The organism is Escherichia sp. MOD1-EC6162 (genome assembly GCF_002965125.1).
Taxonomy (GTDB): domain Bacteria; phylum Pseudomonadota; class Gammaproteobacteria; order Enterobacterales; family Enterobacteriaceae; genus Escherichia; species Escherichia marmotae.
Map to the genome: position 1 here is coordinate 115,343 of NZ_PTSB01000006.1, position 93,473 is coordinate 208,815.

A 93,473-nucleotide genomic window follows, 5' to 3' on the forward strand; every position below is an offset into this window, starting at 1 on the left:
GCGATAGGCGAGTTTACAGAAATCAGGTTTTGTTTAAAGTCAGCTTCGTCATCACCTACGATGCGATAAGTCTGCTCTTCATCAGAATCCAGATTCAACACCGTTACGGTAGCACCAAAAATAACGCGACCATTGTTCGGCATTTTGGTGACATCGATTACCTGAGCGTTCGACAGCTTGGCTTCGATATCTTTAATACGGCCTTCGCAGAAGCCCTGCTGCTCACGAGCTGCGTGGTATTCGGCGTTCTCTTTCAGATCGCCATGTTCACGCGCTTCAGCAATAGCAGCAATGATTTCAGGACGGCGCACAGATTTCAGAAAATCCAGCTCTTCGCGTAATTTTTCAGCGCCGCGTAAGGTCATCGGAATAGCTTGCATTTGTTATACCTCTTGAATATTCCTGATGGGGCGAGTCTCCACCCACCCCGGCTGTTCGGTCAGCCCGGCATAACTCCTCACCAGGGCCAGAAGCAAAAAAATACCGACCCGGAAACAGGTCCCAGGTCAGCTACAATTCACATTTTGATGGTCATTTTACCCTGAAGTTCCCGAAGGGTCATCGTTTACTTTATAGGGTGTTGCGCCGTAGTATGACGGCTCGATTCCAGGTTGTTAGCGCGAGATTATGCGATTTTCCAGATTTATCATCGGATTGACCAGCGGTATAGCGTTCAGTGTTCAGGCCGCGAATGTTGATGAGTACATTACTCAACTCCCCGCAGGTGCCAACCTTGCCCTGATGGTGCAAAAAGTCGGCGCGTCTGCCCCCACTATTGATTACCACAGTCAGCAGATGGCGCTGCCCGCCAGTACGCAAAAAGTCATCACTGCGCTGGCGGCATTGATTCAACTCGGCCCCGACTTTCGTTTTACCACCACGTTGGAAACCAAAGGTAATGTGGAAAACGGTGTGCTTAAAGGCGACTTAGTGGCGCGATTTGGTGCCGATCCGACGCTAAAACGTCAGGATATTCGCAATATGGTAACAACCCTGAAAAAATCTGGCATCACGCAAATCAATGGCAACGTGCTTATAGATACCTCCATTTTTGCCAGTCACGATAAGGCTCCCGGCTGGCCTTGGAACGACATGACACAATGCTTTAGCGCTCCGCCAGCCGCCGCTATCGTTGACCGCAATTGCTTCTCTGTCTCGCTCTACAGCGCACAAAAGCCCGGTGATATGGCTTTTATTCGCGTGGCATCTTATTACCCCGTTACGATGTTCAGTCAGGTACGCACCCTCCCCCGTGGTTCTGCCGAAGCGCAATATTGCGAGCTGGATGTCGTGCCTGGTGACCTTAACCGCTTTACGCTAACTGGATGCCTGCCACAACGTTCTGAGCCTCTTCCATTGGCCTTTGCCGTACAGGATGGTGCCAGCTATGCTGGGGCGATTCTGAAAGATGAGCTTAAACAGGCAGGCATCACCTATACCGGCACACTGCTGCGCCAGACACAGGTTAATGAGCCGGGAACGGTGGTCGCCAGCAAACAGTCGGCCCCTTTGCATGATCTGCTTAAGATTATGCTGAAAAAATCGGACAACATGATCGCAGATACCGTCTTTCGAATGATTGGTCATGCGCGCTTTAATGTGCCTGGTACATGGCGAGCCGGCTCCGATGCCGTGCGCCAGATCCTGCGTCAGCAAGCCGGTGTCGATATTGGCAACACCATTATTGCCGATGGTTCAGGGCTTTCACGACATAACCTGATTGCGCCAGCCACCATGATGCAAGTGCTACAATACATTGCCCAGCATGATAACGAGCTTAACTTTATCTCCATGCTGCCGCTGGCAGGCTATGACGGCTCGTTACAGTACCGTGCCGGTCTGCATCAGGCGGGGGTAGATGGCAAAGTTTCGGCAAAAACTGGATCGTTACAAGGCGTGTATAACCTGGCGGGATTCATTACCACGGCAAGTGGGCAACGGATGGCATTTGTACAATATCTTTCTGGCTATGCGGTAGAACCGGCGGATCAACGTAATCGCCGCATTCCGTTGGTGCGCTTTGAAAGCCGCTTGTACAAAGATATTTATCAGAACAATTAGTTAAAAAGAAACCCCGGCGCAGTGCCGGGGTTTTGCTGATTAACGCTTGTAAATGAACTCAACGCCCTCTTCGTCGTCTTCGTCCCAGTCGTCATCCCAGTCTTCATCATCCTCTTCAGCAATCTCTTCAAGCTGCTGACGGTGATAATCATCCCACATGAATTCGACTTTCTCTGGCTGTTTCGCTTCTTCGGCCTGCACCACTGGGTTTTCGATGATAAAGGTCATCACATCCCAGCAGAGGTCTTTCACGCCCAGCCCGCTCGCTGCAGAGATCAGATAATATTTATCTTCCCAACCCAGCGCCTCAGCGATGGCTTTCGCTTTCTCTTCGGCTTCCGCTTTATCCAGCAGGTCAATCTTGTTGAAGACTAACCAGCGTGGTTTCGCCGCCAGATCCTGGCTGTATTTTTCCAGCTCGCTAATAATAATGCGCGCGTTCTCAACCGGATCGGTGCCGTCAATCGGATCGATATCGATAAGGTGCAGCAATACGCGGCAACGTTCCAGATGCTTCAGGAAGCGGATCCCCAGACCTGCACCTTCAGCAGCACCTTCAATCAGCCCCGGAATATCAGCAACAACGAAGCTCTTCTCATTGTCCATACGAACCACGCCAAGGCTTGGCACCAGAGTGGTAAACGGATAGTCCGCCACTTTCGGTTTAGCCGCAGATACTGCGCGGATAAAGGTCGATTTACCAGCGTTTGGCATCCCCAGCATCCCGACATCAGCCAGCAGCATCAGCTCCAGCAGCAGCTCACGCTTATCACCTGGTGTACCGTTGGTTTTCTGCCGGGGAGTACGGTTAACCGATGATTTGAAGCGGGTGTTGCCCAGGCCGTGCCAGCCGCCCTTAGCAACCAGCAGGCGCTGACCGTGTTTGGTCATATCGCCCATGGTTTCACCAGTGCCCTGATCGATAACACGCGTACCTACTGGCACTTTAATCGTCACGTCTTTACCACGCTTACCGGTACAGTCGCGGCTTGCACCGTTCTGGCCACGCTCTGCACGGAAAGATTTTTCAAAACGGTAATCGATAAGCGTGTTCAGGTTCTCGTCGGCTTCCATCCATACGTCGCCGCCGTCACCACCATCGCCGCCATCCGGGCCGCCTTTCGGAATATATTTTTCGCGGCGGAAGCTCACACAACCATTGCCGCCATCACCTGCAACGACCAGAATCGATGCTTCATCAACAAACTTCATTTTATTCTCCGTAAATCATTCGCCTGCGCGGGGTTGCGATACCACCGTTGTATGCTTACGTAATCCGCCCCAAATACGATGACCAATGGCGGAATACATCGCGCCCGCAACCACGACAAACGCACCGAGATAACCTAAAAGGTTTAACATCGGTCTGGCGAAGAAATCGGGCCAGGCCAGTGATAAAAGATCTGAAAAAAACAGCGTAAACAGTGGAGTAAGCGTGATGATCGCGCTCACCTGCGCTGCCTGCCAGCGTGCCATCGCTTCCGCCAGGGCGCCATATCCTACCAACGTATTCAGCCCGCAAAAAATTAAACATGCGAGTTGCCAGTTGCTAAGCTGCGCTATTACCCCTGGTTTCGCCAGTGGGAAGAGCGCCATTGTACATAAAGTGTACAGCAAAAACAGGATCTGCGGTGATGCCAACCGACGCAATAAAACCTTTTGCGCCACGCCATAACTCACCCAGACCGTTGCAGCACCGACACCAAAGATAACACCCCAGGTGTAATCGGTGAGCTTTGTAAAAATCTCAACCAGACTGGTGTTAAAGAACATCACCAGCCCACTCAGAAGCATCAATGCTCCCACTACCTGAGTGCTACGCATTTTCTCTTTCAGGATAAATACGCTGGCAACCATCATGCCAACCGGCGAGAGTTGCCCTATCACCTGCGAGGCGGTAGGACTCAAGTATTGCAAGGATGAGCTGAACAGGATGAAATTCCCAAACAGTCCGGCAGTCGCCACCGCCAGTAATATCAACCAACGTGGCTTACGAAACACGCGTAATGGCGGCAGCTTTTTCTTCACTGCAAGAATGGCACCAAGGCCAATACTCGCCATCAAGAAACGGTAAAACACGATTGTCGGAGGTTCCATCACCTCCAGCACCTGCTTCATTGCGATTGGCAACGCCCCCCAGCAAATTGCTGTGGTGAGCGCCAAAAGAATGCCAATGCCTGCCTGCTGCTTCATACCGTATTCCCTGCAAAACGCATTTGCGGATTAACGCCGCACGATGCGCATTTTTACCGGTTGTCGAATGTAAAAAGCCCCGCAACACGTTGCGGGGCTTTCATCCGTTACCGGGACGCGAAAAACTTATTCAGCTTCGATGCTGATAAACTTACGGTTTTTCGGGCCTTTAACTTCGAATTTCACTTTACCGTCTGCTTTAGCAAACAAAGTGTGGTCACGACCGCAACCTACGTTGGTGCCCGCGTGGAATTTAGTACCACGTTGACGAACGATGATGCTACCCGCCAGAACGGATTCGCCACCGAAACGCTTAACGCCCAAGCGTTTAGCTTCTGAATCGCGACCGTTACGTGTGGAGCCGCCAGCCTTTTTATGTGCCATTTGAAATCTCTCCTCAGGTCTTAGGCGCTGATGCCAGTAATTTTCACATCAGTGAACCACTGACGATGGCCCTGCTGCTTACGATAGTGTTTACGACGGCGAAACTTAACGATTTTAACTTTCTCGCCACGACCGTGAGCAACAACTTCAGCTTTGATTACGCCGCCATCAACGAAAGGAACGCCGATTTTGACTTCTTCACCGTTTGCGATCATCAGAACTTCTGCGAACTCAACAGTTTCGCCAGTTGCGATGTCCAGCTTTTCCAGGCGAACGGTCTGACCTTCGCTTACTCGGTGTTGTTTACCACCACTTTGGAAAACCGCGTACATATAAAACTCCGCTTCCGCGCACACCTTTTCAATGATTCAGAGCGCGCTATAAATATTCACAATAGGGCGCGAATATTACGCAAAACGCACGCCTTTGACAAGTGCTACAGTCAATACACGAAGAAAAAAAACACAACTTGTACGGTAACGTTTATCTGTGCCATTTTTTCAGTACAATCACCCTATATTCCTAACCATAAACCCTAAGTTGCCTTTGTTCACAGTAAGGTAATCGGGGCGAAAAGCCCGGCTTTTGCGATGAATTTAGAAAAAATCAATGAGTTAACCGCGCAAGATATGGCGGGTGTTAATGCGGCAATTCTCGAGCAGCTTAATTCCGAAGTCCAACTGATCAATCAGTTAGGCTATTACATCGTCAGCGGCGGGGGTAAACGCATTCGCCCGATGATTGCTGTACTGGCTGCACGAGCTGTTGGCTATGAGGGGAATGCGCATGTCACTATCGCCGCCCTGATCGAGTTTATCCACACGGCGACCCTGCTACACGACGACGTTGTGGATGAATCAGATATGCGCAGGGGTAAAGCTACCGCCAACGCCGCGTTTGGCAATGCTGCCAGCGTGTTGGTTGGTGATTTTATTTATACCCGCGCTTTCCAGATGATGACCAGCCTCGGCTCGCTCAAAGTGTTGGAAGTGATGTCCGAAGCGGTAAACGTCATCGCAGAAGGTGAAGTGCTGCAACTGATGAACGTTAACGACCCGGACATCACCGAAGAAAACTACATGCGCGTTATTTACAGCAAAACCGCGCGCCTGTTTGAGGCTGCTGCTCAGTGTTCCGGAATTCTGGCAGGTTGTACGCCAGAAGAAGAAAAAGGTCTGCAGGATTATGGTCGCTACCTCGGCACCGCTTTCCAGCTAATCGACGATTTGCTCGATTACAATGCCGACGGTGAACAGTTGGGTAAAAACGTCGGGGACGATCTGAACGAAGGTAAACCAACGTTACCGCTGCTGCATGCAATGCATCATGGCACACCGGAACAAGCGCAGATGATCCGTACCGCCATTGAGCAAGGCAACGGGCGTCATCTTCTGGAACCTGTTCTGGAAGCAATGAACGCTTGTGGTTCTCTCGAATGGACGCGTCAGCGTGCCGAGGAAGAAGCAGATAAAGCTATTGAAGCATTACAGGTACTCCCGGACACTCCGTGGCGAGAGGCATTAATCGGCCTCGCGCACATCGCTGTTCAACGCGATCGCTAATCCCTTCCCTGTATCCCGCGCATTGCGCGGGATAATTCCAGTAAGCTCCATAAAAATACTTATTCAGCGCAATACTCTCTGAATAATCAGGTCATTTTCTTTATATATTCTGAATCTTCACGCTATTTACATGAACTTTTTAGAGCAATTCGCCATCAGGAGTATAGTGATGCTCGACAGAACGCATGTTCTGAATGAAAGCGACTAACTTAAGGAGTGAGGAAAGATGGAGAATAATTTCATTGACTGGCATCCTGCCGACATCATTGCTGGTTTGCGGAAAAAAGGAACATCAATGGCTGCGGAGTCTCGCAGAAATGGTTTAAGTTCTTCGACGCTGGCAAATGCATTATCACGTCCCTGGCCGAAGGGAGAGATGATTATTGCGAAAGCATTAGGAACGGAACCTTGGGTAATCTGGCCATCACGCTATCACGATCCGCAGACACATGCGTTTATCGACAGAACACAGTTAATGCGCAGCTACACCAAACCGAAAAAATGAGTTGTCTGGCGGTAGCCCCGCGAACGGGGCTGCCAGCTTTCAGACGATTACTCGCCTTTCACACGCTCGATGTTCGCACCTAAGGCACGCAGTTTGTCTTCAATGCGTTCGTAGCCGCGATCGATGTGATAAATACGATCAACAACCGTAGTTCCTTCTGCAATACAACCAGCCAGCACCAGACTTGCTGAAGCACGCAGATCGGTCGCCATAACCTGTGCGCCGGAAAGTTTTTCGACACCGTGACAAATAACGGTATTGCTTTCAATCTCGGCATGCGCGCCCATACGGCTCAGTTCTGGCACGTGCATAAAGCGGTTTTCAAACACAGTTTCAGTGATGAATCCAGTCCCTTCTGCCACCAGGTTCAGCAACGTGAACTGGGCCTGCATATCGGTCGGAAACGCCGGATGCGGCGCGGTACGCACATTAACAGCCTTCGGACGTTTGCCATGCATATCCAGGCTAATCCAGTCCTCGCCCACTTCAATGTCCGCCCCGGCGTCACGCAACTTCGCCAGCACAGCATCGAGGGTATCTGGCTGGGCGTTACGGCAGATAATTTTACCGCGAGAGATCGCCGCAGCGACCAGGAACGTGCCGGTCTCAATACGATCCGGTAGCACGCGGTAGACGCCACCGCCTAAACGTTCCACACCTTCGATGACTATTCGATCAGTACCCTGACCGCTAATTTTCGCGCCCAGCGTAATGAGGAAGTTGGCGGTATCGACGATTTCCGGTTCACGCGCCGCGTTTTCGATAACGGTAGTGCCTTCTGCCAGAGTTGCGGCACACATGATGGTGACTGTTGCACCAACGCTGACTTTATCCATCACGATATGCGCGCCTTTCAGACGGCCATCGACGGAAGCCTTAACGTAACCTTCTTCCAGTTTGATGGTCGCGCCTAATTGCTCAAGGCCGGAAATATGTAAATCAACCGGGCGCGCACCAATTGTACAACCGCCAGGCAGCGAAACCTGTCCCTGACCGAAACGCGCTACCAGCGGCCCCAGCGCCCAAATAGAAGCGCGCATGGTTTTCACCAGCTCGTAAGGCGCGCAGAACACATTTACATCGCGGGCATCAATATGCACAGAGCCATTACGTTCCACTTTAGCACCAAGCTGACTCAGCAATTTCATTGACGTATCGACGTCTTTCAGTTTCGGAACGTTCTGGATCTCTACTGGCTCTTCCGCCAGTAGCGCGGCAAAAAGGATAGGCAGAGCAGCATTTTTAGCGCCGGAAATTGTGACTTCGCCCTGGAGCTTTGTTGGCCCCTGAACACGAAATTTATCCATTTAGTTTGTTCTCAGTTAACAATTCATATCTGCTACCGGCAAATCGCCCATAGCTCAAAAGCCGTTCAGTTTGCGATCGCGCGCCCACTCCGCAGGGGTATAAGCTTTGATCGACACAGCATGAATGCGGTTATCCGCAATATATTCCATCAGCGGACCATAAACCGTCTGCTGTTTTTTAACCCGGCTCATGCCGTCAAACATCTCACCCACGGCAATAACCTGAAAGTGGCTGCCATCGCCGGAAACGTGGACTTCCTGGAGGGAGAGAGCGTTCATCAGCACGCTCTGAATTTCATTATTTTCCATGGGATCTTCATTCATCAGTTAATAAGCCAGCGAAACATCTTAGAGCAAAGTTGCGCAGTCATAAATAAGCAAAAAGCCTTGCTGATGTATCAAACAAGGCTCAACTTGCAGGCAGATTTGCTGGACAGGCGGTTAACGCCTTATCCAGCCTGAAAAAATTTAACGAGGCAGGACATCAGACGGCAAATTATACAACTTTGCCAGGGTATAGACTTTATCGTTTACCCCCTGAAGCGTCACGCTGTGACCCTGCTTTTTCGCCAGATTGATAAGGTGGAGCAGCAACGCCAACCCACCTGTATCAACGCGGGACACGCGACTGAGATCGATGCAGGTAATTCCCTTCATCGCTTCTTCACGCACTTCCCAAAGCGGTAGCAGTACGTCTTGATCCAACTCTCCAGCTAATGCCAGAGTGTCACCCGTCTGCACCCAGCTCAGTGACTCACTCATTATTTTTTCTCTTCCAGAGTGATTTTCTGTTGAGAAATCGATTTCAGTTGCGCAGTCAGGCCGTCGATACCTTTGGTACGCAGCAGCGTTCCCCACTCGTTTTGTTTGGTGGTGATCATGCTGACGCCTTCGGCAATCATGTCGTAAGCCTGCCAGTTGCCAGTTTGGGAATTTTTGCGCCACTGGAAATCCAGACGTACCGGCGGGCGGCCATTCGGGTCAATAATGGTGACGCGAATAGGCACAATGGTTTTGTCGCCCAGCGGCTGTTCTGGCGCAATCTGGTAAGTCTGACCGTGATACATCGCCAGTGCCTGACCGTAAGCCTGCTTCAGGTACTCACGGAAAGCGGCAAAGTACGCGTCACGTTGGGCCGGAGTAGCACTCTTGTAATACTGACCCAGCACCAGTGCACCAGCGTATTTCACCTGCACATACGGCAGTAGCTCCTGATCAACAATAGTACGCAGATAATCCGGGTTAGCCCGAATTTGCGGTTGCTCATTCTTCAGGCGATCGAACGTTTTCTGCGCCGCCTCGTCCATCAGCTTATACGGATTGGTCTGGTCTGCCGCGGTTGCCGCACTCAACGGTGCAATCACCAGCAAAGCGACCATCATTAAACGTTTAAACATGCGTCGGTTCTCCTGAAATTATTTCGTTGTACCCACAGGTTCAGTGGTTTCATTATTACCTGGCGCAGTAGCTGGCGCATCGCCACTATTCTTATTGTCATCGCCTTTACTACCGTAAAGGAACTGACCAATGAGATCTTCCAGCACCATCGCAGACTTGGTGTCCTGAATTGTATCGCCATCCTTCAGGATAGCAGTACCCAGTTCGGGATCTTCAAAACCGACGTTTAACGCCAGATATTGCTCCCCAAGCAGACCGGAAGTACGAATGCTCAGCGAACTGGTGTCAGGAATGTGGTTATAACGTTGTTCAATTTCCAGCGTCACGCGTGGCAAATAGGTTTTTGGATCCAGCGTAATATCTGCCACCCGACCGACTACAACGCCACCAATACTAACCGGAGAGCGCGCTTTCAGACCGCCGATGTTATCGAACGTCGCATAGAGCGTGTAGGTTGGTTCAGTACGTATTGACGTCACGTTTGCCGCCTTCAGGCAAACAAACAGCGCCGCCAGCAGTGCTGCTAATAAAAAGATTCCCACCCAAATTTCATTTTTTTTCGTTTGCATGAACTCAATTCCCAAACATCAATGCGGTCAGCACAAAATCCAGCCCCAGAACAGCCAGAGACGAGTGGACAACGGTGCGAGTGGTTGCCCGGCTAATCCCGGCAGAAGTCGGGATAGCGTCGTAACCGTTAAACAACGAAATCCACGTCACCGTAATGGCGAACACCACGCTCTTAATCAGACAGTTGACCAAATCCATACGCCAGTCGACGGCGTTTTGCATTGCCGACCAGAAGAATCCGCTATCAATACCTTTCCAGCTAACGCCGACCAATGATCCGCCCCAGATCCCCACGGCGACGAAAATAATCGTCAGCAGCGGCAATGAAATAACCCCAGCCCAGAAACGTGGAGAAATAACCCGACGCAGCGGATCGACCGCCATCATCTCCATACTGGAGAGTTGTTCTGTGGCGCGCATCAAACCAATTTCAGCAGTTAACGCCGAACCGGCGCGTCCGGCAAACAGCAACGCGGCAACCACCGGCCCCAGTTCACGCAGCAGCGATAACGCCACCAGCATCCCCAGACTGGTTTCCGCACTATAGGTGGTCAGAACCAGATAACCTTGTAGACCCAGCACCATTCCGATGAATACGCCAGAAACCACAATAATCAGCATCGACAGGACGCCGACATTATAGAGCTGACGCACCAGCAGCGGCGCGTGTTTACGAAATTCCGGCTTGCCGACCAGCGCATTGAATAACATTAACCCGGCCCGCCCGAACGTTCTCAGGGTTTTAATCCCTTTATGTCCAAGCGACGCCAGCGCATTTAACAGCATGAGTGGCTTAACTCCCTGGTAAAAGATCAGCGTGATAATCGCCGGCAGGATAGCGGAACGGAACAGGCCCGTCAGCTATCCCGTCCAGAAACTGACGGACACGCGGATCGGGATTCTCCTGCAACGCCTGAGCGCTACCGTGAGCAACAATCTTTTTGTCCGCCAGAATCCAGGCGTGATCCGCAATACTTAAGACTTCCGGCACATCGTGAGAAACCACCACACAGGTGACGCCCAGCGCGCTGTTCAGCTCAGAAATCAGCTTCACCAGTACGCCCATAGTGATGGGATCTTGCCCAACAAACGGTTCATCAAACATGATGAGATCTGGCTCCAGGGCAATTGCGCGCGCCAGTGCGGCGCGACGAGCCATCCCGCCGGAAAGTTCAGAAGGCATAAGTTTAGCCGCTCCACGCAGCCCCACCGCTTCCAGCTTCATCATTACCGTACTATGCAACAATGGTGCGGGGAGCTGGGTGTGTTCGCGCAGTGGATAGGCAACGTTGTCAAATACGTTCATATCGGTGAACAACGCCCCGGACTGAAACAACATGCTCATGCGTTTACGCACCGTGTACAGGCGCGAACGAGACATCGCCGGAATATTCTCACCATCAAAAAGGATCTCACCGTGATCAGGTGCGATTTGCCCACCAATCAGTCGGAGTAGCGTCGTTTTACCGATGCCCGATGGCCCCATGATTGCCGTGATCTTCCCTCGCGGCACGGTCAGGGAAATATTATCGAAGATGCAGCGATTGCCACGCGTAAAACTGACATCGCGCATATCGACTAAATTCGCCACAGACTGCTCCATAATTCACCCTTCGTCTTGCGTTGATTTTTTAAGCATGACGCTCAATTTAACCTTGAACCCAACATATTTACAGAATATTACCCGCCGTGGTTAGCGAAAGCTGGCATTTGTTTTACTTTTTAGCCGCATAAAGTCAAAATTAAGAATCCATTACGGCTTTCTGAAAATCTTCAGCGGACCGGCGAGTATACCTGAAGAAAGGACGTTAGATGCTTTTAGCTACGGCACTGTTAATTGTTGGTTTACTTTTGGTCGTATACAGTGCCGACCGACTGGTATTTGCCGCTTCCATTCTTTGTCGCACTTTTGGCATTCCACCGCTGATCATTGGTATGACCGTAGTCAGTATTGGTACGTCACTTCCAGAGATTATTGTTTCACTTGCCGCGTCGCTGCACGAACAACGAGATTTAGCTGTCGGTACGGCGCTTGGCTCAAACATTATCAATATATTGCTGATCCTCGGTCTGACCGCGCTGGTACGCCCTTTTACCGTCCATTCTGATGTTCTGCGCCGTGAATTACCCTTAATGTTATTGGTCAGCGTTGTAGCCGGTTCCGTACTCTATGACGGACAACTTAGCCGCAGCGATGGTATCTTTCTCCTCTTTCTGGCTGTGCTATGGCTGCTGTTCATTGTTAAACTTGCACATCAGGCTGAACGTCAGGGAACTGACAGCCTGACCAGGGAGCAACTTGCAGAACTGCCGCGTGAAGGTGGTTTACCCGTTGCTTTTTTATGGCTCGGCATTGCACTGATCATCATGCCAGTAGCAACGCGGATGGTGATTGATAACGCTACCGTGCTGGCAAATTACTTTGCCATCAGCGAGTTGACTATTGGTCTGACGGCAATCGCTATCGGCACGAGTCTGCCAGAACTGGCAACCGCGATAGCCGGTGTACGCAAAGGTGAGAACGACATCGCCGTCGGTAATATCATCGGCGCGAATATTTTTAATATCGTCATCGTGCTGGGTCTACCGGCGCTGATTACCCCAGGGGAGATTAACCCACTGGCGTATAGCCGTGACTACAGCGTGATGTTGTTGGTAAGCATTATTTTTGCGTTGCTGTGCTGGCGGCGCTCCCCTCAACCTGGCCGTGGCGTAGGGGTATTATTAACAGGCGGATTTATCGTATGGCTGGCGATGTTGTACTGGTTATCGCCAATACTCGTTGAATAACTGGAAACGCATTATGTCGCACGTAGAGTTGCAACCGGGTTTTGACTTTCAGCAAGCAGGTAAAGAAGTCCTGGCGATTGAACGTGAATGCCTGGCGGAGCTTGATCAATACATCAATCAGAATTTCACACTCGCTTGTGAAAAGATGTTTTGGTGTAAAGGTAAAGTCGTAGTTATGGGGATGGGCAAATCGGGACACATCGGGCGCAAAATGGCAGCCACCTTTGCCAGCACCGGTACTCCGTCATTTTTCGTCCATCCTGGCGAAGCCGCGCATGGCGATTTAGGCATGGTTACGCCACAAGACGTGGTGATTGCTATCTCTAATTCGGGTGAATCCAGTGAAATCGCAGCATTGATTCCGGTGCTTAAGCGTCTTCACGTGCCGTTAATCTGCATTACCGGTCGCCCGGAGAGTAGCATGGCGCGTGCCGCTGACGTGCATCTGTGTGTTAAAGTAGCGAAAGAAGCCTGTCCGTTGGGGCTGGCACCGACCAGCAGCACCACCGCCACGCTGGTGATGGGCGATGCTCTCGCCGTCGCCCTGTTAAAAGCGCGCGGCTTTACCGCCGAAGATTTTGCGCTCTCACATCCCGGCGGCGCACTGGGTCGTAAACTTCTGCTGCGCGTAAGCGATATTATGCATACGGGTGATGAGATCCCGCATGTCAAAAAAACCGCCAGCCTGCGCGATGCATTACTGGAAATTACCCGCAAAAATCTTGGTATGACTGTCATTTGCGATGACAATATGATGATTGAAGGCATCTTTACCGACGGTGATTTACGCCGTGTCTTCGATATGGGTGTGGATGTCCGTCAATTAAGCATTGCCGATGTGATGACGCCGGGGGGAATCCGCGTGCGCCCTGGCATTCTGGCCGTTGAGGCACTGAACTTAATGCAGTCCCGCCATATCACCTCCGTAATGGTTGCCGATGGCGACCATTTACTCGGTGTGTTACATATGCATGATTTACTGCGTGCAGGCGTAGTGTAAAGATTCAAGGATAAACAACAATGAGCAAAGCAGGTACGTCGCTTGAGACCTGTTACGGCCCTGTCAGCGCCGACGTTATGGCAAAAGCGGAGAACATTCGTCTGCTAATTCTCGACGTCGATGGCGTGCTGTCAGATGGCCTGATTTATATGGGCAACAACGGCGAAGAACTTAAAGCGTTCAATGTTCGGGACGGTTATGGCATTCGTTGTGCGCTCACCTCTGATATTGAAGTCGCCATCATTACCGGGCGAAAGGCTAAACTGGTAGAAGATCGTTGTGCCACATTGGGAATTACCCATTTGTATCAGGGGCAGTCGAACAAACTTATCGCCTTTAGCGATCTGCTGGAAAAACTGGCGATCGCCCCGGAAAACGTGGCTTACGTTGGGGATGATCTCATCGACTGGCCAGTAATGGAAAAAGTAGGCTTAAGCGTGGCTGTGGCCGATGCACATCCGCTGTTGATTCCGCGCGCTGATTACGTGACGCGCATTGCTGGTGGTCGTGGCGCAGTTCGTGAAGTTTGCGACTTATTACTCCTGGCGCAGGGCAAACTGGATGAAGCCAAAGGGCAATCGATATGAGTAAAGCCAGACGTTGGGTTATCATTGTGTTATCACTGGCGGTTCTGGTGATGATCGGCATTAACATGACCGAGAAAGACGATACCGCCCAGGTGGTCGTCAACAACAATGATCCCACCTATAAAAGCGAGCATACGGACACGCTCGTCTATAACCCTGAAGGGGCGCTAAGCTATCGATTGATTGCTCAACACGTTGAATATTATTCCGATCAGGCCGTTTCGTGGTTTACGCAACCGGTACTTACCACGTTTGATAAGGATAAAATCCCGACATGGTCGGTAAAAGCGGATAAAGCCAAGCTGACTAATGATCGGATGCTCTATTTATATGGACACGTTGAAGTCAACGCACTCGTGCCGGACTCTCAACTTCGCAGAATCACGACGGATAACGCGCAGATCAATCTGGTGACGCAGGATGTTACCTCTGAAGACCTCGTCACGTTATACGGAACAACATTTAACTCCAGCGGTCTGAAAATGCGCGGCAACTTACGCAGCAAGAACGCCGAGCTGATTGAAAAGGTTAGAACATCCTATGAAATTCAAAACAAACAAACTCAGCCTTAATCTTGTGCTTGCCAGCTCACTTCTGGCCGCCAGTATTCCGGCATTTGCCGTTACCGGAGACACTGACCAGCCGATTCACATTGAGTCGGATCAGCAATCTCTTGATATGCAAGGCAACGTGGTCACCTTTACCGGTAATGTCATCGTTACCCAGGGCACCATCAAAATTAATGCCGATAAAGTGGTCGTTACTCGTCCGGGCGGCGAACAAGGTAAAGAAGTGATTGACGGCTACGGTAAACCGGCAACGTTCTATCAGATGCAGGACAACGGTAAACCAGTCGAAGGTCACGCTTCCCAGATGCATTACGAACTGGCGAAAGATTTTGTCATCCTGACCGGTAATGCTTATCTGCAGCAGGTCGATAGCAATATAACGGGCGATAAAATTACTTATCTGGTGAAAGAGCAGAAAATGCAGGCTTTCAGCGATAAAGGCAAGCGCGTAACCACCGTTCTGGTGCCGTCGCAGTTGCAGGACAAAAACAACAAAGGCCAGACCCCGGCGCAGAAGAAGGGTAATTAATTCGTTATGGCAACATTAACAGCAAAGAACCTTGCAAAAGCCTACAAGGGTCGCCGCGTGGTGGAAGACGTCAGCCTGACCGTTAACTCCGGGGAAATTGTCGGGCTGCTGGGGCCAAACGGTGCCGGTAAAACCACCACTTTCTATATGGTCGTCGGTATTGTGCCGCGCGATGCGGGCAACATCATTATTGATGATGACGATATCAGCCTGCTGCCGCTGCATGCACGCGCGCGTCGCGGTATCGGCTATCTGCCGCAGGAAGCTTCAATTTTCCGCCGTCTTAGCGTTTACGATAACCTGATGGCAGTACTGCAAATTCGTGACGATTTATCCGCTGAACAACGTGAAGATCGTGCGAACGAATTGATGGAAGAGTTTCACATTGAGCATCTGCGCGACAGCATGGGTCAATCGCTCTCCGGTGGTGAACGCCGTCGTGTAGAAATTGCCCGCGCGCTGGCTGCAAATCCGAAATTTATCCTGCTCGATGAACCGTTTGCCGGGGTTGACCCGATCTCAGTCATCGACATTAAACGCATCATTGAGCATTTACGCGACAGCGGCCTGGGTGTACTTATCACCGACCACAACGTGCGTGAAACGCTGGCTGTTTGTGAACGTGCTTATATCGTCAGTCAGGGACATTTAATCGCCCACGGCACGCCGACAGAAATCTTACAAGACGAACATGTTAAGCGTGTATACCTTGGGGAAGACTTCAGACTCTGATAGGGTAGAAGCTCGCGACGTTTTAGCAGGAGAGTACGATTCTGAACATGAAGCAAGGTTTGCAACTCAGGCTTAGCCAGCAACTGGCGATGACGCCTCAGCTACAACAGGCAATTCGTCTGTTGCAGTTGTCCACGCTGGAACTTCAACAGGAGCTGCAGCAGGCGCTGGAAAGTAATCCACTGCTTGAGCAAATCGACACTCATGATGAAATCGACACTCACGAAACGCCAGACAGCGAAACGTTAGACACTGCTGACGCGCTCGAACAAAAAGAGATGCCGGAAGAACTGCCGCTTGATGCCAGTTGGGATACCATCTACACCGCCGGTACGCCATCCGGCACCAGCGGTGACTACATCGACGACGAGCTACCGGTCTATCAGGGCGAAACGACGCAGACCTTGCAGGATTATCTGATGTGGCAGGTTGAGCTGACGCCATTTTCTGACACTGACCGCGCCATCGCCACCTCGATTGTCGATGCCGTTGATGACACGGGATATCTCACCGTTCCACTGGAAGATATTCTCGAAAGTATGGGCGATGAAGAGATCGACATCGATGAAGTTGAAGCTGTCCTCAAACGAATCCAACGCTTTGATCCGGTTGGCGTGGCAGCGAAAGATCTGCGTGACTGTCTGCTGATCCAACTCTCCCAATTCGACAAAACTACGCCGTGGCTGGAAGAGGCCAGACTCATCATTAGCGATCACCTCGATCTGCTGGCAAATCACGACTTCCGCACACTGATGCGCGTAACACGCCTGAAAGAAGATGTGCTGAAAGAAGCCGTCAACTTGATCCAGTCGCTCGATCCTCGCCCTGGTCAATCGATCCAGACCGGCGAACCGGAATATGTCATTCCAGATGTGTTGGTACGCAAGCATAACGGTCAATGGACGGTTGAACTCAACAGCGACAGCATTCCACGGCTACAAATTAACCAGCACTACGCCTCAATGTGTAATAACACACGCAATGATGGCGATAGCCAGTTTATCCGCAGCAATCTGCAGGATGCCAAATGGTTGATTAAGAGTCTGGAAAGCCGTAACGATACGCTACTGCGCGTGAGTCGCTGTATCGTTGAACAGCAGCAAGCCTTCTTTGAGCAAGGCGAAGAATATATGAAACCGATGGTACTGGCAGATATCGCTCAGGCTGTCGAAATGCATGAATCGACGATCTCTCGCGTGACCACGCAAAAGTACCTGCATAGTCCACGAGGCATTTTTGAACTGAAGTATTTTTTCTCCAGTCACGTCAATACCGAGGGCGGCGGCGAAGCCTCGTCCACGGCGATTCGCGCGCTGGTGAAAAAATTAATCGCGGCGGAAAACCCAGCGAAACCGTTGAGCGACAGCAAGTTAACTTCTTTGCTGTCGGAACAAGGTATCATGGTGGCACGCCGCACTGTTGCGAAGTACCGAGAGTCTTTATCCATTCCGCCGTCAAACCAGCGTAAACAGCTCGTTTGACCCAACCGATAAGGAAGACACTATGCAGCTCAACATTACCGGAAATAACGTCGAGATCACCGAGGCCCTGCGAGAATTTGTTACCTCAAAATTTGCCAAACTTGAGCAATATTTTGACCGAATCAACCAGGTCTATGTTGTTCTGAAAGTGGAGAAAGTCACCCATACCTCAGATGCAACACTGCATGTAAACGGTGGCGAAATTCATGCCAGCGCGGAAGGTCAGGACATGTACGCTGCCATTGATGGCTTAATCGATAAGTTGGCACGCCAACTGACCAAACATAAAGATAAATTGAAACAACACTAATTGTCCGGGCGATTAGCAAGTGCATGGTGGCCTGTTGTGTGGCACAACGGGCCATTTGTACGGTTAATGCTCCGAGCCTGTTCCACTGTTTGAGTGGACAGGCTCTTAGGTGAAATTATGATAAATAATGATACAACTCTACAGCTTAGCAGTGTTCTTAACAGGGAATGTACGCGAAGCCGCGTCCACTGCCAGAGCAAAAAACGCGCACTGGAAATCATCAGCGAACTGGCGGCGAAACAACTTAGCCTGCCGCCTCAGGTGGTTTTTGAAGCTATCCTGACGCGGGAAAAAATGGGCAGTACCGGTATTGGTAATGGTATTGCAATTCCGCATGGCAAACTGGAAGAAGATACTCTGCGTGCTGTTGGCGTTTTCGTTCAGCTCGAAACGCCTATCGCTTTTGATGCCATCGATAACCAACCGGTTGACTTGCTTTTTGCCCTGCTAGTACCGGCTGACCAAACCAAAACGCATCTGCATACTCTTTCGCTGGTGGCGAAACGTCTGGCGGACAAAACCATCTGCCGCCGTTTACGCGCAGCCCAAAGCGATGAAGAGCTGTATCAAATCATTACGGATACCGAAGGTACTCCGGATGAAGCGTAGTTATTCTGTAATGTCTCTTTTAGACGTTGTGAGGAGAAACAGTACATGGTACTGATGATCGTCAGTGGACGTTCGGGTTCAGGTAAATCTGTCGCCCTGCGTGCGCTGGAAGATATGGGTTTTTACTGCGTGGATAACCTTCCCGTGGTGTTGTTACCCGATCTGGCCCGTACCCTGGCCGATCGCGAGATTTCTGCCGCCGTCAGCATTGATGTTCGTAATATGCCGGAGTCGCCAGAAATATTCGAACAGGCGATGAGCAACCTGCCTGATGCTTTCTCACCGCAACTGCTGTTCCTGGATGCCGACCGTAACACGTTAATACGCCGTTACAGCGATACGCGCCGCCTGCACCCACTTTCCAGTAAAAATCTGTCGCTGGAGAGCGCTATCGACAAAGAAAGCGATCTGCTGGAGCCACTGCGTTCGCGGGCGGATTTGATTGTCGATACGTCAGAAATGTCCGTTCACGAGCTGGCGGAAATGCTGCGTACCCGTCTGCTGGGTAAACGCGAGCGTGAACTGACGATGGTCTTTGAGTCCTTCGGCTTCAAGCACGGCATTCCTATTGATGCGGATTATGTCTTTGACGTGCGTTTCCTGCCGAACCCGCACTGGGACCCGAAACTGCGTCCGATGACCGGCCTTGATAAACCTGTCGCTGCGTTCCTCGACCGTCACACAGAAGTACACAATTTCATCTACCAGACGCGCAGCTATCTTGAGCTATGGTTACCTATGCTGGAAACCAACAACCGTAGCTACCTGACGGTCGCCATTGGTTGTACTGGCGGGAAGCACCGTTCGGTGTATATTGCAGAACAACTGGCAGACTACTTCCGCTCACGCGGTAAAAACGTCCAGTCACGCCATCGCACGCTGGAAAAACGCAAACCATGACCGTCAAGCAAACTGTCGAAATCACTAACAAGCTGGGCATGCATGCCCGGCCTGCTATGAAACTCTTTGAATTAATGCAAGGTTTTGACGCTGAAGTGCTGTTACGTAATGACGAAGGCACCGAGGCTGAAGCCAACAGCGTTATTGCGCTCTTGATGCTGGACTCTGCCAAAGGACGACAGATTGAAGTCGAAGCGACAGGCCCACAGGAAGTCGAAGCGCTGGCTGCGGTTATTGCTCTCTTTAATTCCGGTTTCGATGAAGATTAATCTTCATCCCTCTGACATTTAAATTCCCCCTCCTCAGCCCTTCAGGGCAATAAGAAAAGCGCGTACTGAAATCGTCATCAATGAACGTCATTTGTACATTTCGTGCGCTTTTTCATACACACAAAACCTTAAGAAAACCTTAAAAAGCCTTGTTTAGGTTTCGTTTAAGTTAAGCCCCCATACTGGAGACTGTCAGAAAATATTTCCAGGAGATGGCATGATTCGCTTATCTGAACAAAGTCCCCTGGGCACCGGAAGACATCGGAAATGTTACGCGCATCCGGAAGATGCCCAACGCTGTATCAAGATTGTCTACCACCGTGGCGACGGTGGCGATAAAGAGATCCGCCGCGAGTTAAAGTACTATGCGCACCTTGGTCGTCGTTTGAAAGACTGGAGCGGTATTCCACGCTATCACGGTACAGTTGAGACTGATTGCGGAACCGGTTATGTCTACGATGTCATTGCCGATTTTGATGGCAAGCCGTCTATTACATTGACCGAATTTGCTAAACAATGCCGTTACGAAGAAGATATCGCGCAACTGCGCCAGTTACTGAAACACCTGAAGCGTTATTTGCAGGATAATCGCATCGTGACGATGTCGCTGAAGCCGCAGAATATCCTCTGCCACCGTATCAGCGAGTCAGAAATTATTCCCGTCGTCTGTGACAACATTGGTGAAAGCACGTGGATTCCGCTGGCGACCTGGTCGAAGTGGTGTTGTCAACGTAAGCAAAAGCGATTGTGGCAACGTTTTATCGCGCAACCCGCGCTAGCTGTTGCGCTGCAGAAAGAGACGCTATCTTGTGAGAACAAGAAACTCTCACTCACTTCGCACGAAGCTTAATATAGTTGGTGTTGTCGCATAAACGACTCACCGCCTAATTGATGCATTTGCCGCAAAATCCACGCCTGACGGCTACGCACGTAGCCTGATGGTGCAGAGACTTTGAAACGGAGTGGGTTGGGTAATACTGCAGCCAGTAACGCCGCTTCCGACTGGGTGAGTTTGCTGGCAGGTTTATGGAAATAACGTTGCGCTGCGGCTTCAACACCAAATACCCCTTCACCAAATTCGGCTACATTCAGGTAAACCGTCAGGATACGCTTTTTGCTCCAGACCGTTTCTATCCCCAATGTTAACCCGGCTTCCAGCCCTTTTCGTACCCAACTACGCCCATCCCATAAAAAGAGATTTTTGGCTGTCTGCTGTGAAATTGTTGATGCGCCGCGAACGCGGTTTTCATTGCGTTCATTGTGCGCCAGCGCTTTCTCAATAGAAGCCACATCAAAGCCCCAATGGTCGGGGAATTTCTGATCTTCTGCGGCAATCACCGCCAGCCCCATCCACGGCGAGATTTGATCCAGACTAACCCAATCAGAATGCGCCACGTAACGAAAGTTACCATGCAACCAGGCACTCACCTGACGCTCAGCCATTACCGCCGAGAACGGAACTGGCGCTATGCTAAACAACGCGATGCCCCCACCCCAGAACACGGCAAGGGCAACCACTAACCGCAGAAGAAAACGGCGGACGAAACCGAACGCCGTTAAGCGGCTTTTACTCATTCAGCCAGAACCAGCACGCGGGAAACCAGCTTATCAATGCCGCTCGCCGCTTCCGCAATGTTCTGCGCCAGCATATACGCTGGTGTAGTGACAATCTTATTGTCTTCATCAACAACGATATCATCGACCGGGCACGGCACATGCTCTGCGCCCATCTCTTCCAGCACTTCTGCGGTATCGATATCTGTGCCAATGGTCAAACGCAGCGGGACATCGAAAATTTTAGGCAGCATCGCCGGGGCAATGCACATAAAGCCAAGCGGTTTACCTGCCTGATGCATCGCTTGCGCCAGCGCCTTTAATTCACGGTCAACGGTGCATTCACTGCCAAGGCTGGCAAAATTGCTTAAATTTTTCGCCGCACCAAAACCACCAGGCACAATCAACGCATCCAGTTCGGCGGCATCGGCCTGAGCCAGAGGACGGATCTCACCACGCGTTATACGTGCTGCTTCAATCAACACATTGCGCGTTTCCGCCATCGGCTCGCCAGTTAAATGGTTGATAACATCAACCTGCTGCTTATCCGGCGCAAAGCAGACCGCCTGCGCACCGTTGCGTGAAATTGCTAATAACGTCAAAACCGCTTCATGGATTTCAGAACCGTCATAGACACCGCACCCGCTCAGAACTACGCCAATTTTCTTCATTGTGATCATCCTTTCGCAACTGACTGAAACACATTAATCTTTTTAATAAGAATGCTACGCATCACACATTTAACTGATTCATGTAACAAATCATTTAAGATTTGCTATCTTAACTGCGTGCGGCCTGAAAAACAGTGCTGCGCCCTTGTAACTCATCATAATAATTTACGGCGCAGCCAAGATTTCCCTGGTGTTGGCGCAGTATTCGCGCACCCCGGTCTAGCCGGGGTCATTTTTTAGCAGCTTTCGCAACCCACGCTTTCAGTACTTCTACGTCGTGACGCCACTCTTCTTTCATCTCTTCAATCCATTCACCAACATTATCTTCCCACGCAGGAAGATCGGGAGACTGGATCTGCTGACCAAGCTGCTGCAGATGGCGTAACCCCACTGACCCCGCCGCACCTTTAATTTTGTGACCTTCCTCGACGATGCCTTTTTTATCTTGCGCCGTCAGATTCGATTCCAACACGCTCACATAACCCGGCATCATTTTCTCAAACACCGCTAACCCGTCAGTGATCAGCTTCGGCCCTACAAGTTCGAGATACTGTTCCAGCATAGGAATATCAAGCAATGCTTCCGATTTACCGCTCTCTTCTGTCGTCATCGTGCTTTCCTCATCATCCTGGGTATCCCAGAATTTCTTGATCATCGCAGTTAGCGCCGGCACAGAAAGCGGCTTACTCAGCACATCATCCATTCCGGCATTGAGGTACTCTTGTTTATCTTTCAGCACATTGGCAGTTAAAGCCACCAGCGGCGGTAAATCTTCGCGCGGATAACGCTTCGTCAGTTCACGAGAGATATCCAGCCCGGTCATATCCGGTAACTGAATATCCAGCAACACCAGGTCGTATTCGCCAGGTTTAAACATCTCCAGCGCCGCCTTACCGGTCATCGCTACGTCGACAGTATTGCCGAGCTTTTCCAGCACCGAGCGTGCAACAATAACGTTCAGTTCAATATCTTCTACCAGCAGCACATTCAGCGCCGGTAAAGGCATATCATCTTCGTCAAACGCATCATCCACTTCTTCCGCCACCGACGGTGCATGGATCGTCAAAGTAAAGGTTGAACCTTTCCCTTGTTCGCTGGTGACGGTGATATCCCCCCCCATATTTTTCGCCAGCCGACGAGAAACCGCCAGACCAATACCGGTGCCGGTGGCAGGTTTACCGCCGTGGCTGTCTTTCACCTGGTAATACATAGCAAAAATTTTATCCAGTTCATCCTGCGGAATACCGATGCCAGAATCTTCCACTTCAAAATGCAACATGCCCCCTTCGTCATAACGCACACGAACGGTCACTTGCCCCTTCTGAGTGAATTTGACGGCGTTACTGATTAAGTTCCACAGGATCTGGCGTAAACGTGTGCCGTCGGTAATGATCTGATGCGGCAACGGCAGCGTCGGTTCCAGAATAAAACGCAGCCCTTTTTGCTGTGCCTGTAATGCGGAGAGGTTTTCCAGATCGGCAAGAAAGCTGGTGAAATCAACCGGCTGGTTATCAAGTTGAACTTTACGCCGCTCCATCTTATCCATGTCGATAATATCGTTGAAGATATTCCCCAATGTGACGGCGGAAACATGGATAGTTTTGAGATATTTTTCCTGCTCAGCGGTGAGTTCCGTATCCAGCAAGATACGACTTAATCCAACGATACCGTTCAGCGGCGTACGCAACTCATGGCTGATTGTCGAGATAAAAGTAGTTTTGTCGCGGCTGGCGCGTTCGAGCGCATCCTGATAACGCTTACGCTCGGTAATGTCGCGACCAAAGCCCATCAAACCGTGGCGTTTACCTACACGGTCGTAGTACGGCACTTTACGGATTTCAAAGCAGGCTTTGCGCCCGTCCGGATAATCCAGCCACTGTTCATAGGTCAGCGACACATTATGACGGAACACTTTCTCATCGGTTTCAATGACTTTTGCTGCGGCTTCCGGCGAGTAAACATCAGCAGGCTTCAGATGCACCAGTTGTTTTTCACTTTTCCCGGTCAGCAGCTCCATCGCGCGATTACAGCCGGAAAACTCTTTATCTTCGTTACGATAAAAAACCAGGTCGGGTGAAGCATCAAGGAAGGAACGTAAGAATGAGGATTGCTGTTCGAGCTGAATCTGCGTCTCTTCGCGCTCTTTGATTTCAATTTTCAACTGACCGAAGGTTTCCTGCAATTCAGCTTCTGCTTTTTCACGAACGGCAATTTCCTGATTAAGCTGGGTAATATTATCTTTCAGTTGTACGTTGAGGCTCAGATCGCGCTCGCGCATCTCCTCCAGCTTTTGCACCAGCCGGGACAGACGTTGCCGTGATTCTTCCAGTTGCTCCACCACTACCGAAAGAAAGTAAACCGCCCACGGTGTAATCAACAAACCAAAGAAGATGGAACGGATAACATCAATACTTTCAACTTCACCATGCAGCACCATGGTCACCGCCATTTGAACCACAATAGCGAGCACCACCAGCGCCAGCGCCAGTAGCATTGAGAAGCGCACCAGACCTAACTTCATCATCAGGTCAACATAGTACTGCGCCAACAAACGAATTTGCTTCATTTAAGGAATTCCTTCACGACAACCTGCCACAATAATACCCAATTCTGACAGTTACGCTGAAAATTGTGTGAGAAATGCGGAATTCCCCAGATTAACTACGAGGAAGGTGGCATCCACGGGCGTCCCAACGCCGATCCCTGCACGCCGTGTTCAGTAAGATAGCGATCCAGCTCGACCATTCCCGTCCAGCGATTTTCACACCACAGTGGGGCAAGTAGCGTCGGGCGACGGGCGCTGGCGGAAATACGATGATAGATAACTTCCGGTGGTGTATGGCGGATCATTTCTCCCGCTGTCAGCGTGTAATCGTCCAGTTCAATACCGTTCAAACGCCCCGCTTCCCATGCTTTCGCCATAATGCTGCCTTTCACGATATGCAGCGGATGCAGTTTTATGCCGTCAACACCGGTTTCCACCACCTGCTCCAGCGTTTGCAGACATTCAGTGCGTCCTTCACCCGGCAGGCCGACAATTAAGTGCGAGCACACTTTCAGCCCGCGTTCACGTGCCCGTTGCGTCGTGCGTTGATAACAGGCGAAATCATGGCCACGGTTAATACGGTGTAGCGTTTTGTCATGAGCGGTTTGCAGTCCCAGTTCCAGCCACACTTCATAACCCTGATCTTTATATTCGCAAAGCAGATCCAGCACAGCATCCGGTACGCAGTCCGGGCGGGTGCCAACACACAAACCGACAATATTGGCCTGACTCACCGCCTGCTGATACATAGAGCGCAGTACCTGAACTTCCGCAAAGGTGCTGGTATAAGCCTGAAAGTAAGCCAGATAGCGTTTCGCGCGATTAACTAAATTTGCCTGATGCGCCAGTTGTTCGGCAATAGAACGATGTTGCTGTTCTTCGTCGGCAAACGAGGCAACATTACAGAATGTGCAGCCACCGCGTCCGATGGTGCCATCACGATTCGGGCAGCTAAAACCACCGTGCAGCGTCAGTTTATGCACCTTTTGCCCGTAACGACGGGTAAGATCTCCACCAAACATATTGACTAATTTCTGTAACTGCATAATCTGATAGACCGCGCCTTGAAAAGAGGCCAAAGCCTGCCATTTTTAGCTCAATTCCGCGATGACCTGGATCAATCGCCCTGGCCTGCCTTTACCAACTGCATATTCAATCACAATTACTGAAATTTAATGCAATATCGTATTAATTACTTTTCCTTATCTTGCGTCGGATTTTTTTATCCGCTAATGGATTTTAAACAAAAACAGTAGTATGAAACGCCTTTATCTCTCAATGCAGTATAAAATGCTGGTTTAAGCGTCAGTTCAAGGCAGGATAAGGGTTAACACGCCTCTATAGTAGTCAGGAACTCAACGTTTTCCTTTTTCCCCCCACTTTAATTCAAAATAAGATATTTCATTTAATTTCAATAAATTAATGAATATTTTTGCGCTAAAGCACATTTCTATACCAATAAGCTTGCCATTTGACCTGTGTCGCCTTTACCGATAAGTTGGAAATCCGCTGGAAGCTTTCTGGATGAGCAGCCTGCTCATCATATTTATGCAGTAATTGAGATCCCCTCTTCACCGTATTAACCGATGCGAAAAGGACAAAAAAAGGGGGCGAATGCGAGGTAAGCGTATGAAACGCAAACCCCGTCGCCACGCTCTTTCTGTGCCCGTGCGTTACGGTTCGGAAGTGGGGTTCCCGCAGAGCCTGGGGGAGGTTCACGATATGTTGTACGATAAATCCCTTGAGAGGGACAACTGTGGTTTCGGCCTGATCGCCCACATAGAAGGCGAACCTAGCCACAAGGTAGTGCGTACGGCAATACACGCACTGGCCCGCATGCAGCACCGTGGCGCGATTCTCGCTGATGGTAAAACCGGCGACGGTTGCGGCTTGCTGTTACAAAAACCGGATCGCTTTTTTCGCATCGTTGCGCAAGAACGCGGCTGGCGTTTAGCGAAAAACTACGCCGTCGGGATGATCTTTCTGAATAAAGATCCCGAACTCGCCGCTGCCGCACGCCGCATCGTTGAAGAAGAGCTGCAACGCGAAACATTGTCGATTGTGGGCTGGCGTGATGTCCCCACCAACGAAGGCGTACTGGGTGAAATTGCCCTCTCCTCTCTGCCACGCATTGAGCAAATTTTCGTTAACGCTCCGGCTGGCTGGCGTCCGCGCGATATGGAACGCCGTCTGTTTATCGCCCGTCGCCGCATTGAGAAACGTCTCGAATCCGATAAAGACTTCTACATCTGTAGCCTGTCGAATCTGGTCAACATCTATAAAGGTCTGTGTATGCCGGCGGATTTGCCGCGCTTTTACCTGGATCTTGCGGATCTGCGTCTGGAATCAGCTATCTGCCTGTTCCATCAACGCTTCTCCACCAACACCGTGCCGCGCTGGCCACTGGCGCAGCCATTCCGTTACCTCGCACATAACGGTGAAATCAACACCATCACCGGTAACCGTCAGTGGGCGCGTGCCCGTACTTATAAATTCCAGACGCCGCTAATCCCCGATTTACACGACGCAGCACCGTTTGTGAACGAAACCGGCTCCGACTCCAGCTCGATGGATAACATGCTGGAACTGCTGCTGGCGGGCGGGATGGATATCATCCGCGCCATGCGTCTGTTAGTGCCACCTGCCTGGCAGAACAACCCGGATATGGACCCGGAACTGCGCGCGTTCTTCGACTTTAACTCCATGCATATGGAGCCGTGGGATGGCCCGGCGGGCATCGTGATGTCCGACGGTCGTTTCGCCGCCTGTAACCTCGACCGTAACGGTCTGCGTCCGGCACGCTACGTCATCACCAAAGATAAGTTGATCACCTGCGCCTCTGAAGTCGGCATCTGGGATTATCAGCCTGATGAAGTGGTGGAAAAAGGCCGCGTCGGGCCAGGTGAGCTGATGGTGATCGACACTCGCAGTGGGCGTATTCTGCACTCGGCGGAAACCGATGATGACCTGAAAAGCCGCCATCCGTACAAAGAGTGGATGGCGAAAAACGTCCGCCGTCTGGTGCCGTTTGAAGACTTGCCTGATGAAGAAGTGGGGAGTCGCGAACTGGACGACGACACGCTTGCCAGCTACCAGAAACAGTTTAACTACAGCGCGGAAGAGTTGGATTCCGTGATCCGCGTACTGGGCGAAAACGGCCAGGAAGCCGTCGGTTCGATGGGCGACGACACCCCATTCGCCGTGCTCTCCAGCCAGCCGCGTATTATTTACGACTACTTCCGTCAGCAATTTGCCCAGGTGACTAACCCGCCAATCGACCCCCTGCGTGAAGCGCATGTCATGTCGCTCGCCACCAGCATCGGTCGTGAAATGAACGTCTTCTGCGAAGCAGAAGGCCAGGCGCACCGCTTAAGCTTTAAATCGCCAATTCTGCTCTACTCCGATTTCAAACAGCTCACGACCATGAAAGAGGAGCACTATCGCGCAGATACGCTGGATATCACCTTTGACGTTAGCAAAACCACGCTTGAAGCGACGGTTAAAGAGCTGTGCGATAAAGCCGAAAAAATGGTACGTAGCGGCACCGTGCTACTGGTACTTTCAGACCGAAATATCGGTAAAGATCGCCTGCCGGTTCCGGCTCCGATGGCGGTTGGCGCGATCCAGACCCGTCTGGTCGATCAAAGCCTGCGTTGCGATGCCAACATCATCGTCGAAACCGCCAGCGCCCGCGATCCGCACCACTTCGCTGTGCTGCTGGGCTTCGGTGCAACCGCCATTTATCCGTACCTTGCCTATGAAACGCTGGGACGCTTAATCGACACCCATGCGATTGCCAAAGACTATCGTACCGTGATGCTGAACTACCGTAACGGCATCAACAAAGGCTTGTACAAAATCATGTCCAAAATGGGCATCTCCACCATCGCCTCTTACCGCTGCTCGAAACTGTTCGAAGCAGTCGGTCTGCACGATGACGTGGTGAGCCTGTGCTTCCAGGGCGCAGTCAGCCGCATTGGCGGCGCGAGCTTTGAAGATTTCCAGCAGGATCTGCTGAATCTTTCAAAACGTGCCTGGCTGGCGCGTAAACCCATCAGCCAGGGCGGCTTGTTAAAATACGTGCATGGCGGCGAATACCACGCCTACAACCCGGACGTCGTGCGCACACTGCAACAGGCAGTTCAGAGTGGCGAGTACAGCGACTATCAGGAATACGCGAAGCTGGTTAACGAGCGTCCGGCAACGACACTGCGCGATCTGCTGGCGATTACTCCGGGTGATGATGCGGTCAACATTGCTGATGTTGAACCAGTCAGTGAACTGTTTAAACGCTTCGATACCGCAGCGATGTCTATCGGCGCATTAAGCCCGGAAGCCCACGAAGCGCTGGCGGAAGCGATGAACAGCATCGGCGGTAACTCTAACTCCGGGGAAGGCGGTGAAGATCCGGCGCGTTACGGCACCAATAAAGTCTCACGTATCAAACAAGTCGCTTCTGGCCGCTTCGGCGTAACCCCGGCGTATCTGGTTAACGCCGACGTGATTCAGATTAAAGTCGCTCAGGGCGCGAAACCGGGCGAAGGTGGTCAGTTACCTGGCGATAAAGTCACGCCGTATATCGCCAAACTGCGCTACTCCGTGCCGGGCGTAACGCTGATCTCCCCGCCGCCGCACCACGATATCTACTCTATCGAGGATTTAGCGCAGCTTATTTTCGACCTGAAACAGGTTAACCCGAAAGCGATGATCTCCGTCAAACTGGTTTCTGAACCAGGCGTCGGAACTATCGCAACTGGCGTTGCGAAAGCGTATGCCGATTTAATCACCATCGCGGGCTATGACGGCGGCACCGGCGCAAGCCCGCTCTCCTCGGTGAAATACGCAGGCTGCCCGTGGGAGCTGGGTCTGGTGGAAACTCAGCAGGCACTGGTGGCTAACGGCCTGCGCCATAAAATTCGTTTGCAGGTTGATGGCGGCCTGAAAACAGGCGTTGATATCATCAAAGCGGCAATTCTCGGCGCGGAAAGCTTTGGCTTTGGCACCGGTCCGATGGTGGCGCTGGGTTGTAAATACCTGCGTATTTGCCACCTGAACAACTGCGCCACCGGCGTAGCAACTCAGGACGAAAAACTGCGTAAGAATCACTATCACGGCTTACCGTTCAAAGTGACTAACTACTTTGAGTTTATCGCCCGTGAAACCCGCGAGCTGATGGCGCAACTGGGTGTAACACGTCTGGTCGATCTGATTGGTCGTACCGACCTGCTCAAAGAGCTGGATGGTTTCACAGCAAAACAACAGAAACTGGAGCTGTCTCGCCTGCTGGAGACCGCCGAGCCACATCCGGGTAAAGCGCTCTATTGCACTGAGAAAAACCCACCGTTTGATAACGGCATACTCAACGCGCAGTTGCTGCAACAGGCGAAACCGTTTGTCGATGAGCGCCAGAGCAAAACCTTCTGGTTCGATATTCGCAACACCGACCGTTCCGTGGGCGCATCACTCTCTGGCTACATCGCGCAAACACACGGCGATCAGGGGCTGGCAGCCGATCCTATCAAAGCGTACTTCAACGGCACCGCGGGTCAGAGCTTCGGCGTGTGGAACGCAGGCGGCGTGGAGCTGTATCTGACTGGCGATGCTAACGACTATGTTGGTAAAGGCATGGCAGGCGGCTTAATCGCCATTCGTCCACCCGTGGGTTCGGCCTTCCGCAGCCATGAGGCGAGCATTATCGGCAACACCTGCCTGTATGGCGCGACCGGTGGTCGTCTGTATGCCGCAGGCCGTGCAGGAGAACGTTTCGGTGTGCGTAACTCTGGTGCTATCACTGTGGTAGAAGGCATTGGCGACAACGGTTGTGAATATATGACCGGCGGTATCGTCTGTATTCTGGGTAAAACCGGCGTTAACTTTGGCGCAGGCATGACCGGGGGCTTCGCTTACGTTCTCGACGAAAGTGATGATTTCCGCAAACGCGTTAACCCGGAACTGGTGGAAGTGTTAAGCGTTGACTCCCTGGCGATCCATGAAGAGCATCTGCGTGGTCTTATCACCGAGCATGTGCAACACACCGGTTCCCAGCGTGGTGAAGAGATCCTGGCTAACTGGTCAACCTTCGCCAGCAAATTCGCGCTGGTTAAACCGAAGTCCAGTGATGTAAAAGCACTGCTGGGTCACCGTAGTCGTAGTGCAGCAGAGTTGCGCGTGCAGGCGCAGTAAGGGGTAGCAACAATGAGTCAGAATGTTTATCAATTTATCGACCTGCAGCGCGTTGATCCGCCAAAGAAACCGCTGAAGATCCGCAAAATTGAGTTCGTCGAAATTTACGAGCCGTTTTCCGAAGGCCAGGCCAAAGCGCAGGCTGACCGCTGCCTGTCGTGTGGCAACCCATACTGCGAATGGAAATGCCCGGTACACAACTACATCCCGAACTGGCTGAAGCTCGCCAACGAGGGGCGGATTTTTGAAGCGGCAGAACTGTCGCATCAAACTAATACCCTGCCGGAAGTGTGTGGACGCGTCTGCCCACAGGATCGCCTGTGCGAAGGCTCCTGCACCCTGAATGATGAATTTGGCGCGGTGACCATCGGTAACATTGAACGCTATATCAATGATAAAGCGTTCGAAATGGGCTGGCGTCCGGATATGTCTGGCGTAAAACAGACCGGTAAAAAAGTGGCGATTATCGGCGCAGGTCCGGCGGGGCTGGCGTGTGCGGATGTGTTAACGCGCAACGGTGTGAAAGCTGTCGTCTTCGACCGTCATCCGGAAATCGGCGGTCTGCTGACCTTTGGCATTCCGGCCTTCAAGCTGGAAAAAGAGGTGATGACGCGCCGCCGTGAAATCTTCACCGGCATGGGCATTGAGTTCCAACTCAATACCGAAGTGGGTCGTGACGTACAACTGGACGATCTACTGAACGATTACGATGCAGTGTTCCTCGGTGTCGGGACCTATCAGTCAATGCGCGGTGGACTGGAAAACGAAGACGCCGACGGCGTGTACGCGGCGCTACCGTTCCTCATCGCCAACACCAAACAGTTAATGGGTTTTGGCGAAACCAACGAAGAACCGTTCGTCAGCATGGAAGGCAAACGCGTAGTGGTACTTGGCGGCGGCGACACCGCGATGGACTGCGTGCGCACTTCCGTGCGCCAGGGAGCGAAGCACGTCACCTGTGCCTATCGTCGTGATGAAGAGAACATGCCGGGTTCCCGTCGCGAAGTGAAAAACGCGCGGGAAGAAGGTGTGGAGTTCAAATTCAACGTCCAGCCGCTGGGTATTGAAGTGAATGGCAACGGCAAAGTCAGCGGCGTGAAAATGGTGCGTACCGAAATGGGCGAACCCGATGCTAAAGGCCGTCGCCGCGCGGAGATTGTCGCAGGCTCTGAACATATCATTCCGGCAGATGCGGTGATCATGGCGTTTGGTTTCCGTCCACACAGCATGGAATGGCTGGCACAACACAGCGTCGAACTGGATCCCCAGGGCCGCATTATCGCTCCAGAGCGAAGCGACAACGCCTTCCAGACCAGCAACCCGAAAATCTTCGCCGGTGGTGACATTGTGCGAGGTTCAGACCTAGTGGTAACGGCAATTGCCGAAGGCCGCAAAGCTGCTGACGGGATCATGAACTGGCTGGAAGTATAACAAAAACCTCTCACGGCTCTATCATCATCCGTTTTATCTGGCCGGTGATAGGGCTGAAGCCCTCCCCCGAAACATCTCTCTCCTGAAAATTACACTCTGTGTCTGAAAGTATTCCCCCCCCTGACAATAAATTTGAATATCTCACTTAATAAATGGAGTCGTAATAAATACAGTTGTAAAAAATCATTAATTAAACCTAATTAAAAAACATTATTATTGATAAAACAATTCACAGCGTGAATGTTATTCTCATTAATTTTTAATAAAATATTAATGCCAACATATTCAAAGTAGAAATAAATAGTATAGATTACATTAAAATGCAAAATAGCCGTTCGGTTTTTAAGCGAAAAAAGCATCTATCTCCCAACAATTAAGAATACCCTTACGACAAATTAAATTCACAACATGAATAACATATATTAAATCATTAATCAGGTACTAATCTGATAATCAACCACAAAAAAAGATTTACCATAATATTAAATAACGCCGTAGACTTTCCGCATTAATATTTACCTCGGGTAAATTATTTATGCGTGGGTTATTCAACAAAAAAGTCAGCAAACAATATTTTATTTAGACCCAAATACAAGAATAAATAATATATTTATTAATAGCCCCTATAAAAATTTAAAGCGCAAGCACGGCTCTCACGTTAACTGTTAACGGAAAACAGTGCTTATTCACATTTAAATTTAAGGACAAATAATGAAAAAGTTAGTAAAAGCTGCACTGGCAACGGCGATGGTTATGGGATTTTCATCTTATGCAAATGCGGTGGGCAGCAATACCGGCACAGTCAATTTTATCGGTACGATTGAAGACTCTCCGTGCTCCATTGTGGTGGGTGACGAACATCAGACCGTTAACCTCGGCCATATCGGTACAGGTTCTCTGACTGGTGGCAAATCCTCCACGGCTGTGCCGTTCAAAATCCGTATGGAACACTGCGTATTCACCACTGAAACCAAAATGTCCACGGTGTTCAGCGCAGCAGGTAACGAATCAACTGCCAACCCGGGCAACCTGGCTCTGATGGGGGCCAGCGGTGAAATGAAAGGGGCCAGCATTGTTATCGGAACCAGCAAAGGTGCAGCACTCAAACTGGGTACTGCGTCAGAAACCAAACTGCAGATGGATGGAAACACTCCAGCCAAAGGCCTGCCTAACCAGGAAGTCGATTTCAGCGCATGGGTGAAAGGCGACGCAACTGGCACAATTGATATTGGCGAATTCAATAGCCAGGTTAATTTCCAGATTAGCTACCTGTAATTTACCCGCTGTAATAAGTGCAATGCCCTGAACAAGGAATGTCAGGGCATTAATAAAAATTAAAAACACTCATTATTGTTATTATCAGGACGGTTTATCTGATGCAACACCATGCCCCTTTCCGCTTACGAATATTAAGTCTGGCAATCATGATGACGCTGACCGGTCTCTCCGGGAAAAGCAATGCAGAAGAGGCTGTTGAATTTAATACCCAATTTCTTGACGTAAAAGGTGGGACAAAAATTGATTTAGGGAAATTTTCCCATAAAGGTTATGTCCTTCCGGGAAATTACAACTTGCAGGTTGTCGTAAATAAATATCCTCTGGCAGAGGAGAATGACATTCATTGGTATCCTAAAGAGGATGACCCGAGTAACAGCTACCCTTGTCTTTCTCCCGATGTCATATCAAAGCTGGGACTAAAACCAGAATTAGTCGAAACATTACAATGGATTAAAGACGGCCAATGCCTGCAACCGGGCCAGATTGAAGGCATGGTAATACAGGCAAATTTAAGTCAGTCCCAGCTTGAGGTGACGATCCCCCAGGCCTGGCTGGAATATACCGACGCAGAATGGGATCCGCCCTCGCGCTGGGATGAAGGTATTCCCGGGTTGATATTCGATTACAACATGAATGCTCAGGTTCGCCATCAGCAGAATGATGGCGTCGATGAACATGACATCACGGCGAATGGTACTGTTGGCGGTAACCTGGGCGCATGGCGCTTACGTGCTGACTGGCAGGCCAGTTATCTGAATACCAGCGACAGTGAAGGGCAAGATCTGCGTGACTGGGAATGGAGCCGCTATTACGCATGGCGTGCATTACCCGGCCTTGGAGCAAAACTGACGCTCGGTGAAGACGCTCTTGCCTCGAATATCTTCGACACCTTTAACTACCTCGGTGCCAGCGTACAAACCGATGATCAAATGCTTCCGCCAAACCTGCGTGGCTATGCACCGGACATCTCTGGCGTCGCGCGTACCAATGCGAAAGTCACCGTAACGCAGCAAGGTCGCGTTATTTATGAGTCACAGGTTCCTGCTGGCCCGTTCCATATTCAGGATATCAACGAAGCGGTATCCGGCGATTTACATGTCCGCATTGAAGAGCAAAGCGGCCAGGTGCAGGAATATGACGTCAGTACCGCCTCCATTCCCTTTTTAACCCGCCAGGGCATGGTGCGTTACAAAGGCACGGTGGGGCGTCCACAGGACTGGAACCATCACGCTGAAGGTAACGCGTTTGCCGCTGGTGAAGCATCATGGGGCTTTGCCAATAGCTGGTCGCTGTACGGCGGTGCTGTGGGTGAAGAACATTATCAGGCCGTCGCCATTGGTATCGGCCGCGATATGGCGGTACTGGGAGCGCTCGCCCTTGACGTCACCCATTCACGAACTCAACTCCCGGAAGCGGGCGAATATGGACACGGTACTCTCCAGGGGAACTCCTATCGCATCAGCTACGCCAAAGATTTTGATCAGTTAAACAGCCGCTTTACCTTTGCCGGTTATCGGTTTTCCGAAGAAAACTACATGACGATGAGCGAATATCTCGATGCGCTGCATGATGACAACGTCCGTGCAGGCCACGATAAAGAGATGTACACCGTCAGCTATAGCCAGAATTTTAGCGACCCCGCGCTCAACGTTTACCTGACCTGGAACCGCCGGACATATTGGGACAGAGGAGACCAGAACAACTACAACCTCATGGTCTCTCACTATTTTGACATCGGTTCAATGAAGAATATGAGCCTCTCTCTGACCGCTTATCGCAGTGAATATGACAATGAATCCGACGATGGTGTCTATGTTTCACTGATGATCCCCTGGGGCAACGATAAGTCCATCAGCTACAACGGCATGTTTAGCGACGACGACAATTCCAGCCAGGTCAGTTATTACCAGCGCCTGAACGATCGCAGCAACTATCAATTAAGTCTGGGCCAGTCCGGCAATAACACCCGGGCTGAAGGGTTCTACAGCCATGAAGGGAGTTATGCGGACGTGGACGTCAGCGCAAACTATCAGGAAGGCGATTACACCTCTGCGGGTCTGACGATGCGTGGCGGCGCAACGTTAACCGCAAAAGGTGGGGCATTGCACCGCACGAATCTCTCTGGCGGCAGCCGTATTCTGGTCGATACCGGCGGCGTCGCTGATGTCCCCATCGGCGGTTACAACTCTCCGGTCTATTCCAATAGGTTCGGTAAGGCCGTTCTGACGGACGTCAATGACTATTACCGCAACCAAATTCGCATTGATATCAATCAATTGCCTGAAAATGCCGAGGCAACGCAGTCCACTGTGCAGGCCACACTTACCGAAGGTGCGATTGGCTATCGCGAATTTGGCGTCATCAGCGGTGAAAAAGCGATGGCCGTTCTGCGCATGGAAAATGGCGACTATCCCCCCTTTGGCGCGGAAGTTAAAAACAGCCACCAGCAGCAAATCGGGTTGGTTGATGACGACGGGCATGTCTATCTCGCTGGCGTAAAAGCGGGTGAAAACTTACAGGTTTACTGGTCAGGCGAAAAACAGTGTGACGTCTCATTGCCCGACCCGTTACCGAAAAACCTATTTAGTGGTTTGTTATTGCCGTGTCAGTTAGCCAACCCGGATAAACCGCGCCCTGCTATGGAGATAAAACCGATTATCCAGGAGCAGACACAGCGCATTACGCCATCGGCTAAACCAGAAGCATTATCAGACAACGCCTATTAATTATTCAGGAACAGGGAACATGGTAAATAACAACATTTACGCACCAGGGATGTGGAAGACGAATATTTCTTGTCTGAGCGCAATTCTCTTTTTTACCTCCTGCGCGCAGGCCGCCATTGCGCCAGACCGCACGCGTCTGGTTTATAAAGGCGGCGAGAAATCGATCAGCGTGACGCTCAAAAATGACAGCCAAACCCTGCCCTATTTAGCGCAGACGTGGGTTGAAAACGAAAAAGGCGAGAAAATCACCTCGCCACTGGCTGTTCTGCCGCCCGTGCAGCGTATAGAGGCGAAAACGGAAGGTCAGGTCAAAGTGCAGGGGATGCCTGACATTAGCACCTTAGCGCAGGATAAAGAGACGCTGTTTTACTTTAATGTGCGAGAAATTCCGCCGAAAAGCGATAAACCCAATTCGCTGCAAATTGCGCTGCAAACGCGGATCAAACTGTTCTATCGCCCCGCCGCGCTGGCCAAAAAGGTCGATCCTGAGCATCCCTGGCAACATCAGGTCACTCTGAGTCGCCAGGGAGATCATTACCTGGTCAAAAACCCAACCAGTTATTACGTCATTATCAGCTCCGCCAGCACACAGAAAGGCGGTCAGCCCATCACAGGCTTTGAACCGCTGGTGATGCCTCCTGCAACCAGCCAGGAGATGAAAGGCCGTGCGTCCGATCTGGGAAGCGCGCCGGTACTGACGTATGTCAACGACTACGGTGGACGACTGCCTCTCTATTTCCAGTGCAGCGGCGCAGAGTGCCATGTCGATGACGCCAGAAGCAGTAAAGGATAATTCGGAGGCTTAATGAGAAGGCGAAGCAGTGCCCCACTTTCACTGTCATTGAGCGCTCTGATGTTACTGAGTGCATCGGTATATGCAGGGAATAAAAGCGTAAAAATGACGTTACGTATCGCCGTCGACGCGCCGCCACCTTGCACCGTCACCGGCGGAACGGTGAACTTTAACGATGTGCTCACGACCAAAATCGACGGCACAAACTATACCCAAACGGTGGGTTACAGCCTGAATTGCGATAAGCGAATTGCGAATGCACTGAAAATGCAGTTGCAGGGTACGGTTGTCACCATCAACGGCGAGTCCGTACTGAAAACGAATGTGGATGGGCTGGGAATACGGGTCCGTACGGTGAATGAACATACCCTCCTCGAGCCAGGGAGCACATCCTGGTTCCATTTTAATTTTTCAGGCAGCGGCCCGGCGCTGGAAGCAACGCCAGTAAAAAATTCAGCGACAACGCTCAGTTCAGGCGACTTTACCGCAGGGGCGACACTGGTGGTGGATTATCAATGAAAACAATCGGATGCGCGATACTTTTAGCCGCATGCAGCCTGTGTCATGCCGATAATCTGACCTTTATTGGCCACCTGGTGACACCGCCTGTTTGCACCATCAGCAACAACGCCAGAATAGACGTCAATTTCCGTGATGTGATCATCACACGAATCGATGGCAACAATTACAGGCAGCCGCTGGAGTACAAAATTACCTGCGACTCAAGCGTCCGCGATAATTCGATGGCAATGACCCTGACGCTAACAGGAGATGTCGTGGACTTTGACGACGCCGCCATCAAAACCAATACCGACGGATTAGGGATCAAAATCTGGGAAAACAATCAGCCCTTTAAGCCCGGCAGCACCATTACTGTCGATGAGGCAAATTTGCCCGTTCTGGAAGCTGTCCCCGTAAAAAGCGTCAGCGCGAACCTCAGCGAACAGAACTTCGAGGCCTGGGCGACGCTACGCGTGGATTACCAATAACAGCAGGGAGCGAAATGATGAAACGAATAGTATCGATGCTGTCGCTGTGCGGGATGTTAGCGGCGTCGGCTCATGCGGCGAACAACGTCCACTTCACGGGTAACCTGCTGGCGGGTTCCTGTTCGCCGGTCATTGTCGGAACCACGATGGAAGAAATCATCTTTCCGCCCGCAGATGCAGCAGATTTACAGGCCAGCGGGCAGTCGGCGCGCGTGCCGGTGACGCTGAAACTGGCGAACTGTGAAAGCTCGCTACAAAACGTCAAGGTGACATTTTCCGGCACTGAAGACCCGCTGTTGGCGACGGGTTTCCTCGCGCTCGCCTCGGGCTCACGCGCCAGCGGGGTCGGTATTGGAATTGAAACAAGTAACGGAACCACCGTACCGATTAATAGCACTGCAGGGGTGACATTCCCGCTTACCGCCCCGAATACCACGCTCAATTTCAATGCCTGGCTTCAGGTTGAACCGGGCGTCACGATTGTACCAGGCGAGTTCTCCGCCAGTATGACCGCCACTTTTGAGTATTTCTGATATGAAAAAATTATCTTCGTTTTTACTCTTTTTGTTATTAGCGATTGGATTCGCGAATAGCTGTTTTGCTAAACCTAACCTCAAAGTCAAATTCAACACCCAAAAGCTATATTACGCCATGGATGACAGCAGCATTATCCGCCTGGAGCTCCATGTAAATATCCTGACGCCAAATGGCCTGTTTACAGGTACGATAAACAAAGCCCTGTTTCAAGGTTTGCCCTATCACCTGGACACCTGGAGCCTCGCCAATGGCCCTGGGCCTCTTCCACCGAATCCTACGATTACCATAACTGATTTTGATAATAGCAACGTCGATCAAGATCTTTGTGGCCCGATGCCGGATGGGTGGAACTGTGCCTGGTATGAACTTGAAGTGGAGACTGGTACAGACTCTTACGGCTGCCCATGGCTAGCCAATATCTGGGCGACATCAACAGGCGTACACGGTATCTATAACGGCCCTGTCTCCCATGGTTCCATCTGCCCCACCGTTCCCGTGGCGTCATTTGATATTTCCTGGAGTAAAGATCGCGTCCAGAATGACATGTTACTCAACATCGCCTCAACGGGGGGTGTCGTTCATGCCAACCTGCCGACCTATCTGATGGAAAGCGGCAAATTGTGTGACGGTAGTCTGAATGATACGCGTGGCAGCTACTGTCGCTATGTCAGCCAAATGACCCAACTCACAAGCCAGGGATGTACAAACGTCGAGGGTGGCAACAGTAACGTCACGGCGGTCGTCGCTGACAGTTCGCCGTACGACCAAACGCTGAGTAACATTGCGGTTGAAGTCAATACGGCGGGTACGGGGCAATTTACGACCGAGTGCTATTTCCAGTATCTGATGGAAGAGTTGTAGGCCGGGAATGTCGGGGTGTGATCGCGCTCCGCCCAAACCTGAGAAAGTAATAAGCCCGGTTCAGCCGGGCTAAAAGTATAGCGCTAAAGAATGTGGCGATTCACCTTCACCACCACCTTCTTAATCTCAGCAACGGACTCAACAATACACCCGGGCTTATGCGGTTCTCCCGGCATAAACACGGCGAACATCCCCGGTTTCATGATAATGGTTTGTTCATTCTCAATGGCGTTACAAAGCTGATAATCCTCTTCCACATGCAGCTCTTCGCACGCACGGGCGGAATCCGCGACACCGAAGTTAATCCGTTCTTCGCCACTCAGTAAAAGCTGAATATCAACATATTGCGTATGTAGTTCCGCTTTTTTACTCTCTGCGGGCTGAGTAGAAAATGTCATCACATTCATAAAGATATCATCGCCGCGCAGTTCATAACGACCTGGCGATTTCTCTTGTGGGCAGGCGGTTAACGCCAGCGTTAACGCATCCATCAATACCGGATGCAAACCGGCAGATGGTAATGACTGTACTTCACCCATCATCATAATTTTTCTCCCTGGGCCAACAACGCAGCCCCAAGTAAACCTGCATCGTGGCGGTAGTGCGCCGCCAGTAACTCAACATGAAATGCCGCTGGCTCCTGCGCCAGATACGTTTCCACCAGCGCCAGATACCCTTCAGCCAACCCGACGCTGCCACCGACCACCACGCACTGGCAATCGGTCGTAGCTTTAACATCGGCAATCAGTCTTGCCAGCGCATGTGCGGAGCGGTGAATCAGTTGCTGAGCATGTTCGTCGCCCTGACCGGCGCGCGTAAAAATGGTTTTCGCATTAGCCCCCGCCAGCTCACCCTGCGCCGCAGCCGCAATGCCACGACCGGAAGCAATCGCTTCCACACAGCCGACACGTCCACAACCGCAGACTGGACCATGAGGATCAGCCAGCGTATGTCCAATATGCCCCGCCAGGCCGCCTGAGCCAGTAAGCAGTTTGCCGTCGCTGACTACCCCACCGCCAACACCAGTGGAAACAGTGATAAACACCATGTCGGTAATATCCCTCTCCAGCGCCTGATACTCTGCCCACGCTGCGGCCTGTGCGTCGTTAATGGCAATCGTCGGCAAGTCGGTAAGCTGTTCCAGCGTTTTGACTAGCGGAAAGTGCAGCAATCCGCCGAGATTATGTGGATTTAGCGCCAGCAGGCTGCCGTTGCGGATTATCCCGGTTGAAGCGATGGCCACCTGCTGCGCATGAGCTTGCAACGGTACGACTAATGTGGCTAAGGCTTCACGCAATGCTTCCGGTGTCTGGCTGGCAGGCGTGGGGAGTTCACGGCGATCGCGGATCTGCCTGTCAGCACCAATCAGCGCGGCAGCAAGTTTAGTACCGCCGATATCAATCGCCAGTATGGTCATAGCACCGCCTTTTTCATCGCTGTGTTGTACCACTGGCAAATGTGCTCAAGACGCGTAATGGCTGAACCGACTGTCACCGCCCATGCGCCATGACGCATGGCATCTGCCGCCTGCGCTGGCGTGTTGTATCGCCCTTCGGCAATCACCCGACATCCGGCATCGCTCAACGTTTTCACCAGCGCCAGATCAGGCTCTTCCGGGGTTTCAGGCGTGGTATAGCCAGAAAGCGTCGTGCCAATAATCTCAGCACCCAGTTTTTGGCAAGCCAGGCCGTCTTCCGGCGTTGAGCAGTCGGTCATCGCCAGCAATCCGTGATGGTGAATACGTGCCAACAGTGTTTCAACAGGCACCGGACGCGGGCGATCGGTGCCATCAATCGCGATAATGTCCGCGCCCGCCTGTGCCAGCGCATCAACATCTTCAATGTAGGCGGTAATACGTACCGGCGAATCCTCCAGATCGCGTTTCACAATCCCGATAATCGGCACGCTCACTACCGCACGAGTGGCTTTCAGGTTTGCCACTCCTTCTATACGAATAGCAACCGCACCGGCCTGCTCTGCCGCTAATGCCATAGCTGCGACGATTTCGGGTTTATCGAGCGGGCTGTCAGGAACCGGCTGGCAGGAGACAATCAGGCCACCATTAGCGGCGATTTTTTGATCCAGTTGTGCAAGTAACGACATACTTCTTCCCTTCGCGAAAGGCCCGGTTCAGAACCGGGCTACAGGATTAACTTTTGGTTTTGACTAAATCATCTTTGGTGTTGCCAAACGGCACCGCACCGCTGAATGGTTTGCCGTCGATGGAGTCATGAGTACGCAATGCTTCCGGGCGCAACCAGCGCTGAACCCGGGAGGGCATATCCAGACCAATCAGCAGGATCACCACAAACGTCAGGCTGAACGAGAGCGATCCCAGAGCCGTCCCCAGGTCCAGGCGTTGAGCAATCAGCGCACCAATGATCGGTGCCAGTGCACCACCCAATGCACCAACGTTGTAGGTAAAGCCCAGTCCCGCCGCTCGCTGGTCGGTATCAAAATAACCGCCGATCAGTTTCGGCAAGATCCCGGAGATCCCCTGACCAAGCATTTGCTGGAAGAACAGTAACAGACCGAGTACCCAGACGTTTGCACCGCCAATCGCAAATACCGGAATAATCAGCAATTGCGAGGCCAGCAGGCTACAAACGTAGGCTTTGCGCGTTCCCAGCCAGTCACCGAGGAAGCCACCAACGCAGCAGCCAACTGCCGCACCAAAGCCACTAAAGAACAGGACATTGGCGACCGTATGTGGGTCATACGCCAAATCGGTTTTCAGATACGTCGGCAGCAGCGCCTGAATCGGCCATGAGTAAAGGAAAGCAAACAACACAACCACCATCAGCGTCACGCCCGTTGGCCAGCGCTTGCCCGTACTCTGAACCATAAAGCTAATAAAGATCGCAGCACATAACAGCCCGAGAACAGCGACGATTGCGGCATTTTGCAGGTTACCGGCAAAGCAGAACCACAGCGCAGTAGCCGCTGCCAGCGTCATCACAATATTGGCGATGCGATGTTCACCGCGATAAAGAATATCCACCATCGTGCGTACCGGCGCTTTACCTGCGTGCTTCTCTTTCCAGTCTTCCGCTTCCGGGATGTTTTTACGCAGCCAGAGAGCGAAGATGATGGGTAAAATGCCGATAAAGAACAGCGCACGCCAGCCCCAGACCGGAACCACCAGACTGTAAACCTGAGCGGCAACTACAGCCCCCACAGAGAAGCCTGAAATCAGAAAACCACTGGCTTTGTTGCGCAAGTGTTTTGGCCAGCTTTCAATCACATAAGTAGCGCTGGAGCCGTATTCACCCGCCATCCCCATACCGATCACCAGACGCGCGATAAACATAGTGATGTAGCCAGGCGCAAAGCCGCAAGCCAGTGTACCGGCAGAAAAGAGAACAATACTGGTGACCATTGCCAGTCGACGTCCGTAGCGGTCGCCCATAGCACCAAGCATCAGGCCGCCGAACCAGCGAGAGATGAAGGCTGCGGAGATCAGGCTTGCTGCCTGTACCGTCGTCAGCCCAAACTCACCCTGTACTTCGGTAAGTACCAGGGCAATTAAAACGAAATCAAAACCATCAAGCAGGTATCCCAACCAGGCAGCGGAAAATGCCCGCCATTGTGCGCGGTTGAGATGGCGATACCACGGGATATTCTGGATCGTTGTGCTCATTGTGAGTCTCCCGCGGTGGGCGATGCCCACACGCTTTGGTATGAAAGTTGTAGGGTACAGATGCGGTTATTTCCCCTCACCCGGTAGGGGCGGGTGAGGGAAAAGAACTCACCCGCGCTCTTGCATCAACTGCTGGGCCAGCGCCTTCAGTTCTGGCAGATATTTTTCATCCACCGGACCAAACGGTTTGCGACACAGCGGCACAGACACCACATCCATATAGTGCAGAACGGTTTTCAGACCGCGGAATACGCCCGTTTTAATCAGTAAATCAATGACTTTATTACATTCGGTTTGCAGTTTCTGCGCGGTCTGGATATCCCCTTCTTTCAGCGCCTTCACGATGCCTTGATAACGCCATCCCATAATGTTGTAAGTACTGCCAATACCACCGTCTGCGCCCGCCAGCAGGCCGGAGGCGAAGATTTCGTCGTAACCGTTATAGAGCACCAGATCCGGATGCTCGCGACGGATCTGTTCCATCTGATAGAGATCGCCAGAGGTCTGTTTCAACGCCCCTACGCCTGGCAGCGTAACCAGGGTGTTGATCTGATCCAGACTCAGTTTTACACCGCTCAGTGCCGGAATGTTGTACACCACCATCGGCAAACCATCCGCCGAATCAATGATTGCCCGGTAGTGATCGCAGTGTTCTTCAAAGCTGAAAGGATAGTAGAACGGCGTGACCGCAGAGACAGCATCAAAGCCATAACGTTTAGCAGATGCCGCAAGTTGCTGGCTTTCCGCAGTGCTGACGCAACCTACGTGAGCGATGAGTTTAATCTTGCCTTTTGCTTCTTCAGCGACAATCTCCAGTACCTGTTCACGCTCGGAAAGGCTCTGCACAAAGGCTTCACCGGTTGAACCACCTACGTACAGGCCGTCGATGCCCTGCTGAATATTGAACTGAACCAGGCGGCGCAGACTCGCTTTATCCAGTGCTTGTTGTTGGTCAAAAGGAGTCAGGAGTGCGGCCATTACGCCACGTAAATTCGTTGCCATAAATACCTCTGAAGTGATGCTTGCCTGTTAAAAACGATATACCTTTATACCTGTTATACCAGATCAAATAAGCAACACATCATACAGAACGCTTATAATGCGATCTGCTTCACTAAAGTGGCATTATTTCTTTTTGTTTGCGGTCTGCCCGAAGGCGTGCCAGGTGGCAGAGACGCTGTTGAGATGCGATTGCAATGCGCGATCGGCTTCGTCGGGATCGTGACGCCGGATCGCGTCAACGATCGCAATATGTTGCTGATAACTAACGTTGTTATGTTCGTGTAGCGCCTGGTCAGCTACTGTCGGACGAGCTGCGATCAGCCAGTCAAGCAGAGCAACGTGGATCGCCATAAAGATCGGGTTGCCAGGGATCTCCGCCAGTACGCGGTGGAAATCAACGTCTGAACGAATGAACGCAGCGTTGTTATCCAGAGATTGACTGTTGATTTCCAGTGCTTTTGCCAACAAATCGATTTGTTCATCGGTGGCATGTTCAGCCGCATAACGCACCAGGCTGGACTCAAAGAATAGACGTAGTTGTTCGAAATGGGCTATCCCACCAGGATGGGAAAGGAAATCTTTCGCCATACCGGATAGCTCACCAATGATGGTATCCGCGGAAGGACGCGAGACGCGAGCGCGTTCGCCGTTATTAATTTGTACCAAACCTTTGCGCTTTAACGCCGCCAGCGCTTCACGCACCGAAGGACGCCCAACGTTAAAGAACGCCATAAGTTCGCGTTCAGACGGCAGTTGCTCACCTTCGCCAAATTCGCGACGGCGGATCATCTGCTCCAGCTCTTCTTCCACCATTTCGGAGAGTTTTTTACGCGCCAGCGGACGACGACGCAAGTTACGACCGATAGTAGCCGGAGAATCTTCTGCTTGCGGATCAAATGCGTTCATAGGGCTCTTCTGGGAAAATATGTTGACGGATAATAGCGAAGTTATCGTAACACAGTATTAAAATCAGGCGAAAAGAAGGTAGATAGCAAAACAGGCCACATGGGCCTGTTTATCATTTATTTCACAACCCGCAATGCCGGGCGACCACCGCGGGGGGGCTGCGGAGGTTCATCGTCAGGATGATGGTCATCATCGTGATCTGGCTTATCGCCGTCAATGACCGACATAACGGTTTCATTATCTGCCGATGCTTCATCATCATTCATAATGCTGGCATCTTCGTCGTAGGCAGCTTCAGGCTCGAACATCGTTCCTGCGCCATTTTCGCGGGCGTAGATAGCCAGCACGGCAGCCAGCGGTACTGAAACCTGGCGCGGAATGCCACCAAAGCGCGCGTTAAAGCGCACTTCATCATTCGCCAGTTCCAGATTACCAACTGCACGCGGCGCAATATTGAGTACGATTTGCCCGTCACGCGCATATTCCATAGGAACCTGCACGCCAGGGAGCGTCACATCCACCACCAGGTGCGGCGTGAGCTGGTTATCCAGCAACCACTCATAGAATGCACGCAGCAGATAGGGACGACGTGGTGTTAGCTGTGACAAATCCATACAGATTAACTCCGGCCCAGACGCATTTCACGTTCTGCTTCAGTTAAAGAAGCAAGGAAAGAGTCACGCTCAAAGACACGAGTCATATAGCCTTTCAGCTCTTTCGCACCCGGGCCGCTGAACTCGATGCCCAGTTGCGGCAGACGCCACAGCAGCGGAGCAAGGTAGCAATCGACCAGGCTGAACTCATCGCTCAGGAAGTACGGTTTCTGACCGAAGACCGGCGCGATGGCCAGCAGTTCTTCGCGCAGTTGCTTACGTGCGGCATCCGCTTCAGAGGCTGAACCGTTGATGATGGTGTTCATCAGCGTGTACCAGTCTTTTTCGATGCGGTGCATGTACAGACGGCTTTCACCGCGAGCTACCGGGTAAACAGGCATCAGTGGCGGATGCGGGAAACGCTCATCCAGGTATTCCATAATGATGCGAGATTCCCACAGGGTCAGCTCACGATCCACCAGGGTCGGAACGCTCTGATTCGGGTTGAGGTCAATCAGATCCTGAGGCGGATTGTCCTTTTCCACGTGTTCGATCTCGAAACTTACACCTTTCTCAGCCAGCACAATGCGGACCTGATGGCTATAGATGTCAGTAGGACCGGAAAACAGCGTCATTACCGAACGTTTGTTGGCAGCGACAGCCATGAAAACCTCCAGGTATAGTCAGAATTTTTACTGCTACCAGCCACCAGGTGGCCGGTCAGAAGTTATGTTACCCAATGAGGAATTGCCTTCACTGTTCGAAAATCAAACAAAAAATGAGCAATACTCGACATTTGGGCAGAAAATTGGATGATAGTTTACCAGATTTTGCGACCTTTGTGGTAAGTCGATGCCGGAAATGGGGAAAAAGAGATGTTCCTTAGCCTGAAATGGTTGACTTAATCCCTTATCAGCGATGTTGTTTTTGCCTTTACCACCTGTTGGGTGGCAGTAAAAAGCACGTTTTCTGTTTTTACACAGATTCAGACTTAAGCTATAAAAAAACCCGCCGGAGCGGGTTTTTTCGCAAATTGTATTCTGCCGAAGCAGAAAGCAATTAACGTTTGGAGAACTGCGGACGACGACGTGCTTTACGCAGACCGACTTTCTTACGTTCAACCTGACGAGCGTCACGAGTAACGAAGCCAGCTTTACGCAGTTCAGAACGCAGGGACTCGTCGTACTCCATCAGAGCGCGGGTGATACCGTGACGGATCGCACCAGCCTGACCAGAGATACCACCACCTTTAACGGTGATGTACAGATCCAGTTTCTCAACCATGTCGACCAGTTCCAGCGGCTGACGAACTACCATGCGGGCAGTTTCACGACCGAAGTACTGTTCCAGAGAACGTTGGTTGATAACGATTTTGCCGTTGCCCGGTTTGATGAAAACGCGAGCTGCGGAACTTTTGCGGCGACCAGTGCCGTAGTATTGATTTTCAGCCATTGCCTATAATCCCGATTAGATGTCAAGAACTTGCGGTTGCTGTGCCGCGTGGTTGTGCTCGTTACCCGCGTAAACTTTCAGTTTACGGAACATAGCACGACCCAGCGGGCCTTTTGGCAACATGCCTTTAACCGCGATTTCAATCACACGCTCAGGACGGCGAGCAATCATCTCTTCAAAGGTCGCTTGTTTGATACCACCGATGTGACCGGTGTGGTGATAGTACACTTTGTCAGTACGCTTGTTGCCGGTTACAGCAACTTTGTCAGCGTTCAGAACGATGATGTAATCACCAGTATCTACGTGCGGAGTGTATTCCGCTTTATGCTTACCGCGCAGGCGCAGAGCCAGTTCGGAAGCCAGACGGCCCAGAGTTTTACCGGTCGCGTCAACAACATACCAGTCGCGTTTTACGGTTTCTGGTTTAGCTGTAAAAGTTTTCATTAAAAGCTTACCCAATAAATAGTTACACGTTGGTGAACACCCAAACGTCTTCAATTGTTGAGGTTCACACGACAAAGTCCGGCAAACCTACCCCTTCGAATAGCCTATGCCAGCACACAAAAAGTTTTGGGAAAAAAACTTTCTTGTAACGTGGGGTCGCAGGATTATAGAGAAGTCGGGGTCAAAGATCGACCCCTTTTTGTGATTTGTGGCAGGTTTTATCAGCAATGACGCGGTTGTTTGTACGCTGTCAGGATAAGACGTATGGCATAAATTACGCCAAATGCTCACGCGTCAAATACTCTTCGCTTTGCATTTCCTGCAAACGTGACAGACAGCGCTGAAACTCAAACTTTAGTCGCTCGCCCTGATAAATTTCGTACAAAGGGACTTCCGCGCTCACCACCAGCTTGACGTGGCGCTCGTAAAACTCATCCACCAGCGCAATAAAACGCCGCGCTTCGCTCTCCATCAACCGCGTCATGACAGGCACATCAAACAACATCACCGTGTGAAACAGACGTGAGAGCGCAATATAGTCATGCTGGCTACGGGCATCGACGCACAGCGTGGTAAATGACACCGCCAGTGTCTGGTTTTCTACGCCCATTGTCGCCAGCGGGCGATGATTGATTTCCAGTGTGGGGGATTGTTCTCGTTTTGCACCTGCCAGTGCCAGCCACAGCTTATCCATCTGTTCACGCGTTTCATCATTGAGCGGCGACAGCCACAGATGCGCCTGAGTGAGCGTGCGCAGCCGATAATCAACCCCGGCATCGACGTTCATCACATCACAATGCTGTTTAATGGCGTCGATAGCCGGAAGAAAACGCGCACGTTGTAAACCATTTCGATAAAGTTCATCCGGCGGAATATTTGACGTCGCCACCAGCGTTATACCGCGAGCAAACAACGCTTTCATCAGGCCGCCCAGCAGCATAGCATCGGTAATATCCGAGACAAAAAATTCGTCAAAACAGAGCACATCGGTTTCAGCTTTGAAACGATCAGCAATAATTTCCAGCGGATCGCTCTGCCCCTGCAATGTGGTTAATTCTTCATGCACACGCAGCATAAAACGGTGAAAGTGCAGGCGCTGTTTTCGCTCTCCCGGCAAACTTTGATAGAACAGATCCATCAACCAGGTTTTTCCACGCCCTACACCGCCCCACATATATAAGCCACGCACCGGCGCGTTGCTTGTATCTTCACGTTTACCCCACAGCTTACCGACCCGCGCCATTATCCCGCTCACCCTGGCGGCTGGCGGCGTGCTACTGATGAGTTCCTGATAAATGATTTCCAGGCGACTGACAGCCTCTTTTTGTACGTCGTCGGGTTGATGGCTGCCTTCATTGAGCGCCTTCAGGTATTGCGATGTCGGGGTAACGCTTTGCATGATGTTATTGTTATTCCTTGAATAATCGGTGTACCGTTGTTCACGGTTGACGAAAAAAAGGCCGTTCTACACTACGCGATATGCAGTCGGGATTCCACTTCTGTGGAATTAACGGTTATAGTGGCATAATCAGCCGCAGGCATGGAGCCTGAAGCCAACACCCTACGGAAACAAAAGACAACGGGAGATGTTCATGACCTGGGAATATGCGCTAATTGGGTTAGTCGTCGGCATCATTATTGGTGCTGTGGCCATGCGTTTTGGTAATCGCAAGTTACGCCAGCAACAGGCGTTACAGTACGAACTGGAAAAAAATAAAGCTGAACTGGACGAGTATCGCGAAGAGCTGGTTAACCACTTTGCCCGCAGTGCGGAATTGCTGGATACCATGGCGCACGACTATCGCCAGCTATATCAACACATGGCGAAAAGCTCCAGCAGCCTGCTACCGGAACTGTCCGCAGAGGCCAACCCGTTCCGCAATCGTCTGGCCGAGTCTGAAGCCAGCAACGATCAGGCTCCAGTGCAGATGCCGCGTGACTATTCTGAAGGCGCATCCGGTCTGCTGCGTACTGGCGCGAAGCGCGACTAATTTATTTTTCGGGCGCAGCCATTGCGCCCTCCTCTTCTCCCGCCTCCGACTATCATTTAATTTGATGTCTCATTGTTAGCCATCTGAAAATTCAATAACATCAAACTGTTTTGAATCTCTTTTTCTTATCATTCAGGTACGAGAGCAGGAATAAATGAAAAAACAAACCCAGCTGTTGAGTGCATTAGCGTTAAGTGTCGGGTTAACTCTCTCGGCGCCGTTTCAGGCCATCGCATCGATTCCCGCTCAGGTTGCCGGTCAAGCGCCACTGCCCAGTCTGGCCCCGATGCTGGAAAAAGTGCTTCCCGCGGTAGTAAGCGTTCGAGTCGAAGGAACCGCCAGCCAGGAGCAGAAAATTCCGGAAGAATTCAAAAAGTTTTTTGGTGATGATTTACCGGATCAACCAGCGCAACCCTTCGAAGGTTTAGGCTCTGGCGTCATTATCAATGCCAGTAAAGGTTATGTGCTGACCAACAACCATGTCATTAATCAGGCGCAGAAAATCAGTATTCAGCTCAATGACGGGCGTGAGTTTGATGCGAAGCTGATTGGCGGCGATGACCAGAGCGACATTGCCCTGCTGCAAATCCAGAATCCTGGCAAGTTAACGCAGATCGCCATTGCCGACTCCGATAAACTGCGCGTCGGTGATTTTGCCGTCGCGGTCGGTAACCCGTTTGGACTCGGGCAAACCGCTACCTCCGGGATTGTTTCCGCATTAGGTCGCAGCGGGTTGAATCTTGAAGGTCTGGAAAACTTTATCCAGACCGATGCCTCCATTAACCGTGGTAACTCCGGCGGTGCGCTGTTAAACCTTAACGGTGAATTAATTGGTATCAACACAGCAATCCTTGCTCCTGGCGGTGGTAGCGTCGGGATTGGTTTTGCCATTCCGAGTAATATGGCCCGCACCCTGGCACAGCAACTTATCGACTTCGGTGAAATCAAACGCGGCCTGTTAGGTATCAAAGGTACAGAGATGAGTGCCGATATCGCTAAAGCCTTCAACCTTGACGTACAACGCGGAGCATTTGTCAGCGAAGTGCTACCAGGTTCTGGCTCAGCAAAAGCGGGCGTGAAAGCGGGTGATATTATTACCAGCCTCAATGGCAAACCACTTAATAGCTTTGCCGAGTTGCGTTCGCGCATCGCGACCACCGAGCCGGGCACGAAAGTGAAGCTCGGTCTGCTGCGTAACGGCAAGCCGCTGGAAGTGGAAGTGACCCTCGATACCAGCACGTCATCATCCGCCAGTGCTGAGATGATCACACCAGCGCTGGAAGGCGCAACGTTGAGCGATGGTCAGCTAAAAGATGGCAGCAAAGGCATTAAGATCGATGAAGTAGTTAAGGGTAGCCCTGCCGCCCAGGCTGGTTTGCAAAAAGACGATGTGATCATTGGCGTAAACCGCGATCGGGTGAACTCAATTGCTGAAATGCGCAAAGTGCTGGCAACCAAACCGGCCATCATCGCCCTGCAGATTGTACGCGGCAATGAAAGCATCTACTTACTAATGCGTTAATGTCGCAAACCGGGCATCAGGCTGACGTGTGATGTCCGGTTAACTCGTGGTATGCTGCTGCCGTTCCCTTTATTAACGACGCCTCCATCATGTTTGTGAAGCTCTTACGTTCCGTTGCGATTGGATTAATTGTCGGCGCTATTCTGCTGGTTGCCATGCCTTCGCTGCGCAGCATTAACCCGCTTTCCACGCCGCAATTCGACAGTACCGATGAGACGCCTGCCAGCTATAATCTGGCGGTTCGCCGCGCTGCGCCAGCAGTAGTCAACGTCTATAACCGTGGTTTAAATACGACCTCACACAATCAGCTTGAGATCCGCACGCTGGGATCTGGTGTGATCATGGATCAACGCGGTTATATCATCACCAACAAACACGTGATCAACGACGCCGATCAGATCATCGTCGCCTTACAGGATGGTCGTGTTTTTGAAGCGTTACTGGTGGGATCTGACTCTCTGACCGATCTGGCAGTGCTTAAAATTAATGCCACTGGCGGTTTACCCACTATCCCAATTAATGCTCGTCGCGTACCGCACATTGGCGATGTGGTGCTGGCGATCGGTAACCCGTACAACCTCGGACAAACCATTACTCAGGGGATTATCAGCGCCACGGGTCGAATCGGCCTGAACCCAACCGGACGGCAAAACTTCCTGCAAACCGATGCCTCCATTAACCACGGTAACTCCGGCGGCGCGCTGGTTAACTCGCTGGGCGAATTGATGGGCATCAACACGCTGTCGTTTGATAAGAGTAACGATGGCGAAACGCCGGAAGGTATCGGCTTTGCAATTCCCTTCCAGTTAGCGACCAAAATTATGGATAAGTTGATCCGCGATGGTCGCGTGATCCGTGGCTACATTGGTATCGGTGGACGCGAGATTGCTCCTCTGCACGCCCAGGGTGGCGGCATCGATCAACTGCAAGGGATCGTGGTTAATGAAGTGTCACCTGATGGCCCGGCAGCTAACGCGGGTATCCAGGTCAACGATCTGATTATCTCTGTGGATAACAAACCGGCTATCTCTGCTCTGGAGACGATGGATCAGGTAGCAGAAATTCGCCCTGGTTCGGTGATCCCGGTTGTAGTGATGCGTGACGATAAGCAGTTAACGTTGCAGGTTACGATTCAGGAATATCCGGCGACCAATTAAGGCCGGAGTTAAGCACAAAAAACCGGAGACGTTGCTCCGGTTTTTTATTATCTACTAATCAATTATTTATTAACGAACTCTTCGCCCAGAGCGATATCTTTCTTCAGCGTATCGAGCATACCTTCCAGCGCGTTCTGTTCAAATGCACTCAGAGTGCCGATAGATTTACGCTCTTCCACGCCGTTTTTACCCAGCAGCAGCGGTTGAGAGAAGAAACGTGCGTACTGACCGTCACCTTCAACATAGGCACACTCTACTACGCCTTTTTCGCCCTGCAGCGCACGAACCAGAGACAGACCAAAACGTGCAGCCGCCTGGCCCATAGACAGAGTTGCAGACCCGCCACCGGCTTTCGCTTCAACCACTTCAGTACCCGCGTTCTGGATACGTTTGGTCAGATCAACCACTTCTTGCTCGGTAAAGCTGACGCCAGGAACCTGCGACAGCAACGGCAGAATGGTAACGCCAGAGTGACCGCCAATAACCGGCACTTCTACATCACCCGGTTGTTTGCCTTTCAGTTCCGCAACAAAGGTGTTGGAACGAATGATATCCAGCGTAGTGACGCCAAACAGCTTGTTTTTGTCATAAACACCGGCTTTTTTCAGCACTTCTGCAGCGATAGCCACAGTGGTATTAACCGGGTTAGTGATAATACCAATGCACGCTTTCGGGCAGGTTTTCGCGACTTGCTGTACCAGGTTTTTCACGATCCCAGCGTTAACGTTAAACAGGTCGGAACGATCCATACCCGGTTTACGCGCTACGCCAGCGGAAATAAGAACAACATCCGCACCTTCCAGCGCCGGAGTCGCATCTTCACCAGAAAAACCTTTGATTTTCACAGCAGTAGGGATATGGCTCAGATCGACGGCCACACCGGGAGTGACTGGAGCGATATCATACAGGGAGAGTTCTGAACCTGAAGGCAGTTGGGTTTTTAACAGTAATGCAAGCGCCTGGCCGATACCACCAGCAGCGCCGAGGACTGCGACTTTCATCCTAAACTCCTTATTATATTGATAAACTAAGATATGTTGCTCCGCTGCCGCGACCTTAATCCACAAATTCACAGTTTACAATGACCACTTCTCAAGAATGTGTAGTCACGCAAATTTGGCGTTTATGCATTTAATTGACGTAATCAGGGAGCTAACTTACGTAATTAACAGCCGCTTATGCATCAGAGCTACATTCCAACAGGTGGTGACAATATACCCTACCGTTCAGCCAAAACAATATCAATTTGATAACAATTAATTTACTTTTAAGCGAAATTTACGCGCCGTGACACAGGCATGTTTCTCAATAACGAAATTTGATAAAATCCCGCTCTTTCATAACATTATTTCAGCCTTCTCCAGGGCAGACTGTTTGCATAAAAATTCATCTGTATGCACAATAATGTTGTATCAACCACCATATCGGGTGACTTATGCGAAGCTCGGCTAAGCAAGAAGAATTAGTTAAAGCGTTTAAAGCGTTACTTAAAGAAGAGAAATTTAGCTCCCAGGGCGAAATCGTCGCCGCATTGCAGGAGCAAGGCTTTGACAATATTAATCAGTCTAAAGTCTCGCGGATGTTGACCAAGTTTGGTGCTGTACGTACCCGCAATGCCAAAATGGAAATGGTTTACTGCCTACCTGCTGAACTGGGCGTACCAACCACGTCCAGCCCGCTGAAAAATCTGGTGCTGGATATCGACTACAACGACGCTGTTGTGGTGATTCATACCAGCCCCGGCGCGGCACAGTTAATTGCGCGTCTGCTGGACTCTTTGGGCAAAGCAGAAGGTATTCTTGGCACCATTGCTGGTGATGACACCATCTTTACCACCCCTGCCAAAGGTTTCACCGTCAAAGACCTGTATGAAGCGATCTTAGAGCTGTTCGATCAGGAGCTTTAATCTCTTGCCCCGTCGCTTCTGGCGGCGGGGAAAATGTTGCAGTCCCCTGTCCCCCTTGTTTTCCCTGCCATTTATTTAACGAATAGTGCGTTTCTTGAGACAAAAAATTCACACATCGAATACATAAAGTAAAAAACGCACATTATGCAAAAAAAACATATCTTATTGAAATTAATGCCATTTACTATAAATCACCCTATTTTTAATTCCAATTTGTTATAAAGGTTAAAATTTTTAACAATTTACATTCAATAGAAACAGTTAGCGTGGTATTAATTAGCTCAATAATTAGTGTATACTTGATTTTGTGATATGGGTCACGAAACAAAGACCCAACTAAAAGATTATGTCGAGGTAAAAATCATGAAAATCAAAACCACTGTTGCTGCATTAAGCGTACTTTCTGTTCTCTCTTTCGGTGCATTCGCTGCCGATTCCATTGATGCTGCACAAGCACAAAATCGTGAAGCTATCGGTACTGTATCCGTAAGTGGCGTTGCCTCTTCACCGATGGATATGCGTGAAATGCTGAACAAAAAAGCGGAAGAGAAGGGCGCAACGGCCTACCAGATTACTGAAGCTCGTAGCGGTGATACCTGGCACGCCACGGCTGAACTGTACAAATAAACCCTCATCGTCTTGTCCGACGAGATTGCCTCCGGTTCGGAGGCTTTTTTTTGCGCTAATGGCGAACATTAAAACGCAAATGTCCTTCCAGCTCTTCTTCTGCCTCATCAAACAACAGTATTAACGCGCCAAAACGGCGACGCGTTTTCTCTCCCAGATGAACAAACTCAATCTCCAGCGGTAGTGGCAGGACATCGTTCATTAACACATCCCACAGAGAGTCGAGATCGCGTACCTTATCTTTCGCCAGACCAAAGGTTTGGCGAAAGTCGCGATAAAAGTCCTCCTGACTCTCAATCTCATCAAAATCAAAGCTATAGATATTCATCTGTTGCCACCATCACGTTTCGCGGCGAGTTCTGCCGATCATCGCTAAGTATAGCCATGAAAAAACCGACGCTTTTGGCGTCGGCTCAGATGATTGACAAAGTGCGCGTTGTTGATGTCGGATGCGGCGTGAACGCTTTATCCGGCCTACCAGGGTGTGCAAATTCAATATAATGCAATTTTGTAGGCCTGATAAGCGTAGTGCATCAGGCAATTTGGAGTATATCAGCAATATCAACTGACACCTTTTGCCGTCGGTTTTGACTTAACTATCGGTCAGCGCATGTTGATACTTATGGAGCATACTGGTAAGCCGATACACCGGTTCTGTAACCTGCGGCGGTGCTTGCCAGATGCGTAACTTTTCCTGGTAAATCTCCAGTTCTTCCAGCAACTGCCCGAAGTAACGACGGCGTTTGTCATCGCTACGGGCAGAAATAACGTGGTCCGCGGTACGTCGCATTTGTCGGTGGAATGCCGATAAATCATCGTTAACCGGGATCGGCGCATCGCGCAGGCGCTGGTGTGCGATAATCATCGTCAACGCCAGGCGAAATTTCGGTAAATCGCCGGGAAATTTATTCATCAGCAAAAACAACTGCTGATAAAGCGCCGGCAGATGGTTCTCTTTACGACGCGCAACATTGGTGGTCATTGCGGAAACAGCAGCAGAAACAAACTGATTAAGCAGTACGCGTCCGGTTCGATCACGCGATTTATCCCGCACTAAAAGAATGACAATAAACGCCAGCACACAGCCGACAATTTGCCCCAACGCGCTGTCGAGAAACTGGCTGAACTGAAAGGTCATCGGGTTATCCAGCACAATAATGTTAATGGTACTGGCTAACGCCCCCATCGATCCCAGCCGCCGTTTCTGCACTTCGATACCGAGGAAGAATCCCAGCACCGCCAGACTAAGGCAAAGCAGCAACATACTCTGTTGGGTATTGGGGATAATCACCAAAAAGTAGAGCAGCCCTAACGGCAGCGCCGCCAGCGTCCCGTAGATAAAGTCGATCGCTACCATGCGTGGATTAGGCAAACGCATTGCCAGCGAGGTCACTACTGCGATCATTACCATTGCACCACTGCCAGAGGTCCATCCGGTCCACAGCCAGAACAGCGTCCCCAGAATGCAGGAAAGTGTTGTGCGCCAGAAATTGACCATCGCATGATGACGCTCGGCTGACTCTACTTTTACTTCCGGCTCGCCTTGCAGGATCTCTTCTTCGGTCGCGTTGATTTTGATGTTGCTGATGACGCCTCGCTTGAGCAACTGATAGCGCGTTGCCGCCGCGACCCAGCTATAAATGGTGATGGGCGTTTCGCGCTCCCCGGTCCAGGCAATAACTCTCCGCAGGCGCTTTAGCTGCTTATGGACGTCCTGCGCAGTTTCTACCGGCGTGTCAAAAAATTCGCGGAAAGTATCTGTGATCAATTCCGGGCGCGAATTCTGAATCAGCCAGGTTTCGCAAGACTGAGTGATCAGCGTCAGCGACAGCGTATTGATCGCTTTTAAACGTCGATTGGCGCGTGCCCAGCGGGAAGATTCCATATTCAGGTTGCTGCGCATTCCTTGCAGCGCCGTGGTGCGTCGAACCAGGTCACCCCAGGCTTTATCGACGACTTCACCATCGCCATGTTTGATACACAGTTGCATTAACTGATATTGCGCCACCAGCAAACTTTCCAGTTCACGATCCACCTCTTGCTTAATCGATCGCGGAGAAAAGAGCAGATCCGCCACAATAGCGCACACAATACCCATGACGATTTCGCTGCAACGTTCAACAGCAAACTGCGGCGTAAGTAGCGGTTCCGGCTGAATGGTGATCACAATGATCAGCGCGGTGTAACCCGCCAGCCCCCACGCATAGGAGTTTTCTACTCGTACCAGCGAAGAAATCCAGGTACAAAAACCGGCCCAGATACAGCACACCAGAATCATCAACAATGGCGCGCGGATCATCGCAATAATGATCACCAACCCGGCAATACAGCCTATAAATGTGCCGATGATGCGCAAAAAGCCGCGATAGCGAATAGCGCCCGAGTACGGTTCTCCACCGGCTGCAAAGGCCGGACCTGCGGCAACAATCGCCGCTGTCAGTACCGCCCAGCGTGGCGTTTCAAGCTGAAAATGAAAACCAACAAACAGCGCCAGCACAATGGCGGTCGCCAGTTTTACCGCGAAGCGAATATGTTGGTTAGCAATGGAGAAAATACCCATCGTGATTAACCAAACTCGCGCAGGCGATGAGCCATTTTTCGGAAGAACGAATCCTGACTTTCGTCGCGATCTTGTTTACCCGTAACCACCACAGTGGCGGTAGTCCCGGCAGGCCAGATGTTATCTTGCTGGTTGTCGAGACGAATACGTACCGGAACACGCTGCGCCAGACGCACCCACTCCAGGTTAGAGTCGATAGTCGCCATACCTTTGTCATCACGCGTGCTGCTGGCGTTAGTGACTCCGGCAGCAACGCTATCGACCGTACCTTTCAGCACTTTATTGCTACCAAGCGGCGTGATCTCTGCGCGATATCCTGGATGTACACCTTCCAGTTTGGTTTCTTCCATATAGGCCAACACATAGAAGGAGTTCTGTTTCACCAGTGCAACGGCCGTTGATCCCCGCGTAATAAATTCACCGGTATAGACGTTGAGGTTGGTCACCCAGCCATCTGCTGGCGCGCGGATCACTGTGCGTTCAAGATCCAGTTTTGCCAGATCGCGGGTCGCCTGCGCTTTCGCTAACTGATGCAGGACCGTTTGCAGCACGTTGTTGGCCTGGTCGATCTCTTCGCGAGACATCGCCTGTATGCCGAGACGGTTACGACGTCCGGCCTCCTGGCGCTTTTCCTGTGCCAGCACCTGATAATAAGCAACGTCGGCTTGTGCTTCCTCGAGCGCCTTTTGATAGCGCGGCTGGTCGATGGTGAACAGTACCTGCCCTTTTTTCACCAACTGGTTATCATGAACATTCACTTGGGTAATGAGACCGGAGACATCCGGCGCAATTGCCACCACGTCGGCGCTAAAGCGCGCGTCACGCGTCCACGGAGATTCGGTGTAATAGACCCAGGCATTAAAAATTGCGATGAAGGCCAGAATGACTAATACGACCGTAATGGCCGTACGGGAGAATTTTCTTATTAGTGTTTTCACTTCAACCTCAAACGAACAGTCGCGATATCAAATAAAACAAACAGCAATAGAGCGCGGTGTTGAACAACGCCGGATGCCAGACAAAGTCGTAGATACCTGTTGGCACAAGTACCCGGCGCACTAGCCAAAAAATCGCCAGTGATAAAAGCAATTCGAAAAATATCGGTGGGAAGGACAGCCCAAACACCACGATAACGGGAAACAGACTCATGTTGACCTTGGTTGTATAGAGAGAGCAGGCGTCATTATTTTCAGCATCTGTCGCCGCAGAGAAGGGCATGGAAAGCCGGGCGAGAGCAACATTGCTGTAGATTAATATTTAATATATTAGCGTAACTGTTATGCTGTTATCTATATTATGTGATCTAAATCACTTTTAAGTCAGAGTGAATAATGGAACGACTAAAACGCATGTCGGTTTTTGCCAAAGTAGTTGAATTTGGCTCTTTTACCGCCGCCGCCAGGCAGTTACAGATGAGCGTATCATCCATCAGTCAGACGGTATCTAAACTGGAAGATGAGTTGCAGGTTAAGCTACTAAACCGCAGCACGCGTAGCATTGGCCTGACCGAAGCGGGTAAAATTTACTATCAAGGCTGTCGCCGGATGCTCCATGAAGTGCAGGATGTTCATGAGCAACTGTATGCTTTCAATAACACGCCCATCGGCACGCTACGTATTGGCTGTTCTTCAACTATGGCACAAAATGTTCTCGCGGGGCTGACGGCAAAAATGCTGAAAGAGTACCCGGGCTTAAGCGTAAATCTGGTCACGGGCATTCCTGCACCTGACCTGATTGCCGATGGCCTTGACGTGGTGATCCGCGTTGGCGCATTACAAGATTCCAGCCTGTTTTCCCGCCGCCTGGGCGCGATGCCAATGGTGGTGTGCGCCGCCAAAAGCTATCTCACACAGTATGGCGTACCGGAAAAACCAGCCGATTTAAGTAGTCATTCATGGCTTGAATACAGTGTGCGCCCGGACAATGAATTTGAACTGATCGCTCCGGAAGGGATCTCAACGCGCCTCATCCCACAAGGGCGATTTGTCACTAACGATCCGATGACGCTGGTTCGCTGGCTAACTGCTGGGGCGGGGATCGCCTACGTGCCGCTGATGTGGGTGATCAATGAGATCAATCGCGGGGACCTGGAGATCCTGCTGCCGCGTTACCAGTCAGATCCTCGCCCGGTTTATGCGCTATATACCGAAAAAGATAAGTTGCCGTTAAAGGTGCAGGTAGTGATCAACTCATTAACGGATTATTTTGTCGAGGTAGGAAAACTTTTTCAGGAGATGCACGGGCGTGGGAAAGAGAAGTAATTCCTTAGCGCAGGTCGAATAAGGCATTCACGCCGCATCCGGCAACCGATGCCTGATGCGACGCTTACCGTCCTGGACAGATTACGCTGTACCACCAACAGTCAGGTTATCGACTTTCAGCGTCGGCTGACCTACGCCAACCGGCAGGCTCTGCCCTTCTTTACCGCAGACACCCACGCCGTTATCCAGTTTCAGGTCGTTGCCCACCATCGAAATCTGCTGCATGGTTTCGATACCGGAACCAATCAACGTTGCGCCTTTCACCGGCTTCGTCACTTTACCGTTTTCAATCAGATACGCTTCTGAGGTGGAGAAGACAAATTTACCAGAGGTGATATCTACCTGACCGCCGCCAAAGTTCGGCGCATAGATACCATACTCAACGGATTCAATGATTTCCTGCGGTGTCGATTTACCCGGCAGCATGTAGGTGTTGGTCATACGCGGCATTGGCAGGTGAGCGTAAGATTCACGGCGACCATTGCCGGTCGGCGTCATACCCATTAAACGCGCATTGAGTTTATCCTGCATGTAACCTTTCAGGATCCCGTTCTCAATCAACACGTTGTATTGACCTGGTGTGCCTTCGTCATCAATCGCCACCGAACCACGGCGATCAACCATCGTACCGTCATCAACCACGGTACACAGTTCAGAAGCCACCAGCTCACCGAGCTGGCCACTAAAGACCGATGTACCACGGCGGTTGAAGTCGCCTTCCAGGCCGTGACCGACCGCTTCATGCAACAACACGCCCGGCCAGCCAGCGCCGAGAACAACCGGCATAGTCCCCGCAGGCGCGGCAACGGCGGAAAGATTGACCAGTGCCATACGCACTGCTTCTTTCGCCCATGCATCAGCGCGAACTTCACCATCGAGGTCAGCAAGGAAGAACTCATAACCGAAACGACCGCCGCCGCCGCTGGCACCACGTTCGCGTTTACCATCTTCTTCGACCAGAACGCTCACGGAAAGACGCACCAGAGGGCGGACATCCGCCGCCAGAGTTCCGTCAGTCGCCGCGACCAAAATTAATTCATAGACGCCGCTCAGGCTGGCAGTCACTTCCTGTACGCGCTTGTCCGCTTCGCGGGCAACTTTATCGACGCGGCGCAGGATATCCAGCTTCTCTTCGCGGCTCATGCTTTGCAGCGGATCAAGCGAGGTATACAGCGGGCTATGCTCTACCGCGCCCAGTGTTTGTACTTTGCCATCGCCACTATCACGGACGATGGTGCGCGCCGCTTGCGCGCTCTGCTCCAGCGCCAGCAGGCTGATTTGGTCTGCGTAAGCAAACCCGGTTTTTTCACCGCTGATTGCACGCACGCCAACACCCTGATCGATGTTGTAAGAACCATCTTTGATAATGCGGTCTTCTAAAACCCAGGACTCGTGATAGCTCGACTGAAAATAGAGATCGCCATAATCAAGGCGACGTTCGGCCAGTTGACCGAGGATCGCGAACAAGTCCTGATGTTTCAGGCCGTTCGCCGCTAGCAATTGTTCACTTACCAGGTTCAGACTCATCGTTTTTGCTACTCGTTAGTTACTGCGGTAGAGGATTTTTTACGGCTGCCGGGTGCGGCGTAAACGCCTTATCCGGCCTGCGGTTTGTTCCGGTTCGTTGGTTTTATGGCAACGATTATCTTATGAGATTGGGGCAATTACATGCCCTCGTCAAATCATTGCGCTTTTTCTTTACGCGGCTGACGCAACACTTCGTTGATTTGCGGAGCATCCAGCCGACCAGAAATGCGATAGCGCAAAATGGAGACCTTACTCCACAGCGGCCCCAGCACTTTACTGGCGGCAAACACTGCCGCGCCGACAATCGGGTTAACCGCAAAGGCCGCAGCCACGCCCACTGTCGCAGAAATCTCTGGCGCGACAACCGCTTCCATATTGAGATCGCGACGCACCAGATTTACCGATCCTTTCATGGCGATATCCGCTTCCAGGCCATCCACCAGCGTGTCGTCAGTGTGCATAACGCCGTCTTTAATCCACGCGGTGCTGCGAATGGAGTCAAAATAGAACCCTTCGCCAAAGGTATCCCTGAAATCAAAGCGCAGCTTACGCATCAGGGCATCAACACTCAATAAGCGCAGCAACTGTCCGGCATGTCCGGTGCTAATTTCGGTAATTTCACCTTTGCCCAGTTGTGTATGAATGATGCCGTTCAATGTCGCCTCGTCTGGCTGCCACGGCGATTTACGCCAGTGCAAATCGTAATCCACATTAAATGATGACTGGCGTATTGGCGTCGTAACACCAAAAAATTCTGCGGCAGCATCAATTTTCTGTCCGCGCAGTTTTCCTTTCAGCGATGTCCGTTGATTTCCGGGATTATTAACCCATTCACCATCAGCAGTGAGCCGCGAGAAACCGGTATCAATCAGCCCGTTGGTCAGGGTTAACGTATCGCCGGAAATGGTGATATCACTGTCGATGCGGCCGAATTTTTGCCCCCATAACCAACATTCTGCGCAACGTATTTGCGCATCCGGCCAGCCACGGAAGCTGATACGCTCCGTTGTCGGGAAAGGTGATGACGGCGTTGAATCACCACGAGTTTTTGCCACGCTCGGGTTGTAATAGAGATATTTGATATTCGCTAACCACGGTGCGTTATTACGCATCGCCAGCGTAGCGTTGATTTCACGCCCTTGCGCCTCGACCTGCGTACCATTTGCCATCGGTTGCGAAACAATGCTCAGGTTATTCCATTGCTGATTTCCCAGCGACAACATCGGTGTACGTAGCGTAATGTGCTGAGGGAAACTCGCTGCGCTGCCAACTTTTTCCGTTGCGCCTTTCTGGAACAAGGCCAGCCACTCGGCACCGTTCATCGGCGGCATATTGAGTTCAACACCACTTTGCTCCGGTAACGGAGGGAGCGTTTTGCTGTCTGCCGCCCAGATGGCGCGATCGAGCGTCAGCTTTTGACCGAGCAACCAGCGGCTATTGAAATGGTTATCCGCGCCAGCCTGTCCGGTTAATTCAAAGCTGTTGAGATTGCCGTTGACCTTAACGTTAATTGGCAACGGTTCGCCAGCAGGTTTGGCTAACGGTGAAGGTAAGTGACTGCTCACATTCTTCAGATCGCCGTTCAGTTCAACGTTATACGTTGCGCCAGCTTGATAAGGTAGCTCAATGCCCACTTTACCATCCCATGCCATACTGCCGCTTAACGCTTCATTCAGCGCTTCAGGCAGAACGCCAGTTTTCGCTGGTTGCCAGTTGCCGTTGAGATTCACCGCAACCTGGTAGGCTTTCGCCCCTTCTTTGGTGGAAAAATCCACGTTCAGTGGCTGGTTAAACCAGTTTGCGGTTAGTGATTCGCTTTGTAGATCGCCATTGATAAAGCTGAATTTGCCGCTCAAATTTTTCAGAGTGCTATCAAGCGGTTTGATAAACAGACTGTTGTTACGCAGCGTCACTTCGCCTTTCGCTGTAACCAGCTCGCCGTCCAGCGGGATATCGAGATGTAAGCGAGCATTCACATCGCCGTCGAGCTGGAGTTCTTGCAGGGTCGCCCCCAGCGAATCCTTCAGCGGCGTCTCATCAAAATAAGGGCCAACAGCTTTGCCCGGACCTTTTATGTCAGCATCAATCAGCAACTTTTCTTTCGAGTAGTCAGGGATCACTGCGGTGAGATTGCTGGCACGCACGCCACCCAGATTAACGCCATCGGTTTTCATCCATAAACCGTCGTTAATAAAGTCCAGTTCAATATCGAGATTAGTTAATGCTGGCCAGTCCGGCTGGAAAGCAAACTTCGCATTACGCAGCGGCACCAACACCTCAAACTGACCTTCGTTGTGTTTGTATGGAAAAAGATGCGGATTGCCGCCATAAACCAGCGTCGCGTTCTCCGCCTCACCACCCTGAATCGCCCCACTTAAGTAATCAACCAGGTCTTTACCCATCAGGTTTTCCGGGAAATAGCGCCAGGCTTGCGAACCATCATCGGTACTGATGCCAGCCAGAATGCCCAGCCAGGGTTCATCATTAGCCGGTTGCAGGTAACGGAAACCACCACGCGCATGGACGGCTTTGGCTTTGACATCAATATTGCGGCCATCGAGCTGAAAACCCTTATCGTTATTCAGCCAGCTTAAGGCCGCCTTGCCGTCGACAATTTCCAGCGGCGCACGAAATACCGTTTCGTAAGGCATTTTCGCCTGCTTCATGGAAGCGGTAAGCAAACCATTTTCTACGCTACCGGAAAGCGTCCCGGAGAAATGTTCCGCCCCCGGTAGTAATTTCCATTGCTTCCAGGCCAGATCGCTCCACGATGCCTGAAAGCGGGTCTTTTCTGCAGCCTGAAGCGGGATATCCAGTGCCAACGTGTTGATCTTGCCGCTCGGTTGCGTGGAACGCCAGATATCCCCCAAAGCAGGTGAAAGTTTCGCTGCCAACGGGCGTATGCCTTCCAGCCCAGCCAGTTCCAGATTGCTGGCGCGAATACGTAGTTCGTCACTGCGTTTATTATTTTTCCCACCAACGTCCTGTTCCGGTATCCAGGCCAGCGTCAATGCCCCGCTTGGCCAGGGTTTGCCGTCCATAGTGATACGAGTATCAGGAATAGAAAACTGCCAGCCCGGATTTTCACGCGTAATATGTGCGGTCAGATTATCCACCGACAGCGAATGCGCTTTCTTCTCACCCAACCAGCTTGCGCCGCCCTGTTTCAGCCAGACGTCGCCACCGGTCACATCGCCTTTGTCGATCGTCATCCAGCCTTCCAGCGAGAACTGCGCCGTTTCCAGCGCAATGTTGTCCTGCATCCATTTACCCAGCCACGGTTTCAGGTCGATATCATCAGCCTGTAGCCATACGCGACCGTTGCTTAACAACCCCTCGTCATCACGCAGATCCATCCGCACCTGCATCACGCCGTGCTGTCCGGTAAGGCTGGAGAGACTTACCTGGCCTTCCGCACGGTGCCGACGCGGATCGTTAAGCCAGGTAAGTTGCGGGATCGCCAGTTCAGCACGCTGGCCTGATGGCGTCAGAAAGCTGACTTCGCTATCGCGGAGATCGAAGTGATCGAACTGGCGTAGAAAAAGATCGCTGATGTGGCTGGCTTCCAGGCTGTCATTACCGCTGTCGCTGGAAATTGGTGTATTGGTGCGAAAGCGCAGTTGCCAGAAAGTGAGATCGCGAAACTGCCAGCGCATATGCAGCAGGCTCTGCCAGACATCCAGCGCCAGGGTGACGCGTTTAACCGAAAACTCACCGCCATCTTTTAGCTCTGCACGAATGTCGCGTGCTTCAAGCGTCGGACCAAAATTCTGCCAACTGGCAGAGAGTTGACTGGCAGCCACCGGCATTCCGGTAGCAGATTCTATTTTGTTGAGGATTTCCGGACGCCAGGCGTCGAGGTACGGTAAAGCAATACGCAGGCCGCTGACCAGCAGCGCAGCGATCACAACGAGCGCGGCTCCAGTAAGCAGTAAAATCCCCGGCAATCGCCTCACCCGTCACTCCTTGTCTGCTAAAAATGTGACTCAAAAACCCTTTGCCGGATGGCGACCCAGCATCTGTTTACATCATAACGACATCAAACTGCTCCTGGTTATAGAGCGGTTCAATTTGTACTTTAACCTGTTTGCCAACGAAAATTTCCACTTCCGCCAGTGAGTGCGACTCTTCGCCTTTCAAGGCTTCGGCTACTGCCGGAGAAGCATAGACCAGGAAACGGTCAGAGTCGTAAGCATGGTGCACACGAACGATTTCTCGCATGATTTCATAACATACGGTTTCCACCGTTTTCACCGTTCCGCGACCGTGGCAGGTTGGGCATTCATTACACAGTACGTGCTCAATACTTTCGCGGGTTCGCTTACGCGTCATCTCCACCAGTCCCAGTGCCGAGAAACCGTTAACGCTGGTTTTTACCCGGTCTTTGCTCAACGCCTGTTCCAGTGAATGAAGCACGCGACGACGGTGATCTTCATTATTCATGTCAATGAAATCAATGATGATAATCCCGCCCAGGTTACGCAACCGTAACTGGCGAGCAATAGCCTGCGTCGCTTCAATATTGGTATTGAAAATGGTGTCGTCCAGATTGCGATGACCGACAAACGCCCCGGTATTAATATCCACAGTAGTCATTGCTTCGGTCTGATCGATAATCAGATAGCCACCGGACTTCAGCTCAACTTTGCGCTCCAGCGCCCGCTGAATTTCATTTTCTACATCAAAGAGATCGAAAATCGGCTGGCGGCCCGTGTAATGCTCCAGCTTGCTGGTCATCTCAGGAATGTATTCCGAGGTAAACTCCAGCAATGCTTCGTAAGTCAGACGCGAGTCAACGCGAATACGGTCCAGTTCGGCATCAGCAAAATCACGCAGGACACGCTGTGCCAGCGCCAGTTCGCCATACAGTTGATAACGAGTCTGTGGGCGCTTTTTACGCTCCATCACTTTAGTCCACACGCGCTTCAAATAAGCGGCATCGGAAGCCAGTTCTGCTTCGCCAACACCTTCCGCTGCGGTACGGATGATAAACCCACCCTGCTCGTCACAATACTCTGCGACCACTTTTTTCAGGCGTTCACGTTCGGATTCACTTTCAATGCGTTGGGAAACCCCAACGTGGGATGCGCCAGGCATAAACACCAGATAGCGAGACGGCAGCGTGATATCCGTGGTCAGGCGCGCGCCTTTGGTGCCCAGAGGGTCTTTCACCACCTGTACCATCAGATCTTGCCCCTGGCGGACCAGTTCCGAAATGTCGCGTACCGTGAACTGCTTTTGTTCCTCGCCCGCCACACATTCGGTGTGCGGCATAATGTCAGAAGCGTGTAGAAACGCGGCTTTCTCCAGCCCAATATCTACAAAAGCCGCCTGCATACCCGGAAGTACACGACTTACACGACCCTTGTAGATATTGCCTACGATTCCGCGTCGCGCCTCACGTTCAATATGAATTTCCTGCAGAATGCCGCCATCAATATACGCCACTCGCGTTTCCGAAGGCGTTACGTTTACCAACAATTCAGCCGTCATGTTTATCCCTTTTCTCACGCAGTGCGTTAAAATTACTTAATAATTCATACGTTTCAACCAGCGGTAAGCCGACTACGGCGTGATAGCTGCCATTTATCTTCCTGACAAAACAACCACCCAGCCCCTGAATACCGTATGCACCTGCTTTATCTAACGGTTCACCGCTGGCGACATAGCCCGCGATGTCTTCACCTGTTAACATTCTGAAAGTCACATCGGTAACCACCAGGCAATCGAGAATGTGCTGGCTGTCGGCCAGCGCCACTGCTGTCATTACCTGATGGGTCTGTCCCGATAATTTGCGTAACATCTGCGCCGCATGTTCTGCGTCGCGCGGTTTCTCTAACACTTCTCCATTCAGGATCACGATAGTATCCGCCCCCAGCACAGGCAAATCCTGCGCTGCTTGCTCGACGCCCGCTTGCGCTTTTTCGCGCGCCAGACGCACAACATACTGCTGCGCGCTCTCCTGCGGATGACGCTGCTCCTCAATGCCCGTAACAATACGTTCGAAAGTGAGGCCAAGTTGCGCAAGTAACTCCTGACGACGTGGAGAACCGGAAGCTAAATACAGAGAAGTCATAGAAACCTTTATTGCACTGCAAACTGCTGACGGATTTTGCGCATCAGCAAGAAAATCCACGGCCAGAGCACACCATTGACTACACTACTCCAGAACACTTCGGGTCTGAAAGAGACGTTGATCACCAAAAACTCTGACCAGAAAACAATAATATCCACTACCAGCGAAAGCAACATGACGACCAGCGCCTGCTGCCATAATGCCAGGTTGCGGAAAAGCTGGAATTTCAGCGCTACCAGATAAGCAATGATACTCATCGACAACGCCCGTACACCGAGCGTAGAACCGCTGATCAGATCCAGTATGGCACCCATCACAAAACCTGTGCCCACATTTACGCGATGGGGCAAGGCCAGGATCCAATACAATAAAATGAGTAATACCCAGTTTGGCCGGAAAACGATGAGGTTATCCGGCCAGGGCATAATTTGTAGTAACAACGCGATGAGGAAAGAGAGCCAGATAACCCAGCGTCCCTGGCTACGATATCTCGCCACTATTGCCCTCCCGGCGCACGTGCAGGCGGTTGAGCACCACTTTGCGGCGGCGTAACCCCTTGTGGAGAGCGGTTAGTGGCAGTACCCGTTGCTGGTTGCTGCGGATCTGGCTGGGTAATTCCCGTTGCCGGTTCCGGAAGTTTTGGTCCCATTGCATCTGGCGAAGGCAACACCTGCGGCATCATTTGCATCAGGCGTTCATTAGCAACGCGATGCACTTCTTCCGGCGTCATTGGATTAGCGCCGTTACGATCCGCGCCCCACAGCAGCAACAGATAACGCAAACGTTGCAGACCCGCAGTCGGACGAGCCTGAATCACGGTATAAGCGCGCTGGGTATCGAGCTTCACGGAAGAGACGACCGCCACCGGATAACCTTCCGGGAAACGACCACCAAGACCAGATGTCACCAATACATCACCAACACGAATATCAGTATTCGCTGGCAGATGCTCAAGTTGTAAATCATCAGTACAACCGTTACCCGCTGCAATTACGCGGATATCGTTACGAAGTACCTGAATTGGCAGCGCATGGGTCGCGTCACAGATCAGCAGCACGCGGCTGGTCAGTTTTGCGACCGCTACCACCTGACCAACAACACCTTTATCGCTGATGACCGGCTGACCTTCATAAACCCCGTTAACGCTGCCTTTGTCGATAACAACCTGATCGCTGTACGGATCGTTAACCGTAGAGATAACCTGGGTCACCATCTTCTGCTCATCCTGACGCAGCGGAGAACCCAGCAGCTCGCGCAGACGCGCGTTCTCCTGTTTGTATTGTCCAAGCATCAGCAGCTCGCTGTTTTTCAACAGCAGTTCTTGACGTAACGCCCGGTTTTCAAGTTCTAGTTGATCGCGCGAGGCCAGCGTCTGCGATACGCCATCCAGCAATTCTCGAGGAGCATTAGAAATAAAGTAGAAAGGACTGACGGCGGTATCCATATAAGTACGGATTTGACTAAACGTCCCCAGGCGACTGTCGGCAATAATAACGCCGAGCGCCACCAGCACCGCCAGAATAAGGCGAATCTGTAGCGACGGGCCACGGCTAAAAATTGGCTTCATAAGTTATGCGTATTCTCGTATCAGATCAGGCAGGGTAAACAGACGCTACCCCTGCCTGCATCCGATTACTCTTCGCTGAACAGGTCGCCGCCGTGCATGTCGATCATTTCCAGCGCCTTGCCGCCACCACGCGCCACACAGGTCAGCGGGTCTTCAGCAACAACAACTGGAATGCCGGTTTCTTCCATTAACAAACGGTCAAGGTTACGCAGCAACGCACCACCGCCAGTGAGCACCATTCCGCGCTCGGAGATGTCGGAAGCGAGTTCCGGCGGACACTGTTCCAGCGCAACCATCACCGCGCTAACGATGCCGGTCAGCGGCTCTTGCAGCGCTTCAAGGATTTCGTTGGAGTTCAGCGTAAAGCCGCGTGGCACACCTTCTGCCAGGTTACGGCCACGAACTTCGATTTCACGGACTTCATCGCCCGGATAAGCAGAACCGATTTCGTGTTTGATACGTTCTGCGGTCGCTTCACCGATCAAAGAGCCATAGTTACGGCGAACGTAGTTGATGATCGCTTCGTCGAAGCGGTCACCACCGATACGTACAGAAGAGGAGTAAACCACGCCGTTCAGAGAAATAACGGCAACTTCAGTAGTACCGCCACCGATATCAACCACCATTGAACCGGTTGCTTCAGATACCGGCAAGCCTGCACCGATTGCTGCGGCCATCGGTTCTTCAATCAGGAAGACTTCGCGGGCACCTGCGCCCTGCGCGGATTCACGAATAGCACGGCGCTCAACCTGGGTAGCACCAACCGGCACACAAACCAGAACACGCGGGCTTGGACGCATAAAGCTGTTGCTGTGCACTTGTTTGATAAAGTGCTGGAGCATCTTTTCAGTCACAAAGAAGTCAGCGATAACGCCATCTTTCATTGGGCGAATGGCAGCGATATTGCCTGGCGTGCGGCCCAGCATCTGCTTCGCGTCATGACCTACTGCAGCTACGCTTTTCGGTGAACCGGCACGATCCTGACGAATGGCCACCACGGAAGGCTCATTCAATACGATGCCTTGTCCTTTTACATAAATAAGGGTATTCGCAGTACCCAGGTCAATGGACAAGTCATTGGAAAACATGCCACGAAATTTTTTCAACATACTAAGGGATAATCCTGAAAGCTGGGGCGGAAAAGAAAATCCGCTTACTTTACCAACCACACGCAGCAGCGACAAGGCGCAAAAATCATCTGCTGCGGTGAAAATTAGTGCAGTTTGTTTCCTTTGTTACAAATCTCTACCTGAGTCCAGAGAGGCTAAATGCATCAGTAGCATTCCTCGCCTGTTTGCAACTGCGTAAGGTCATTCATCTGCATATGTGCTGCAACAATCTGGCGAACAGACAAGCACGCTCCCGTGAAACGCAGCGCGCATTATTCTACGTGAAAACGGATCAAACGGCAGGTTAAACCGAGTATCTTTGTGAATATTTTTTCACGTTAGTATCAAGTGGCTGTGAGGACGCGAAAAAATCCCCCTGTCCACCTAAAACCCCGCGCTGAATCAGGGTCTGCCACTCGCTTCGCGAACGTACGCCCGTAGCGTAAACCTGAGTGTTGGTCCCGGAACACGCTTCTACCATGCTCTGAACCAACAATTGATTCTCTGTTCGCTTCTCAATGTTTCTTACCAGCCCCGGATGGAGCTTGAGTAATTCAACATTAAGTTCTTTGATCCAACGGGTACTTACCAGCGTCAATCCGGCCTGGTTGACGGCGACCCGAACCCCTAAAGCATTCACTAAACGAATAACAGGTTGCAAGCGACCGATATGTTGACCAACATCAGCCTCTGCAAGTTCAATAATTATGCGTTTTCGTTGCGATTTTTCACATTGCATCAACGTATCGCGTAGCCAACGCTGGAAACGTGGACGAATCAACGACTCAACGGTGACCTGAATCGCCAGATTTTCTTGCGGCCAATAGCGTAGCAGCGGGATGAGGCGACTGACTTGCAGGCGGTCATACTCTTCCGATAAGCCAAACTGCAACACCATCGGCATATATTCCGCCGAGCTGACCTCTTCATTACCATCAAAGATGCGGCACATCAGCTCGCGGTGATGAACCTGCCCCTCACGGGTAACCGCCGGTTTCTGATAAAGACGCGGGCCGCCGCGGCTAAGCATTTGCTCAATGAGCGTACGCCAACGAACGTTACCGCGCCCTTTTTCAGGTAACGAGTCATCGTAAATGGCCCAACTGTTGCCGCCCTGTAATCCGGCATTGCGCGTAGCGGATTCAGCATGTTCCATCACCTGTTCGGTATCCTGCCCACTACGCCAGGCACAGATGCCGATGTGAATCATATCATCACGATCGAGCATTTTATTACTCGGTAAGGTATCAACCGCCTTGATCAATTGCCCGGCAATGCTCTCCGCCTCTTTTAATGTCCGGTGTGGCAACAGCACGGCAAAATCGCTACGGTGATAACGTGCCAGCAGCGACCCCGGATAGCGCATCATAAATGTCGATAACAAATTTGTCAGGGTAAAGAGTTGTTCTTCAACCTGACTGTGCCCCCAGGTGTCGCTCAACATATTGAAATCCGGCAGGCGGATCATCATCACGATCCCGTGAGTCCCTACTTTCTCCTGATCTTCCAGTAACGTTGCCAGTTGGTTGTCGAAAAAGAGGCGGTTATTGAGGCCAGTTTTAATATCCTGCGCAGCATAGGAACGAATCAGCGTATCGAGACGACTGTGCTGTTCGCGCGCATTCTGAATTTCGCAAAGCAGCGTATCCAGTGCACTGCTGGCCCCTGGCGGCCATTCATAGATGGTGCCCAGCACATTCGTGCCGCGCTCACCGTTTAAGATACGAGTGGCGCGGGTTTCCAGCAGTTCTTGCCCGGCAAGTTGCCGTTGCAACCAGCGTACAGCCAGGAAGAGCATAATAATGATAAATCCAATCGCACCAGTGAGCGGTGCAGTGGTCATCAGCGAGTGGAAATAGTTGCCCATCGGGTCCTGATACACCAAATGCAGAGACATCCCCGGATGTTTAATCAACGGTACAGTCAGCTCGCGAAACAGATCGCTAGTACCAACCGGACGGTAGCTGCCATTGCGGGACTGGGTATAAACCTGTTTTTTATCGTGCAAAAGATCCACGCGAACGATATCCGCCGACATCATCAGTTCGCTGATTTGTGGCCTCAATGTGCTGAAGTCATTCGACACAAGATGGGTATCGATCGCCGTCGCCACTGCCTGAACACGATGACTAAACTTATACTGAATGGCGTTGTAGAAACTAAGCGAGCAGCCCAGCAGAGTCACAAAAATTGTTAACCCGGTGAGCAGCGTGACAAAGGCCGAAAATTTCGTCGTTAATCTCATCCTTGTGTTAACTCCGATAGTGAGGACGCGGGCATACCAGCAAATCAGATTTATCTCGCAATTTATTGCGCTTCATCGGCTTTGCTTTTCCATTAGCGAGTATAGTCTTCAGAAATTATTTTCCAATCCATCATGCACATGAGGACCTCTTATGCAGGCGTTACTTTTAGAACAGCAGGACGGCAAAACCCTCGCATCTGTACAGACTCTGGACGCAAGTCGCCTGCCGGAAGGCGATGTGACGGTCGATGTCCACTGGTCGAGCCTGAATTATAAAGATGCGCTGGCGATTACCGGTAAAGGAAAAATCATCCGCAATTTTCCGATGATTCCTGGCATAGACTTCGCAGGAATCGTACGCGCCAGTGAAGATCCTCGTTTTCATGCCGGTCAGGAAGTGTTACTCACCGGTTGGGGCGTTGGTGAAAACCACTGGGGCGGGCTGGCACAGCAGGCGCGCGTGAAAGGTGACTGGCTGGTTGCCATGCCGCAAGGTCTGGACGCGCGTAAAGCGATGGTTATCGGTACTGCCGGGTTTACCGCCATGCTGTGCGTAATGGCGCTGGAAGATGCCGGTATTCATCCGCAGGATGGCGAAATTGTCGTTACGGGCGCCAGCGGCGGCGTCGGCAGTACGGCCGTAGCACTGTTGCATAAGTTGGGTTATCAGGTCGTTGCCGTTTCTGGTCGTGAAAGTACCCATGAATACCTGAAAAGGTTAGGTGCCAGCCGTATTTTGCCGCGCGATGAGTTTGCTGAATCCCGTCCACTGGAAAAACAGCTTTGGGCTGGCGCGATTGATACTGTTGGCGACAAAGTGCTGGCGAAAGTACTGGCACAAATGAACTACGGTGGCTGTGTGGCAGCCTGTGGTCTGGCGGGTGGCTTTGCCCTGCCAACCACGGTAATGCCGTTCATTCTGCGTAATGTCCGTTTACAAGGGGTGGATTCAGTCATGACGCCACCAGAACGCCGCGCGCAAGCCTGGCAGCGTCTGGTCGCAGATCTACCGGAATCATTCTATTCGCAGGCAGCAAAAGAAATTTCGCTGGCAGATGCTCCGAAGTTTGCTGAAGCCATTATTAATAACCAGGTGCAAGGGCGCACATTGGTAAAAATAAGCTAAGATTTCGCACAAAATAATTTACATATCGTTAACGAATTTTAGCAGCACTTTGACATTCTCCCTGCCATAGTAATCAGGAGCATACCGGGAGTCTGTTATGAAAAAAATTCGTCAACTTACAGAAGCCGATGTCACTGCCGAATCGGCTTTTTTTATGCAACGTCGGCAGATTCTGAAAACGTTAGGCATCAGCGCTGCTGCACTTTCTCTACCAACCACTACTCATGCCGACCTGCTTAGCTGGTTTAAGGGTAACGATCGCCCGCCCGCACCAGCCGGAAAGCCATTAGAATTCAGCAGGCCTGCCGCCTGGCAAAATAACCTGCCACTGACGCCGGAAGATAAAGTTTCCGGCTATAACAACTTCTATGAGTTCGGACTGGATAAAGCCGATCCAGCGGCAAATGCCGGCAGTCTGAAAACTGATCCGTGGACGTTGAAAATCAGCGGTGAAGTCGCTAAACCGTTAACCCTCGATCATGATGCACTGACCCGTCGTTTCCCGCTGGAAGAGCGGATTTATCGTATGCGTTGCGTAGAAGCATGGTCGATGGTGGTGCCGTGGATTGGTTTTCCGCTGCACAAATTGCTGGCACTGGCAGAACCGACCAGTAACGCGAAATACGTCGCCTTCGAAACCATTTATGCGCCGGAACAGATGCCAGGCCAGCAGGACCGGTTTATTGGCGGCGGCCTGAAATATCCTTATATAGAAGGATTACGTCTCGACGAAGCGATGCATCCGCTCACACTGATGACCGTTGGTGTTTATGGCAAGGCGTTACCGCCGCAAAATGGCGCACCGGTACGGCTGATTGTGCCGTGGAAATATGGCTTTAAAGGGATTAAATCGATTGTCAGTATTAAGCTGACCCGGGAGCGTCCGCCAACCACCTGGAATCTGGCTGCGCCCGATGAATACGGCTTTTATGCCAACGTCAATCCGCATGTTGATCATCCCCGTTGGTCGCAGGCTACCGAACGGTTTATCGGTTCAGGTGGCATTCTTGATGTACAACGTCAGCCAACGCTGTTGTTTAACGGATACGCCGATCAAGTAGCGTCGCTTTATCGTGGACTGGATTTACGGGAGAATTTCTAAGTGCGACTGACAGCAAAACAAGTGACATGGCTGAAAGTTTGCCTGCATCTTGCCGGATTTTTGCCGTTTGTCTGGCTGATGTGGGCAATTAACCACGGTGGATTAAGTGCCGATCCGGTGAAAGATATTCAGCATTTTACCGGTCGGACTGCGCTGAAATTCTTGCTGGCGACCTTGTTGGTTACGCCGCTGGCGCGCTACGCTAAACAACCATTATTGATTCGCACTCGCCGCCTGTTGGGTTTATGGTGTTTCGCCTGGGCAACGCTGCACTTAACCAGTTATGCCTTGCTGGAGCTGGGAGTGAATAATCTGACGTTATTGGGTCAGGAATTAGTCACCCGACCTTATTTAACGCTCGGAATTATCAGTTGGCTGATTTTACTGGCTTTAACATTCACTTCCACGCAGGCGATGCAGCGAAACTTAGGCAAACGCTGGCAACAATTGCATAACTTCGTCTATCTTGTCGCGATCCTGGCCCCCATACATTATCTGTGGTCAGTAAAGATTATCTCACCACAGCCAATCATCTACGCTGGGCTGGCTTTACTGCTTTTAGCCTTACGTTATAAGAAGTTCCGTCAATGGTGGCGCTAATTTCATGAACTGTGCGGCTTGTTGCAAAATACGCGGCGTTGAAAGTTATTTACATGTTAGCTGTTGATTATCTTCCCTGATAAGACCAGTATTTAGCTGCCATTTGCTACGAAATCGTTATAATGTGCGACCTCGTTCTCCCTAACGCAGTTTTTGAGCTGCGGAAAAGGTGACAATGGCGAAACGAAGGTATATTTTGTTTTTTGCCGGAGAATGGCAGCAGATCGCTGCACAATGTCCGTCAAGTCTCACATTGACACTCTGGGGCAAAATAGACCGGCGTCCCGGCTGGCTGGAATTTATCGCTATGCATACAGCTACTGTCGGGGCATACGCTTTACAGACGGCGGTGAAACGCCTGTCACAATCACACTAAACAAAGAGTACGGAACCCACTCATGGATATTCGTAAGATTAAAAAACTGATCGAGCTGGTTGAAGAATCAGGCATCTCTGAACTGGAAATTTCTGAAGGCGAAGAGTCAGTACGCATCAGCCGTGCAGCACCTGCCGCAAGTTTCCCGATGATGCAACAAGCTTACGCTGCACCAATGATGCAGCAGCCAGCTCAGTCTAACGCAGCCGCTCCGGCGACCGTTCCTTCCATGGAAGCGCCAGCAGCAGCGGAAATCAGTGGTCACATCGTACGTTCCCCAATGGTTGGTACTTTCTACCGCACCCCAAGCCCGGACGCGAAAGCGTTCATCGAAGTGGGTCAGAAAGTGAACGTGGGCGATACCCTGTGCATCGTTGAAGCCATGAAAATGATGAACCAGATCGAAGCAGACAAATCCGGTACTGTGAAAGCAATTCTGGTCGAAAGTGGACAACCGGTAGAATTTGACGAGCCGCTGGTCGTCATCGAGTAACGAGGCGAACATGCTGGATAAAATTGTTATTGCCAACCGTGGCGAGATTGCATTGCGTATTCTTCGTGCCTGTAAAGAACTGGGCATCAAGACTGTCGCAGTGCACTCCAGCGCGGATCGCGACCTAAAACACGTATTACTGGCAGATGAAACGGTCTGTATTGGCCCTGCTCCGTCAGTAAAAAGCTATCTGAACATCCCGGCAATCATCAGCGCCGCTGAAATCACTGGCGCAGTAGCAATCCATCCGGGTTACGGCTTCCTTTCCGAAAACGCCAATTTTGCTGAGCAGGTTGAACGCTCTGGCTTTATCTTCATCGGCCCGAAAGCAGACACCATTCGCCTGATGGGTGACAAAGTGTCGGCAATTGCCGCGATGAAAAAAGCTGGCGTCCCTTGTGTACCAGGGTCTGACGGCCCGCTGGGCGACGATATGGATAAAAACCGCGCCATTGCTAAACGCATTGGTTACCCGGTAATTATCAAAGCTTCCGGCGGCGGCGGCGGTCGCGGTATGCGCGTAGTGCGCAGCGACGCTGAACTGGCGCAATCCATCTCCATGACGCGTGCGGAAGCGAAAGCTGCTTTCAGCAACGATATGGTTTACATGGAGAAATACCTGGAAAATCCTCGCCACGTCGAGATTCAGGTACTGGCGGACGGCCAGGGCAACGCTATCTATCTGGCTGAACGTGACTGCTCCATGCAGCGCCGTCACCAGAAAGTGGTCGAAGAAGCGCCAGCACCGGGCATTACCCCGGAACTGCGTCGCTACATTGGCGAACGTTGTGCCAAAGCGTGTGTTGATATCGGCTATCGCGGAGCAGGTACTTTCGAATTCCTGTTTGAAAACGGCGAATTCTATTTCATCGAAATGAACACCCGTATTCAGGTAGAACACCCGGTTACTGAAATGATCACCGGCGTTGACCTGATCAAAGAGCAGTTGCGTATCGCTGCCGGTCAACCGCTGTCGATCAAGCAAGAAGAAGTTCATGTTCGCGGCCATGCGGTGGAATGCCGTATCAATGCCGAAGATCCAAACACCTTCCTGCCAAGCCCGGGCAAAATCACCCGTTTCCACGCACCTGGCGGTTTTGGCGTGCGTTGGGAGTCTCATATCTACGCTGGCTACACCGTGCCGCCGTACTATGACTCAATGATCGGCAAACTGATTTGCTACGGTGAAAACCGTGATGTGGCGATTGCACGCATGAAGAATGCGCTGCAGGAGCTAATCATCGACGGTATCAAAACCAACGTTGATCTGCAGATCCGCATCATGAACGACGAGAACTTCCAGCATGGTGGCACTAACATCCACTATCTGGAGAAAAAACTCGGTCTTCAGGAAAAATAAGACTGCAACAGCGTCAAAAGGCCGGATTTTCCGGCCTTTTTTATTTCTGGGGATCGGCAAGCCCCATAAGGTACAATCTCCGCTTTCTTCACCCATCAGGGACAAAAAATGGACACTCGTTTTGTTCAGGCTCATAAAGAGGCGCGCTGGGCGCTGGGGCTGACCCTTTTGTATCTGCTTGTTTGGTTAGTAGCTGCTTACTTACCTGGCGTTGCCCCCGGTTTTACCGGTTTTCCGCGCTGGTTTGAGATGGCCTGCATCCTGACGCCGCTGCTGTTTATTGGACTGTGCTGGGCGATGGTGAAATTTATCTATCGCGATATTCCGCTGGAGGATGACGATGCAGCTTGAAGTGATTCTACCGCTGGTCGCCTATCTGGTGGTGGTGTTCGGGATTTCGGTTTATGCGATGCGTAAACGGAACACGGGCACTTTCCTGAATGAGTATTTCCTCGGCAGCCGCTCTATGGGCGGTATTGTGCTGGCGATGACGCTCACCGCAACCTATATCAGCGCCAGTTCGTTTATCGGCGGACCCGGCGCTGCTTATAAATACGGGCTGGGCTGGGTATTGCTGGCGATGATTCAGCTACCTGCTGTCTGGCTTTCGCTCGGTATTCTCGGCAAGAAGTTCGCTATTCTCGCGCGCCGCTACAATGCGGTAACGCTGAACGATATGCTGTTTGCCCGCTACCAGAGCCGTTTGCTGGTGTGGCTGGCGAGTTTGAGTTTGCTGGTAGCATTCGTTGGTGCAATGACCGTGCAGTTTATCGGCGGTGCGCGTCTACTGGAAACCGCTGCTGGCATTCCTTATGAAACCGGCCTGCTGATTTTCGGCATCAGTATTGCGTTGTATACCGCCTTTGGTGGCTTTCGCGCCAGTGTGCTGAACGACACTATGCAAGGGCTGGTGATGCTGATTGGCACCATTGTGCTACTGGTCGGCGTGGTCCATGCTGCTGGCGGCTTAAGCAACGCAGTAGAGACGCTACAATCCATTGATCCGCAACTGGTAACACCACAAGGCGCTGATGATATTCTGTCGCCTGCCTTCATGACTTCGTTCTGGGTTCTGGTGTGCTTTGGGGTGATTGGCCTGCCGCATACCGCGGTGCGCTGTATCTCTTATAAAGACAGCAAAGCGGTACATCGGGGGATCATCATCGGTACAATTGTGGTGGCGATCCTGATGTTTGGTATGCATCTGGCTGGCGCGTTAGGCCGCGCGGTGATCCCTGATCTCACCGTGCCGGATCTGGTGATCCCAACGTTGATGGTAAAAGTGTTGCCGCCGTTTGCTGCCGGGATCTTCCTTGCCGCCCCAATGGCCGCGATTATGTCGACGATCAATGCCCAATTGCTGCAAAGTTCCGCTACGATCATTAAAGATCTCTATCTGAATATCCGTCCGGAACAAATGCAAAACGAGACGCGTCTGAAGCGGATGTCGGCGGTGATTACGTTGGTTCTCGGCGCGTTGCTGCTGCTTGCCGCCTGGAAGCCGCCAGAAATGATCATCTGGTTAAATTTGCTGGCCTTCGGTGGTCTTGAAGCCGTCTTCCTGTGGCCATTGGTGCTGGGCCTTTACTGGGAACGCGCTAACGCCAAAGGCGCGCTAAGCGCGATGATCGTCGGCGGCGTTCTGTATGCCGTACTTGCAACCCTAAATATTCAGTACCTGGGCTTCCACCCTATCGTGCCCTCGTTACTGCTAAGTTTGCTGGCTTTCCTGGTCGGAAACCGTTTCGGTACATCCGTCCCGCAAGCTACCGTTTTGACTACTGATAAATAAAGAGTTTTGCCATGCCTTGGATCCAACTGAAACTGAACACCACCGGCGCGAATGCAGAAGATCTTAGCGATGCGCTGATGGAAGCCGGTGCCGTTTCTATCACTTTTCAGGATACCCACGATACGCCAGTGTTTGAGCCACTGCCGGGCGAAACTCGCCTGTGGGGCGACACCGATGTGATTGGTCTGTTTGACGCAGAAACAGACATGAATGAAGTTGTGGCGATTCTGGAAAACCATCCGCTACTCGGCGCGGGCTTCGCGCATAAAATCGAGCAACTGGAGGATAAAGACTGGGAACGCGAGTGGATGGATAATTTCCACCCGATGCGCTTTGGCGAACGTCTGTGGATCTGTCCAAGCTGGCGCGATGTACCAGACGAAAATGCTGTCAACGTGATGTTAGATCCGGGTCTGGCGTTTGGTACGGGCACTCATCCAACCACCTCTCTGTGCCTGCAATGGCTCGACAGCCTCGATTTAACCGGTAAAACGGTCATCGACTTTGGCTGTGGTTCCGGCATTCTGGCTATCGCGGCGCTGAAGTTGGGCGCAGCAAAAGCTATTGGTATTGATATCGACCCACAGGCCATTCAGGCCAGCCGCGACAATGCTGAACGTAATGGTGTTTCTGATCGACTGGAACTCTATCTCCCGAAAGATCAGCCTGAAGCAATGAAGGCCGACGTGGTGGTCGCTAACATTCTCGCAGGCCCGTTACGTGAACTGGCACCGTTAATCAGCGTCCTGCCGGTTTCAGGCGGTTTACTGGGCCTTTCCGGTATCCTGGCAAGCCAGGCAGAGAGCGTTTGTGACGCGTATGCCGATAGCTTCACGCTCGACCCGGTTGTGGAAAAAGAAGAGTGGTGTCGCATTACCGGTCGTAAGAATTAACCTTCACAATGCAGCATAGTGGTGTAGCGCGAAGTGCGAGCAACATCACAAAAGGCACGTGATTTTGCTGATTATTTGAGCAAATTCACGTGCCTGAATTTTAATTCATAAAGAAAAATTGAGAACTTACTCAAATTTCTTTGAGTGCAAATTTTAGTCACTTGTTTCTAATGTGATGATTTTTATGACTAATTATTCCGCGGCGTTCATTTTAAATGCAATTCTTTGATCCATCTCAGAGGATTGGTCAAAGTTTGGCCTTTCATCTCGTGCAAAAAATGCGTAATATACGCCGCCTTGCAGTCACAGTATGGTCATTTCTTAACTCATGCGCATCGGACAATATCAGCTCAGAAATCGCCTGATCGCAGCGCCCATGGCTGGCATTACAGACAGACCTTTTCGGACGTTGTGCTACGAGATGGGAGCCGGATTGACAGTATCCGAGATGATGTCTTCTAACCCTCAGGTTTGGGAAAGCGACAAATCTCGTTTACGGATGGTGCACATTGATGAACCCGGTATTCGCACCGTGCAAATTGCCGGTAGCGATCCGAAAGAAATGGCGGATGCTGCACGTATTAACGTGGAAAGCGGTGCCCAAATTATTGATATCAATATGGGTTGCCCGGCTAAAAAAGTGAATCGCAAGCTCGCAGGCTCAGCCCTCTTGCAGTACCCGGATGTCGTTAAATCGATCCTTACCGAGGTCGTCAATGCAGTGGACGTTCCTGTCACTCTGAAGATTCGCACCGGTTGGGCGCCGGAACACCGTAACTGCGAAGAGATTGCCCAACTGGCTGAAGACTGTGGCATTCAGGCTCTGACCATTCATGGTCGTACACGCGCCTGTTTGTTCAATGGAGAAGCTGAATACGACAGTATTCGGGCAGTTAAGCAGAAAGTTTCCATTCCGGTTATCGCGAATGGCGACATTACTGACCCGCTTAAAGCCAGAGCTGTGCTCGACTATACAGGGGCGGATGCCCTGATGATAGGCCGCGCAGCTCAGGGAAGACCCTGGATCTTTCGGGAAATCCAGCATTATCTGGACACTGGGGAGTTGCTGCCCCCGCTGCCTTTGGCAGAGGTTAAGCGCTTGCTTTGCGCGCATGTTCGGGAACTGCATGACTTTTATGGTCCGGCGAAAGGTTACCGAATTGCACGTAAACACGTTTCCTGGTATCTCCAGGAACACGCTCCAAATGACCAGTTTCGGCGCACATTCAACGCCATTGAGGATGCCAGCGAACAGCTGGAGGCGTTGGAGGCATACTTCGAAAATTTTGCGTAAACAGAAATAAAGAGCTGACAGAACTATGTTCGAACAACGCGTAAATTCTGACGTACTGACCGTTTCTACCGTTAACTCTCAGGATCAGGTAACCCAAAAACCCCTGCGTGACTCGGTTAAACAGGCACTGAAGAACTATTTTGCTCAACTGAATGGTCAGGATGTTAATGACCTCTATGAGCTGGTACTGGCTGAAGTAGAACAGCCCCTGTTGGACATGGTGATGCAATACACCCGTGGTAATCAGACCCGTGCTGCGCTGATGATGGGCATCAACCGTGGTACACTGCGTAAAAAACTGAAAAAGTACGGCATGAACTAATTCAGGTTAGCTAAATGCTTGATTAAAAAGGCGCTACTCGGCATGGGGAAGCGCCTTTTTTATAGGCGTCACAAAGGGAGTGACCATGAGAACAGGATGTGAACCCACCCGGTTTGGCGATGAAACAAAAACGATCATTCAGGGTGATGCATTAGCCGAGCTAAAAAAAATCCCCACCGGGAGCATCGATCTGATCTTTGCCGACCCGCCTTATAACATCGGCAAAAATTTTGATGGTCTGATCGAAGCATGGAAAGAAGAGCTGTTTATTAACTGGCTATTTGAAGTGATTGCAGAGTGCCACCGCATCCTTAAAAAACAGGGCTGCATGTACATCATGAACAGCACCGAAAACATGCCCTTTATCGATATCCAGTGTCGCAAACTTTTTACCATCAAAAGTCGCATCGTCTGGTCATATGACAGTTCTGGGGTACAGGCGAAGAAACACTACGGCTCCATGTACGAACCTATCCTGATGATGGTGAAAGACGCAAAGAACTACACATTTAACAGCGATGCTATTCTGGTAGAAGCCAAAACCGGATCGCAGCGCGCGTTGATCGATTATCGTAAAAATCCTCCGCAGCCTTACAATAATCAAAAAGTACCGGGCAACGTCTGGGATTTTCCGCGCGTGCGTTATTTGATGGATGAATATGAAAACCATCCGACGCAAAAGCCGGAAGCATTGCTGAAACGCATTATTCTCGCCTCTTCAAACCCTGGAGATATCGTTCTCGACCCGTTTGCGGGCAGTTTTACCACCGGCGCGGTCGCCGTCACAACCGGGCGAAAATTCATTGGTATTGAGATTAACAGCGAGTACATCAAGATGGGGCTCCGACGACTGGGTATCGCGTCACATTACTCCGTGGAAGAGCTGGCGAAAGTAAAAAAAAGAAAGACCGGCAACCTGTCAAAACGATGCCGGGTCAGCGAAGTTGACCCCGATCTCATTGCAAAGTAAAGGAAGTGTAAGCCTGGTTTTCAGATTATTCATTTCGTGTATATTTCCTGCCAGACTTGGTTAAACATGCACAGGCTCAGGTAATGATTCGCAAGTATTGGTGGCTCGTCGTTTTCGCTGTCTCCGTTTTTCTGTTTGATACTTTACTGATGCAATGGATTGAGCTGTTGGCTACAGAAACAGACAAATGCCGCAATATGAATTCGGTTAATCCACTTAAACTGGTTAACTGTGACGAACTGGATTTCTACAACAGAATGTAAGCTTATACGATATCTAATTCATTTGTTTTATGAATTAGTTTTGCTACATTTTTATCTGGTATGAACATTCTTAATACGTTATCGACTAAGGCGGGTGCGTGTTTATAAAGATCGTAACCCGCCATATTCATTAACCAGTTTTTGACAATTCCGCAGAAAGCACCCTCAATAATAATCATCACTACATCTAAATCGAGATTATTTTCCACACAGCCTTGTTGCTGACATGCCTGCAATATTTCGCGCAGAATCTGCGGATTAAAACCCATCTTCTCGCGTATTACGGCCTCTGCCAGCATCTCATCATTAAATTCACATTTGTGATATAAAATTTGCAGTAATGCTTGTTGGCGTGGAATTTCGGCAATATATTGCAAGCCAACAATCAGTTTTTCACGCAATTGCTGAAACGGGTTATGCTCTGCCCCTGCCGTCAACCGCTCCTGAATTAACTCCCGCAATGAAGGCTGTTGCAGCCACATCTCATTAAACAGTTGGGTCTTGTTTTCGAAATGCCAGTAGATAGCGCCACGCGTGACGTTGGCAGCGTCAGCGATATCATTGAGCGTCGTCTTGCTTACACCATGCTGCGCAAACTGGGCGATGGCGGTTTCAATCAGTTCTTGCCGGGTCTTCAGAGCTTCAGCTTTGGTTCTTTTTGCCATGATTAATTATTCAGGAAATAAATACATTAGACATAAAGGAAATAATGAAAGGTAATGTATCACCCAACATTTATTTATACGAGAGGCTAAAATTCACCTGCTATAAATCGTCAAATAAACAAAATCCATTATTGACGTAGAATACATTTATTTAATGAATGTACGTTTCAATTTGCGTCAAAACAATTCCTCTCCCTTCAATTCACATCAAAACAAAACATTAGAACACGAATCTATTTTTGTGTTTATGTGCCTTGAGAGGCCAGTATTCATAACTATTTATTACATCGCCGGACGATAATTTGTAGGATAGCGAACTGTATTTTTATTTCTGCGAGTTAACGCGTTGCCTTTTTCTGGCAAATAACGCGCTTTTGTTTTTTTGAGGAATAGTAATGACGAAATATGCCAGGTTTTTCCTCCTGCCCCCCTTTATCATGATCTCCGCAGCGTTAATCGCGGGTTGCAACGATAAGGGAGAAGAGAAAGTTCACGTCGGTGAACCGCAGGTTACCGTTCATGTTGTGAAAACTGCCCCGTTAGAAGTTAAAACTGAATTACCTGGCCGTACCAACGCTTTCCGTATTGCCGAAGTTCGCCCACAGGTTAACGGGATCGTACTAAATCGTAATTTCACTGAAGGCAGCGATGTGCAAGCAGGTCAGTCCCTGTACCAGATTGATCCAGCGACCTATCAGGCAAGTTATGACAGTGCGAAAGGTGAACTGGCGAAAAGTGAAGCCGCCGCTTCCATCGCGCATTTGACGGTAAAACGTTACGTTCCGCTCGTGGGCACAAAATACATCAGTCAGCAGGAGTACGATCAGGCCATTGCTGATGCCCGCCAGGCCGATGCCGCCGTGATTGCCGCAAAAGCCACGGTCGAAAGCGCCCGCATCAATCTCGCTTATACCAAAGTAACCGCGCCAATTAGCGGACGTATCGGCAAATCGACTGTGACCGAAGGTGCTCTCGTCACTAACGGGCAAACGACTGAACTGGCGACTGTCCAGCAACTCGATCCTATCTACGTCGATGTGACCCAATCAAGCAATGATTTCATGAGACTGAAGCAGTCCGTAGAGCAAGGAAATTTACATAAGGAAAACACCACCAGCAACGTAGAGCTGGTCATGGAAAACGGTCAAACTTATCCCCTGAAAGGCACACTGCAATTCTCCGATGTGACCGTGGATGAAAGCACTGGTTCCATAACCCTACGTGCGGTTTTCCCTAACCCACAGCATACGCTTCTGCCGGGTATGTTTGTGCGCGCCCGGATTGATGAAGGTGTACAACCTGATGCCATTCTTATTCCGCAACAAGGCGTCAGCCGCACACCGCGTGGCGATGCAACCGTGCTGATTGTGAATGAGAAAAGTCAGGTTGAAGCGCGTCCAGTCGTTGCCAGCCAGGCGATTGGCGATAAATGGTTAATTAGCGAAGGGCTGAAATCTGGCGATCAAGTCATTGTCAGCGGTCTGCAAAAAGCGCGTCCGGGAGAACAGGTTAAAGCCACGACCGATACCCCCGCAGATACTGCGTCGAAGTAAGGCAATCAGACATGGCAAACTTTTTTATTCGACGACCGATATTTGCATGGGTGCTGGCCATTATTCTGATGATGGCAGGCGTACTGGCGATCCTACAATTACCTATCGCCCAATACCCAACCATTGCGCCGCCTGCGGTTTCTGTTTCGGCAAACTATCCGGGTGCTGATGCACAGACCGTACAGGATACGGTGACGCAGGTTATCGAACAGAATATGAATGGTATCGATAACCTGATGTATATGTCCTCCACCAGCGATTCCGCCGGTAGCGTAACAATTACCCTCACTTTCCAGTCAGGGACAGATCCAGATATCGCGCAAGTCCAGGTGCAGAACAAACTCCAACTTGCCACGCCGTTGCTGCCGCAGGAAGTTCAACAACAGGGGATTAGCGTTGAAAAGTCCAGTAGCAGTTATTTGATGGTGGCAGGTTTTGTCTCTGATAATCCCAGTACCACTCAGGACGATATCTCGGACTATGTGGCCTCTAACGTTAAAGATACGCTTAGCCGCCTGAATGGCGTTGGTGACGTGCAACTCTTTGGCGCACAGTATGCGATGCGTATCTGGCTGGACGCCGACCTGCTAAACAAATATAAACTGACACCGGTTGATGTGATTAACCAGTTGAAAGTGCAGAACGATCAGATAGCTGCCGGGCAACTGGGCGGAACACCAGCGTTGCCTGGGCAACAGTTGAACGCCTCGATTATTGCTCAGACCCGATTAAAAAATCCGGAAGAGTTCAGCAAAGTCACCCTGCGCGTGAACAGCGACGGTTCAGTGGTTCGCCTGAAAGATGTCGCCCGTGTTGAGCTTGGTGGTGAAAACTATAACGTCATCGCCCGTATCAACGGTAAACCGGCAGCGGGTCTGGGTATTAAACTAGCCACTGGCGCGAACGCCCTCGATACGGCGAAAGCCATTAAGGCGAAACTGGCAGAATTACAGCCATTCTTCCCGCAGGGAATGAAGGTTCTCTACCCTTATGACACCACGCCATTCGTCCAGCTTTCTATTCACGAAGTGGTAAAAACGCTGGTTGAAGCCATTATCCTGGTGTTTCTGGTGATGTATCTGTTCTTGCAGAATATGCGAGCAACGCTGATCCCCACCATTGCTGTGCCCGTAGTGCTGTTAGGGACGTTTGCCATCCTCGCCGCTTTTGGTTACTCCATCAACACACTAACAATGTTTGGAATGGTGCTTGCCATCGGACTGCTCGTCGATGATGCGATAGTGGTGGTAGAGAACGTCGAGCGCGTGATGATGGAGGATAATCTCCCGCCAAAAGAAGCGACGGAAAAATCGATGTCGCAAATTCAGGGCGCACTGGTGGGTATTGCGATGGTGCTGTCAGCGGTTTTTATTCCGATGGCATTCTTCGGCGGTTCCACAGGGGCAATTTATCGCCAGTTTTCTATCACCATTGTTTCGGCAATGGCGCTTTCCGTACTGGTGGCATTGATTCTCACCCCTGCATTATGCGCAACGCTACTCAAACCAGTCTCTGCCGAACATCACGATAAAAAGAGCGGTTTCTTCGTCTGGTTTAATACCACTTTCGATCATAGCGTTAACCACTATACCAATAGCGTTGGCAAAATCCTCGGTTCCACAGGGCGATATTTACTGATCTATGCGCTGATAGTTGCCGGAATGGTAGTGTTGTTTTTACGTCTCCCTTCTTCCTTTTTGCCGGAAGAAGATCAGGGGGTCTTTCTGACCATGATTCAACTTCCTGCTGGCGCGACGCAAGAGCGGACGCAAAAAGTGTTGGATCAAGTGACGGATTACTATCTGAAGAACGAGAAAGCGAACGTTGAAAGCGTCTTTACGGTTAACGGATTTAGCTTCAGCGGCCAGGCACAAAACGCCGGGATGGCCTTCGTCAGCCTGAAACCGTGGGAAAAACGTGGTGGCGATGAAAACAGCGCGGAAGCAGTTATCCACCGCGCCAAAATGGAGCTGGGCAAGATCCGCGACGGTTTTGTCATTCCGTTCAATATGCCAGCCATTGTTGAACTGGGCACAGCAACGGGATTCGACTTTGAGTTAATCGATCAGGCCGGTCTGGGGCACGATGCCCTAACCCAGGCCCGCAACCAGTTGCTTGGTATGGCGGCGCAACATCCTGACAGCTTAGTCAGTGTACGTCCCAATGGTCTGGAAGATACCGCGCAGTTCAAACTTGAAGTTGACCAGGAAAAGGCACAGGCATTAGGCGTTTCGCTTTCTGATATCAATCAGACCATTTCTACGGCGTTGGGCGGAACTTACGTTAACGACTTCATCGACCGTGGACGGGTAAAAAAAGTGTACGTTCAGGCTGATGCAAAATTCCGTATGCTGCCAGAAGATGTCGATAAACTTTATGTCCGCAGCGCCAACGGTGAAATGGTGCCATTCTCTGCCTTTACCACTGCACATTGGGTGTATGGTTCTCCGCGACTGGAACGCTACAACGGCCTGCCTTCAATGGAGATTCAGGGGGAAGCCGCGCCAGGAACCAGTTCCGGTGATGCGATGGCGCTGATGGAAAATCTTGCGTCAAAATTACCTGCCGGCATTGGTTATGACTGGACGGGGATGTCGTATCAGGAACGCTTATCGGGTAACCAGGCTCCTGCCCTGGTAGCAATCTCCTTCCTGGTGGTTTTCCTGTGCCTTGCGGCGCTCTATGAAAGCTGGTCAATTCCCGTCTCGGTTATGCTGGTCGTGCCATTAGGGATTGTCGGCGTACTGCTGGCTGCAACACTCTTTAATCAGAAAAATGACGTTTATTTTATGGTGGGCTTGTTAACGACAATTGGCTTATCAGCCAAAAACGCCATTTTGATTGTTGAGTTCGCCAAAGACCTGATGGAGAAAGAAAGTAAAGGCGTTATCGAAGCAACGCTAATGGCGGTGCGCATGCGTCTGCGACCTATCCTGATGACATCCCTCGCATTTATACTCGGCGTGTTGCCGCTGGCTATCAGTAACGGTGCCGGGAGCGGCGCTCAGAACGCAGTGGGTATCGGTGTAATGGGTGGCATGGTCTCTGCAACATTGCTGGCTATTTTCTTCGTGCCGGTGTTCTTTGTCGTGATCCGCCGTTGCTTCAAAGGGTAAATCAGAAACATAAAGGCGTCTTCGACGCCTTTTAAATTTTCTGGAAAAATGAGAATAATTAATAGGATAAGCATTATTTTTTCTATAACCAGCAACTCATTTGCACCTTCTCCCTTCACTATTTTTACAATTCACATAATTTGTCATTATTCATCCTAAAAGAATTATAACTACCAATGATAAAATAATATCCAGATCGTTAATAAGAGAATTCACTTATTAAGCGATAGCGTTATTATTGAGGTAACATCATGAAAAGATTAATTTCTGTGGCATTGCTCACCGCATTGCTGGCGGGTTGTGCTCACGATTCCCCTTGCGTTCCGGTTTATGACGATCAGGGCCGTCTGGTTCACACCAATACCTGTATGAAAGGTACGACGCAGGATAACTGGGAAACTGCCGGAGCTATTGCTGGCGGGGCAGCGGCTGTCGCTGGCCTGACAATGGGGATTATTGCTCTGTCAAAATAACTGAACAGAGCGCGGACTTCCGCGCTCTGTTTAACGATACAGAATCTTTCTATACGTTAAACATTGCTATATTCCGCTGGCTAATTCCCTTTTAATTAAGCATTTTATCTCGTCGCTTGCCTTTCTATCGAAATAACGCATGAATTTATTTTTCAATAACATCATCCCTTCTGATACTCACGCTAATAATCATTATTCTGCTTAGTAAAATACGCGTAAATATTTTGCGCCAAAATGTGGCGCATGTTTCATTTTCGCACCATTGCGGGGCGCTGTTTCTATTATTTCCTGTCTACACTCTGCTTATTGCGTCGCGGAATCGTGCGCAAAAACTGGCACTACTTTTGCTTATAAGAGGATGGCCACAGACAGGTAAAAAACGTTTCCCAAACGTTCTATAACGATAATTTTCGCCTTACAGGAAGCATTATGAAAAAGATGATGATAGCCACACTGGCTGCCGCCAGCGTGCTGCTTGCCGTTGCAAATCAGGCGCATGCTGGCGCGACGCTCGATGCTGTAAAGAAAAAAGGTTTTGTGCAATGCGGGATCAGCGACGGATTACCGGGGTTCTCTTATGCTGATGCAGACGGTAAGTTTTCTGGTATTGATGTTGATGTTTGTCGTGGTGTTGCCGCTGCTGTATTTGGCGACGACACGAAAGTGAAATATACACCGCTCACCGCAAAAGAACGCTTTACTGCATTGCAATCCGGAGAAGTGGACTTACTCTCCCGTAATACGACCTGGACTTCATCTCGCGACGCAGGCATGGGAATGGTATTTACTGGCGTCACTTATTACGACGGCATTGGTTTCCTGACACATGACAAAGCAGGGTTAAAAAGCGCGAAGGAACTTGATGGCGCAACTGTCTGTATTCAGGCGGGTACGGATACCGAACTCAACGTTGCCGATTACTTCAAGGCAAACAATATGAAGTACACGCCAGTGACTTTCGATCGCTCTGACGAATCCGCGAAGGCACTGGAGTCTGGTCGCTGCGATACTCTGGCTTCGGATCAATCACAACTGTATGCCTTGCGTATCAAATTAAGTAACCCTGCCGAATGGATTGTTCTGCCGGAAGTTATCTCTAAAGAACCGCTTGGCCCGGTGGTTCGTCGTGGCGATGACGAATGGTTTTCTATTGTGCGCTGGACCCTGTTCGCCATGCTGAATGCTGAAGAGATGGGCGTTAATTCACAGAACGTCGATGAAAAAGCAGCAAATCCGGCAACACCAGATATGGCGCACCTGCTGGGTAAAGAAGGCGATTACGGTAAGGATCTGAAACTGGATAACAAGTGGGCCTACAACATCATCAAACAGGTAGGTAATTACTCGGAAATTTTTGAGCGCAACGTCGGCTCCGAAAGTCCGCTGAAAATTAAACGGGGTCAAAATAACCTCTGGAATAACGGTGGCATCCAATATGCACCGCCCGTGCGTTAAGTAAGTGTGAGGTAACGAGCGTCGCTACAGCGGCGCTCTCTTTAGCGTTATGGTTTTCGAGGTTTCTATGTCTCATCACCGCCCAACTGTTAAAGGCTCACTCTCCTTTGCCAACCCTGTGGTTCGCGCCTGGTTATTCCAAATCCTTGCCGTTGTTGCCGTCGTCGGCATTGTTAGTTGGCTATTTCACAATACCGTGACGAATCTAAGCAATCGTGGCATTACATCAGGGTTTGCCTTTCTTGATCGTGGCGCTGGCTTCGGTATCGTCCAGCATTTGATCGATTACCAGCAGGGCGATACCTACGGACGCGTTTTTATTGTCGGTTTGCTCAATACGCTACTGGTTTCAGCATTGTGTATTGTGTTCGCTTCTGTTCTGGGCTTCTTTATTGGATTAGCGCGACTTTCAGAGAACTGGTTACTGCGAAAGTTATCCACAATTTATATTGAGATCTTCCGTAATATTCCGCCGCTGTTGCAAATCTTCTTCTGGTACTTTGCCGTGTTGCGCAATTTGCCCGGACCGCGACAGGCAGTGAGTGCGTTTGATCTGGCCTTTTTGAGCAATCGCGGGCTTTACATTCCCTCACCGCAACTGGGAGATGGATTTCTTGCGTTTATCGTGACCGTTGTGATGGCTATAGCCATTTCTGTTGGGCTATTTCGCTTCAACAAAACGTACCAGATAAAAACCGGTCAACTACGTCGCACATGGCCTGTCGCCGCTGTGATGATCATTGGTTTACCTTTGCTGGCGCAATGGCTTTTTGGCACAGCACTTCACTGGAACATTCCAGCCCTACAAGGGTTTAACTTCCGCGGTGGTATGGTGCTGATCCCTGAACTGGCTGCCTTAACGTTGGCGCTTTCGGTCTATACCTCTGCATTTATCGCTGAGATTATCCGCGCAGGGATTCAGGCTGTGCCTTATGGCCAACACGAAGCAGCCCGATCGCTGGGATTACCCAATACTGTCACACTACGTCAGGTGATTATTCCGCAGGCGCTGCGGGTGATTATTCCTCCGTTAACCAGCCAGTATCTCAACATCGTCAAAAACTCTTCTCTTGCCGCCGCTATTGGCTATCCGGATATGGTTTCACTGTTTGCCGGCACCGTGCTTAACCAGACCGGGCAGGCCATCGAGACGATAGCCATGACCATGTCGGTCTATCTGATTATCAGCCTGACTATCTCACTGCTGATGAATATCTATAACCGCCGTATCGCAATCGTTGAACGCTAAGGAGTCATGATGACGAAAGTATTGCTGTCTCATCCCCCGCGCCCGGCGAACCATAACCCAAGCCGCGTTATAGTTTGGGCGCGCAAAAATCTGTTCTCAAGCTGGAGTAATAGTCTGCTGACCATTGGTTGCCTGTGGCTGATGTGGGAATTGATTCCACCGTTGCTGAACTGGGCTTTTTTGCAGGCTAACTGGGTTGGGTCAACCCGCGCAGACTGTACAAAAGCAGGTGCCTGCTGGGTCTTCATCCACGAGCGATTTGGCCAGTTTATGTATGGGCTTTACCCACACGACCAACGCTGGCGAATTAATCTGGCATTACTGATTGGCCTGATTTCGATTGCACCAATGTTCTGGAAAATACTCCCGCATCGCGGTCGCTATATTGCGGTATGGGCGGTGATTTACCCGCTTATTGTCTGGTGGCTAATGTATGGTGGTTTTCTTGGTCTTGAGCGAGTTGAAACCCGGCAATGGGGTGGGCTAACACTTACTTTGATTATTGCATCAGTTGGGATTGCAGGGGCGCTGCCGTGGGGGATTTTATTGGCGTTAGGCCGCCGTTCTCATATGCCGATTGTGCGTATCTTATCCGTCATTTTTATCGAGTTCTGGCGTGGCGTACCGCTGATCACCGTGTTGTTTATGTCGTCAGTGATGCTGCCGTTATTTATGGCAGAAGGCACCAGCATCGACAAACTGATCCGTGCATTAGTCGGAGTGATCCTGTTCCAGTCCGCTTATGTTGCGGAAGTGGTGCGAGGTGGATTGCAGGCGCTCCCCAAAGGTCAATATGAAGCTGCAGAGTCGCTGGCGTTGGGTTACTGGAAAACCCAGGGGCTGGTTATTCTGCCACAGGCACTGAAACTGGTTATTCCAGGGCTGGTAAACACCATCATCGCACTATTCAAAGATACCAGTCTGGTGATCATTATCGGGTTGTTCGATCTTTTCAGTAGCGTTCAGCAGGCAACCGTTGATCCCGCCTGGTTGGGCATGTCGACCGAAGGGTACGTCTTCGCTGCACTGATCTATTGGATCTTCTGTTTCAGTATGTCGCGTTATAGCCAACATCTGGAAAAACGTTTTAACACCGAGCGTACACCGCATTGAGGACACTATGAGCCAAATTTTACTGCAACCTGCTAACGCGATGATTACGCTGGAAAATGTTAACAAATGGTATGGGCAATTCCATGTCCTGAAGAATATAAATTTAATCGTGCAACCGGGGGAACGAATCGTTCTGTGTGGCCCTTCTGGTTCCGGGAAATCGACAACCATCCGTTGTATTAATCACCTGGAAGAACATCAACAGGGAAGAATCGTAGTGGATGGCATCGAACTTAACGAAGATATCCGCAATATTGAGCGTGTCAGGCAAGAAGTAGGAATGGTCTTTCAGCATTTCAATCTCTTCCCACATCTGACCGTTTTACAGAACTGTACCCTGGCGCCGATTTGGGTACGCAAGATGCCGAAGAAAGAGGCTGAAGCTCTGGCGATGCATTACCTTGAGAGAGTACGAATTGCCGAACATGCACAGAAGTTTCCCGGACAGATATCCGGTGGTCAGCAGCAACGCGTTGCCATAGCTCGTTCACTCTGCATGAAACCCAAGATCATGTTGTTTGATGAACCCACGTCGGCGCTCGATCCGGAGATGGTGAAAGAAGTGCTGGATACGATGATTGGACTGGCACAGTCGGGTATGACAATGCTGTGTGTAACGCATGAGATGGGATTTGCCCGCACTGTTGCTGACAAGGTCATTTTTATGGATCGCGGAGAGATTGTTGAGCAGGCCGCGCCGGATGAGTTTTTTGCACATCCGAAATCGGAACGCACGCAGGCGTTTTTATCGCAGGTAATCCATTAAATTGGATATGGTTTCAAAATGCAAAAAGGCCATCCTTTCGGATGGCCTTCTGCTTTATTTGATGTCTGGCAGTTCCCTACTCTCGCATGGGGAGACCCCACACTACCATCGGCGCTACGGCGTTTCACTTCTGAGTTCGGCATGGGGTCAGGTGGGACCACCGCGCTACTGCCGCCAGACAAATTCTTTTCTAATCTGCCAAACTTTAACCTAAAAAGTGGTGCTGATACCCAGAGTCGAACTGGGGACCTCACCCTTACCAAGGGTGCGCTCTACCAACTGAGCCATATCAGCACGCTAAATTTGATGCCTGGCAGTTCCCTACTCTCGCATGGGGAGACCCCACACTACCATCGGCGCTACGGCGTTTCACTTCTGAGTTCGGCATGGGGTCAGGTGGGACCACCGCGCTATCTCCGCCAGGCAAATTCTGTTTATTAACCCGCTTTCGCCGGCTAATCTAATCTGTATCAGGCTGAAAATCTTCTCTCATCCGCCAAAACATCTTCGGCGTTGTAAGGTTAAGCCTCACGGTTCATTAGTACCGGTTAGCTCAACGCATCGCTGCGCTTACACACCCGGC

Annotated in this window: 90 protein-coding genes, 1 tRNA gene and 2 rRNA genes (1 of these 93 cut by a window edge); 49 read left to right on the forward strand and 44 right to left on the reverse strand. The window is 50.9% G+C overall.

Annotated elements, in window-relative coordinates; translation table 11 throughout:
* A protein-coding gene (gene greA / locus A9587_RS07295; protein WP_001148001.1) for a transcription elongation factor GreA crosses the window boundary here: on the reverse strand, positions 1 to 380 show its 5' portion. 97 nt of this gene lie to the left of the window's left edge; only the first 380 of its 477 coding nucleotides appear in the window; it begins with the start codon at positions 378 to 380; its stop codon lies off the left edge, out of view.
* Between the two features lie 247 nt (positions 381 to 627).
* On the opposite strand from greA, the gene dacB reads away from it, so the two are divergent.
* Entirely contained in the window at positions 628 to 2,061 is a 1,434-nt protein-coding gene (gene dacB, locus A9587_RS07300; protein WP_001212669.1) for a serine-type D-Ala-D-Ala carboxypeptidase, read from the forward strand.
* Positions 2,062 to 2,100: 39 nt separating this feature from the next.
* On the opposite strand, the gene cgtA is transcribed toward dacB, so the two are convergent.
* The 4 genes from cgtA to rplU all read right to left on the reverse strand — a co-directional run bounded on the left by cgtA (position 2,101) and on the right by rplU (position 4,970).
* Positions 2,101 to 3,273: an Obg family GTPase CgtA gene (gene cgtA, locus A9587_RS07305; protein ID WP_000673561.1), complete on the reverse strand. Its 1,173-nt coding sequence runs from the start codon at positions 3,271 to 3,273 to the stop codon at positions 2,101 to 2,103.
* A gap of 15 nt (positions 3,274 to 3,288) precedes the next feature.
* Positions 3,289 to 4,254: a DMT family transporter gene (locus tag A9587_RS07310; protein WP_000813015.1), complete on the reverse strand. Its 966-nt coding sequence runs from the start codon at positions 4,252 to 4,254 to the stop codon at positions 3,289 to 3,291.
* A gap of 126 nt (positions 4,255 to 4,380) precedes the next feature.
* Positions 4,381 to 4,638 carry a 50S ribosomal protein L27 gene (rpmA, locus tag A9587_RS07315; protein ID WP_000940596.1) on the reverse strand — a complete coding sequence of 86 codons (258 nt, stop codon included), beginning with the start codon at positions 4,636 to 4,638 and terminating at the stop codon, positions 4,381 to 4,383.
* Positions 4,639 to 4,658: 20 nt separating this feature from the next.
* Positions 4,659 to 4,970, reverse strand: a complete 312-nt coding sequence (gene rplU / locus A9587_RS07320) for a 50S ribosomal protein L21 (RefSeq protein ID WP_000271401.1) — start codon at positions 4,968 to 4,970, stop codon at positions 4,659 to 4,661.
* Positions 4,971 to 5,228: 258 nt separating this feature from the next.
* Here rplU and ispB point away from each other — a divergent pair, with 258 nt between their 5' ends.
* Together ispB and sfsB are read left to right on the forward strand one after the other, a co-directional pair.
* Positions 5,229 to 6,200, forward strand: coding sequence for an octaprenyl diphosphate synthase (ispB, locus tag A9587_RS07325; protein ID WP_001047349.1), 972 nt, complete (start codon positions 5,229 to 5,231; stop codon positions 6,198 to 6,200).
* A gap of 226 nt (positions 6,201 to 6,426) precedes the next feature.
* A complete protein-coding gene (gene sfsB / locus A9587_RS07330) occupies positions 6,427 to 6,705 on the forward strand; it encodes a DNA-binding transcriptional regulator SfsB (protein ID WP_000429729.1) in 279 nt (92 codons plus the stop codon).
* Between the two features lie 47 nt (positions 6,706 to 6,752).
* Here the strand turns inward: sfsB and murA are convergent, their stop codons facing one another.
* The 7 genes from murA to mlaF all read right to left on the reverse strand — a co-directional run bounded on the left by murA (position 6,753) and on the right by mlaF (position 11,583).
* A complete protein-coding gene (gene murA / locus A9587_RS07335; RefSeq protein WP_000357277.1) occupies positions 6,753 to 8,012 on the reverse strand; it encodes a UDP-N-acetylglucosamine 1-carboxyvinyltransferase in 1,260 nt (419 codons plus the stop codon).
* Positions 8,013 to 8,066: 54 nt separating this feature from the next.
* Positions 8,067 to 8,321, reverse strand: coding sequence for a BolA family iron metabolism protein IbaG (gene ibaG, locus A9587_RS07340; protein WP_010379217.1), 255 nt, complete (start codon positions 8,319 to 8,321; stop codon positions 8,067 to 8,069).
* Positions 8,322 to 8,480: 159 nt separating this feature from the next.
* Positions 8,481 to 8,774, reverse strand: coding sequence for a lipid asymmetry maintenance protein MlaB (mlaB, locus tag A9587_RS07345; RefSeq protein WP_000004490.1), 294 nt, complete (start codon positions 8,772 to 8,774; stop codon positions 8,481 to 8,483).
* Positions 8,774 to 9,409, reverse strand: a complete 636-nt coding sequence (gene mlaC / locus A9587_RS07350; RefSeq protein ID WP_000476484.1) for a phospholipid-binding protein MlaC — start codon at positions 9,407 to 9,409, stop codon at positions 8,774 to 8,776. The genes mlaB and mlaC overlap by 1 nt, the downstream gene beginning before the upstream one ends.
* 18 nt (positions 9,410 to 9,427) lie before the next feature.
* Positions 9,428 to 9,979, reverse strand: coding sequence for an outer membrane lipid asymmetry maintenance protein MlaD (mlaD, locus tag A9587_RS07355; protein WP_001517165.1), 552 nt, complete (start codon positions 9,977 to 9,979; stop codon positions 9,428 to 9,430).
* A 4-nt stretch (positions 9,980 to 9,983) separates the two neighbouring features.
* Complete coding sequence (gene mlaE, locus A9587_RS07360; protein WP_000925792.1) at positions 9,984 to 10,766, reverse strand: lipid asymmetry maintenance ABC transporter permease subunit MlaE; 783 nt, start codon at positions 10,764 to 10,766, stop codon at positions 9,984 to 9,986.
* A 7-nt stretch (positions 10,767 to 10,773) separates the two neighbouring features.
* Positions 10,774 to 11,583 (reverse strand): phospholipid ABC transporter ATP-binding protein MlaF, encoded by an 810-nt coding sequence (gene mlaF, locus A9587_RS07365; RefSeq protein ID WP_000438247.1) that lies wholly within the window; start codon positions 11,581 to 11,583, stop codon positions 10,774 to 10,776.
* A gap of 209 nt (positions 11,584 to 11,792) precedes the next feature.
* Between mlaF and A9587_RS07370 the strand changes: the two genes are divergently transcribed.
* The 12 genes from A9587_RS07370 to yrbL all read left to right on the forward strand — a co-directional run bounded on the left by A9587_RS07370 (position 11,793) and on the right by yrbL (position 20,606).
* Positions 11,793 to 12,770, forward strand: coding sequence for a calcium/sodium antiporter (locus A9587_RS07370; protein WP_000922895.1), 978 nt, complete (start codon positions 11,793 to 11,795; stop codon positions 12,768 to 12,770).
* Between the two features lie 13 nt (positions 12,771 to 12,783).
* Positions 12,784 to 13,770, forward strand: a complete 987-nt coding sequence (gene kdsD / locus A9587_RS07375; protein ID WP_001517166.1) for an arabinose-5-phosphate isomerase KdsD — start codon at positions 12,784 to 12,786, stop codon at positions 13,768 to 13,770.
* A gap of 20 nt (positions 13,771 to 13,790) precedes the next feature.
* The gene (kdsC, locus tag A9587_RS07380; RefSeq protein WP_000030047.1) at positions 13,791 to 14,357 is read left to right on the forward strand and encodes a 3-deoxy-manno-octulosonate-8-phosphatase KdsC; all 567 of its coding nucleotides are present in this window, start codon (positions 13,791 to 13,793) and stop codon (positions 14,355 to 14,357) included.
* Entirely contained in the window at positions 14,354 to 14,929 is a 576-nt protein-coding gene (gene lptC, locus A9587_RS07385; protein WP_000030542.1) for an LPS export ABC transporter periplasmic protein LptC, read from the forward strand. Before kdsC ends, lptC begins: the two co-directional genes overlap by 4 nt.
* Positions 14,898 to 15,455 carry a lipopolysaccharide ABC transporter substrate-binding protein LptA gene (lptA, locus tag A9587_RS07390; protein ID WP_000669775.1) on the forward strand — a complete coding sequence of 186 codons (558 nt, stop codon included), beginning with the start codon at positions 14,898 to 14,900 and terminating at the stop codon, positions 15,453 to 15,455. Before lptC ends, lptA begins: the two co-directional genes overlap by 32 nt.
* Positions 15,456 to 15,461: 6 nt before the next feature.
* On the forward strand, positions 15,462 to 16,187 hold the full coding sequence (gene lptB / locus A9587_RS07395) for an LPS export ABC transporter ATP-binding protein (protein ID WP_000224099.1): 726 nt from the start codon (positions 15,462 to 15,464) through the stop codon (positions 16,185 to 16,187).
* Between the two features lie 47 nt (positions 16,188 to 16,234).
* Positions 16,235 to 17,668, forward strand: coding sequence for an RNA polymerase factor sigma-54 (gene rpoN, locus A9587_RS07400; RefSeq protein ID WP_000809027.1), 1,434 nt, complete (start codon positions 16,235 to 16,237; stop codon positions 17,666 to 17,668).
* Between the two features lie 22 nt (positions 17,669 to 17,690).
* Positions 17,691 to 17,978: a ribosome hibernation promoting factor gene (hpf, locus tag A9587_RS07405; protein ID WP_001176602.1), complete on the forward strand. Its 288-nt coding sequence runs from the start codon at positions 17,691 to 17,693 to the stop codon at positions 17,976 to 17,978.
* A 117-nt stretch (positions 17,979 to 18,095) separates the two neighbouring features.
* Positions 18,096 to 18,587, forward strand: coding sequence for a PTS IIA-like nitrogen regulatory protein PtsN (gene ptsN, locus A9587_RS07410; RefSeq protein WP_000609336.1), 492 nt, complete (start codon positions 18,096 to 18,098; stop codon positions 18,585 to 18,587).
* A gap of 45 nt (positions 18,588 to 18,632) precedes the next feature.
* Positions 18,633 to 19,487, forward strand: coding sequence for an RNase adapter RapZ (gene rapZ, locus A9587_RS07415; RefSeq protein WP_000243741.1), 855 nt, complete (start codon positions 18,633 to 18,635; stop codon positions 19,485 to 19,487).
* On the forward strand, positions 19,484 to 19,756 hold the full coding sequence (npr, locus tag A9587_RS07420) for a PTS phosphocarrier protein NPr (RefSeq protein ID WP_000216792.1): 273 nt from the start codon (positions 19,484 to 19,486) through the stop codon (positions 19,754 to 19,756). Before rapZ ends, npr begins: the two co-directional genes overlap by 4 nt.
* Positions 19,757 to 19,973: 217 nt before the next feature.
* On the forward strand, positions 19,974 to 20,606 hold the full coding sequence (yrbL, locus tag A9587_RS07425) for a PhoP regulatory network protein YrbL (RefSeq protein ID WP_001517167.1): 633 nt from the start codon (positions 19,974 to 19,976) through the stop codon (positions 20,604 to 20,606).
* Here yrbL and mtgA read toward each other — a convergent pair.
* The 4 genes from mtgA to A9587_RS07445 all read right to left on the reverse strand — a co-directional run bounded on the left by mtgA (position 20,603) and on the right by A9587_RS07445 (position 25,572).
* On the reverse strand, positions 20,603 to 21,331 hold the full coding sequence (gene mtgA, locus A9587_RS07430; RefSeq protein WP_000047056.1) for a monofunctional biosynthetic peptidoglycan transglycosylase: 729 nt from the start codon (positions 21,329 to 21,331) through the stop codon (positions 20,603 to 20,605). The genes yrbL and mtgA overlap by 4 nt on opposite strands.
* On the reverse strand, positions 21,328 to 21,981 hold the full coding sequence (gene elbB, locus A9587_RS07435) for an isoprenoid biosynthesis glyoxalase ElbB (RefSeq protein ID WP_105263586.1): 654 nt from the start codon (positions 21,979 to 21,981) through the stop codon (positions 21,328 to 21,330). Before elbB ends, mtgA begins: the two co-directional genes overlap by 4 nt.
* Before the next feature lie 229 nt (positions 21,982 to 22,210).
* Positions 22,211 to 24,547 carry an aerobic respiration two-component sensor histidine kinase ArcB gene (arcB, locus tag A9587_RS07440; RefSeq protein WP_000809746.1) on the reverse strand — a complete coding sequence of 779 codons (2,337 nt, stop codon included), beginning with the start codon at positions 24,545 to 24,547 and terminating at the stop codon, positions 22,211 to 22,213.
* 95 nt (positions 24,548 to 24,642) lie between these two features.
* Positions 24,643 to 25,572: a TIGR01212 family radical SAM protein gene (locus A9587_RS07445; protein ID WP_001517170.1), complete on the reverse strand. Its 930-nt coding sequence runs from the start codon at positions 25,570 to 25,572 to the stop codon at positions 24,643 to 24,645.
* A gap of 676 nt (positions 25,573 to 26,248) precedes the next feature.
* On the opposite strand from A9587_RS07445, the gene gltB reads away from it, so the two are divergent.
* The 9 genes from gltB to A9587_RS07495 all read left to right on the forward strand — a co-directional run bounded on the left by gltB (position 26,249) and on the right by A9587_RS07495 (position 39,324).
* A complete protein-coding gene (gene gltB, locus A9587_RS07455; RefSeq protein ID WP_105263587.1) occupies positions 26,249 to 30,709 on the forward strand; it encodes a glutamate synthase large subunit in 4,461 nt (1,486 codons plus the stop codon).
* Positions 30,710 to 30,721: 12 nt separating this feature from the next.
* Positions 30,722 to 32,140, forward strand: coding sequence for a glutamate synthase subunit GltD (gltD, locus tag A9587_RS07460; protein ID WP_000081688.1), 1,419 nt, complete (start codon positions 30,722 to 30,724; stop codon positions 32,138 to 32,140).
* 711 nt (positions 32,141 to 32,851) lie between these two features.
* The gene (locus tag A9587_RS07465; RefSeq protein WP_105263588.1) at positions 32,852 to 33,415 is read left to right on the forward strand and encodes a fimbrial protein; all 564 of its coding nucleotides are present in this window, start codon (positions 32,852 to 32,854) and stop codon (positions 33,413 to 33,415) included.
* Between the two features lie 101 nt (positions 33,416 to 33,516).
* Positions 33,517 to 36,144 (forward strand): outer membrane usher protein, encoded by a 2,628-nt coding sequence (locus A9587_RS07470; protein WP_105263589.1) that lies wholly within the window; start codon positions 33,517 to 33,519, stop codon positions 36,142 to 36,144.
* A gap of 49 nt (positions 36,145 to 36,193) precedes the next feature.
* The gene (locus A9587_RS07475) at positions 36,194 to 36,937 is read left to right on the forward strand and encodes a fimbria/pilus periplasmic chaperone (RefSeq protein WP_029329883.1); all 744 of its coding nucleotides are present in this window, start codon (positions 36,194 to 36,196) and stop codon (positions 36,935 to 36,937) included.
* 12 nt (positions 36,938 to 36,949) lie between these two features.
* Positions 36,950 to 37,456 carry a fimbrial protein gene (locus A9587_RS07480; protein WP_085449318.1) on the forward strand — a complete coding sequence of 169 codons (507 nt, stop codon included), beginning with the start codon at positions 36,950 to 36,952 and terminating at the stop codon, positions 37,454 to 37,456.
* Entirely contained in the window at positions 37,453 to 37,926 is a 474-nt protein-coding gene (locus A9587_RS07485) for a fimbrial protein (protein WP_105263590.1), read from the forward strand. The genes A9587_RS07480 and A9587_RS07485 overlap by 4 nt, the downstream gene beginning before the upstream one ends.
* A 17-nt stretch (positions 37,927 to 37,943) precedes the next feature.
* Positions 37,944 to 38,459, forward strand: a complete 516-nt coding sequence (locus A9587_RS07490) for a fimbrial protein (protein WP_105263594.1) — start codon at positions 37,944 to 37,946, stop codon at positions 38,457 to 38,459.
* Between the two features lies 1 nt (position 38,460).
* Entirely contained in the window at positions 38,461 to 39,324 is an 864-nt protein-coding gene (locus A9587_RS07495; protein ID WP_105263595.1) for a StfH/YfcO family fimbrial adhesin, read from the forward strand.
* An 83-nt stretch (positions 39,325 to 39,407) separates the two neighbouring features.
* Here A9587_RS07495 and nanQ read toward each other — a convergent pair whose 3' ends face one another.
* The 11 genes from nanQ to zapE all read right to left on the reverse strand — a co-directional run bounded on the left by nanQ (position 39,408) and on the right by zapE (position 48,760).
* Positions 39,408 to 39,869 (reverse strand): N-acetylneuraminate anomerase, encoded by a 462-nt coding sequence (gene nanQ, locus A9587_RS07500; RefSeq protein WP_001517178.1) that lies wholly within the window; start codon positions 39,867 to 39,869, stop codon positions 39,408 to 39,410.
* Positions 39,866 to 40,741: an N-acetylmannosamine kinase gene (gene nanK, locus A9587_RS07505; RefSeq protein ID WP_105263591.1), complete on the reverse strand. Its 876-nt coding sequence runs from the start codon at positions 40,739 to 40,741 to the stop codon at positions 39,866 to 39,868. Before nanK ends, nanQ begins: the two co-directional genes overlap by 4 nt.
* A complete protein-coding gene (locus A9587_RS07510) occupies positions 40,738 to 41,427 on the reverse strand; it encodes an N-acetylmannosamine-6-phosphate 2-epimerase (protein WP_000054233.1) in 690 nt (229 codons plus the stop codon). The genes nanK and A9587_RS07510 overlap by 4 nt, the downstream gene beginning before the upstream one ends.
* Before the next feature lie 46 nt (positions 41,428 to 41,473).
* Positions 41,474 to 42,964, reverse strand: a complete 1,491-nt coding sequence (gene nanT / locus A9587_RS07515) for a sialic acid transporter NanT (RefSeq protein ID WP_000108263.1) — start codon at positions 42,962 to 42,964, stop codon at positions 41,474 to 41,476.
* 108 nt (positions 42,965 to 43,072) lie between these two features.
* The gene (nanA, locus tag A9587_RS07520; RefSeq protein ID WP_000224706.1) at positions 43,073 to 43,966 is read right to left on the reverse strand and encodes an N-acetylneuraminate lyase; all 894 of its coding nucleotides are present in this window, start codon (positions 43,964 to 43,966) and stop codon (positions 43,073 to 43,075) included.
* A 123-nt stretch (positions 43,967 to 44,089) separates the two neighbouring features.
* On the reverse strand, positions 44,090 to 44,872 hold the full coding sequence (nanR, locus tag A9587_RS07525) for a transcriptional regulator NanR (RefSeq protein ID WP_000990909.1): 783 nt from the start codon (positions 44,870 to 44,872) through the stop codon (positions 44,090 to 44,092).
* 116 nt (positions 44,873 to 44,988) lie between these two features.
* Positions 44,989 to 45,486, reverse strand: coding sequence for a ClpXP protease specificity-enhancing factor (sspB, locus tag A9587_RS07530; protein ID WP_000366123.1), 498 nt, complete (start codon positions 45,484 to 45,486; stop codon positions 44,989 to 44,991).
* A 5-nt stretch (positions 45,487 to 45,491) separates the two neighbouring features.
* Positions 45,492 to 46,130 carry a stringent starvation protein SspA gene (gene sspA, locus A9587_RS07535; RefSeq protein WP_000257293.1) on the reverse strand — a complete coding sequence of 213 codons (639 nt, stop codon included), beginning with the start codon at positions 46,128 to 46,130 and terminating at the stop codon, positions 45,492 to 45,494.
* A 394-nt stretch (positions 46,131 to 46,524) separates the two neighbouring features.
* Positions 46,525 to 46,917 carry a 30S ribosomal protein S9 gene (gene rpsI, locus A9587_RS07550; protein WP_000829818.1) on the reverse strand — a complete coding sequence of 131 codons (393 nt, stop codon included), beginning with the start codon at positions 46,915 to 46,917 and terminating at the stop codon, positions 46,525 to 46,527.
* Positions 46,918 to 46,932: 15 nt separating this feature from the next.
* Positions 46,933 to 47,361, reverse strand: coding sequence for a 50S ribosomal protein L13 (gene rplM / locus A9587_RS07555; protein WP_001517180.1), 429 nt, complete (start codon positions 47,359 to 47,361; stop codon positions 46,933 to 46,935).
* Positions 47,362 to 47,635: 274 nt separating this feature from the next.
* Complete coding sequence (gene zapE, locus A9587_RS07560) at positions 47,636 to 48,760, reverse strand: cell division protein ZapE (RefSeq protein WP_001517181.1); 1,125 nt, start codon at positions 48,758 to 48,760, stop codon at positions 47,636 to 47,638.
* Between the two features lie 193 nt (positions 48,761 to 48,953).
* Between zapE and zapG the strand changes: the two genes are divergently transcribed.
* The 3 genes from zapG (at position 48,954) to degS (ending at position 52,031) form a co-directional block, all read left to right on the forward strand.
* Entirely contained in the window at positions 48,954 to 49,352 is a 399-nt protein-coding gene (zapG, locus tag A9587_RS07565) for a Z-ring associated protein ZapG (RefSeq protein ID WP_010345273.1), read from the forward strand.
* Between the two features lie 154 nt (positions 49,353 to 49,506).
* Positions 49,507 to 50,874 (forward strand): serine endoprotease DegQ, encoded by a 1,368-nt coding sequence (degQ, locus tag A9587_RS07570; protein WP_000745037.1) that lies wholly within the window; start codon positions 49,507 to 49,509, stop codon positions 50,872 to 50,874.
* 89 nt (positions 50,875 to 50,963) lie between these two features.
* Entirely contained in the window at positions 50,964 to 52,031 is a 1,068-nt protein-coding gene (gene degS, locus A9587_RS07575) for an outer membrane-stress sensor serine endopeptidase DegS (RefSeq protein WP_000497718.1), read from the forward strand.
* 62 nt (positions 52,032 to 52,093) lie between these two features.
* Here degS and mdh read toward each other — a convergent pair whose 3' ends face one another.
* A complete protein-coding gene (gene mdh / locus A9587_RS07580; RefSeq protein ID WP_010377442.1) occupies positions 52,094 to 53,032 on the reverse strand; it encodes a malate dehydrogenase in 939 nt (312 codons plus the stop codon).
* A 434-nt stretch (positions 53,033 to 53,466) separates the two neighbouring features.
* On the opposite strand from mdh, the gene argR reads away from it, so the two are divergent.
* Together argR and yhcN are read left to right on the forward strand one after the other, a co-directional pair.
* A complete protein-coding gene (gene argR, locus A9587_RS07585; protein WP_001257843.1) occupies positions 53,467 to 53,937 on the forward strand; it encodes a transcriptional regulator ArgR in 471 nt (156 codons plus the stop codon).
* 363 nt (positions 53,938 to 54,300) lie between these two features.
* On the forward strand, positions 54,301 to 54,564 hold the full coding sequence (yhcN, locus tag A9587_RS07590; protein ID WP_000695690.1) for a peroxide/acid stress response protein YhcN: 264 nt from the start codon (positions 54,301 to 54,303) through the stop codon (positions 54,562 to 54,564).
* 55 nt (positions 54,565 to 54,619) lie between these two features.
* On the opposite strand, the gene A9587_RS07595 is transcribed toward yhcN, so the two are convergent.
* The 4 genes from A9587_RS07595 to aaeX all read right to left on the reverse strand — a co-directional run bounded on the left by A9587_RS07595 (position 54,620) and on the right by aaeX (position 58,273).
* Positions 54,620 to 54,892: a barstar family protein gene (locus tag A9587_RS07595; protein WP_001028998.1), complete on the reverse strand. Its 273-nt coding sequence runs from the start codon at positions 54,890 to 54,892 to the stop codon at positions 54,620 to 54,622.
* Between the two features lie 264 nt (positions 54,893 to 55,156).
* Positions 55,157 to 57,124, reverse strand: coding sequence for a p-hydroxybenzoic acid efflux pump subunit AaeB (gene aaeB, locus A9587_RS07600; protein ID WP_105263592.1), 1,968 nt, complete (start codon positions 57,122 to 57,124; stop codon positions 55,157 to 55,159).
* Positions 57,125 to 57,129: 5 nt separating this feature from the next.
* Positions 57,130 to 58,062, reverse strand: coding sequence for a p-hydroxybenzoic acid efflux pump subunit AaeA (gene aaeA, locus A9587_RS07605; protein WP_000854025.1), 933 nt, complete (start codon positions 58,060 to 58,062; stop codon positions 57,130 to 57,132).
* Between the two features lie 7 nt (positions 58,063 to 58,069).
* Entirely contained in the window at positions 58,070 to 58,273 is a 204-nt protein-coding gene (aaeX, locus tag A9587_RS07610; RefSeq protein WP_000051841.1) for a p-hydroxybenzoic acid efflux pump operon protein AaeX, read from the reverse strand.
* Positions 58,274 to 58,455: 182 nt separating this feature from the next.
* Here aaeX and aaeR point away from each other — a divergent pair, with 182 nt between their 5' ends.
* Positions 58,456 to 59,385 (forward strand): HTH-type transcriptional activator AaeR, encoded by a 930-nt coding sequence (gene aaeR / locus A9587_RS07615; RefSeq protein WP_000440306.1) that lies wholly within the window; start codon positions 58,456 to 58,458, stop codon positions 59,383 to 59,385.
* A gap of 81 nt (positions 59,386 to 59,466) precedes the next feature.
* Here the strand turns inward: aaeR and tldD are convergent, their stop codons facing one another.
* The 8 genes from tldD to csrD form a co-directional block, all read right to left on the reverse strand.
* Positions 59,467 to 60,912, reverse strand: a complete 1,446-nt coding sequence (gene tldD / locus A9587_RS07620) for a metalloprotease TldD (protein WP_001517185.1) — start codon at positions 60,910 to 60,912, stop codon at positions 59,467 to 59,469.
* Positions 60,913 to 61,067: 155 nt separating this feature from the next.
* The gene (gene yhdP / locus A9587_RS07625) at positions 61,068 to 64,868 is read right to left on the reverse strand and encodes an AsmA2 domain-containing protein YhdP (RefSeq protein WP_105263593.1); all 3,801 of its coding nucleotides are present in this window, start codon (positions 64,866 to 64,868) and stop codon (positions 61,068 to 61,070) included.
* Between the two features lie 67 nt (positions 64,869 to 64,935).
* Positions 64,936 to 66,405: a ribonuclease G gene (rng, locus tag A9587_RS07630; protein WP_000123205.1), complete on the reverse strand. Its 1,470-nt coding sequence runs from the start codon at positions 66,403 to 66,405 to the stop codon at positions 64,936 to 64,938.
* Positions 66,395 to 66,988: a nucleoside triphosphate pyrophosphatase YhdE gene (yhdE, locus tag A9587_RS07635; protein ID WP_001517187.1), complete on the reverse strand. Its 594-nt coding sequence runs from the start codon at positions 66,986 to 66,988 to the stop codon at positions 66,395 to 66,397. Before yhdE ends, rng begins: the two co-directional genes overlap by 11 nt.
* A gap of 8 nt (positions 66,989 to 66,996) precedes the next feature.
* Complete coding sequence (mreD, locus tag A9587_RS07640; RefSeq protein WP_000135266.1) at positions 66,997 to 67,485, reverse strand: rod shape-determining protein MreD; 489 nt, start codon at positions 67,483 to 67,485, stop codon at positions 66,997 to 66,999.
* Positions 67,485 to 68,555 (reverse strand): rod shape-determining protein MreC, encoded by a 1,071-nt coding sequence (gene mreC / locus A9587_RS07645; protein ID WP_000802529.1) that lies wholly within the window; start codon positions 68,553 to 68,555, stop codon positions 67,485 to 67,487. The genes mreD and mreC overlap by 1 nt, the downstream gene beginning before the upstream one ends.
* Positions 68,556 to 68,620: 65 nt before the next feature.
* Complete coding sequence (gene mreB, locus A9587_RS07650; RefSeq protein WP_000913396.1) at positions 68,621 to 69,664, reverse strand: rod shape-determining protein MreB; 1,044 nt, start codon at positions 69,662 to 69,664, stop codon at positions 68,621 to 68,623.
* A 304-nt stretch (positions 69,665 to 69,968) separates the two neighbouring features.
* Entirely contained in the window at positions 69,969 to 71,909 is a 1,941-nt protein-coding gene (csrD, locus tag A9587_RS07665) for an RNase E specificity factor CsrD (protein ID WP_016249262.1), read from the reverse strand.
* A 151-nt stretch (positions 71,910 to 72,060) separates the two neighbouring features.
* On the opposite strand from csrD, the gene acuI reads away from it, so the two are divergent.
* From acuI to A9587_RS07730, 12 genes are all read left to right on the forward strand, one after another.
* Positions 72,061 to 73,035, forward strand: a complete 975-nt coding sequence (acuI, locus tag A9587_RS07670; protein WP_001148445.1) for an acrylyl-CoA reductase (NADPH) — start codon at positions 72,061 to 72,063, stop codon at positions 73,033 to 73,035.
* Between the two features lie 97 nt (positions 73,036 to 73,132).
* Positions 73,133 to 74,137, forward strand: a complete 1,005-nt coding sequence (gene msrP, locus A9587_RS07675; protein ID WP_000723884.1) for a protein-methionine-sulfoxide reductase catalytic subunit MsrP — start codon at positions 73,133 to 73,135, stop codon at positions 74,135 to 74,137.
* On the forward strand, positions 74,138 to 74,737 hold the full coding sequence (gene msrQ / locus A9587_RS07680) for a protein-methionine-sulfoxide reductase heme-binding subunit MsrQ (RefSeq protein WP_001240070.1): 600 nt from the start codon (positions 74,138 to 74,140) through the stop codon (positions 74,735 to 74,737).
* Between the two features lie 398 nt (positions 74,738 to 75,135).
* Positions 75,136 to 75,606 (forward strand): acetyl-CoA carboxylase biotin carboxyl carrier protein, encoded by a 471-nt coding sequence (gene accB / locus A9587_RS07690; RefSeq protein WP_000354618.1) that lies wholly within the window; start codon positions 75,136 to 75,138, stop codon positions 75,604 to 75,606.
* Positions 75,607 to 75,616: 10 nt separating this feature from the next.
* Positions 75,617 to 76,966 carry an acetyl-CoA carboxylase biotin carboxylase subunit gene (gene accC, locus A9587_RS07695; RefSeq protein WP_000884623.1) on the forward strand — a complete coding sequence of 450 codons (1,350 nt, stop codon included), beginning with the start codon at positions 75,617 to 75,619 and terminating at the stop codon, positions 76,964 to 76,966.
* Between the two features lie 108 nt (positions 76,967 to 77,074).
* Positions 77,075 to 77,317 carry a YhdT family protein gene (locus A9587_RS07700; RefSeq protein WP_000381177.1) on the forward strand — a complete coding sequence of 81 codons (243 nt, stop codon included), beginning with the start codon at positions 77,075 to 77,077 and terminating at the stop codon, positions 77,315 to 77,317.
* Positions 77,307 to 78,758 carry a sodium/pantothenate symporter gene (gene panF, locus A9587_RS07705; RefSeq protein WP_001175693.1) on the forward strand — a complete coding sequence of 484 codons (1,452 nt, stop codon included), beginning with the start codon at positions 77,307 to 77,309 and terminating at the stop codon, positions 78,756 to 78,758. The genes A9587_RS07700 and panF overlap by 11 nt, the downstream gene beginning before the upstream one ends.
* Positions 78,759 to 78,769: 11 nt before the next feature.
* On the forward strand, positions 78,770 to 79,651 hold the full coding sequence (prmA, locus tag A9587_RS07710; RefSeq protein WP_001517191.1) for a 50S ribosomal protein L11 methyltransferase: 882 nt from the start codon (positions 78,770 to 78,772) through the stop codon (positions 79,649 to 79,651).
* A gap of 328 nt (positions 79,652 to 79,979) precedes the next feature.
* Positions 79,980 to 80,945, forward strand: a complete 966-nt coding sequence (dusB, locus tag A9587_RS07715; protein WP_001219652.1) for a tRNA dihydrouridine synthase DusB — start codon at positions 79,980 to 79,982, stop codon at positions 80,943 to 80,945.
* Between the two features lie 25 nt (positions 80,946 to 80,970).
* Positions 80,971 to 81,267 (forward strand): DNA-binding transcriptional regulator Fis, encoded by a 297-nt coding sequence (fis, locus tag A9587_RS07720; protein ID WP_000462905.1) that lies wholly within the window; start codon positions 80,971 to 80,973, stop codon positions 81,265 to 81,267.
* Between the two features lie 85 nt (positions 81,268 to 81,352).
* Entirely contained in the window at positions 81,353 to 82,237 is an 885-nt protein-coding gene (gene yhdJ, locus A9587_RS07725; RefSeq protein ID WP_038355789.1) for an adenine-specific DNA-methyltransferase, read from the forward strand.
* 83 nt (positions 82,238 to 82,320) lie between these two features.
* Positions 82,321 to 82,500, forward strand: a complete 180-nt coding sequence (locus A9587_RS07730) for a DUF2556 family protein (protein WP_001517193.1) — start codon at positions 82,321 to 82,323, stop codon at positions 82,498 to 82,500.
* A gap of 2 nt (positions 82,501 to 82,502) precedes the next feature.
* Here the strand turns inward: A9587_RS07730 and envR are convergent, their stop codons facing one another.
* Positions 82,503 to 83,165, reverse strand: a complete 663-nt coding sequence (envR, locus tag A9587_RS07735) for an acrEF/envCD operon transcriptional regulator (RefSeq protein WP_001129527.1) — start codon at positions 83,163 to 83,165, stop codon at positions 82,503 to 82,505.
* 395 nt (positions 83,166 to 83,560) lie between these two features.
* On the opposite strand from envR, the gene acrE reads away from it, so the two are divergent.
* The 7 genes from acrE (at position 83,561) to A9587_RS07780 (ending at position 92,890) form a co-directional block, all read left to right on the forward strand.
* Positions 83,561 to 84,718 carry a multidrug efflux RND transporter periplasmic adaptor subunit AcrE gene (gene acrE / locus A9587_RS07745; protein WP_001517194.1) on the forward strand — a complete coding sequence of 386 codons (1,158 nt, stop codon included), beginning with the start codon at positions 83,561 to 83,563 and terminating at the stop codon, positions 84,716 to 84,718.
* An 11-nt stretch (positions 84,719 to 84,729) separates the two neighbouring features.
* Positions 84,730 to 87,834 carry a multidrug efflux RND transporter permease subunit AcrF gene (gene acrF, locus A9587_RS07750; RefSeq protein ID WP_105263993.1) on the forward strand — a complete coding sequence of 1,035 codons (3,105 nt, stop codon included), beginning with the start codon at positions 84,730 to 84,732 and terminating at the stop codon, positions 87,832 to 87,834.
* Between the two features lie 251 nt (positions 87,835 to 88,085).
* Positions 88,086 to 88,307 carry a lipoprotein gene (locus A9587_RS07755; RefSeq protein WP_000825670.1) on the forward strand — a complete coding sequence of 74 codons (222 nt, stop codon included), beginning with the start codon at positions 88,086 to 88,088 and terminating at the stop codon, positions 88,305 to 88,307.
* 429 nt (positions 88,308 to 88,736) lie between these two features.
* Positions 88,737 to 89,762, forward strand: a complete 1,026-nt coding sequence (locus A9587_RS07765) for an amino acid ABC transporter substrate-binding protein (protein WP_000738562.1) — start codon at positions 88,737 to 88,739, stop codon at positions 89,760 to 89,762.
* 67 nt (positions 89,763 to 89,829) lie between these two features.
* Positions 89,830 to 91,011 (forward strand): amino acid ABC transporter permease, encoded by a 1,182-nt coding sequence (locus tag A9587_RS07770; RefSeq protein WP_105263992.1) that lies wholly within the window; start codon positions 89,830 to 89,832, stop codon positions 91,009 to 91,011.
* Positions 91,012 to 91,020: 9 nt separating this feature from the next.
* On the forward strand, positions 91,021 to 92,124 hold the full coding sequence (locus A9587_RS07775) for an amino acid ABC transporter permease (protein ID WP_001517195.1): 1,104 nt from the start codon (positions 91,021 to 91,023) through the stop codon (positions 92,122 to 92,124).
* 7 nt (positions 92,125 to 92,131) lie between these two features.
* Positions 92,132 to 92,890, forward strand: a complete 759-nt coding sequence (locus tag A9587_RS07780) for an amino acid ABC transporter ATP-binding protein (RefSeq protein ID WP_000078317.1) — start codon at positions 92,132 to 92,134, stop codon at positions 92,888 to 92,890.
* A gap of 63 nt (positions 92,891 to 92,953) precedes the next feature.
* On the opposite strand, the gene rrf (A9587_RS07785) is transcribed toward A9587_RS07780, so the two are convergent.
* The 3 genes from rrf (A9587_RS07785) to rrf (A9587_RS07795) all read right to left on the reverse strand — a co-directional run bounded on the left by rrf (A9587_RS07785) (position 92,954) and on the right by rrf (A9587_RS07795) (position 93,314).
* Positions 92,954 to 93,069 (reverse strand): 5S ribosomal RNA (rrf, locus tag A9587_RS07785).
* Positions 93,070 to 93,108: 39 nt separating this feature from the next.
* Positions 93,109 to 93,184 (reverse strand) — tRNA-Thr (locus A9587_RS07790).
* Between the two features lie 14 nt (positions 93,185 to 93,198).
* Positions 93,199 to 93,314: ribosomal RNA gene (gene rrf / locus A9587_RS07795) — 5S ribosomal RNA — on the reverse strand.
* Positions 93,315 to 93,473 lie beyond the last annotated feature (159 nt).

Coding starts and splice junctions, on each gene's coding strand:
- dacB (WP_001212669.1), top strand. CDS start 628: ATGCGATTTTCCAGATTTATCATCGGATTGACCAGCGGTATAGCGTTC.
- cgtA (WP_000673561.1), bottom strand. CDS start 3,273: ATGAAGTTTGTTGATGAAGCATCGATTCTGGTCGTTGCAGGTGATGGC.
- A9587_RS07310 (WP_000813015.1), bottom strand. CDS start 4,254: ATGAAGCAGCAGGCAGGCATTGGCATTCTTTTGGCGCTCACCACAGCA.
- rpmA (WP_000940596.1), bottom strand. CDS start 4,638: ATGGCACATAAAAAGGCTGGCGGCTCCACACGTAACGGTCGCGATTCA.
- rplU (WP_000271401.1), bottom strand. CDS start 4,970: ATGTACGCGGTTTTCCAAAGTGGTGGTAAACAACACCGAGTAAGCGAA.
- ispB (WP_001047349.1), top strand. CDS start 5,229: ATGAATTTAGAAAAAATCAATGAGTTAACCGCGCAAGATATGGCGGGT.
- sfsB (WP_000429729.1), top strand. CDS start 6,427: ATGGAGAATAATTTCATTGACTGGCATCCTGCCGACATCATTGCTGGT.
- murA (WP_000357277.1), bottom strand. CDS start 8,012: ATGGATAAATTTCGTGTTCAGGGGCCAACAAAGCTCCAGGGCGAAGTC.
- ibaG (WP_010379217.1), bottom strand. CDS start 8,321: ATGGAAAATAATGAAATTCAGAGCGTGCTGATGAACGCTCTCTCCCTC.
- mlaB (WP_000004490.1), bottom strand. CDS start 8,774: ATGAGTGAGTCACTGAGCTGGGTGCAGACGGGTGACACTCTGGCATTA.
- mlaC (WP_000476484.1), bottom strand. CDS start 9,409: ATGTTTAAACGTTTAATGATGGTCGCTTTGCTGGTGATTGCACCGTTG.
- mlaD (WP_001517165.1), bottom strand. CDS start 9,979: ATGCAAACGAAAAAAAATGAAATTTGGGTGGGAATCTTTTTATTAGCA.
- mlaE (WP_000925792.1), bottom strand. CDS start 10,766: ATGCTGTTAAATGCGCTGGCGTCGCTTGGACATAAAGGGATTAAAACC.
- mlaF (WP_000438247.1), bottom strand. CDS start 11,583: ATGGAGCAGTCTGTGGCGAATTTAGTCGATATGCGCGATGTCAGTTTT.
- A9587_RS07370 (WP_000922895.1), top strand. CDS start 11,793: ATGCTTTTAGCTACGGCACTGTTAATTGTTGGTTTACTTTTGGTCGTA.
- kdsD (WP_001517166.1), top strand. CDS start 12,784: ATGTCGCACGTAGAGTTGCAACCGGGTTTTGACTTTCAGCAAGCAGGT.
- kdsC (WP_000030047.1), top strand. CDS start 13,791: ATGAGCAAAGCAGGTACGTCGCTTGAGACCTGTTACGGCCCTGTCAGC.
- lptC (WP_000030542.1), top strand. CDS start 14,354: ATGAGTAAAGCCAGACGTTGGGTTATCATTGTGTTATCACTGGCGGTT.
- lptA (WP_000669775.1), top strand. CDS start 14,898: ATGAAATTCAAAACAAACAAACTCAGCCTTAATCTTGTGCTTGCCAGC.
- lptB (WP_000224099.1), top strand. CDS start 15,462: ATGGCAACATTAACAGCAAAGAACCTTGCAAAAGCCTACAAGGGTCGC.
- rpoN (WP_000809027.1), top strand. CDS start 16,235: ATGAAGCAAGGTTTGCAACTCAGGCTTAGCCAGCAACTGGCGATGACG.
- hpf (WP_001176602.1), top strand. CDS start 17,691: ATGCAGCTCAACATTACCGGAAATAACGTCGAGATCACCGAGGCCCTG.
- ptsN (WP_000609336.1), top strand. CDS start 18,096: ATGATAAATAATGATACAACTCTACAGCTTAGCAGTGTTCTTAACAGG.
- rapZ (WP_000243741.1), top strand. CDS start 18,633: ATGGTACTGATGATCGTCAGTGGACGTTCGGGTTCAGGTAAATCTGTC.
- npr (WP_000216792.1), top strand. CDS start 19,484: ATGACCGTCAAGCAAACTGTCGAAATCACTAACAAGCTGGGCATGCAT.
- yrbL (WP_001517167.1), top strand. CDS start 19,974: ATGATTCGCTTATCTGAACAAAGTCCCCTGGGCACCGGAAGACATCGG.
- mtgA (WP_000047056.1), bottom strand. CDS start 21,331: ATGAGTAAAAGCCGCTTAACGGCGTTCGGTTTCGTCCGCCGTTTTCTT.
- elbB (WP_105263586.1), bottom strand. CDS start 21,981: ATGAAGAAAATTGGCGTAGTTCTGAGCGGGTGCGGTGTCTATGACGGT.
- arcB (WP_000809746.1), bottom strand. CDS start 24,547: ATGAAGCAAATTCGTTTGTTGGCGCAGTACTATGTTGACCTGATGATG.
- A9587_RS07445 (WP_001517170.1), bottom strand. CDS start 25,572: ATGCAGTTACAGAAATTAGTCAATATGTTTGGTGGAGATCTTACCCGT.
- gltB (WP_105263587.1), top strand. CDS start 26,249: ATGTTGTACGATAAATCCCTTGAGAGGGACAACTGTGGTTTCGGCCTG.
- gltD (WP_000081688.1), top strand. CDS start 30,722: ATGAGTCAGAATGTTTATCAATTTATCGACCTGCAGCGCGTTGATCCG.
- A9587_RS07465 (WP_105263588.1), top strand. CDS start 32,852: ATGAAAAAGTTAGTAAAAGCTGCACTGGCAACGGCGATGGTTATGGGA.
- A9587_RS07470 (WP_105263589.1), top strand. CDS start 33,517: ATGCAACACCATGCCCCTTTCCGCTTACGAATATTAAGTCTGGCAATC.
- A9587_RS07475 (WP_029329883.1), top strand. CDS start 36,194: ATGTGGAAGACGAATATTTCTTGTCTGAGCGCAATTCTCTTTTTTACC.
- A9587_RS07480 (WP_085449318.1), top strand. CDS start 36,950: ATGAGAAGGCGAAGCAGTGCCCCACTTTCACTGTCATTGAGCGCTCTG.
- A9587_RS07485 (WP_105263590.1), top strand. CDS start 37,453: ATGAAAACAATCGGATGCGCGATACTTTTAGCCGCATGCAGCCTGTGT.
- A9587_RS07490 (WP_105263594.1), top strand. CDS start 37,944: ATGAAACGAATAGTATCGATGCTGTCGCTGTGCGGGATGTTAGCGGCG.
- A9587_RS07495 (WP_105263595.1), top strand. CDS start 38,461: ATGAAAAAATTATCTTCGTTTTTACTCTTTTTGTTATTAGCGATTGGA.
- nanQ (WP_001517178.1), bottom strand. CDS start 39,869: ATGATGATGGGTGAAGTACAGTCATTACCATCTGCCGGTTTGCATCCG.
- nanK (WP_105263591.1), bottom strand. CDS start 40,741: ATGACCATACTGGCGATTGATATCGGCGGTACTAAACTTGCTGCCGCG.
- A9587_RS07510 (WP_000054233.1), bottom strand. CDS start 41,427: ATGTCGTTACTTGCACAACTGGATCAAAAAATCGCCGCTAATGGTGGC.
- nanT (WP_000108263.1), bottom strand. CDS start 42,964: ATGAGCACAACGATCCAGAATATCCCGTGGTATCGCCATCTCAACCGC.
- nanA (WP_000224706.1), bottom strand. CDS start 43,966: ATGGCAACGAATTTACGTGGCGTAATGGCCGCACTCCTGACTCCTTTT.
- nanR (WP_000990909.1), bottom strand. CDS start 44,872: ATGAACGCATTTGATCCGCAAGCAGAAGATTCTCCGGCTACTATCGGT.
- sspB (WP_000366123.1), bottom strand. CDS start 45,486: ATGGATTTGTCACAGCTAACACCACGTCGTCCCTATCTGCTGCGTGCA.
- sspA (WP_000257293.1), bottom strand. CDS start 46,130: ATGGCTGTCGCTGCCAACAAACGTTCGGTAATGACGCTGTTTTCCGGT.
- rpsI (WP_000829818.1), bottom strand. CDS start 46,917: ATGGCTGAAAATCAATACTACGGCACTGGTCGCCGCAAAAGTTCCGCA.
- rplM (WP_001517180.1), bottom strand. CDS start 47,361: ATGAAAACTTTTACAGCTAAACCAGAAACCGTAAAACGCGACTGGTAT.
- zapE (WP_001517181.1), bottom strand. CDS start 48,760: ATGCAAAGCGTTACCCCGACATCGCAATACCTGAAGGCGCTCAATGAA.
- zapG (WP_010345273.1), top strand. CDS start 48,954: ATGACCTGGGAATATGCGCTAATTGGGTTAGTCGTCGGCATCATTATT.
- degQ (WP_000745037.1), top strand. CDS start 49,507: ATGAAAAAACAAACCCAGCTGTTGAGTGCATTAGCGTTAAGTGTCGGG.
- degS (WP_000497718.1), top strand. CDS start 50,964: ATGTTTGTGAAGCTCTTACGTTCCGTTGCGATTGGATTAATTGTCGGC.
- mdh (WP_010377442.1), bottom strand. CDS start 53,032: ATGAAAGTCGCAGTCCTCGGCGCTGCTGGTGGTATCGGCCAGGCGCTT.
- argR (WP_001257843.1), top strand. CDS start 53,467: ATGCGAAGCTCGGCTAAGCAAGAAGAATTAGTTAAAGCGTTTAAAGCG.
- yhcN (WP_000695690.1), top strand. CDS start 54,301: ATGAAAATCAAAACCACTGTTGCTGCATTAAGCGTACTTTCTGTTCTC.
- A9587_RS07595 (WP_001028998.1), bottom strand. CDS start 54,892: ATGAATATCTATAGCTTTGATTTTGATGAGATTGAGAGTCAGGAGGAC.
- aaeB (WP_105263592.1), bottom strand. CDS start 57,124: ATGGGTATTTTCTCCATTGCTAACCAACATATTCGCTTCGCGGTAAAA.
- aaeX (WP_000051841.1), bottom strand. CDS start 58,273: ATGAGTCTGTTTCCCGTTATCGTGGTGTTTGGGCTGTCCTTCCCACCG.
- aaeR (WP_000440306.1), top strand. CDS start 58,456: ATGGAACGACTAAAACGCATGTCGGTTTTTGCCAAAGTAGTTGAATTT.
- tldD (WP_001517185.1), bottom strand. CDS start 60,912: ATGAGTCTGAACCTGGTAAGTGAACAATTGCTAGCGGCGAACGGCCTG.
- rng (WP_000123205.1), bottom strand. CDS start 66,405: ATGACGGCTGAATTGTTGGTAAACGTAACGCCTTCGGAAACGCGAGTG.
- yhdE (WP_001517187.1), bottom strand. CDS start 66,988: ATGACTTCTCTGTATTTAGCTTCCGGTTCTCCACGTCGTCAGGAGTTA.
- mreC (WP_000802529.1), bottom strand. CDS start 68,555: ATGAAGCCAATTTTTAGCCGTGGCCCGTCGCTACAGATTCGCCTTATT.
- mreB (WP_000913396.1), bottom strand. CDS start 69,664: ATGTTGAAAAAATTTCGTGGCATGTTTTCCAATGACTTGTCCATTGAC.
- csrD (WP_016249262.1), bottom strand. CDS start 71,909: ATGAGATTAACGACGAAATTTTCGGCCTTTGTCACGCTGCTCACCGGG.
- acuI (WP_001148445.1), top strand. CDS start 72,061: ATGCAGGCGTTACTTTTAGAACAGCAGGACGGCAAAACCCTCGCATCT.
- msrP (WP_000723884.1), top strand. CDS start 73,133: ATGAAAAAAATTCGTCAACTTACAGAAGCCGATGTCACTGCCGAATCG.
- accB (WP_000354618.1), top strand. CDS start 75,136: ATGGATATTCGTAAGATTAAAAAACTGATCGAGCTGGTTGAAGAATCA.
- accC (WP_000884623.1), top strand. CDS start 75,617: ATGCTGGATAAAATTGTTATTGCCAACCGTGGCGAGATTGCATTGCGT.
- A9587_RS07700 (WP_000381177.1), top strand. CDS start 77,075: ATGGACACTCGTTTTGTTCAGGCTCATAAAGAGGCGCGCTGGGCGCTG.
- panF (WP_001175693.1), top strand. CDS start 77,307: ATGCAGCTTGAAGTGATTCTACCGCTGGTCGCCTATCTGGTGGTGGTG.
- prmA (WP_001517191.1), top strand. CDS start 78,770: ATGCCTTGGATCCAACTGAAACTGAACACCACCGGCGCGAATGCAGAA.
- dusB (WP_001219652.1), top strand. CDS start 79,980: ATGCGCATCGGACAATATCAGCTCAGAAATCGCCTGATCGCAGCGCCC.
- fis (WP_000462905.1), top strand. CDS start 80,971: ATGTTCGAACAACGCGTAAATTCTGACGTACTGACCGTTTCTACCGTT.
- yhdJ (WP_038355789.1), top strand. CDS start 81,353: ATGAGAACAGGATGTGAACCCACCCGGTTTGGCGATGAAACAAAAACG.
- A9587_RS07730 (WP_001517193.1), top strand. CDS start 82,321: ATGATTCGCAAGTATTGGTGGCTCGTCGTTTTCGCTGTCTCCGTTTTT.
- envR (WP_001129527.1), bottom strand. CDS start 83,165: ATGGCAAAAAGAACCAAAGCTGAAGCTCTGAAGACCCGGCAAGAACTG.
- acrE (WP_001517194.1), top strand. CDS start 83,561: ATGACGAAATATGCCAGGTTTTTCCTCCTGCCCCCCTTTATCATGATC.
- acrF (WP_105263993.1), top strand. CDS start 84,730: ATGGCAAACTTTTTTATTCGACGACCGATATTTGCATGGGTGCTGGCC.
- A9587_RS07755 (WP_000825670.1), top strand. CDS start 88,086: ATGAAAAGATTAATTTCTGTGGCATTGCTCACCGCATTGCTGGCGGGT.
- A9587_RS07765 (WP_000738562.1), top strand. CDS start 88,737: ATGAAAAAGATGATGATAGCCACACTGGCTGCCGCCAGCGTGCTGCTT.
- A9587_RS07770 (WP_105263992.1), top strand. CDS start 89,830: ATGTCTCATCACCGCCCAACTGTTAAAGGCTCACTCTCCTTTGCCAAC.
- A9587_RS07775 (WP_001517195.1), top strand. CDS start 91,021: ATGACGAAAGTATTGCTGTCTCATCCCCCGCGCCCGGCGAACCATAAC.
- A9587_RS07780 (WP_000078317.1), top strand. CDS start 92,132: ATGAGCCAAATTTTACTGCAACCTGCTAACGCGATGATTACGCTGGAA.